This is a genomic window from Amycolatopsis umgeniensis (assembly GCF_014205155.1).
In the GTDB taxonomy this organism is placed as follows: Bacteria; Actinomycetota; Actinomycetes; order Mycobacteriales; family Pseudonocardiaceae; genus Amycolatopsis; species Amycolatopsis umgeniensis.
In genome coordinates this window covers 7,444,099-7,558,211 of the sequence record NZ_JACHMX010000001.1, presented here as the reverse complement: position 1 = coordinate 7,558,211, position 114,113 = coordinate 7,444,099, and the positions used below count along the sequence as shown (strand labels likewise).

Genomic DNA, 114,113 nt, shown 5'->3' with positions numbered 1-114,113 from the left:
TCAGCCGTCTCGACAAGGACGGCGAAGCGTCGGTCAGCGACCTGGCCGACCTCGAAGGCATCCGTCACCAGTCGGTGGCCACCACCGTCGGTGTGCTGGTGGAGCGAGGGCTGGCCGCCCGTCGCCAGGACCCCGAGGACGGGCGGCGTCAACTGGTCTTCGTCACCGACAGCGGTCACGCCTTCCTCGAAGAGCGCCGTCGCGCCGGGGAAGGCTGGCTCGCCCAGGTCCTGGAAACACAGTGCACCGAAGCGGAACGCCGCACGCTGATCGAAGCGGCGGCCGTGCTGGAACGGGTCGTTCGGCGGTGAGCACCGGCTTCGACCGGCGGCTCCTGCCCCCGATGATGCTGGGAGCGGCCCTCAACCCGGTCAACTCGTCGATCATCTCGGTCTCCCTGGTGCCGATCGGCGTGGCCTTCGGGGCGCCGCCCGCCGAGACGGCTTGGCTGGTCTCCGCCCTGTATCTGGCCACCGCGATCGGCCAGCCGGTGGTGGGACGGCTCATCGACCTCTTCGGCCCCCGCCGCCTGTTCCTGGCCGGGGCGGCACTGACCGGGATCGCCGGCGTCGTCGGCATGCTCGCCCCCGGCTTCGGCGTACTCGTCGCTTCCCGGGTGCTCCTCGGTTTCAGCACCTGCGCCGGCTATCCGGCGGCGATGCACCTCATCCGCGGCGAGGCCCGGCGCACCGGGAAGGACAGCCCCGCCGGGGTCCTCACCGCGCTCGCCATCACCACGCAGACCATCGCGGTCGTGGGGCCCAGCCTCGGCGGCCTGCTGATCGGGCTCGGCGGCTGGCGCGCCACGCTCGCGATCAACATCCCGCTCGCCGTGGCCGGTCTGTACCTCGGTTTCCGCCGTCTCCCCACGACACCGGCCACCCGCCGCGGCGGTCTCGTCCGCGAACTGGACCTGCCCGGCATGGGCCTGTTCGCCACCGCGCTCGTCTGCCTGCTGCTGTTCCTGATGGACCTGCGGGACGGCGACTGGTGGCTGCTCGCCGTGACCGTCGTCGCGGGCGCCGCGTTCACCTGGCGCGAACTGCGGACCGGGCAGCCGTTCATCGACGTGCGCCTGCTCGGCGGCAACCTGCCGCTGCTGGCCACCTACGGCCGAGCCCTGCTCAGCTTCGTCGTCAGCTACGCCTTCCTGTACGGCTACACGCAGTGGATGGAGCAGGGCCACGGGCTGTCCGCCTCGGAAGCCGGGCTGGTGCTGCTTCCCCTGTTCGGCGTCGGGATCATCGCCGCCACCGTCACCGGACGCAGCAAAGCCGTCCGCGGCAAGCTCCTGATCGGCTCGCTCGGGCAGGTCGCCGCCTGCGCCCTGTTGCTGTTGCTGAACGACGGCAGCCCGGTGTGGATGCTGCTGGCCGTCGTGGTCGTCCTCGGGGTCCCGCAGGGGTTGAACAACCTCGCGCTGCAGAACTCCGTGTACCACCAGGCGCACGCCGAACGCATGGGCTCGTCGGCGGGGCTGCTGCGCACCTTCGGTTACCTCGGCGCCATCGTCGCGTCCGCGGCCAGCGGCGCCTTCTTCGGCAGGCGCGCCGACAGCGGCGGGCTGCACCACCTGGCCGCGTTCATGCTCGTGGTCAGCGTGCTGTTCCTCGTGCTGACCGTCGCCGATCGCTCGCTGGGCCGCGTCGGGCGGGCTTGACGGGCCACCCTGTCCTGCCGGGGCATGTCCGTCAAGTGTCGTCGCGCGCCTTGCTCGGCTGCACCCGCTTCGGCTCCCCCGGCATCTTCGGGTAGTCCGGCGGATAAGGCATCTCGCCGAGGCCGTGGTCGCGCTCGTCCCGCGCGTACCACTCCAGCAGCGTCTCGATACCGAAAGCCTCTTCGTCCATCGGCGCGTGGAGGTCGCCACGTTCGGCGTAGAAGGCGCCCGCGGTGAGCACGTCGAAGTCGTCCGGGTCGACCTCGGTGAGCAGGTCCCAGGTCAGCGGGGTCGACACCGTCGCGCGCGGCGTGCCGCGGACCGACCAGGCCGACGCCACCGTGCGGTCGCGGGCGGCCTGGTTGTAGTCGATGAAGACCCGGCCGCCGCGTTCTTCCTTCCACCACGCGATGGTCGCCTTCTCGGGGATCCGGCGCTCGACCTCGCGGCCCAGCGCGATCACCGCGTGGCGGACGTCGATGAAGTCCCACTCCGGCCGGATCCGCACCAGGACGTGCACGCCGCGGCCGCCCGAGGTCTTCGGGTAGCCGACGAGGCCCGCCGAGTCGAGGACCTCGCGCACCACGCCCGCGACCTCGACCGCGTCGGAGAAGCCCGCCTCGTCCGGCGGGTCGACGTCGATGCGGAGTTCGTCGGGATGGTCGACGTCGGGCCGCCGCACCGGCCACGGGTGGAAGTCGAAGGTGCCCAGGTTCGCCGCCCACGCGAACACGGCGGGCTCGGTCGGGCAGACCTCCTCGGCGGTCCGGCCCGACGGGAAGGTGATCTTCGCGGTCTCCACCCAGTCCGGGGCGCCTTTCGGCACTCGCTTCGCGTAGAACCACTCGCCTTCGACGCCGTCGACGTAGCGCTTCAGCGTCGTGGGCCGCTCCCCGACCGCGCGCAGCAACGGCTCGCCGACCGCGACGTAGTGCTCCACGACCTGGCGCTTCGTGATGCCGCGAGCCGGGAAGTACAGCTTGTCCGGACTGGAGACCCGGACTTTGCGCTCGCCTGCCTCGACCTCGATCGGCTCACCGTTCTTGGGCATGCGCCCACCGTAGCGCCGATCAGGGGCGCGGATCGCTCTTCAAAACGGCCATCGTGACGACGTCATGCCACTCGCCCTCCCACCACAGCGCTTCCCTCTGGAGCCCCTCTCGGACGAACCCGGCCTTCTCGTAGACCCGCCGCGCCCTCGGGTTGAAGTCGAAGACCTCGAGCGAGACACGGTTCAGGCCGACGACGTCGAACGCGTAGTCCAGCAACAGCTTGGTCGCCTCGGTGCCGTATCCCTTGCCGAAGACGTCCGGACCGGTCAGCGCGATCCGGAACGCGCCGGAGCGGTTGTCCTCGTCGATGTCGGAAAGGACCACGTCGCCGAGGTACACCCGGTCTTCCTTGCGCAGGACCGCGTAGTCCGCCCGATCGGCGAGACCCGGCCGCGACGCCAGGAACTCGTGGATCCGCTCTTCGGTGAACTTCGCGTGCGTGCCGGTGAACCGGATGACCTCCGGATCCCGCAGCGCCCGCCACGCGCCCTCGAAGTAGGAGTCGTCGAGCTGGGCGAGCACGACGGTCTCGCCGCTGAGTTCGGGCTGCGTCCGCAGCGCGCCGGTATCGATCACAGCGAATACCGTACGGTTGACGCAGTGTCCGGCCGTACCAAATTAATTCTCGCGCTCACCGTGCTCGCCGCCTTCGTGGTGGCCGCGGTGCTGCTGCCGATCCCGAGCCCGGCGGGCCTGCGGGCCTGGGCGGCCGCGACCGGTCCGGCCACGCCGCTGGTGTTCTTCCTGGTCTATTCGGTACTCACCGTGGCACCGATCCCGCGCACCGTGTTCAACCTGGCGGGCGGGCTCCTGCTCGGGGCCACGACGGGCATCGTCGTCGGCATCCTGGCCACCACGGTCGCGTCCGGGCTCTCGTTCGCACTTTCGAGGGCACTCGGCCGCGAGTTCGTCGGGCGGCACCTGCACCGGGCCAAGGTCCGCGCGGTCAACGACCGGCTTTCGGACGGCGGGGTCCTGGCGATCACCTCCTTACGGCTGATCCCGATGGTTCCCTTCGCTCCGTTCAGTTACCTGTGCGGAGTGTCATCGGTCCGTTTCGCCCCGTATCTGCTCGGAACGGCGCTCGGCAGCCTGCCGGGGACGGTCGCGGTGGTCGTCCTCGGCGACGCGCTGACCGGGGAAACACCTCCCGCCCTGCTGATCTGTTACGCGGTCTTCGCCGTCGCGGGGGCCATCGGGCTGGTCAAGGTCTTCCGGCGGAAGGCCGTGCCGGTGGGGGAACCGAGCGGTGAGGACGAAACGCCCGCCACCGCACCGGCGAGCTGACGGGGATCCGAAACCACAGCCCGCTACACTCGATCGGGTGCGCGGGACATCACGACCGCGTAACGCCACCATCACCCCGGGCCCTAGTTCGTCAAAGAATGTGTCAGGAGTAGTCGCCATCGACACCGGTCAGCTGATCGCTGGGCACTATCGCCTGGTCGAGCAAATTGGTAGCGGTGCCATGGGGGTGGTCTGGCGTGCCATCGATGTCCGCCTCGAGCGCTCGGTGGCGGTCAAGCAGATCCTCCCGCAGCCCGGTGTCTCCGAGGCCGAACGCGACAACATGCGCCAGCGCGCCATGCGCGAGGCGAAGAACGCGGCCCGCTTCCAGCATCCGAACGCGATCGTGGTGTTCGACATCGCCGAGGACGGCGGCGACCCCTGCCTGGTGATGGAGTACCTGAACGGCCCGAGCCTCTCCGCGATCATCTCCGAAGAGGGCACACTGCCGCTGGGGCGCGTCGCGAAGATCGGCGAGCAGGTCGCGTCGGCGCTGGTCGCCGCGCACCGCGCCGGGATCGTGCACCGTGACGTCAAACCGGGCAACATCCTGATCGACGAAGCGGGCACCGCGAAGATCACCGACTTCGGCATCTCCCGCGCGGCCGGCGACATGACGCTCACCCAGACCGGCCTGATCGGCGGCACCCCGGCCTATCTCGCGCCCGAGCTGGCGCGTGGTTCGGACCCGGTGCCCAGCTCCGACGTCTTCGCGCTCGGCGCGACGCTCTACCAGGCGATCGAGGGCCAGACGCCGTACGGGAACAGCTCCAACCAGCTCGCGCTGCTGTACGCGGCCGCGAACGGGCAGATCAACCCGCCGCAGCAGGCGGGCGCCGCGACGGCGCTGCTGATGAGCCTCCTGCGCACCGAACCGACCGAGCGCCCGAGCATGGCCGAAGCCCGGGAGCGGCTCGCCGCGCTGGCGGCCAACGAATCCGGCTCGGGCATGGCGGCGTCGCCGCGGCTCTTCGGAGCGGGCGGCGGTAGACAGCCCGCCGCGCCCGACACCCCGGGGCGCGGCAACCCCGGCGGGGAACGGCCGCCGTGGCAGCGGACCGAGCATCCGGCCCAGTCCGCCGCGACACCTCCCCCGCCGCCTCCTCCCGCCAAGCAACACACGCCGACGGCGGCGTTCATCCCGATGCGCTCGCAGGCGGCCCCGCCGAACACGCCGCCCCGTCCGGTCGCAGCGATCACTCCGCCGCCGTCCGCGGCCGCTCCGAGGCGGCCGTCCGCCGCGAAGCCCTCCGACGGCAAGCGCAAGGCCGTCCTGTTCGCGGGCGCCGGTGCCGCGGTCGTGGTGATCGCCGTGATCGTGTTCCTGGTGCTGAACTCGAGCAACGGGACGAGCGGTAACCAGGGCGGCGACAACGCCGGGGCGAACCCGCAGTCCAGCACCTCGGCCCCCAAGTCGAGCGCCCAGTCGTCCTCGAAGGCGCCTCCGGCGGGCCTGGGGAAGACCCCGAGCGACAAGGTCACGAACTTCTCGAGTGTCGGCGGCTTCGTCCTCGAGTTCTTCGACACGGGCAAGATCGGGACGACCGAGAGCTGGAACAAGCTCACCGACGCCGCGAAAGCGGTCTACGGCTCGGAGCAGGCTTTCACCGAGTACTGGACCACGCACAAGGTCACCGGCGCGAAGACCGCGCACGCGGACAGCGGCGGCGGGAACGCCGACGGTTCGATCGACATGAACGTGACGGTCAACAACGGCCCGCGTCCCGCGTTGCGCGTCGTCCAGGTCGGCGGGCAGTACCTCATCGACGCCGACACGCGAGTGCTCGGCTACTGACCCAGCGTGGCGGCGGTGAGACCCGTCTCGCTGGTGGTAGGCCAATCGCCCCTCGTGGCTTACTGTGGCTTCATGGCCGATAGCGGACCTTTCGGACCTGGCCAGAATCCTCGTTTCCACGAGGACCTGGTCGGGCTCGACCCGTACGACCCCGAAGCCCTCGCCTTCGCCGAGCATCTGGACCGCATCGAACGCTGCGGCCCCAACTTCACCGTGGAAGCCTGCCTCGACGGTGTCTCCGATTTCGCCGACTCCAGCAACCGTCTCGGCGGTCTGCGCTGGTGGGTTTCGGCACTGGTCGTGATCCTCATCGTGCTCGGCGTGATGGTCACCGCATGGGACATCATCGGCCGGGCCATCGCGTGGCTCGCGGGGTAACGTGGAACCGGTGAAAGGCATGAAACCCGTTGTCGGAGCCACGCCGCGCGTGGTCAAGTCCGAGCAGGAATGGCGGGAACAGCTCAGCCCCGACGAGTACGCCGTGCTCCGCCAGGCGGGCACCGAGCGCCCCTTCACCGGGGAGTACACCGACGCCAAGACCACCGGTGTGTACCAGTGCCGTGCCTGTGGCGCCGAGCTGTTCCGCAGCGATACGAAGTTCGAAAGCCACTGCGGCTGGCCGTCGTTCTACGACCCCGCCGATACCGACGCCGTCCTCCTTCGCGAGGACACCGCCATGGGCATGCGCCGGATCGAGGTGCTGTGCAAGTCGTGCCACAGCCACCTCGGGCACGTCTTCGAAGGCGAGGGGTACGCCACGCCGACGGATCAGCGGTACTGCATCAACTCCATCTCGCTGACGCTCGTTCCCGAGTCGTAACCAACCGAAGCGAACCACCGCCCTCCCCGACGCGTTCTCGATGAACAGGAACAGCGTCGGGGAGGGCGGTGTCATATGAGTGACCCCTGGGGTATCAGCGGACCGGGTTTCGCCTGGCTGTACGCGTGGCTCGCGGTCCTTCCGCTCTTCACGGCCGGGATGTACGCGCTGTGGCTGCGCCGTGGCACCGACTCCCCCGGAGTACCCGGTGTCCATCACCTGGCCGCGCTGGCGGGCGGCAGCGACCGGGTCACCGACACGGTCGTCGCCGGGCTGCTCGAACGGCACGGCCTCCGGCCCGACAGTCACGGGATGCTGTACCCGGTCAGGCCGGTTCCGGCCGATCCCTTCGAGCGCGCGATCGTCTCTCTCGTGTACGGCAGCGGAATCGGCCTGCGCGACCTGCGCTTCCGGATGGCGCGGCACGAGGTCGTCCAGGAGCTGCGCGCCGACCTGCAGCGCAGAGGCCTGGAGGTCGCCGAGAACCGCCGCCGGCTGGGCTGGCGATGCGCGCTGACCGTGTACGTGGCCGTTCTCGCGCTGGGGATCGCGCGGCTGGCGAACGCCGTACCGCTGAAGCGGCCTGCCGCCATCCTCATCGTCCTGATCTTCGGCGTGGCCGGCGCCCTCGGCGTGACCGGGTGGCTGCAACGGCCGGACAGGCTCGGCCGCGCGACCACCAAGGGCGTGCTGACGCTCCGATACGGCAGCTGGGACCGCGGCCTGAGCAGGACCGCTGCCGGACAGGTCGCCCTCCACGGTTTCAGGGCGTACCCCGATCCGGTGGTCGCGGCCGCACTCGCCAAAACCGGTGCCACGCCCCGCAGCTGGTTCACCGGCGTGATCGGTTCCTCGTGCGGCGGAGGCGCTTCGTTCGCGATGGGCTCGTCCTGCGGCGGCGGTTCCTCCTGCGGCGGCGGAGGAAGTGGTTGCGGTGGCGGAGGAAGTGGTTGCGGTGGCTGAACTCGAGACCGTCATGGCAGTGCTCGCCCCGCTTCCGCTCCTCGCGGCACTGGCGTACACCGGGTGGCTGCGGAACCGGCGCCACGACGGCGAACCGCCGCGGACGATCTACCAGGTCGCCTACCTCGCCGGCGGCCCGGATCGGGTCTCGGACACCGCCGTCGCGGGTGCCGTCGAGCGGCGAGCGGCCCGTATCGACAGCTCCGGCGTCCTGCGCCGGACGTCCGCGCGGCCCGCGGACCCGTTCGTGCTCGCGGTGGCGGACACCCTGCCCAAGGTGCGGGCGGCGAGGGTGCGCGAACCGCTGCGCGCGTCGGAGCCGATGCGTTCGCTGCGGACGGAGTTGCTCGCCCGCGGCCTGGTCGTGCCGGAAGGCCGTCCGCGCCGGGCCTGGAGAGCGGCGGCCTTCGCGCAACTCGGGCTCGTTGTGCTCGGGTCGGCGGTGCTCGTCCGCACCGTCGTCGTCTCCGGGCAGCCCGTCGTGCTCGCCGGAATCGCGCTCGCCGTCGCGATGACGGCGTTCGTCGTCACCGTCCGGCTCGAACGGGTCCATCGCGCGGTGTGGACCACGAAAGCGGGCGAGCGGGCGCTCTCGCGCGCGGGCGACGATCCGCACCTCGTCACCGGCGCGATGGGCGCGGTGGCGCTGGGTGGCATCGAGGCCTATCCGGATCGGCGGTCGGCGCGGCTCCTGACCCTGACGGTCTAACGGCCGTCGCGGACGGTTCGCCGGGCTGATCGACTGGTCCGAGGGAACCACGACCGGACGGAAAAGCGTCCGACTACGGTAAGTGCACCTGCTCGTGAAAGGCCCGTGCGATGGAAGACACCTGGGGCATCCCCGGACCCACTTTCCTGGCGATCTACGCCGTCCTGCTGGTGTTCCCGCTGGTCCTCGGTCTCCTGTGGACGGTAGCGGTCAAACTGGGCCGCAAGGCACCGCGCGCCGCGGTGAGCGGACCGCAGCCGACGGTGTACGAGCTCGCCTATCTCGCCGGCGGCCCGGACCGCGTCGTCGACACGGCCATCGCGGCGTTGGTCGACCGCGGGACGCTGCGGGTCAGCAGCTCGAAGCAGCTCCAACTGACCGGACCCGAGCCCGCCGACCCGATCGAAAAGGCCGTCGCCAAGGGCGCCAGGCCGGGTCACAACGCCACGACCCGCGGCATTCGCGACAGGCTGCGGATGTCGGGGCCGATGCAGGCGCTCGGCAAGGATCTGGAGGCGCGGGGACTCGTCGTCGTCAACCAGGCACCGCGGATCCGCCGGGTCGTGTTCTTCCTGTACCTCGCCGTGCTCGTCCTCGGCGTGGTGCGCCTGTTCGCCGGGATCTCCGCCGACCGCCCGGTCGGTTTCCTGATCCCCTTGCTGATCGCGGCCGGGATCGCGACGCTGATCGCGCGGGCCGCCAAGAACAAGCGGACCGGACCGCGCCCGACCGGCGAAGGCAACCGGATCCTCGGGAGCGCGAACAGCGCCCTGGCGCGGGAGCGCAAGCGCGGAATCCCCAACGCGCCCGCGGTGGGCGGTGTGGCCGGTGGCGCCCTGCTGGGCGGTGCCGCCGCGGCGGTCGCGCTCGGCGGGCTCGCCTTCTACCCCGACGAAGAGCTCAGCGCGGCGCTGATCCCGCCGCCCATGCCCAGTGCGTTCGGCGGCGGTGGTTCGTCCGGCGGCAGCACCTGCGGCACCGGCTCCTCGGGCGGCGGGAGTTCGTGCGGTGGTGGCGGTGGCAGTTCCTGCGGAGGCGGGGGTTGCGGTGGCTGACGGTCCGGGCCACCTCGGGATCGGCATCGGCTGGCGGCACGAGCTGGACCTGTCGATCGCGCGGCTGCCCGGCGTCGACTGGGTCGAGGTCGTCGCCGAGAACCTGCACGCCGATCATCTCCCCGAGACCTTGATCGCCTTGCGCGACAAGGGAATCCCGGTCCTGCCGCATGCGGTCTCGCTGTCGCTGGGCGGGGCGGAGCCGCTGGACACCGCCCGCGTCGAGCATCTCGCGGAGGTCACCCGCGAGCTCGGCGCGCCGATGGCCAGCGATCACGTGTGCTTCGTCCGCGCGGGCGGGCTCGACTCCGGGCATCTGATGCCGCTCCCCCGCACCCGGGAGGCGCTCGACGTCCTGGTGGACAACGTGGAACTGACCCAGTCCATCTTGGACGTCCCGTTCGCGTTGGAGAACATCGCGGCGGTGCTGGAGTGGCCGGACGCGGAGTTCACCGAGTCGGAGTTCCTGCGAGAACTCACCGACCGGACGGGCTGCCTGCTGATCATCGACGTCGCCAACCTGTACGCCAACGCCCGCAACCTCGGCACCGATCCCGAACGGTTCCTCGACGAGATCCCGTGGGAGCGGCTGGCGTACACGCATATGGCGGGCGGTGTCGAACGCGACGGCGTCTACCACGACACGCATGCCCATCCGGTGGTCCCGGAGGTGCTGGACCTGCTGCGGGAGCTTCGGAAGCGGGTGGCGCCGCCGGGTGTCCTGTTGGAACGCGACGACGACTACCCGCCTGACAGCGAATTGGCCGCCGAACTGGCCGCGCTGCGAGAAGCGGTCTCGCCGTGACTTCGCCCCGCGAGCGGCTCGCCGGACAGCAGGCCGAACTGCTCAAGGCGCTCCTCGCCGACGGCGACGCCCCGGCGGGATTCGACGCGGACAGGCTCCGAATCGAAGCGAACGTCTTGCGGAACAAGCAGAGCAGGCTGGCCGCGTACCTGCGGCCAGACCTCGCCGAAACCCTCGGCGACCGCTTCGCCGCGCTGTTCCGCGAGTACGGGACGGCACACCCGAAGACCGACGCGATCCGCGCGCGGGCCTACGCGGACGCGTTCGGCGGGTGGCTCGTGGAACGCGGTGAAGTCCCGAAGCCGAAGGGGCGTTTGGCGAGGTGGCTACACCGCGGTTAGTCCTCTGAATGCGGTGCTCGTGGTGTCCCTCGCTGTCGGTCTCAAGGGCAGGTGTTGCGAAAGCCACGTTCGCAACCTTCAACGTTGCGAACGTGGCTTTCGCAACGTGTCTTTCAGCCCATCAGCCGCTGACACCGCAGGGCCACCGCGTTTAGTCCTCTAAATGCGGATCACCAGACGGCCCGGTCGCTTCCGGATACGCGCGTCCCCTCCACCCAGAAGGGATTCGCGCCCGGCAGCGTGCCCGCCATCTTGACCCGGGTGAGCAGGCCCAGCGGGCTGTCCGCGTCTTCCAGCCATTCGGAGCCGTCGAATTCGGCAGGTCCGGATTCCTTGCGGCCCAACGAGTTCAGCCACTCGCCCGTTCCGGCGAGCGAGGTGCGGACGTGCTGGCTGCCGCCTTCGGTGACCGCCCGGCGGACGGCCGTCATGATCGCCGCCGCGGTGAGCCAGCCGGTCGCGTGGTCGAGCGCCTGCACCGGAAGCGGTCCGGGACCGTCGATCCCGGCGGTCTTGCCGCCTTCGTCGGCGATCCCCGACGCCATCTGGACCAGGCTGTCGAATCCTCGCCTGCGTGCCCACGGACCTTCCCAGCCGTAGGCGGACAGGTCCGCGACCACGATCCCCGGCCTGAGCTCGGCGAGCGCCTCCGGCGAGAAACCCTTGGCCACCAGCGATCCCGGCCGGAAACCCTGCAGTACGACATCGGCGCGGGCGATCAGCTTGCGCAGCCGCGAGCGCCCGGCTTCGGTCTCCAGGTCGACGTACGCCGAGAGCTTGCCCATCCCGGTGTCGACGGCCAGCGGCGGCACTGTCGGCAACCGGTCCGATCCGATGTGCATGACGGTGGCGCCGTGCGCGGCGAGCACGCGGCCCGCCACCGGTCCGGCGATGACGTGGGTCAGGTCGAGGATCCGCACCCCGCCCAGCGGGCGGTCCGATGCGAACAGCCGCACGGGGTCCGAAGGTCCGAGTGTCCGGATCTCCGCGATCGGCAAGGCGGACGACGCCTGTCCTTGCTTGTGCGCCAGCCATTCCTCGCGCGAGCGCAGTACGGCCGCCGCGCCGCCGGCGCCGACCACCGCCGACTCGACCTCGAACTTCGACTTGGCCGCCACGACCTTCTCGAACGCCTCGCGGGTCGCGGGCACGCCGAGACCCCAGCACACGGCGGCGACGTGGCGCGGGTAGTTGCAGTGCAACCGCACCCAGCCGTCGTTCGCGCGGTAGTCGCCGGACAGCGGCGCGCTGAACGGCACCGGTTCCCCGTCGACCCGGATGTACTGCTCGCTGTGGAACGACGCCGCCGCGTGCCGGGTGTCGACCGAGACCTTGCCCGGCTCGATTCCCCGCAGCCGCAACAGTTCCCCGGCCGCCAGGGTGGCGGCGGCGATACTCGTCGTCGCCGCCTCCTCGACCCGGAAGGTCCCGGGCAGCACGGACTCGGGGCCGGTCACCTCGACGGCGTCTTCGGCGAGGGTGTCGCCGGTGAGCGTGGTCCAGACGCGGGAGTCCACTGAAGCGTTCACTACGGCAGCAGGGTGATCAGCTCGGCGGGTTCCACCTTGGTCCCGGTGTAGAACGGGATCTCCTCGCGCACGTGGAGGCGGGCCTCGGTGCCGCGCAGGTGGCGCATCAGGTCGACGATGCGGTGCAGTTCGTCGGCCTCGAAGGCCAGGATCCACTCGTAGTCGCCCAGCGCGAACGACGCGACCGTGTTGGCGCGGACGTCCGGGTAGTCACGGGCCTCCTTGCCGTGGTCGGCGAGCATCTTGCGGCGCTCGTCGTCCGGCAGCAGGTACCACTCGTAGGAGCGCACGAACGGATAGACGCAGATGAACTTGCGGGCCTCTTCACCGGCGAGGAACGCCGGGATGTGGCTCTTGTTGAACTCCGCCGGGCGGTGCAGCGCGACCTGGCTCCACACCGGAACCGAGGCGCGGCCGAGCGGGGTGTGCCGGAAACCGCTGTACGCCGCCTGGACCTGCTCGATCTCCTCGGCGTGCCACCAGACCATGTAGTCGGCGTCGGCCCGCAGCCCCGAAAGGTCGTAGAGACCGCGGACGACGACGCCCTTGGCCTCCAGCGCGTCGAGGTACTCGGTGGTCTCCGCGGTCGCCTTCTCGCGGTCCTCGCCGAGCTTGCCCTGCTCGGCCCGGAAGACCGACCAGGCGGTGTAGCGGATGGTGTCATTGAGCTCGTTGTAGTTCAGCCGCGCCATACCGCCATCTTGGCACTGCCGGTGCTCAGGAGCCCTCGTGGGTCGGTGTGATCCCGGCGATGCGGCGGGCGGCCGCGTCGGCGGTGGCGATGCAGGCCGGGAGCCCGACGCCGTGCAGCGTCGCACCCGCCACGGCGAGCCCCGGGACCTGCGCGACGGCGCGTTCGATCCGCTCGACGAGTTCGAGGTGACCGGTGCCGTACTGCGGGAGCCCGCCGCCCCATCGCGTCACCAGCGTCTCGATCGGCGCCGTGGTGACACCGGTCAGCCGGGCCAGATCGTCGCGGACCACGCGGACGAGTTCGTCGTCGTCGGCGTGCAGCGCGCCCGGTTCACCGAAGCGGCCGACCGAGCCGCGCACCAGCACCGGACCGTCGCCGTACTGCGCCCACTTGCGCGCGGAGAAGGTGAACGCCTTGGCCGCGAACGGTTTCCCGGCCGCGTCCCGTTCACCGGCCCCGATCAGCACCCCGGACGACTCCGGCAGCTCGGTGCCGGGCGGCAGCGCGAGCGCGATCACCGCCATCGACGCCAGCTCGACCTCCGCGAACGCCGACGACGCCACTCCGGCGACGCCGTCCAGCAGCCGTCGTGCCGAAGGCGCCGGGACGGCGAGGAGAACGGAATCGGTTTCGAGGTCGTCGACCTTCCAGCCGGTGGCGGTGCGCTCGAGCGCCGTCACCGTGGTCCCGGTCCGGATCTCGGCGCGCGACAGCTCCGCGAGCCGCTGGATCAGCGTGCCGAGCCCGCCCAGCAGGGTCCCGAAAACCGGCGCCGTGCTCGGCGACGCGGGCATGAGCGAGGCGGCGCCTTCGGTGAGCGAACGCGCGCCGCGGTCCACCGCGGACGCGAGACCGGGCATCGTCGCGCGCAGCCCGAGCCCGTCCGCTCCCCCGGCGTAGACCCCGCCGAGCAGCGGATCGACGAGGCGATCCACGAGTTCGTCGCCGAATCGCTCGCGCAGCAGCGGGCCGAGCGGCACGTCTTCGGCGGGAAGTTCCACCGACGGCAGCGACGCCTCGGCCTCGACCAGGGCACGGCCCTTCTCCGACAGCACACCGGCGACGGCGTCGGCCGAGGCGGGGACGCCCATGACCGTGCCCGGCGGCAGGCCGAGCACGGATCCGCCGGCGTGGATCTTCGCGCGGGCCTTGGTGGGGTGGACGAGACTCTCGCCCAGCCCGACCTCGCGGACGAGGGCGAGCGCCTCGGGACGGCGGGCGAGGAAGGCCTCCGCGCCGACGTCGTAGCGCTCACCGGCGAGTTCGATCGTGCGGAGTTTCCCGCCGAGGGAGTCCGTCGCTTCGAAGACGACGATCCGGGCGTCTTCGCCGAGCAGCGTCCGCAGGCGGTACGCCGCGGTCAGTCCGGAGATACCGCCACCGACGACTGCGACGGTGGTCATACCTGGAGCTCGTGCACCAGCCCGACCACACGCGTCAAGACGTCCGGGTCGACGCCGGGCAGCACGCCGTGGCCGAGGTTGAAGATGTGGCCGTCGGCCGCGCGGCCCTCGGCGTGGATCCGCCGGACCTCCGCTTCGAGCACCGGCCAGGACGCGTGCAGCAGCGCGGGGTCGAGGTTGCCCTGGACGACGCCGCCACCGAGCCGCCGGACGGCTTCGTCGAGCGGGAGGCGCCAGTCGACGCCGACCACGTCGGCGCCCGCGTCGCGCATCGCGACCAGCAGCTCGCCGGTGCCGACACCGAAGTGGATCCGCGGCACGCCGTATCCGGCCACCGCCGACAGCACCTTCGCCGAATGCGGGAGGACGAACTCGCGGTAGTCCCGCTCCGAGAGCGCGCCCGCCCACGAGTCGAACAGCTGGATCGCGTCGGCCCCGGCGTCGAGCTGCGCGGACAGGAAGGTGATCGCCATATCCGCCAGGCGCCCCGCCAGCTCGTGCCACAGCCGAGGCTCGGAGTGCATGAGCGCCTTCGTGTGCTCGTGGTTGCGGCTCGGCCCGCCCTCGATGAGGTAGGAGGCCAGGGTGAACGGCGCGCCGGCGAAACCGATCAGCGGCGTCTCGCCCAGCGATCCCACCAGCAGCCGGACACCGTCGGCGACCCGCTCCACCTGCTCCGGGTCCAGGACCGGCAGCGCGCGCACGCCCGCGGCGTCGCGAATCGGCTCGGCGACGACCGGGCCGGTGCCCGCGACGATGTCGATGTCGAGGCCCGCCGCCTTGAGCGGGACGACGATGTCACTGAAGAGGATGGCCGCGTCGACGCCGTGACGGCGGATCGGCTGGAGCGTGATCTCGGCGAGCATCTCGGGGTCGAAACACGCGTCGAACATCGAGGTGCCCTCGCGCAGCGCCCGGTACTCGGGCAGCGACCGGCCCGCCTGGCGCATGAACCACACGGGGGTGTGGGCCGGGCGTTCACCGCGCGCGGCGGCCAGGAACGGCGCACCGGGCAGGGCACGACGGGCCGCGGGGACGGTCTGCGCGGGAGAAGCAACTGAAGGAGACATCACGGTTCATGGTGCCATGAGCTCTCCGAGGCCTTACTCTCGGCGCGTCTGCGCCCCGAACCGGACTACGGCGTCTTACAGTCGGTTAGTGACCGCGATGACGTCAGTACCCGACCTCTTCCGTGAAGCCGTCGCGGCGTTGCAATCGGTCCGGCCCCGCCCCGAAGTGCAGCTGGAAACGATGCGTCCGCCGCAGCGCTTGGCGCCGTGGTCCTACGCGGTGAGCTGCGAGGTGGAGGGGCCCGCGGACGTGCTGGCCTCGGGGCGGCTGGTGCTGCTGCACGATCCGGAAGGCCAAGAAGGCTGGGACGGGGTCCTGCGGCTGGTCATGTACGTCCGCGCGGAACTGGACCGGGAGCTGGCGACCGATCCCTTCCTGCCCGCCGTCGGCTGGTCGTGGCTGACCGACGCGCTGGAGAGCTCCGGCGCGGAGTGGACGGCGCTGGGCGGCACGGTCACCGAGACGTCGTCGGCCCGCTTCGGCGACATCTCCGGCCCCTCGCGCACCGACGACCTGGAGCTGCGCGCGTCCTGGACGCCGACCGACGCCGCGCTGCGGCCGCACGGTCAGGCCTTCTGCCAGGTGATGGCGAGCGTCGTCGGGCTGCCGCCGGTCGGCGTGACGCTGTTCGAGCAGCGCCAGTCCTCCTGACGCGCCCTCGGTCCGGCGCGCTTCGCTTCGCAAGTCCGTGAAGGCCTCCTTCCCTACCGTGAAAGTAGGGAAGGAGGCCTTCACTACGTCGCCGTCGTCCCGTGAGGCCCGCCGAGCCGCTCGACACGCCGGATTCCCGGTAATCGAGACATAGCATTCGGGTTATTTTGCGATTTCCGGCCAGCTAGCGACGCTAGGAAAGCTAGCGATACTAAAGGTCCCTTGCTCCCCCGCCGGATCGGCGACCCAAGGACATGAAGGACCCCTTCATTGCGCCTAGCGCAATGAAGGGGTCCTTCATGTACTACCGAAGACCCTGCGAAGCGACCGAGAGCGCCTTCGCTTACCCCATTCGCGAGGCTCTCAGGGCGCCCGTACGGCCTCGAGAGGCACTACAGGGCCATCTGGACTAGACCAGCTCCGACCAGCGCGGAGGCGGCCACTCAGAGGTCTGGACCACCCCGTTCGTGCTACCGACAGTGTCACCGTCAGCAACAAGATCAAGTGACCCGAAATCGACCCCCGGAGCATCCCGAGACGCCTCCGGAGCGTTACCATCGCGGTCACCGAGCGAAGCGATCATGACCCTCCGCGAAGTTGATCAAGCCCCATGCCGGAGGCGGTTTCCGACCCTCGACACCTTGTCCTCCAAGGCTCCCGGGAAGAGGCACCGGCAGGTGCACGGCCCATCTGCACAGTCGGTTGGACCCCGGTAACTGAAGTGCATCGCGTTCGTTCGGCGATGTGTTAGCCACCGGCTGTGTACTAGCCCGATCGTGTTACAACGAACTCCCTGAGTAACTGCTCGTTTGAGATAGATACCCATTCGATCCCCCCGTGAAGGCCTCAGGGCGGCTACAGTGCCATCGACGACACCACTTTCGGTCTAAAGCTGGCGCGGCTAAACGGCCGAAAGTCCCGGTGCCGGTCGGGGGGCACGACCGACTCCAGGGAGGTAGTGACGTGGCTACCGTCGGCATTTCTCAGGCCGTCCGATCCACGCCAGCCGGTTCATTGCCGGCGAGCATGGTTCCGCACCCGCGGGAAGAGCTTTTTTCCGTGTTGGTGGTCGATGACCACCCACTGTTGAGGGAGGCAATCTCAGCAAGACTCGCACAGATGGGTGCGGGCACCGTCCACGAGGCCGCCACGGTGGCCGAGGCGAGGGCGCGAGCACAGGCCACCGGGCCTTGTGACCTGGCGATCCTCGATCTCGGACTGCCGGATGGCAGCGGCATCGAGCTGGTTACGGAACTCCGTAGCCATGGCTGGCCTCGAGTAGTGGTGCTCGCTTCATCAGACGACCCGTACGCGGTCAGGTCGGCGTTCCAGGCCGGCGCCCAGGCATACCTGCTCAAGTCGGCATCGCCGGTCGTAGTGACCGACGGCGTCCGCAGGGTGCTCGAGGGCGGCGTCTACGCGGACCCGAGCGTCGCACCGGTCCTGGCCACCGGCACCCGAGTCGCCGGCACCGACAACACCCCGCGCGAGCTTTCGGCGCGCGAGGTCGAGGTGCTGCAACTCGTCGCCGACGGCCAGAGCAACAAGGAGATCGGCGAGGAACTCAGCCTCTCCGCTCTCACGGTGAAATCCCACCTCTCCCGCATCGGGCGCAAGCTCGGCACGGGTGACCGGGCTCAGATGGTGGCGCTGGCCATGCGTGCCGGCGTGATCCGCTGACAAAGGCGAACTGCCCTGCGGGGCGGGCGGACCAGGCGCGGCCCGCTCGTCCCGTAGGGTCTTCACCTATGGAAGGCGACCGACCCGGAGAACCGCAGGCGGACTCTATGACCGGCACTGATGACACCAGTGCCGCCGTCTTGTTACGTGAGCCCGCCGAAGGCACTCCACCGGTGATCGCCGACGCGACAGCCCTCGCCGAAGCCTGCGTGAAGATCGCGGGCGGCAGCGGGGCCATCGCCGTGGACACCGAACGCGCGTCCGGCTACCGGTACTGGCCGAAGGCCTATCTGGTCCAGCTGCGCCGCGAAGGTGCCGGCTCCTTCCTCATCGACCCCATTCCGCTCGAAGGGCAGCTCGAGCCCCTCGCGGAAGTGCTCAACAACGCCGAATGGGTGTTGCACGCGGCCTCACAGGACCTGCCGTGCCTCGCCGAACTCGACCTGCACCCGAAGAGCCTGTTCGACACCGAACTCGCCGGACGGCTCGCCGGATACGAACGGGTCGCCCTCGGCACCCTCGTCGAACTCCTCCTCGGCTACCAGCTGGAGAAGGGACACAGCGCCGCCGACTGGTCGAAGCGCCCGCTTCCCGTCGACTGGCTGAACTACGCCGCCCTCGACGTCGAGCTCCTCATCGAGCTGCGCGAGAAGCTCGAGGCCGACTTGGCCGCTCAGGGCAAGCTCGAATGGGCTCAGCAGGAATTCGAAGCCGTCCGCACCGCGCCGCCGCCCGCTCCCCGGGCCGAGCCGTGGCGCCGGACGTCCGGGGTGCACAAGATCCGGAGCGCTCGCGGTCTCGCCGCGGTGCGCGAACTGTGGCAGGCGCGCGACGAGCTCGCCCGCAAACGCGACCGCGCGCCGAGCCGGATCCTGCCCGACACCGCGATCATCAACGCCGTCACCGCGGATCCCAAGACCGTCGAGCAGCTGCAGGCGCTGCCGGTGTTCAGCGGCCGGGTCCAGCGCAAGTACACCGCGAGCTGGTTGCGGCATCTGCAGGCCGCCCGCGCGCTCCCCGCCGAGGAGCTGCCCACCCCGGCGCAGCAGACCGACGGCCCGCCGCCGGTGAACCGGTGGTCGGACAAGGATCCCGACGCCGCCGCCCGCCTCTCGGCCGCCCGCGCGGCGCTGGCCGCGATCGCGGAGGACCGGCGGCTGCCGGTGGAGAACCTGCTCCTGCCGGAACTCGTACGCCGCACCTGCTGGCGTCCGCCCGTGGACCTGAGCGAGGACGCCGTGGCCAAGGTCCTCGGCGACGCCGGTGCCCGGCCGTGGCAGATCGAGCTGACCGTGGCGGCGCTGAGCAAGGCGCTCCACGCCACCGCGGCCGCCTGATCGGCTCACCTCACCCGTACTGATCCGGCCCGTTCCGCGTGACCGGATGGACGTCACGCGTGATCAGACGGACGACACCCGTGATTGGATGGACGACACGAACACGGCAAGGCTCCACCGCGTGTCGTCCGTCTGATCACACGAAACCGCCTGAGCCGGCTTCAGTCCTCCAGTAACGTCCGCGCGGCTTCGCGCAGCGCGGCGTCCGGTTCCCCGATACTGGCCAGCCTCAGCACGCTGTCGGCCCCTTCGACGGCGTGTGCTTCGACGTCCAGATCGGGCTGGTCACGCCGGACGATCGCGATGCTCTCGACGAGCCCGAACACGAGGTCGGTCCGGATGCCCAGGAGGTCTCCGGGGACTCCCGCCGCCGCGACGAGGGAGCCGTAGACGCGTTTGAGCTCCGCGCGTTCGGCCCGGAACCGCGCCAGCCGCGGCGACGAGATCTCCGGCAGCAGGTACAGCGCGCCGAGGTTGTGCCGCGCGCTGCCGAGCAGGTGGATGTCCGCGTAGGCCAGCGCCCACAGCCGCGTGCCGACCGGCGCGAGCTGGGCGGACAGCCCGCCCGCGACGTCCAGCGACGGCCGGACTGTGTCCTCCAGCAGCGCCGCGAGAATGTCCTCTTTGGACGGGAAGTGGTAGTAGAGCGAGGCCTGGCGCAGGCCGGCACGTTCGGCGATGGCCCGTGTGGTCGTCGCCGCGTACCCGGCGCCGGTGAACAGCTCCCCAGCCGCGTCCAAAACCGCGAGCCGTGCCTCTCGTTTGCTCGCCGCCGCACCGCTGGCTCTCGGCCTGCCCACCCCGGTCGTTTTCGTCATCTATCCGATCCTGCCATTTCTCCGCGAAGATCTTTGTTACGTCCGGCGGTCGGCCCAGGTTACCGAATCCGGTATCTGTTAACACCGCGCTTACCCGGCGGAGATCGGAAGGATCCCGCATGCGCTTAATTTCGGTCATCCGATCGAAATTCGGCCCTCCAGACAGGAGCCCCCGAAAATGCCCTCCGAAGACCTTTCAGCCTTCGGTTACCGCCAAGAACTCCGCCGGACGCTCGGCGGTTTCTCCGCCTTCGCGGCCGGTTTCTCCTTCGTTTCGATCCTGACCACCGTGTTCCAGCTGTTCGCCTTCGGCTATTCGTTCGGCGACACCCTGTTCTTCTGGACCTGGCCGCTGGTGATCACCGGGCAATTGCTCGTCGCGCTCAACTTCGCCGAACTCGCGGCCCGATTCCCGCTGGCCGGATCGGTTTACCAGTGGGCGAAACACCTCTCCCCCGGATTCGCGGGGTGGCTCGCAGGCTGGATGATGCTGGTCGGCTGCGTGGTCGCGCTCGCCGGAGCGGCGATCGCGTTGCAGGTCGTCCTCCCCTCGGTCTGGAGCGGCTTCCAGCTCGTCGGCGGCGATCCGGCCATCACGTCCCCGACCGGCGCCACCAACGCCGCCCTGCTCGGCTCCCTGCTCATCGTCTTCACCACCGCGATCAACGCGGGCGGCGTGCGGCTCATGGCGCGGATCAACGATGTCGGGGTGGCGGCCGAGCTCGTCGGCGTCCTCGTCCTGATCGTCGGCCTCGCGCTCTTCGCCGTGCGCGGCCCGCAGGTCGTACTGGCGCCCGCGGGTGAGAGCCCGGGAGCCGGCGGCGTCCTCGCTTCGGCGCTGATGGCCGCGTACGTACTGTACGGCTTCGACACCGCGGCCTCGGTCGCCGAGGAGACCAAGGACGCGAGGCGCATCGCTCCGCGCGCCGTGCTCCGCGCGCTCCTGATCTCCGGGATCGGCGGGCTCGCCGTCGTCATCACCGCACTGATGGCGGCACCGAGCCTGACCGACGGGCAACTCGCCGGGAAGGGCCTGCCGTACGTCATCACGGCGGTCTTCGGCGACACACTCGGCCGGATCTTCCTCGCCGACGTCGCGATCGCGGTCGTCGTCTGCACCCTGACCATCCAGACCGGCACCGTCCGGCTGTTCTACGCGATGGCCCGCGACGGCGCGCTCCCCGGCGCCAAACGGCTTTCCGCGGTCAACCCCCGCACCGGCACCCCGATCGCGCCCGCGATCCTGTCCGGGGCGCTCGCGATCGGGCTCCTGCTGTTGAACCTCGGGAACCCGACCATCTTCAGCACCATCACCGGCACCTCGGTGGTCGTGGTCTACCTCGCCTATCTCCTGGTGACCGGACCACTGCTGCTGCGGCGTCGTCAAGGCCGTTTCACCGCCGAGCCCGGCCATTTCTCCTTGGGACGATGGGCTATTCCGGTCAACGTCGCGGCAGTAGGGTACGGCGCGATGATGATCGTCAACATCGCTTGGCCACGAGCCGAGATCTACGACCTGGCGGGCACCGGTTCCGTCTGGGTCCTGTTGTTCCCGATCGAGTTCGTCGGCGCCGCGCTGCTCACCGGCTATCTCTGCTGGCGCCGTCGCTCCGCGCTCATCACGGTTCCCGTCCCCGCGACCTGAAGGAAGGTTCCATGAGCACGACATCGACCACGTACGGCGCTCGCGACCACGCGCGCGCCCAAGCGGGCACGGTGACCGAAACGATGCCCGCCATCCCCGCGTCCACCTGGCCGGATCCGCCTGCCGGGATCGACCCGGCGAAGCTGGTCTGGGCCGAGACGGTCGCCGGTGGCGGCTACACCCACAAGGTCCTCGCGCGCGGCACCGAACTGCGGCTGACCGACCTCGAGGGCGACGCCTGCGCGCATCTGCTGCTGTTCAACGCCGACCAGCCGTGGGAGCGGCTGAACGTCGCGGACACGGTGAAGGTCCAGTGGAACGCCTACCTCGGCGAGGCGATCGCGCTGCTGTCGGATCAGGCGCGGGTCCTCGCGACCGTCGTCACCGACGAGAGCGGCAAGCACGACGCCCTCTGCGGAACGTCCACTGTGGACGGAAACACCGAACGCTACGGTGACGGCAGCCCCCAGGGCGAGTCACCTTCGGGGAACGCCCTGTTCACGCTGGCCGCGGCGAAGCACGGCCTCACCCCGCGCGATCTGCCCCCGAGCCTGTCCTTCTTCCAGGGCATCCACGTGGAGACGGACGGCGGCCTGACGTTCACCGGCTCGGCCGGTCCCGGCAAATCCGTGGTCCTGCGCACCGAACTCCCGGTCGTCGTCCTGATCGCCAACGTGGCGCATCCGCTCGACCCGCGTCCGGACTACACGGTCACCCCGCTGCGCGTCCTCGCCCAGCGAAGCGCACCGTCCACACCGGACGGTCCTGAATGGACAGCGTCACCCGAAGCGCAGCGTGCCTTCGAGAACACCGCCGACTACCTGACCGCCAGGGGGATCGCATGACGATCGTTTCCGACACCGAGGTCGCCGCGCGGGCGCCGTATTCGACGGTGCTCCGCAAGGGCGAGACGCTGGCGATCGTCGATCTCGGCGGCAACCAGGCCGTCGACTTCCTCTGCTACGACGCCGCCGACACGGCCAAGCGCTACAGCGCGGCCGCGACGATCTCCGCGCAGCGCAACATCTTCCTCACCACCGGCAGCGTGCTGCGCACCGGCGAGGGCGCCCCGCTGCTCACCGTCGTCGGGGACACCTGCGGACGACACGACACGATCGGCGGCGCCTGCAGCAAGGAGTCGAACAGCCTCCGCTACGGCCAGCACACGCGATACCAGCACGCCTGCGTCGAGAACTTCCTGACCGAGGGCGCGAAGTGGGGCCTCGCGAAACGGGATCTGGTCAGCAACGTCAACTGGTACATGAACGTGCCTGTCGAACAGGACGGCACGCTCGGCATCGTCGACGGCATCTCCGCGCCCGGCATGGAAGTGAAACTGCGCGCCGAGACCGACGTCCTGGTCCTGGTTTCGAACTGCCCGCAGATCAACAATCCGTGCAACGGATTCGACCCGACTCCGGTCAGAATGATCGTCACCGGCGGTGACGTGTGAAACTGCTCGTCGCCAACCGGGGGGAAATCGCGGTCCGGATCATCCGGACCGCCAAGGAGATGGGCATCGCGACGGTAGCGGTCTACTCCGACGCGGACCGCACCGCAGCACACGTACGGCTCGCCGATGAGGCCATCCGACTGGGCCCCGCGCCCGCCAGGGAGAGCTATCTCCTCGGCGACGCGATCATCGAAGCCGCTTTGAAGACCGGGGCGGACGCCATCCACCCCGGCTACGGATTCCTGTCCGAGGACGCCGCCTTCGCGAGGGCCGCGGAAGCGGCGGGGATCCGGTTCGCCGGTCCCACCGCGGATCATCTCGAAGTCTTCGGCAGCAAACACACCGCCCGGGCGAAGGCCGTCGACGCCGGTGTCCCGCTGTTGCCGGGCACGGGCCTGCTGGACACCCTCGCCGACGCCGAAGCCGCGGCCGCCGAGATCGGCTACCCGGTGATGCTCAAGGCCACCGGTGGTGGCGGCGGGATCGGCATGCGCGCCTGCGCTTCGGCCGGAGAGCTACGGGATGCCTGGGACGCGGTGCGGAGCATCGTGGCCAAGAGCTTCTCGACGTCGGGCGTGTTCCTGGAACGCCTGGTGACCCGCGCGCGGCATGTCGAGGTCCAGGTGTTCGGCGACGGTACGGGTGAGGTGCTGGCGCTGGGCACCCGGGACTGCACCCTGCAGCGGCGCAATCAGAAGGTGCTCGAAGAATGCCCCGCTCCGGGACTTTCCGACGCGGTGCGGGAGAAACTGGTCTCCTCGGCCGTCGACCTCTGCGCGTCGGTGCGCTACCGGTCGGCGGGGACGGTCGAGTTCATCTACGACCCGGACCGGGAAGAGGCCGCGTTCCTCGAAGTGAACACGCGGCTGCAGGTCGAGCACCCGGTCACCGAGGCGGTCTATCGCATCGATCTCGTCGCGTGGATGCTCCGGCTCGCCGACGGCGACACCGGGATGTTCGCCACCGCACCCGAGCCACGCGGGCACGCGGTCGAAGCGCGGGTCTACGCCGAGGATCCGGCGGCCGGGCACCGGCCGAGCGCGGGTCTGCTGACCCGTGCCGACTTCCCGGCCGACGTCCGGATCGACACCTGGGTCGAGGCGGGCACGAAGGTCACCACGCATTACGACCCCTTGCTCGCCAAGGTGATCACCGTCGGCGCGGACCGGGCCGCCGCGCTGGCCGCGCTGGGCACGGCGCTCGGGGAAAGCCGGGTGGACGGCGTCCGCACGAACCTCGGGCAACTGCGCGCGGTCGCCGCCGACCCTCGGCTGCGTGAGGTCACGCACGACACCGCGACCCTCGACGCGATCACCGATCCCGAACCGCGGATCGAGGTCCTGCGCGGCGGCACGATGACCACCGTCCAGGACTGGCCGGGACGGCTGGGGTTCTGGCACGTGGGCGTCCCGCCGAACGGGCCGATGGACGATCTGTCGCTCCGGCTGGGCAACCGCGCGCTGGGCAACCCCGAGGGCGCACCCGGCCTCGAGTGCACTGTGGACGGTGTCGCGCTCAGGTTCACCGACGACGCAATCGTTTGCGTCACGGGATCGCCGTCTCCGGTGACACTCGACGGCGAAAGCGTTCCTCAATGGACGCCGGTCGAGGTCCCCGCGGGCGGCGTGCTCGACGTCGGCACCGGCACCGCCGGGCTCCGCGCGTACGTCCTCGTCCGCGGCGGGATCGACGTGCCGGACTTCCTGGGCAGCGCGGCGACGTTCACCCTGGGCGGCTTCGGCGGGCACGGCGGCCGCGCGCTGGCGACCGGCGACGTCCTCACCCCCGGGCCGGTTCCGGAGAACGCCGTCACCGGCGCCATCCCCGAAGCCGACCGCCCGGTCTTCGTGACGCACTGGGAGATCGGCGCGTCCGAGGGGCCGCACGCGGCACCGGAGTTCTTCACCCCGGAAGACGTCGAAACGTTCTACGCGACCGACTGGGAAGTGCACTTCAACTCCGCGCGCACGGGTGTCCGGCTCGTCGGGCCCCGGCCGCGGTGGGCGCGGGAGGACGGCGGTGAGGCGGGGCTGCACCCGTCGAACATCCATGACACGCCGTACGCGATCGGCGCCGTCGACTACACCGGCGACCTGCCGATCCTGCTGGGCCCGGACGGGCCGAGCCTGGGCGGTTTCGTCTGCCCGGCGACCGTGGTGACTCCGCAGCGCTGGAAACTCGGCCAGTTGCGGCCGGGTGACACCGTGCGGTTCGTGCCGATCACCATCGAGCACGCGATGTCGCTCCGGGAGACCCCCGCCACGACGGTCAAGGCGAGCCGGACGCCGATCGACGACGGCGGCATCTTCGGCCGTCTGTCCACTTCGGACGAGAACCCCGGGGTCACCTACCGGCGCAGCGGCGACGACAACCTGCTCATCGAGTACGGGCCGATGAAACTCGACCTGGCCCTGCGGATGCGGGTCCACGCGCTGGCCGACAGGCTGGGCGCGGAAGGCCTCGACGGTGTCGTCGACCTGACGCCGGGCATCCGCTCGCTGCAGGTCCACGTCGACCCGGACGTGCTGCCGGTGTCGAAACTGCTCGGCCTCGTCCAGGAGGTGGAGCACGATCTGCCGCGCACCGGCGATCTCGTGGTGCCGAGCCGGACCGTGCGGCTGCCGCTGTCCTGGGACGATCCGGCGACCCGCGAGGCGATCGAGCGGTACATGGCGGGGGTGCGCGACGACGCGCCGTGGTGCCCGTGGAACATCGAGTTCATCCGGCGGGTCAACGGTCTGTCCAGTGTGGACGATGTCTACCGGACGGTGTTCGACGCGGAGTACCTCGTGCTGGGCCTCGGCGACGTCTATCTCGGCGCGCCGGTGGCCACTCCGCTGGATCCGCGGCACCGGCTGGTCACCACGAAGTACAACCCGGCGCGCACCTGGACCGCGGAGAACTCGGTCGGCATCGGCGGTTCGTACCTGTGCATCTACGGGATGGAAGGCCCCGGCGGCTACCAGTTCGTCGGGCGGACCGTGCAGGTGTGGAGCGGCTGGCGGCAACGCGGGTCCTTCGAGCCGGGTTCGCCTTGGTTGCTGCGGTTCTTCGACCGGATCTCGTGGTATCCCGTCTCGGCCGAAGAACTGCTGGACCTGCGGGCTTCCAGTTCGGCGGGCGAACTGGAGCTCGACATCACCGACGGCGAGTTCGCGCTGGCCGACCACGAGCGTTTCCTGGCCGACAACGCCGCCGACATCGCCGAGTTCCGGACGAAGCAGAGCTCGGCGTTCGAGGCGGAGCGGCGGGCTTGGGCGGCGGCGGGCGAATTCGATCCGCGGCCGGAACCCGTCGGAGCGAAGGTCCCGACCACGAAGGTCGAGGCCCCGCCCGGCGGCCATGTCGTCGAAGCGCCGTTCGCCGCGACCGTGTGGCGGGTGGACGTCGAGCCCGGTAAGAAGGTCGGCTCGGCGGAGACGCTGGTGATCCTCGAAGCGATGAAGACCGAGGCGCGGATCCCCGCGCCCACCGGCGGGGAGGTCGTCGAAGTGCTCGTCTCCCCCGGTGATCAGGTCGCCCCCGGCACGCCGCTGGTGGTACTGGGAAGGAGCGCGGGATGAGCGTGCTGGAGCGGGTGCGCGCCGCGTACCACCGGATCGCGCGGGTCGACCGGCCCGAGATCTGGATCGATCTGCGTCCCGAGGCGGACGTGCTCGCCGACGCGGAAGAGCTGGAGGCGCGTCGCGCGGCGGGGGAATCCCTGCCGCTGTACGGGAAACTCGCGGCGGTCAAGGGCAATATCGACGTCGCCGGGCTGTCGACGACGGCGGCCTGCCCCGAGTACGCCTACCAGCCGGACGAGGACGCGCCGGTGGTGGCGCGGCTGCGCGCGGCCGGGGCGCTGATCCTGGGCACGACCAATCTGGACCAGTTCGCGACCGGGCTGGTCGGCACGCGCAGTCCGCACGGCGCGGTCCGGAACGCGATCGACCCGGCGTACGTGTCGGGCGGGTCGAGTTCGGGATCGGCGGTGGCGGTGGCGCTCGGGATCGCGGATCTCGCGCTGGGCACCGACACCGCCGGATCCGGCCGGGTCCCGGCGGCGTACAACGGGATCGTCGGGGTGAAGCCGACGCCGGGACTGCTTCCGACGACCGGTGTCGTACCCGCGTGCGCGAGCATCGACTGTGTGACCGTGTTCGCGCGGACGGTCGACGAGGCGACAGCGGCGTTCGCCTGTCTGAGCGAGCCCAAGGATCTCCCGGTCGTCCACCGTCCTTTCCGGATCGGCGTGCCTTCCGAGGTCGGCCCCCTTCAGGACGGCTGGGCCGAAGCGTTCGCCGCCGCGGCTCTCGAGTTCCGTGAGGCGGGAGCCGAACTCGTCACTGTCGACATATCGGCGTTCCTGGCCGCCGCGCGTCTGCTGTACGAAGGCGCGTTCGTGGCTGAGCGGTATTCGGCGGTCGGCGAGTTCATCGACGCGCATCCGGACGTGGTCGATCCGGCGGTCCGGCAGATCATCGGCGCGGCCAAGGACATTCCCGCGCACCGGTTGTTCTCCGACCTCGCGACGCTCGACGGCCTTTCGCGGGAAGCGTCGACAGTGCTGTCCACTGTGGACTGCGTTCTGCTGCCCACGACGACGGAACATCCGACGATCGCCGAGGTCGAAGCCGACCCGCTGGGCGTGAACGCCCGGCTGGGCCGGTTCACGAACTCGACGAACCTGCTGGGACTGTCGTCGCTGGCGGTGCCCGCCGGAACCGTCGGCGGGCTGCCGTTCGGGGTGATGCTGGTCGGCGCCGCGTACGCCGACCGGATCCTCGCCGACGTCGCCCGCCTGGTGCCGCGGCGGACCCGGATCGCCGTCGTCGGCGCCCATCTGCGCGGGCAGCCGCTGAACCACGAACTGACGTCGCGCGGCGGACGGTTCGTCTCGGCGGGGCCGACGGCGGCCGAGTACCGGTTCTACGCGCTCGACACCGTGCCGCCCAAACCCGGTCTCGTCCGGGTCGCCTCGGGTGGCGAGGCGATCGAGGCCGAGGTCTGGGACCTCCCCCTCGCGGGGTTCGGCGAGTTCGTCGCCGGCATTCCCGCACCGCTGGCGATCGGGAAAGTGCGATTGGCCGACGGGAGCGAGGTGTCCGGGTTCGTCTGTGAACCCATGGCCGTGGAGGGAGCGGAGGACATCACGCGCCACGGCGGGTGGGTGGGGTATCTGAGCCGCTGAGGCACGTCTCGTGAGTGGTAGGGACGGTTGGAACAGTCCCTACCACTCGCAAGGTTGTCAGTTTCCGCCAATCTGGGAAGAAGCTCACAAAGCCTGGCGGCCCGCCGCGCGCGAGGTAGCTTCGGAGTGGTGCCCACCACAATGATGACCAGCCGCAGGACCGTGATCAGCGTGTTCGTGGCGCTGGGACTCGTCGGGGTCGCGATGGTGGCGCTGGGAGCCACCGGCGTGGCCGTCAAGCCGATCGCCGGAAAGGCACTCGCGGTCCTCGAAGAGGTCCCCGGACCCGATACCGGCCCGACGTGCGCCGTCGACAAGCGTTACGTCGACGAGGAGACCTTCGGCATGCGCCCGGACGTGATCGACGCGTGGAACGCCCTGCGCGCCAAGGCCAAAGCACAGAACGTCACGCTCTGCGTGAACGACGGCAAGCGCAGCCGGGGCCAGCAGCAGCGCGAGTTCGACAAGGCCGTCGAGCGGTTCGGCTCGGTGGAGCAGGCCAAAAAGTGGGCGCTGCAGCCGGAGACGTCCATGCACGTCAAGGGAATCGCCGTCGACATCCAGCCGCTGAATTCGGCGTCCTGGGTGGACAAGAACGGGGGCGCGCTGGGCTGGTGCCGCCGTTACGACAACGAGAAGTGGCACTTCGAGTACGACCAGGCGTATGTCACCGGCGGCTGCCCCGCCCTGCTCCCCAGCGCTACCGGCAACTAGGCGACGAAGAGCTGGAGCCGGTGCGGTTCCGGCTGGGGCGATGGGGCCCTTCACCTCGGCTGTTGCGCGGGTGTTGCTTTCGCGACGCCGTTATGGCTATTGCCGCGAAACGGCAACGACCGCGCGCCCATGGACCCCACCAACCCTGGGCCGAAGGGGCCCTTCACCCCAACGCCACTGTCCCCAATGCCTCATTCGAGACGCTGAGCGTCCCCAATAGGACATTGGCAACAGCAGCAGCAGCGGCCCAACGCCCCTCACCGAGCCAGCCTTCCGACCACGTACTTCGCCGCCTCGGCGAGCAGCGCCTGATCGTAAGGCGCGTCCTTGGCCGCTTTGCTGGACATGATCGCCATGACGATCGGTGCCTTGCCGGGCGGCCACACGACGGCGATGTCGTTCAACGTGCCGTAATCGCCCGTCCCGGTCTTGTCGGCGATGGTCCAGCCGTCGGGCAGGCCCGCCCGGATCCGCTCGGCGCCGGTGACGTTGCGCTGGAGAAGGTCGCGGAGGAAGTCGCGTTTGTCGGCCGTCAGCGTGTCGCCCAGCACGATCCTCTGGTAGTCGGCGCCGAACGCCCGCGGTGTCGTGGTGTCGCGCGGATCCCCCGGGGTGGCTTCGGTGATCAGCGGCTCGACCCTGTCCATCCGCGTGGTGGTGTCGCCGAGGCTGCGCGCGAACGCCGTCAGCTGGGCGGGGCCGCCGAGCTCCCGCAGCAGCAGGTTGCCCGCGGTGCCGTCGCTGAACCGGACGGCGGCGTCGCACAGCTGGCGGATCGTCATCCCGGTGGCGACGTGCTGCCCGGTGACCGGGGCGTGCTTCATCAGGTCGTCGCGGGAATAGCTGACCCGGGTTTCCAGATGTGACAACGGATTGCGCTGCAGGACCGCGGCCGCCGCGACCCCTTTGAAGGTCGAACAGAACGCGAACCGCTCGTCCGCGCGGTATTCGACCGTGCCGCCGCCCTCGGTGTCGAGCGCGTACACGCCGAGCCTGGCGTCGAACTTCTTCTCGAGTTCCAGCAACCGGTCGTGGAACTGCCTGCTGGGTGAAGGCGGTGGTGGCGGCGGAGGCGGATCGGACGACGGCGCGGGTGGGGCTCCGCGAGTGCAGGCGGCCAGCGGCACGAGGACCGCCATCCCCAGAAGCGCACGACGGGTGACGGCCGGACCCGGCGTTGTCATCGTGATCCCTCCCCCTGATCACTTCGAACATAGCAACTTCCCCACGTCCCCCGGATCGGCCAAGCGGCCGACGCCGAAGAACCCAGGAGTGTGCCTTCCCCCACTCGACCGGGCCACCATCCTGGTTACCGGCGGGTAACCGGGGCTAGGGTGCGGTCAGGACTACCTCTACTTCAGGAGCATTCGTGGCCGCAGGAGCAACACCGCTCGCGCCGAACGCGCGGTCGGTACGCAATGTCGCCTTCGTCGAAGGGGTGCGAACGCCCTTCGGCAAGGCCGGTGACAAAGGCATGTACGCCGGCACCCGTGCCGACGACCTCGTCGTCAACGCCATCCGTGAACTGCTGCGCCGGCATCCCGAGCTGCCGCCCGAGCGCGTCGACGAGGTGGCGATCGCCGCCACCACCCAGATCGGTGACCAGGGCCTGACCATCGGCCGCACCGCCGCGCTGCTGGCAGGCCTGCCGAAGTCGGTGCCCGGGTTCGCGCTCGACCGCATGTGCGCGGGCGCGATGACCGCGGTCACCACCACCGCGAGCGGGATCGGCTTCGGCGCCTACGACATCGCCATCGCCGGCGGCGTCGAGCACATGGGCCGCCACCCGATGGGCGAGGGCGTCGACCCGAACCCGCGCATCATCGCCGACAAGCTCGTCGACCCGACGGCGCTCGTGATGGGACAGACCGCGGAGAACCTGCACGACCGGTTCCCGGCGATCACCAAGCAGCGCACCGACGCTTTCGCCGCGCGCAGCCAGGAGAAGTACGCCGAGGCCGTGAAGACCGGCAAGATCGGGCCCGAGCTGGTCCCGGTCGCCACCCGTTCGAAGGAACTGGGCTGGGGTCTCGCGACCGAGGACGAGCCGCCGCGCCCCGGCACCACGCTCGAGACGCTCGCCGGGCTGAAGACGCCGTTCCGCCCGCACGGCCGGATCACCGCGGGCAACGCGGCCGGTCTCAACGACGGCGCCACCGCGGCCCTGCTCGCCGACGAGGACACCGCCCGCGAACTCGGCCTGCCGATCGGCATGCGCCTGGTGGGCTACTCCTTCGCCGGCGTCGAACCGGAGGTCATGGGCATCGGCCCGGTGCCCGCCACCGAGAAGCTGTTCAAGCGCACCGGCCTGTCGATCGACGACATCGGCCTGTTCGAGATCAACGAGGCGTTCGCCGTCCAGGTGCTCGCTTTCCTCGACCACTTCGGCATCGCCGACGACGACCCTCGCGTCAACCAGTGGGGCGGCGCGATCGCGTGCGGTCACCCGCTCGCGTCCTCCGGTGTCCGGCTGATGACGCAGCTTTCACGTCAGTTCGCCGAGCGTCCCGACGTGCGCTACGGCCTGACCACCATGTGCATCGGCATCGGCATGGGCGGCACGGTCATCTGGGAGAACCCGGCCTACTCCGAGGGGGCGAAGTAATGACTTTCACCGCTGAACAGGCGAAAGCCGCCTTCCCCGACGAGGTCGTCACGAACGCCGTCACCCGGTTGGTGAAGGTGCCCGGGTTGACCAAAGCGGTCGCCCTGATCACGTTGGACAACGGCCACGACCACACCCGGCCGAACACCTTCGGGCCGCAGGGCCTGGTGAGTCTCAACGCCGCGCTCGACACCGCCTTCGCGGCCGAGCCCGCCGCGATCGCGGTCATCGGCAAACCGTTCATCTTCGCCGTCGGCGCCGACCTTTCCGGTGTCGAAGCGGTCGCGGATCCGGCGCTGGCGCGGGAGATCGCGCAGACCGGGCACGACGTCTTCCGCCGTCTCACCGAAACCGAGATCCCGACCTTCGGCTTCATCAACGGCGCGGTGATGGGCGGCGGGCTCGAACTCGCGCTCTCCTGCCACTACCGCACGCTTTCCGAGAACACCCCCGCGATCGCGTTCCCCGAGGTCTTCCTCGGCCTGTTCCCGGGCTGGGGCGGCACGCAGCTGCTGCCGAACCTGATCGGGCCGGACGCCGCGGTCACCGTGATCATCGAGAACGCGCTGGCACAGAACAAGATGCTGAAGGTCGCGCAGGCGGCGGAGCTCGGCATCGTCGACGAGGTCTTCGGTTCGGCCGACTACCTGGAGCAGTCGCTGCTGTGGCTGGCGAAGGTCGTCAACGGCGAGATCACCCCCGCCCGCCGCGAGATCGACCGCGGCGCGGGCTGGGACGCGGCGATCGCCCGCGCCAAGGCCATTGTGGACGGACGCACGAAGGGCGCGTCCCCTGGCGCGACCAAGGCCGTCGAGCTGTTGGAACTGGCCCGCGAGAACGACCTCGACCGCGGCTACGCGGCCGAGACCGACGGGCTCGCCGAACTCCTGATGGACGACACGCTGCGCGCCGGGCTGTACTCGTTCAACCTGGTCAACAAGCGGGCCAAGCGGCCCGCGGGCGCGCCGGACAAATCGTTGGCGCGCAAGGTGAACAAGGTCGGCATCGTCGGCGCGGGCCTGATGGCCAGCCAGATGGCGCTGCTGTTCGTGCGCCGTCTCAAGGTGCCCGTGGTGCTCACCGACGTCGACCAGGAGCGGGTCGACAAGGGTGTGTCCTATGTGCACGATGAGATCGACAAGCTGCTGGCCAAGAAGCGCGTGTCGCCGGACGGCGCGAACCGCCTGAAGGCGCTCGTCACCGGCTCGCTCGACAAGTCCGCCTTCGCCGACGCCGACTTCGTGATCGAGGCGGTGTTCGAGGAGCTGGGCGTCAAGCAGAAGGTGTTCGCCGACCTGGAGCAGTACGTCTCCCCCGAGGCGATCCTGGCGACGAACACCTCGTCGCTGTCGATCACCGCGATGGCGTCGCAGCTGAAGCATCCGGAACGCGTGGTCGGGTTCCACTTCTTCAACCCGGTCGCGGTGATGCCGTTGCTGGAGATCGTCCGCGCGGAGAAGACCGACGACGCCGCGCTGGCCACCGCGTTCGCGCTCGGCAAGCAGCTCAAGAAGTCGAGCGTGCTGGTCAAGGACGCGTCCGCGTTCGTGGTCAACCGGCTGCTGCTGAGGTTCCTCGGCGAGGTGCTGGTGACCGTGGACGAGGGCACGCCGTTCGAGGTCGCCGACAAGGCGCTCGAGCCGCTGGGCCTGCCGATGACCCCGCTGACGCTGATGCAGCTGGTCGGCCCAGCGATCGCCTTGCACGTCGGGGAAACCCTGCACGAGGCGTTCCCGGACCGGTTCACCGTCAGCGAGAACCTCGACCGTTTCGTCAAGGCGGGCAAGAAGGGCGTCTGGCAGTGGGACGCTCACGGCAACGCCACCGTCGATCCCGAGGTCGCCGAACTGTGGCGGCGCGGCGACGCGCCGTCGACGTCCGAGCAGGTGCGTGACCGCGCGCTGGCCGCGATCGCCGAGGAGATCCGGATCATGCTCGACGAGGGCGTGGTCGCGGAGGCCCAGGACATCGACCTGTGCCTGATCCTCGGCGCGGGCTGGCCGTTCTGGCTCGGCGGCATCACGCCGTACCTGGACCGGGCCGGTGTGTCCGAGAACGTCAACGGCAAGCCGTTCCTGGCCCCGGGTGTGGCGAGCGTGCCGCTCTCCTGAGCCTGACCGAAAAGGCCACCGTCGGCGATCCCTTGGTCGCCGACGGTGGCTTTTTGCGTATTTCGTGGACTTTGTGGCGCGCGGCTGTGATTTCCGGAACACTCGGCCTACACCTGGTCTTCCAGGTACTGGGGAAGAAACGAAAGAACTGGGAGGGAACCCGATGAAGAAGATCGCCAACCGGGACTTCTAGCCGGGGGAGCCCGGCTCCCCTGCCATCCTCCGGGGAGCCGGGCTTTCAGCGCTCGCCTTCGGGCTGGTCCGCGAAGATCTTCTTAAGCGCCTGGGCGACGCCGAGTACCCAGAGCAACCAGCCGACCGCCTTGGGTTCGCTCGAGTCCTTCTCTACAGGGACGATCATCACACGGCGCTGATCGTTGGCCGTCCGGACACCGCCCGTTCAGCGAGGCTCTTTAGCGTGCCGCCGGTGAACAGCGAAAAACCGGGCGTCGACCGCCGCGGATTCCTCAAACGCGCGGGCCTCGTGTCCGCGGCGGCCGCGGGTGCGCCGCTCGCCGCCACCGCCCCGGCGGAAGCCCTCGATCTGGACCTCGGCCTCGACCTCGGCAGGCTCTTCGGCCGAAACCGCTACCACTGGCTGGTGGGCGATCACCACATCCACACGCAGTACTCGTACGACGCGATGTACACAGTGGACGGAATCGCCGACGGCGCCCGCCGTCACGGCGCGGATTGGGCGGTGATCACCGATCACGGGCACGCCGCGCACGAGAAGTCTTCGGTGGAGCGCACGAACGCCGCGATCAGGGCGGCGCAGCGTGAGCACCGCGATCTCCTGCTGTGGCAGGGCATGGAGTGGAACGTGCCGGGTGCGGAGCACGCGACGCTGTTCTTCCAGGCCGGCCCGAACCAGGCCGCGAAGCTGCGTGAGTTCGAGCGCGCCTTCGACTGGCGCCTGACCGGGACCGAACCGGGCACCCCGGACAACGAGGCATTGGCCGTCAAGGCGATCCGCTGGCTCGCCACCGAAGAACGGGCTCGCCGCATCCACGCGCCGGTGGTGGTGATCAACCATCCGCTGCGCAACGGCCGGGTCGCCCCGCACGAGATCCGCGCGCTGCGCGACGCCGCGCCCGGCATCGTCATCGGTATGGAAGGCGCGCCGGGAGCCCAGGCCGACGGCTTCCCCAAACCGCTCGGGAGCGGCGGCGGCGCGCGCGGCGGGTACGGCAACTCCCCCGGCTCGAACTCGTGGCCGGGCTTCCCGGAGTCGGCCTACCGCACCTACGGCGGGTTCGACTGGAGCACCGCGACCGTCGGCGGACTGTGGGATTCGCTGCTGGCCGAAGGAAAGCCGTGGTGGATCACCAGCAACTCCGACTCGCACTACAACCGCGGCGACACCCACGTCCGGCCCGGTGTCCCCGACGGCTACTACGACGAGCACGGCGCTTACCCGGACCCGATCGACACCGGTGTCCCGCAGACTCTGCCCCCGTACGCGGACTTCGCACCCGCCGAGTTCAGCCGGACGGTCGTCGGCGTGACCCGCCGGAGCCATGAAGGCGTGTTGGAAGGCCTGCGTGCGGGCCGCGTCTGGGTGGTGCACGGCGGACTCGCGCAGGAGCTGGAATTCGGCGCGTACAGCGGCTGGGAGTCGGCCACGATGGGCGGCAGGCTGCGGGTCCGGCGCGGATCCGACGTCACGGTCGTCGTCTCGGCGACGCTGGCGGCCCGGCCGAACGGCGGCGGCGCGATCCCCCGGCTTTCGCGGCTGGACCTCGTTTCGGGACCGGTGACCGGCCCGGCCGCCGACCGTGACGCGCAGACCGCTCCGGGCACGCGGGTGGTGCGGTCCTTCGAACCGCGGTGGGCGCCGGGGCGGCGGGTCGCCTTCCGGCACACCTTCCGCAACGTGCGCGAACCGTTCTTCGTGCGGACGCGCGGGACGGACGGCAAGAAGCACGTGCCCGGCGGGATCGAGCCGAGCGCCGACGTGATCGGGCAGTCGAACCCGTTCGAAGACCTGTGGCTGTACGGGAACCCGATCTTCGTCGACGTGCGGTAGGCGTCCCTCCCCCATCGCGTTCAGAGGACTGAATGCGATGGGGGAGGTCGCTCACGAGAGCTTGTCCGGATCCGGTCCCAGCCGCTTGCCCTGCTCGAGCGTCGCGATCGCGGCGCCGTCGTGCGCGTCGAGGGCGAAGTCGAAGACGTCCATGTTCGCCGCGATCCGCTCCGGCGTGACGGACTTCGGGATCACCAGGTGGTTCATCTCGATGTGCCACCGCAGCACGACCTGCGCGGGTGTCTTGCCGTGCTTCTCCGCGATCGTGGTGATCTTCTCGTCGGCGAGCAGGTCGCCGCCGCGCGCCAGCGGGCCCCAGGCCTCGGTGACGATCTCGTGTTTCTCGTGGAAGTTCCGGAGCAGCGGCTGCTGCAGCCACGGGTGGCACTCGATCTGGTTCACCGCGGGGACGGTCCCGGTCTCCTCGAACAGCCGCTCCAGATGCGGGATCTGGAAGTTCGAGACGCCGATCGCCTTGGCCCGGCCGTCGGAGGCGATCTTTTCCAGCGCCCGCCACGTTTCCACGTACTTGTCCTGCGACGGCAACGGCCAGTGGATCAGGTACAGGTCGACGTATTCGAGGCCGAGTTCGCTCAGGCTGGTGTCGAAGGCGCGCAACGCGGAGTCGTGGCCGTGCTCGGTGTTCCACAGTTTCGTGGTGACGAACAGTTCCTCGCGCGGCAGCCCGCTGGTGCGGACGGCCTCGCCGACCCCGCGCTCGTTGGCGTACAGGGTCGCCGTGTCGATGGCGCGGTAACCCGCCTCGATGGCGGTGCGGATCGCGCCGACGACCTCATCGTCGCCGATCTTGTACACCCCGAACCCGAGCTGGGGAAGGGACGTTCCGTTGTTCAGCCGAATACTGGGGACCATCCTTGAACCGTAACCCCAGCGGCCTGTCAGGGCAGAGCGGGCAGGTGGACGGTCACCGAAAGACCGCCTCCCACAACGGGTTCCGCGGACACCGTGCCACCGTGGGCCTGGACGGCGGCCCGCACGATCGAGAGGCCCAGCCCGGCGCCGGTGCGGGCCGTCCTGGCGACGCCGGCGCGGCGGAACGGTTCGAACAGTTCCGGTACCGCCGCCGGGTCGAGCAGGCCGCCGGACGAACGCACCCGCAGCACCGACCACTGTGGACCCGCCTGGGTGACGACATCCAGCCAGCCACCGTCGACGTTGTGCCGTACGGCGTTTTCCAGCAGGTTCCCCGCGATTCGTTCCAGCAGCGCGGGATCGCCGAACGTCGCCGCTCCCGGGGTCGCGAATTCGGTGCGGAGGCCGCGTTTCTCGGCATCCGCTCGCACCGCGCGCCACGCGCTCGCGACGATCACCGCGAGATCCACCGGTTCCCTGGCCACCAGCCCCGCGCCGTCCGTGCGCGCGAGCAGCAGCAGCGAGCCCACCAGCCGCTCGGCGCGTTCGGTCGCGTCGCGGACCACGCCGGCCATCCGCCGCAATTCGGCTTCGTCGGCGTGCTCGTCGGACAGGGTGACGTCGAGTTCGGTGCGGATGACCGCGAGCGGGGTCCGCAGTTCGTGGCTGGCGTTCGCGACGAAATGCCGTTGGGCGTCGAACGCGGCCTGCAGCCTGTCGAGCATGTCGTCGAAGGTCTCGGCCAGTTCGGCGAGTTCGTCCTTGGTGCGGACCTCGCCGATCCGCTCCCCCATCGATTCGATCGAGAGCCGTCGCGCGGTACCGGTGATCTCGCGCAACGGTTGCAGGACCCGCGCGGTGAACGTCCACGCGAGGATCCCCGCCGCCAGCACGACGAAACAGAACGCGACCGCGCCGAACAGCAGCACCCGGTTCCGGGCGTACACCCGCAGATGCTCGGTGACGGCGGAGGCGTCGACGTCGACACCGTCGACCCGCACCGTGGTGCCCGGCGGCAGCTGGGGGACGGCGGAAACCGCGTCGCCGACCAGATTCCAGGTCAGCCAGAGCAACAGGAGGCTGACCAGTGCCACCAGCCCGGTCGCGAGCAGCGTGACCCGCGCGCGCAGGCTGCGGGCACCGGACAGGTTCACCCGCGTGCGGTCCCCTGCTCCGGCACCCGGTAGCCGGAGCCGACGACGGTTTCGATGATCCCCGGCTCGCCGAGCTTCTTCCGCAGCGTCATCACGGTGACCCGGACGGTGGTGGTGAACGGGTCGGCGTTCTCGTCCCACACGCGTTCGAGCAGTTCCTCACTGCTGACCACCGAACCGGCGGCCGACAGCAGCACCTCCAGCACGCCGAACTCCTTGCGGGTCAGCTCGACCGGACCGCTCGCGCGGCGGACGGTCCGCCTCGCGGGATCCAGTTCGACGTCGCCCGAAGTCAGCAGCGGCGGCGCGGCCGGGGTCGCACGGCGGCCCAGCGCCCGCACCCGCGCGACGAGTTCCGGGAAGGCGAACGGCTTGGCGAGGTAGTCGTCGGCGCCGAGGGAAAGCCCGTCCACGCGGTCCGAAACGGAACTGCTCGCGGTGAGCATCAGCACGCGCGTCAACTCGCCGGACGCGACGATCTCGCGGCACAGGTCGTCACCGGACATCCCCGGCAGGTCGCGATCGAGCAGCACGACGTCATACCGGGTGACGGCGGCCTTCTCGTGCCCGTCGTCACCGGTGAGCGCGATGTCCACCGCCATGCCCTCGCGCCGCAGGCCGCGTGCGATCGCGTCGGCGAGGGGTTCTTCGTCTTCGACTACCAGAATTCGCACAACCCTACGTTGCCACACCTTCCTGAGAGTGACCTTATTGGAGTATCGCGTCGGTACAGGTGGTCATGAGTGGGGATTCGGGTTAGAGCCGTAGGTGTCTTGGTTACCTACTGGTTTGGGGTCGCGGTTGGTCACGGGGTTCGCCGCGTGTCGTCCGTCTGGTCACGGGAGTCCGCGTGCGTGGTGTCGCGAAAGCCACTTTCGGGACATCTGATGTCCCGAAAGTGGCTTTCGCGACATGCCTGGCCCTCGCTAGCCAGGTAAAGGTCGTGAACGAGCCGGAGGGTGCACGGGGTGTCCTGAAGGCCCCCTTTGGGACGGTGAACGTCCCAAATCTTCCCCACTCGACCGCGCCGGCATCCAGCACCAGGGATGAGGGGACGCTCAGTGCCCAGATCACCGAGCGACGAGACCGAGCATGAAGGATTTGGGACGTTCAACGTCCCAAATCCTTCACGCTCGCCCACCGGCCACGCCAGTGGGCAAGCAAATCAGGGGTCGCCAAGGGGCCTTCAGGACACCAACGACAAACCCCTCGCAACCCTCGTGAGCGGTTAAGTCGCGTTAGAACCCGAATCGCCACTCACGACCAGCGCAGGGCGAACCACAGCCGCATCCGGATCTCCGGATCCGCCAGGTCCACCTCCAGCGCCCGTTCGATCTGCCCGATCCGGTGCCGGACGCTGTTGCGATGCACGCCCAGTTCGGCGGCCGTCCGGTCCCAGCCGCCGTGGTGCGCGAGCCAGACCCGCAGCGTCTCGACCAGTTCGCGGTCGCCTTTCCGGTCTAGGTCTCGCAGCGGCGCCAGCGTTTGGGCGGCGAACCCGGCGGCCGCGTCCGGCGCGATCAGCGCGTCCAGCCCGGACCCTGACTCCTCCGCCACCACCGGCCGTCCCAGCGCGGCGGCGCGGGTCAACAGCAACTCGACTTCGCTCGCGGCCTCCGGGAGCCGATCGGGCGGGACCGGCGAACCCACGACAGCGAGCCAGCCGTCGGCGCGGAGCCTGTCGAGGTCACCGATTTCCGGTGCCTCGCCGACGATCGCGTCGAACCGCGGGCCGGGCCTCAGCCGCACGAGCGGGGTGTCGAGCCGGGCGCGCAGCCAGTCGTAGCGCGCGGCGGCCTCGGTGGGGCCGCGACGGTAGGCGATCCCGGCGACCAAGCGGCGTTCGTCCCGGCCGACCACGCCGGTCTCCCCCAGCAGCAACGCCGTGGCGGTGGCACCGAGCCCGGCCGCGTCCGAACCCGCGCGGCCGGCCAGCCCGAGCAGCGCCGCCCCGACCGACAGGATCGAGCGGTCCGCACCGTCGAACCGCGCGACGCGGCCGACCACGACCAGATGCGACGCCGTCGCCTGCGGGTACACCGGTTGCGCGACGACGTGCGTGCCGTCGGCCAATTCCGTCGTCGCGCTGCGGATCCCCCGGCCCGCCCGCAGCGTCGCGACCAGTTCCCGGACCTCGGCGGGCAGCGGCGACGGGGCGCCGTGGTCGGCGGCGAGGGCGTCGCCGACGCCGACCAGCGCCACCCACGCCCGCAGCCGCCCGGCCAGCGCGCTCGCCAGTTCGCCGAGCCCGTCACCCGCCGCTCTGGTCAGCGCCTCGCGCGCGACCGCGATCCGCCGCTGTTCCCGCTGACCGGCCTCGGCGAGCGCGACCGAGACCGCCCGGCTGATCGCCAGGAACGGCGTCCGCGGCTGGACGGTCAGCAACGGCAGAGCGTGCCGGGCGCACGCGGCACGCAGAGACGGCGGCAGCGTCTCGTAGGCGCCGGGGGTCAGCCCGAACCCCAGCGCGGAGATCCCGCTTTCGGCGAGCCGCCGGACGTAGAGGTCGACCTCGGAGTCCTCCACCGGCAGGTTCACCCCGGCGGTGAGCAGCAGTTCCGCCCCGAGGAGGTACGGCGCGGGATCCCGCAACTCGCTGACGTGCGCCCAGCGCACCGGGGCGTCGAGCGCTCCCGGCCGCAGCGTCTCCACGACCGGGTCGAGTGCCAGTTCCGGGTTGCCGACCACGGCCCGTAACGGGACATTCACATCCGAGTCGAGCGGATCGTGGGTTTGGGTCATTCCATCCTCACCTATATGGAGCTTTGGATGGATCATCCCATGTCGTTCAAGGTGCGAACGAACCTACGGTGACCCGAAGCGAACAAGCCCCAAGTCAAGGAGGACACCGTGGCCGGTGATTACGCGGTGATCGCGCTCTACATAGCGGGCATGATCGGGGTCGGCTGGTTCGGTCTGCGGCTCGCCAAGACCAAATCCGACTACCTGGTCGCGGGCCGCCGCCTCGGCTGGTTCATGTACTCGGGCACGATGTCCGCGGTCGTCCTCGGCGGCGCTTCGACGGTCGGCGGCGTGAAGCTCGGCTACACCTACGGCATCTCCGGCGCCTGGCTCGTCATCGCGATCGGCGTCGGCATCCTGGTCCTGCACACGCTGTTCGCGCGGCGGCTGGTGAAACTGCGCGTCTACACCGTCGGCGAGATGCTCGACCTGCGCTACGGCGGCTCCACCAGCGCCATTTCCGGCGTGGTCATGTGGGGCTACACGCTGATGCTGACCGTCACCTCGACGCTGGCGTTCGCCACCATCTTCAAGGTCCTCTTCAACGTCCCGAGCTGGGCCGGCATCGCCATCGGCGGGTCGATCGTGGTGCTCTACTCGGTGCTCGGCGGCATGTGGTCGATCACGCTCACCGACATCGTCCAGTTCGTCATCAAGACCATCGGCATCCTGTTCATCCTGCTGCCGGTCTCGATCGTCTCGGCAGGCGGTTTCGACGGGATGGCCGCGCGCCTGGACGAGAGCTACTTCGAGCTGACCGCCATCGGCGGCGACACGATCTTCACCTACTTCCTCATCTACAGCTTCGGGCTGCTGATCGGCCAGGACATCTGGCAGCGCGTGTTCACCGCCCGCACCCCGGGCATCGCCACCGGCGGCGGCGTCATCTCCGGCGTCTACTGCCTGGTCTACGGCCTCGCCGGCGCGCTGATCGGCACCGCGGCCAAGACGCTGTACCCGACGCTGGCCAGCGCGCAGGACGCGTTCGCGACCATCGTCGAGGAGCAGCTGCCCGCCGGGATCCGCGGCCTGGTGCTCGCGGCGGCGCTGTCGGCGATGATGTCGACCGCGAGCGGCGCGCTCATCGCCTGCTCCACGGTCAGCACCTCGGACCTGCTTTCGAAGCTGGGCCTCAAGAAGGCCGTCAACGAAGTCGGCAGGAACCGCGTCACCACGCTGGTCCTCGGCATCGTCGCGATCGGCATCGCGATGGTCGTGGACGACGTCGTCAACGCGCTGACCATCGCTTACGACATCCTCGTCGGCGGCCTGCTGGTCGCGATCATCGGCGGGCTGGCGTGGAAACGCGGCACGCGCCAGGGCGCGCTCGCGTCGATGGTCGTCGGCACCGTCGTGGTCATCACGTTCATGTTCGTCGACGGCGTCGAGGCCAACAGCCCGATCTACTGGGGACTCGGCTCCAGCTTGGCCGTGTACCTGCTGGTCAGCTTCGTCACCCCGCGCACCTCGGACGAAATCCTCACCGTGTGGACCCGCCGCCTGAACGGCAGCGCGGTCGCCGAAGAAGAAGCGGCGAAACTCGCCGCCTCGAAATCCTGAAACCCCAAAAGGAGAAACAGTGCCTGAGCAGAGCCCGATCGGCCCCGTCGACTCTTCGAGGGTGCCCCGGTTCGCCGGTTTCGCGACCTTCGCGAGGCTGCCGCGGATCGATCAGGTCGAGCGTGCCGACGTCGCCGTCGTCGGGGTGCCGTTCGACGCCGGGGTGTCCTACCGCCCCGGCGCGCGCTTCGGCCCCGCCGCGCTCCGTGAGGCCAGCAGGCTCCTTCGCCCGTACCACCCGGAACTCGACGTCTCGCCGTTCGCCGAAACGCAGGTGGTCGACGCGGGCGACATCGCGCTCAACCCGTTCAACATCGGGGAGGCGATCGAGACCCTGCAGCACGAGGCCGAGGCGCTGACCGCGGGCGGGACGCGGCTAGTGACCGTCGGCGGCGACCACACGATCGCGCTGCCGCTGCTGCGTGCGGCGGCGAAGAAGCACGGACCGGTGGCGCTGCTGCACTTCGACGCGCACCTCGACACGTGGGACACCTACTTCGGCGAGCCGTACACCCACGGCACCCCGTTCCGGCGGGCGTCCGAGGAAGGCATCCTCGACACGGAAGCGCTGTGCCACGTCGGCACGCGCGGCCCGCTGTACGGCAAGCGGGATCTGGAAGAGGACCGCCGCCTCGGCTTCGGCATCGTCACCTCCGGCGACGTCATGCGCCGCGGGGTCGCCGAGACCGTCGACGCGCTGCGCCAGCGCATCGGCAGCCGCCCGCTCTACATCTCGGTCGACATCGACGTGCTGGACCCCGCGCATGCGCCGGGCACCGGCACCCCCGAAGCGGGCGGGATGACCAGCCGCGAACTGCTGGAGATCCTGCGCGGGCTGCGGGAGTGCAACCTGATCGGAGGCGATGTGGTGGAGCTGGCCCCGGCTTACGATCATGCCGAGATCACCGCCATCGCGGCCTCCCACGTCGCCTACGACCTGGTGAGCCTGCTCAGTTTGGGGAAGGGCGAATGACCAGCACAGAACGGATCGGCGGCGACGTAGTCGTCGAAACCCTCCAGGCCCTCGGCGCGGACACCGTGTTCGGACTGCCCGGCCAGCACGCGCTCGGCCTGTTCGAAGCGCTGCGGCGTACGGACGATCTGCGGGTGATCAGCTCTCGGGTGGAGAACAACCTGGCGTTCGCGGCCGACGGGCACGCCCGCGCCCGGCTCGCCGCGGACCCCGAAGGCCCGGTCCCGGTGACGCCGATGATCGTGTCGACCGGTCCCGGCGCGCTGCTGACTTTGGCTTCACTGCAGGAATCCCGGGCGGCGTCGGTACCGGTGCTCGGTATCTCCAGCCAGATCCCGGTCGCCGGGCTCGGCGGTGGACGGCACGGCTACCTGCACGAACTGCCCGATCAGCAGGCGAGTTTCCGCGATGTGGTGAAGTCGGTGCACGTGGTGCGCACCGTCGGCCAGATCCCGACGGCCTTGCGCGAGGCGTGGGAATCGGCGGCGACCGCGCCGTACGGCCCGGTGTGGGTCGAGATCCCGCAGGACATCCTGCTGGCGCAGACGGATCTGCCGCGGATCACCTCGGTGACGGCACGGCCCGCTCCGCTCGCCCCCTTGCCGGAACTCGTCACCGAAGCCGCGAATCTCCTTGGCGCGGCGAAGAATCCGGTGATCCTCGCCGGTGGCGGCGCGCTGCGCTCGGGCGCACAGGCGGAACTGAAGGCGCTCGCGGAAGCTTTGCGCGCGCCGGTGCTGTCGACGTTCGGCGGCAAGGGCGTCTTCGGCTGGGATCACGAGCTTTCCGGGCAATCGTGGCTCGAGGACTGGCACAGCACCGAATTCCTTTCGGCCGCGGATGTGCTGCTGGTCCTGGGTTCCGGGCTCGGCGAGCTGTCCAGCAACTACCGCGAGTTCGCCCCGCGCGGCCGGATGATCCAGATCGAGGCCGATCTCGGGAAGCTGGAGTCGAACTACCCGGCGCTGGGCATCCACGCCGACGTCCGTCTCGCGCTGCAAGGACTTCTGGAGCAGGTTCCGTTCCGCCAGAGCGATGGTGCCGCCGAAAAGGCGGTCTCGGAGCTGCTGGGCAAGGTACGCGAACGCCTCGACGGCCAGCCCCTCGAAACCGAGCGCAAGCTGATCGACGACATCCGCGCGGCCGTCCCCGAGGGCACGCAGACGTTCTGGGACATGACGATCGCGGCCTACTGGGCCTGGTCGGCGTGGAACCCCGAGCGCGCGCCGATCCACACCGCCCAGGGCGCGGGCGGGCTCGGCTACGGCCTGCCCGGGGCGCTCGGCGGCGCCGCGGCCACCGGCGGCCCGGTGCTCGCGGTGTCCGGTGACGGCGGCGCGATGTACGGCATCGCGGAACTGGCCACCGCGGTCCAGCACGGACTGGACGTCACGTGGCTCGTCGTCGACGACGGCGGTTACGGCATCCTGCGCGAGTACCTGACCGGCGCCTTCGGGCAGTCCACCGCCACCGAGCTGGCGCGACCCGATTTCGCCGCGCTGGCTGGCGCTTTCGGCGTCTCCGCCACTATGTCCTCTTTGGACACCGTCGGGAAGGACCTCGCCGACGCGCTCGGCACGCCCGGCCCGTCCGTGGTCGTCCTCCCCGCCCTGCTGAAGATGTTCGAGCCGACCCACCTGGAGAAGAAATGACTCAGGTCCTGAATTTCGTCGACGGCGCCGAGGTAGCGGCGGCGGGCGCGCGGACGCTCGATCTGGTGGACCCCGCCACCGGCGAGGTCTTCGGCACCAGCGTCCTGTCCGAGCAGTCCGATGTGGACGCCGCACTGGCCGCCGCCGAACGGGCGTTCAAGGTGTGGCGCAAGAGCACGCCCGCCCAGCGTCAGCTCGCGCTGCTGAAGATCGCCGACGCGGTGGAGGCCCGCGCGGAGGAGTTCGCCGAACTCGAAATCCGCGAGACCGGCAAGATCCGGGCCGTCGTGCTGGAGGAGGAGATCCCGGAGTGCGTCAGCGCGCTGCGGTTCTTCGCCGGTGCGGCTCGGCAGCTCGAAGGCACCGCGTCCGGCGAGTACCTGCCGGGGCACACCTCGGCGATCCGCCGTGAGCCGGTCGGTGTCTGCGCGCAGATCGCGCCGTGGAACTACCCGCTGATGATGGGCGTCTGGAAGATCGCCCCGGCGCTGGCGGCGGGCAACACCGTCGTGCTGAAGCCCGCGGAGACCACGCCGTCGACGGCCGTCCTGCTGGCGAAGGTCGCGGCGGAGTTCCTGCCGCAGGGCGCCTTCAACGTGCTGTGCGGCGACCGCGACACCGGCCGCGCGCTCGTGAAGCACCCGATCACCGAACTGGTGTCGATCACCGGATCGACGCGTGCCGGCATCGACGTCGCCACCGTCGCGGCGGCCGATCTCAAGCGCACACACCTGGAACTGGGCGGGAACGCGCCGCTGCTCGTGTTCGGCGACGTGAACCTCGCCGAGGCGGCGGAAGGCATCGTCGGCGCGGCGTTCTACAACGCCGGACAGGACTGCACCGCGGGCAGCCGGGTGCTGGTGGACGCGGCGATCCACGACGAGTTCGTCACGGAACTGACCAAGGCCGCCGCCGCGCAGAAGCCCGGCGCGGACTTCGGCCCGCTCAACAGCGAGGCGCAGTTCGGCCGGGTGCGCGGGCTCGTCGAGCGGCTGCCGTCGCACGCTCGCGTGGAGACCGGTGGCTCGCCCGCCGGTGACCGCGGTTTCTTCTTCTCCCCCACCGTGATCTCCGGCCTGAAGCAGGACGACGAGATCGTGCAGGAGGAGGTGTTCGGCCCGGTGATCACCGTTCAGTCCTTTGTGGACGAGGACGAAGCGGTGCGCCTGGCCAACGGCGTCCCGTACGGGCTCGCGTCGTCGATCTGGACCCACGACCTGTCACGCGCGACCCGCGTTTCGGGCGAACTCGACTTCGGCTGCGTCTGGGTCAACACCCACGGGCCGCTGGTCTCGGAAATGCCCCATGGCGGCTTCGGGCACTCGGGCCACGGAAAGGACCTCTCGTCCTATTCCTTCGCCGAGTACACCCGCGTGAAGCACGTCATGACCCGCTTCGCCTGAAGCTTTTAGCCGGAGGTCCCCATGGGTGACAAGGTCACCGAAGTCGAGCAGCACGGCATCGCGCCGATCCCGCCGGAGGAACAGACATCGCGTCCGCGCGACCTGTTCCGGATGGCGTTCGGCGGCGCGAACACCTTCGCCACCATCATCCTCGGGACCCTCCCGATCGCCTTCGGCCTGAGCTTCTGGGCGGCGGTGGCGGCCACGGTCGCCGGGGTGGTCGTCGGCGCGCTGGTGCTCTCGCCGATGTCGCTGTTCGGCCCGCTCACCCGGACCAACAACGCGGTCTCGTCCGGCGCGCACTTCGGCGTCGTCGGCCGCTGTGTCGGCTCCTTCCTCTCCCTGCTGACGGCGATCACGTTCTTCGCCATCTCGGTCTGGGTGAGCGGCGACGCCGTCGCCGGCGCGGCGCAACGGCTTTTCGGCTTCGACGGCGGCGAAGTGCTGCGCGGCGTCGCGTACGGCGTCATCGCGATCGCCACGCTGGTGGTGTGCATCTACGGCTACCGGTTCATGCTGCTGGTGAACCGGGTCGCCGTGGTGCTGGGCACGGCGATCATGCTGCTCGGGATCGTGGCCTACGGCGGCACTTTCGACCCCGGGTTCGCCGGCACCGGCACCTACGCGCTCGGGGACTTCTGGCCGACCTGGATCCTGGCCGCGCTCACCACGATGGCGAACCCGATCTCGTTCGGCGCCTTCCTCGGCGACTGGACGCGCTACATCCCCGCGCGCCACAGCCGCCGTTCCCTGCTGGCCGCGCCGTTCCTGGCGCAGGTGGCGACGTTGCTGCCGTTCGGGTTCGGCATCGCCACCGCGACCCTCGTCGCGGATCCGGCCGACTACATCACCGGCCTGACCGCGATTTCCCCGCTCTGGTACGCGATCCCGCTGATCGTGGTCGCGCTGATCGGCGGACTGTCCACCGGCACGACGTCGCTCTACGGCACCGGCCTCGACTTCAGCTCGATCTTCGTGAAGCTGAGCCGGGTCCAGGCGACACTGCTGATCGGCTCACTCAGCGTGGTGTTCATCTTCGTCGGCAATTTCGTGCTGGACATGGTCTCCAGCATCAACGCCTTCGCCACGCTGATCGTGCTGTGCACCTCGCCGTGGATGGTGATCATGATGATCGGCTTCGTGCTGCGGCGCGGGTTCTACGACCCGGACGACCTCCAGGTGTTCAACCAGGGCCGCAAGGGCGGGCGCTACTGGTTCACCCGCGGCGTGAACTGGCGTGCGATGGCCGCGTGGATCCCGGCGACGACGCTGGGCCTGCTGACCGCCAACACGCCGATGATCGCCGGGCCGTTCAAAGACATCGCGGGCGGCGTGGACGTCAGCATGGTGGTGACGCTGTGCACGGCGGCGATCGCGTATCCCGTGCTGGTGAAGCTCTTCCCTGAGCCGCGCGAGGTCTACTCGTACGCGGAGCCCGTCACGGAACCGGCCGTCGCGGTCTAGGCGAACCTGCGCAACGCACCGAGGAACAGCGCGTCGAAGGCACGGTCCGGGAGCACCCGGCGCACGAACAGGATCGGCTTCGCCCCGAGTCCCGCGGCGTAGCGGGTCTTCGGGCGCCGGGCCCGGACAGCCTTCACGATGACGTCGGCGATCACCTTCGGATGGGAGCCGCGCTCGGCCTGTCCGAAGAACTTCGCCAGCGCCTTCGCCTGCGGCGCGTAAGCGGTGTCGCCCGAGGTCTTGAGCAGGTTCTCGACCGCGATGCCACCCCATTCGGTCTTGATGGCGCCGGGCTCGATCACCACGACGTCGACACCGAACGGCTTGAGCTCCAGCCGCAGTGAGTCGCTCAGGCCCTCGACGGCGAACTTGGTCGAGTGGTACCAGCCGCCGAGCGGTTCGTAGATCTTGCCGCCGATCGACGAGACGTTCACGATCTTGCCGGAGCCCTGGGCGCGCATATGCGGCGTGGTCAGCTGGACGAGCCGGGCGAGACCGAAGAGATTGACCTCGAACTGGTACTTCCCCTCCGAGAGCGGCACGTCCTCGAAGGCGCCGTACGAGCCGTAGCCCGCGTTGTTGACCAGGACGTCGATGCGGCCGGACTCCTCGATGATCCGCTCGACGCCCGCGACCATCGACGCGTCGTCGGTGACGTCCATCTCGAGGATCTTGATCCCGCGCTCGGCGAGCCCCGCCATCCGCTCGACGCGCCTCGCGGCGCCGTAGACGGTGTAGCCCGCTTCCTGCAGCGCGAGGGCTGTCGCTTCGCCGATTCCCGCGGAAGCGCCCGTGACCAGTGCGACCTTCATGTCGATCTCCCTAACTAACCGGTTGGTTGCTAACTCAGGTTGCCACGCGTCCGGGCTGGCTGTCAACCAACCAGTTAGTTAGAGTGGGTCACATGGTCAGGGACAAGGAAGCGACCAAACGGAAGCTGCTGGACGCGGCGACGACCGAGTTCGCGACGTACGGCATCGCGGGCGCGCGGGTGGATCGCATCGCGAAGAACGCCGGTGCCAACAAGGCGCTGATCTATGCCTATTTCTGCAGCAAGGAGTACCTTTTCGAAACGGTCGTGCAGGAGCAGGTGGACGCGGCGATCAAGGCCGTCCCGATCACCCCTGACGACCTGCCCGGCTACGCGGGGCGGCTGTTCGACCGGTACCAGGAACACCCCGAAGTCCTGCGGCTCATGGGCTGGCTGCGGCTGGAGAACGGCTTCGACGCGGCACCGGAAGCGGAAGTCCGGGCGCACGCGGACAAGGTCGCCGCGATCCGGGAAGCCCAGCGCGCCGGATCGGTGCCGGACCACTTCGACGCCGAGGAACTGCTGAGCCTCGTCCTGCATCTGTCGTTCCTGAGCTTTTCCTCCCCCGCCGCGACCCGCGACCTCGTCGTCCGCTCGGTCGCCCGGCTCACGGGAACCTGAGCCGGTTTTCACGCGACCACTGGGTACACACCTGGGAGGTCGTCTTGCAGCGTCGAACTTTTCTGCGTGCTTCAGCCTTGTCCGCCGGTCTGGCGGGCGTCACCGCACCCGCCGCGTCCGCCGCCGCCCCGCTGCGGGTGCAGATCCTGATGTTCGACGGCGTGGAGGAACAGGACTTCGTCGCGCCCGTCGAAGTCCTGGGACTGGCCGGGAAACTCACCGGCGGCGCCGTGGTCTCTTCGCTCGTGGCCGTCCGGCCGGGTCCGGTGCGCTGCACCTACGGCACGACCGTCGACGTCCCCCGCGCCTGGTCGCCCGGCGAGGCCGACGTGCTCGTGGTGCCGGGCGGCGGTTACACCGACCGGAACGGCCCGGGTGTGCACCGGCTCAACGCGGATCAGGGTTTCCTGCGCCGCTTGAGGGCTTCACGGGCGCTGCCCGTCGGCATCTGCACCGGGTCGATGGTGCTGTCCGCGGCGGGCCTGACGAAGGGCCGCAACGCGACGACGCACAACGGCGCGAAGGCGGATCTGGCCGCGCAGGGCGCGAAGGTGATCGACGCACGTGTCGTCGACGACGGCGACCTGATCACCGGCGGCGGGATCACCGCGGGGCTCGAGGTTTCGCTCTGGCTCGTGGAGCGGTTCCTGGGCGCTCGAGCCGCGCAGCGGGCCGAAGTGGTGCTGGAGTACGAGCGGCGGGGCACCGTCTGGCGGGCGTGACAGCACTTCCGGAAGAGGGTGTGTGGAAATAGGGACGTTGAGTGTCCCTATTTCCACACACCCTTCAAGAACGGGCCGCTTGTCAGGTAGTCGGATCGCTCGCACGGGCTCGCCGAGCGAGGATCCGGCTCACTGTCGCCTGGTTCGTGTTGTTGTCCTGAGCGATCTGCCGCTGCGACATCCCCATCGCTGCAGCTTCGTGAATCAAATCGTTTTGATGCCTTGTCGCTGCAACGGTTGCGTTGGCCGCCTGGCGCATCGCCCCTGACATACGCGCACGGTCACGGGCAACGAAAGCAGACATTTCCTCCATGCCCGCAAGATAGCCACACGGCATACAAACGTCGAGCGACGCGCGCGATCTGGGGTCATGAGTCGCGACGATGTGGAAATCAGGACACTGAACGTCCCAATTCCCACATCGTCACACTTAGCTCCGGCTGAATCGCCATTCACGGCCACGGACCTCCGCCTCAGCGGTGCGTGTCCTCCGGCGCCGGAGTCCGGCTCGCCAGGTTCGCCGACCACTCGGTGACCCGCCGCGCGACGTCCTGCGCGGTGAGCCCGACGCGGGCCAGCACCTCCTCGCGCGAGCCGTGGTCGTGGAACACCTGCGGCACCGCGAGGTCGCGCAGCGGCACGTCGCATTCGGCGTCGCGGAACAGCGCGGCCAGCGCGGAGCCGAAACCACCGTGGCGGCCACTGTCCTCGACGCTCACGACCAGCTTGTGCTGCTCGGCCAGCGCCACCAGCTCGGCGGGCGCCGGGACGACCCAGCGCGGGTCCACCACGGTCACGCCGATGCCCTGGTCCGCCAGCCTGTCCGCGGCGGCGAGCCCGAGCGTCGCGAACGCGCCCACCGCGACGAGCAGGACGTCGGCGTCGCCGGTGGGTTTGCGCAGGACGTCCACGACGCCGACCCGTTCGACGGCGGGAACGGAGTCGACCACGCCGCCCTTGGAGAACCGCAGCGCCGTCGGCCCGTCCTCGACCGCGACGGCCTCACGCAGCTCCTCGCGCAGCGTCCCGGCGTCACGCGGCGCGGCGACCCGCATCCCCGGCACCATGCCCAGCAGCGACAGGTCCCACATGCCGTGGTGACTCGGCCCGTCCGGCCCGGTGATCCCGGCGCGGTCCAGCACCAGCGTCACCGGCTGGCGGTGCAGCGCGACGTCCATCAGGACCTGGTCGAAAGCGCGGTTCAGGAAGGTCGAGTAGACCGCGACGACCGGGTGCTTGCCACCCATCGCGAGGCCGGCGGCCGAGGTCACCGCGTGCTGCTCGGCGATCCCGACGTCGTACCAGCGGTCCGGGTACGCCTCGGCGAACTTGTGCAGCCCTGTCGAGCGCAGCATCGCCGCGGTGATCGCGACGACGTCCTCGCGGTCGGCGCCGATCTTGACCAGTTCGTCGGCGAAGACGCCGGTCCAGCTCGGGCCCTTGACCGGCGGCAGGCCGGTTTCCGGGTCGATCGGATCGGTCTGGTGCATCTGGTCGGCCTGGTTGGTCACCGCGGGCTCGTAGCCGTGGCCCTTCTCGGTGACCACGTGCACGATGACAGCGCCGCCGAAGTCGCGGGCGCTCTGGAACGCCTTCTCCAGCGCCACGAGGTCGTGCCCGTCGACCGGGCCGAGGTACTTGAGGCCGAGGTCGGAGAACATCATCTGCGGGCTCAGCGCGTCCTTGAGCCCCGCCTTCGCCGCGTGCAGCGCCGCGTAGATCGGCTTGCCGACGATGGGCGTGTGCCGCAGCAGTTCTTTGCCGCGGTCCAGAACACGCTCGTAACCCGGCTTGAGCCGCAGCGACGCGAGATGGTCCGCCACGCCGCCGATGGTCGGCGAGTACGAGCGGCCGTTGTCGTTGATGACGATGACGACCGGGCGCCGCGGGTTCGCGGCGATGTTGTTGAGTGCCTCCCAGCACATGCCGCCGGTCAGCGCGCCGTCGCCGACCACCGCGATCGCGTGCCTGCCGCCACCGCCGAGTTCGAACGCCTTCGCCAGGCCGTCCACATAGGACAAGGCCGTCGACGCGTGGCTGTTCTCGACGAGGTCGTGCTCGCTCTCGCCGCGCGCCGGGTAGCCGGTGAGGCCGCCGAGCTGGCGCAGCTTGCCGAAGCCGTCATGACGGCCGGTGACGATCTTGTGCACGTACGCCTGGTGACCGACGTCCCACACGATGGCGTCGCTCGGCGAGTCGAAGACCCGGTGCAGCGCCATCGTCAGCTCGACCACACCCAGGTTCGGGCCCAGGTGACCACCGGCGAGCCGCACCTTCTCGACGAGGAAGTCCCGGATCTCCGCGGCCAGCTCGCCGAGCTGTTCCTGGTCCATCCGCTTCAAGTCGGCCGGTCCGTGCACGGACTCGAGCAACGTCACTCTCCCACCTCGCCTGGTTCCTCTTCCGCCGTTCCGGCCAGTCTACGGAGGGCGCCTGAGAGTCTTCCGTCCCCCGCGTCACGGGTCACATGTCAGAAAATCACCACACTGCACCCAACGGTGTGAACATGGTCTCTTTTGCCAAGTAGCGGTCACGTCGGGTGGCCGCGATAATCGCTGATCGACGGTTGAGCAGGAGCCGGTTCGGAGGGCTTGATGGCGGACTTTTTCATCGGTGGCGAGTGGGTCGACGCGATCGGCGGTGGTCGCAGGGAGATCCGCTGCCCCGCTGACGGGTCGCTGGTCGCGGAAGTCGCCGAAGGCACCCGTGAAGACACCGAAGCGGCCATCGCCGCCGCGAGGAAGGCGTTCGACACCGGTCCTTGGCCCGGCACGCCCGCCCCCGAACGCGGTGACCTGCTGCTGAAGGCCGCCGACCTGCTCGACCGCGACGCCGCGACCTTCGCGCGCGCCGAGTCGCTCGACACCGGGAAGCGGCTGGTCGAGAGCGAGTACGACATGGCCGACATCGCCGCGTGCCTGCGCTACTTCGGCAAACTCGCCGCCAACGACGCGGGCCGCGTGGTCGACACCGGGAACCCGGACGCGTTCAGCCGGATCGTGCACGAGCCGGTCGGCGTCTGCGGGCTGATCACGCCGTGGAACTATCCGCTCCTGCAGACCATCTGGAAGGTGGCCCCCGCGCTCGCGGCGGGCAACACGTTCGTCCTCAAGCCCAGCGAGCTGACGCCGCACACCTCGATCCTGCTGATGAAGCTGCTCACCGAGGCCGGGCTGCCCGGCGGCGTCGCGAACCTGGTGCTCGGCGCCGGGGCGCAGGCCGGGGCGCCGCTGTCCGAGCATCCGGACGTCGACCTCGTCTCCTTCACCGGCGGCCTCGCCACCGGGAAGGTCATCGCCGCTTCCGCGGCGGCCACGATCAAGAAGGTCGCGCTGGAACTGGGCGGCAAGAACCCGAACGTCGTCTTCGCCGACTCGGACTTCGACACCGCCGTTGACTACGCGCTGACAGCGGTGTTCCTGCACTCCGGCCAGGTGTGCTCGGCGGGAGCGCGCCTGATCGTCCAGGAGGAGTGGCACGAGAAGTTCGTCGACGAGCTCGTCCGCCGCGCCGAACTGATCCGACTGGGTGGACCTTTCGACCCGAAGGCTGAAACCGGTCCGCTGATCTCGGCCGCCCATTTGGAAAAAATCGAACGGTACGTCGCCGCGGCGCTCGCCGAGGGCGCCGTCCTGCGCACCGGCGGCAAACGCCCCGACGATCGCGAGCTCGCGAAGGGGCACTACTACCTGCCGACCATCCTCGACAACGTGAAGCAGGGCAGCAGCGCCGTCGTCGACGAGTCGTTCGGCCCGGTGCTCACCGTCGAGACCTTCACCGACGAGGACGACGCCGTCTGGATCGCCAACGACACGCATTACGGCCTCGCGGGCGCCGTCTTCACCTCGGACGCCTCCCGCGCGCAGCGGGTCGCGAACCGGCTGCGCCACGGCACGATCTGGATCAACGACTTCCACCCGTACCTGCCACAGGCGGAATGGGGCGGCTACAAGCAATCCGGCTTCGGACGCGAGCTCGGCCCGACCGGGCTGGCCGAGTACGTGGAGGCGAAACACATCTACCAGAACCTCCGGCCCGAACCACAGCGCTGGTTCTCAGGGGAGCCGGCAGCGTCCAACTAAAGATGGGAAAGTGCCGATGAGTAATCCTTCCGACGACGGCCTCGCCGGTTTCGGCTACAAACAGGAACTCGAAAGAACGCTCGGCAACTTCCACACCTTCGCCGCCGGGATCAGCTACATCTCGATCCTGACGGGCACCTTCCAGCTGTTCTACTTCGGCTTCAGCTTCGGCGGTCCCGCCTACTGGTGGTCTTGGCCGATGGTGTTCGTCGGCCAGCTGATGGTCGCGCTCTCGTTCGCCGAACTGGCCGCGCACTATCCGGTGGCGGGCTCGATCTACAACTGGTCGAAACGGCTCGGCAGCCAGCACGTCGCGTGGCTGGCGGGCTGGATGATGCTGACGGCCTCGATCGTCAGCATCGCGGCCGTCGCGCTGGCGTACCAGATCACGCTCCCCCAGATCTCGTCGTTCTTCTCCTTCTCCGGTGACAGCGCCGTCAACGCTGTCATCCTCGGCGCCGGGCTGATCGTGTTCACCACGCTGGTGAACGCGTGGGGCGTCAAGCTGATGGCGCGGATCAACAGCGCCGGGGTGTTCATCGAACTGGTCGCCGCCGTCCTGCTGATCGTCGCGCTCGCGGTGAACATCACGCGCGGCCCCGAGGTCGTCATGCAGACCAACAACACCGGCGCCGACCAGCCGTGGGGCTATTTCGGGGCGTTCCTGGTCGCCTCGCTCGCGTCGACCTACGTCATGTACGGCTTCGACACCGCCAGCTCGCTCGGCGAGGAATCGCACGACCCGCGCAAGAACGCGCCCAAGGCGATCCTGCGCGCGCTGATCGCGTCGTTCGTCATCGGCGGGCTCATCCTCCTTCTCGCGCTGATGGCCGTCGGCGACATCAACGATCCGCAGATCGCCACCGGTGGCCTGCAGTTCATCGTCCTCGACGTGTTCGGCAGCACCGTCGGCACGATCTTCCTGCTCGCGGTCGTCGTCGCCATCACGGTGTGCAACCTGGCCGTGCAGTCGGCGTCGATCCGGATGATGTTCGCGATGGGCCGGGACAACAACCTGCCCGCCGGAAAGCATCTGGCGCGGGTCTCACCGAAGACGAAGACGCCGGTCGTCCCCGCGATCGTGTCCGGCGTCATCGCGGTGCTGATCCTGGTGGTCAACGTCGGCCAGCCGCAGATCTTCACGGTGATCACCAGCATCGGCATCATCATGATCTACCTGGCGTACCTGCTGGTCACCGTCCCGATGCTGGTCAAGCGTTTCCGCGGGCAGTGGCCGCCGCCGAAGGTGGAGGGCACCAAGTACTTCTCCCTCGGCAAACTGGGGCTGCCGGTCAACATCATCGGCGTGCTGTGGGGCGGCGCGATCGTGGTGAACCTGGCGTGGCCGCGGCGCGAGGTCTACAACGCGACGAAGCCGTATCACTGGTACCTCGAATGGGGGGCCGTGCTGTTCGTCGGCGCGGTGGCTGTCGTCGGTTTCGCGTATTACTGGTTCGTCCTGCGGCACAAGAGCGGCGTCCTGGCCGATCACGCCGCGGAAGCACATCCCGAGGAGGCAGCACAGTGACCGGAGAGTTCGACTACATCGTCGTCGGCGGCGGGACGGCGGGTTCGGTGGTCGCGGCGAGACTCTCGGAAGACCCGGACGTCACCGTGGCGCTCCTGGAAGCCGGACCGTCCGATGTGGACGATTCGGCCGTGCTGGAACTGACGAAGTGGATGGCGCTGCTCGAATCCGGCTACGACTGGGACTACCTGGTCGAGCCGCAGGACTCCGGGAACTCCTTCCTGCGCCACGCCCGCGCGCGAGTGCTCGGCGGTTGCTCGTCGCACAACTCGTGCATCGCGTTCTGGGCTCCGGCGGAAGACCTCGACGAATGGGCGTCACTCGGCCTGCCCGGCTGGGCCGCCCAGGACATTTTCCCGCTGTACAAACGGCTCGAGACCAACGACGGTCCCGGAGACCACCACGGCCGCTCGGGCCCGGTGACCATCCGTTCGGTGCCGCCGAACGACCCGACCGGCGTCGCGCTGCTGCAGGCGTGCGAACAGGCGGGCATCCCGAGGACGGAGTTCAACTCGGGGAAGACCGTCACGCACGGCGCGAACTGGTTCCAGATCAACGCGCGCGAGGACGGCACCCGGTCGTCGGCGTCCGTGTCGTACCTGCACCCGATCATCGGCAAGCGACCGAATCTGGAGATCATCACCGGCGCCCGGGTCCGGCGGCTGCTGTTCGACGGCAAACGCTGCACCGGCGCGGAATACCTGGCCGACGACCTGATCCACGGTGTCAAGCTGCGCGCACGGCGCGAAGTGGTCCTGTCGTCGGGAGCGATCGACACCCCGAAACTCCTGATGCTGTCGGGAATCGGCCCCGCCGGGCATCTGCGCGAGGTCGGCGTGGACGTGCTGGTGGACTCCCCCGGTGTCGGCGAGAACCTGCAGGATCACCCCGAAGGCGTCATCCAGTGGGACGCGCTGCAGCCGATGACCACCGAGTCCACGCAATGGTGGGAGATCGGCATCTTCACCAGCACGGAGGAAGGCCTCGACCGGCCGGATCTGATGTTCCACTACGGTTCCGTGCCGTTCGACATGAACACCCTCCGGCAGGGCTATCCCACCACGGAGAACGGCTTCTGCCTGACCCCGAACGTCACCCGGTCACGGTCGACCGGGACCGTGCGGCTGCGCAGCCGTGACTACCGGGACAAGCCGAAGGTGGATCCGCGCTACTTCACCGACGAGCACGACATGCGGGTGATGACCTACGGCATCAAACTGGCCCGCAAGATCGCCGAACAGCCCGCGCTGGACGAATGGGCGGGTACGGAACTGGCGCCCGGCAAGGACGTCAAGACCGACGACGAGATCGCGGACTACCTGCGCAAGACGCACAACACGGTCTATCACCCCGCGTGCACCGCGAAAATGGGCGGAGACGGGGATCCGCTGGCCGTGCTCGACGCACGGCTGCGGGTGCGAGGCGTCGAAGGCCTGCGGGTCGCCGACGGTTCGGCGATGCCGTTCCTGGTCGCGGTGAACCCGTGCATCACCACGATGGCGATCGGCGAGAAGTGCGCGGACCTGCTGAAGGAGGACGCGCGCGCTTAGAGTTGCCCGAGAAGGCCCCCTGGCTTCGGTCAGGGGGCCTTCTGTTTGCCCGAAAACCAGTGGAGCGGCCCCTTCGGTGCGATTACCGTGCTGCTGAACCACGTCGTCCAGCAGAGAGCCTGCCGTTGTACACCCTGTGAGACCTCCCGATTCGTCGCGCGTCGCGCCTTCGCGCCGCGCTTCTTTTTGCTGCGGACTTCTCACTGAAACGGGTGTACTCCTGTGCTCGAAAACTGACGGACAGCGCTGAGTCGAGAGGGGCAGTGGCCGCAAAGCCTCACGACCACCCCGACCCGCCGCCGGAACCAGGTAGCCGTGTGGAAATAGGGACATCCAACGTCCCTATTTCCACACAGCCTCCCCGACAGAAAGCGCTAGATGGAAACGGCGGCCGGAGTGCCCCGCCCGCCGGACATCTGTTCCAGTGCCCACGCTCGGCCGAACTCCGCCAACGCGGGTCCCGACCAGTAAGCGGGAATACTGATCCCCTTCCACAGCGGCATCTTCGGCCCGCTCAACGTGCCGTGGCTGACCTGCACCTGGACAGCGCCTTCGGCCCAGGTGAAGACGAAGTGGGCGTACATGAACATCCACGCCTGCCGTCCCAGCAGGTCTTGTACGAGAATCGGCCCTTCGGACGGGTACGGCGCCGTGTAGATGACCTGTTTCCGGCCGCTCCGGTAGCTGATCTCTTGGGCGGTGACCCCGGGCGGGAGCATTGTCGGCTCCACTCGGTCAGTCCTCCACAATGGTGATCGTGCCGTGCCCGTCGCAGCCGGCACAGCCTTTGCCGTCACAATCGCCACATACAGAAGTCAGATAGTCCATGATTCGAAATCCGTTCGCGTCGAAAGCCCGTGAAGGGTCGCGAAATAAACCTTGGAACAAGGCCAAGGTTTGAATAATCTCACGCCCTCAGGAAATGTCTGAGGTACCCGCGCTACCTCGTGAACACGAAACTCAAGTTAGCGAGCACCCAGCACGTGGACAAGCCAAAAGAGGCCAATCCATTCCGACGGACTACAAATCGCGAATTATTGCAACAACGCAACGCATTCGACGTGGTGCGTCATCGGGAACGCGTCGAAAGCACGCAGATCCACCAGCCCGTATCCGTGCTCGGCGAACAGCGCGATGTCACGCGCCAGAGCGGCCGGGTCGCAGGCCACATAGACGATCCGGTCCGGCGAACCCTCCACAATGGACTCGACGACGGCCTTGCCCGCACCCTTGCGAGGCGGGTCGAGGACGACGACGTCGACGGGTTTCGGGGCTTCGGCCAGGAGGTGTTCGACGCGGCCGGAGCGCCAGCGGACCTGCGGGAGGTCGGCGAGGTTCTCCTCACCGTCCGACACGGCGCGACGGCCGGATTCGATGGCAAGGACGCGCCCGCGGGGGCCGACCTGCGAAGCGAGCACCGACGCGAAGAGGCCGACGCCCGCGTACAGGTCCCATGCCACGCCGTCACGCGGGGCTTCGGCCCATTCCGCGACGACGGCGGCGAGTGTGTCCGCGGCGGCCGGGTGGACCTGCCAGAAGCCGTGGGCGTCCAGGCGCCAGTCTCGGCCGGCGGCGTGCTGGACGGCGAGGCCGCCCGCGAGTTGCCGAGACTTGGTCTTCCCGTGGATCGTCGACAGGTCGCGAAGGTGCACGTGGCCTTCGCCGTCCTTGGTGACCTCGATTTCGCTGCCGGGCCGCCAGTTCCGCGACACCACGTCGTCGAGCGCGCCCGGGACGGTGATCGGGCAGTCGTCGATGGGGATCACGCGGTGGCTGTGGTGTGCCCGGAAGCCCGCGCGGCCGTCCTTGCCCGCGACGAGCCGGACGCGGCTGCGCCAGTCCAGCGGGCCGCCCTCGAGCGCCTCGACGACGACCTCGCGCTCGATCCCGGCCAGCCTCTTCAGCTGCTCCATGACCACCGCGGCCTTGAGCTCACGCTGGTGACCGGGCGTGGCGTGCTGCCAGTCGCAGCCGCCGCACTCCCCCGGCGCCGCGAGCGGGCACGGCGGCTCCACGCGTTCCGGTGACGCCTCCAGGATCTCGATCGCGTCGGCGCGGCAGAAAGCGCCGCCCTTGTCTTCGGTGACCGAGGCCATCACGCGCTCGCCGGGCAGCGCGTGCCGCACGAACACGACCCGGCCTTCCACCCGCGCGACGCAGTGCCCGCCGTGCGCCACCGCGCCGACCTCCAGCTCGATCGTCCGTCCGAGCCACGTTCCGGTCGACGCGTCCACACTCATTCTGATTTTTCCTTGTCCTTCGTCTTTTCGGTCTGCTTGACCACCGGGGAGAAACCACGCCGCACGTCGCCTGCCGCCGGACGCGCCTTTCGGTCGCGTTTGATCGCCTTTTCCGACGATTCGAGCTGCCACGGCACGCTGGTCACCATGACACCGGGCTGGAACAGGAGCCGTCCCTTGAGCCGCAGCGCGCTCTGGTTGTGCAGGACCTGCTCCCACCAGTGCCCGACCACGTATTCGGGGATGAACACGGTCACCACGTTGCGCGGATTGTCGCCACGGACGCGCTTCACGTAGTCCAGTACGGGTTTCGTGATCTCGCGGTACGGCGATTCGATCACCTTCAGCGGCACCTTGAAATTGTGGTCGTCCCATTCCTGGACGAGTTTGCGCGTCTCCATGTCGTCGACGTTCACGGTGACGGCTTCGAGGACGTCGGGCCGCACGGCCTTGGCGTAGGAAAGCGCGCGCAAGGTCGGCAGGTGCAGTTTCGAAATCAGCACGATCGCGTGGTTGCGCGAAGGCAATACGGCAGGCTTCCGCTCCATCTCGCGCAATTCCTCGGCGACCCGGTCGTAATGCTTCCGGATCGCCGTCATCAGGATGTAGATCGCCACCATCGCCGCGATCGCGATCCAGGCGCCCAGCAGGAACTTCGTGATCAGCACGATGACCAGCACGGTGCCGGTCATCGTGAGGCCGACGGCGTTGACCGTCTGCGAACGCCGCATCCGGCGCCGCACCATCGGATCGGTTTCCCTGGACAGCAAGCGATTCCAATGCCGGATCATGCCCGCCTGGCTGATCGTGAAGGAGACGAACACCCCCACGATGTAGAGCTGGATGAGCTTCGTGACCTCGGCGTCGAACGCGATGATCAGCACCAGGGCGAACGCGGAGAGGAACAGGATGCCGTTGGAGAACGCCAGCCTGTCGCCCCGCGTGTGCAGCTGACGCGGGAGGTAACGGTCCTGCGCGAGGATCGAGCCGAGCACCGGGAAGCCGTTGAACGCGGTGTTCGCGGCCAGCAGCAGGATGATGCCGGTGACGAAGGAGATGTAGTAGAAGCCCGGGGTGAAGTCGGCGAACACCGCGTGCGCGATCTGCGCGACGATCGTCTTCTGCTCGTAGCCCGCCGGGGTGCCCGTCAGCTGGGTTTCCGCGTGCTCGGCGAATTTGACCTCGGTGATGATCGCCAGCGTGATGATGCCGACCAGCATCGTCACCGCGAGCACGCCCATCATCAGCAGCGTGGTGGCCGCGTTCTTCGATTTCGGCTTCTGGAACGCGGGGACGCCGTTGCTGATCGCCTCGACCCCGGTCAGCGCCGCGGCACCGGAGGAGAACGTCCGCAGGAGCAGGAAGAAGAACGCGAAACCGGTCAATGAGGCTTCTTCGTGCAACTCGAAATTGGCGCTCTCGGCCCGCATGTCGGCGCCGGAGGCCGCCTCGATCAGCCCCCAGATCACCATGCCGAGAATGCCGAGGATGAACCCGTAGACCGGGATGGCGAAGGTTTTGCCCGATTCGCGTACTCCGCGCAGATTCAACGCGGTCAGCACGACCACGATGACGACCGCGACGATCACCTTGTGCTGCGCCACCCACGGGATGGCCGAACCGATGTTCGCCACGCCGGACGACGTCGAAACCGCCACGGTCAGCACGTAATCCACCAGCAGCGCACTGGCGACGGTGAGCCCGAATTTGCCGCCGAGGTTGGTGTTGGCGACTTCGTAGTCACCGCCGCCGCTGGGATAGGCGTGCACGTTCTGCCGGTAGGACGCGACCACGACCAGCATGACGAGCGCGACGGCGACCCCGATCCAGGGCGCGAACGCGTACGCGGACAGGCCGGCGACGCTGAGGGTCAGAAAGATTTCCTCAGGCGCGTAGGCGACGCTCGACAACGCGTCGGACGCGAAAATCGGCAGCGCGATGCGCTTCGGCAGCAGCGTATGCGAGAGGCGGTCACTCCGGAATGGACGTCCGAGGACGAGCCGCTTCAATACGGTCGGGAACTTCGACACCGCAGAAGACTAACGGTCGCACCTCACGGTAGGTTCGGCGCTGGTGTGTCTGGGTACCTGCGGACGGGTGAAACGTCCGCGAACTAAGGAGGCAGGGCGTGCACGTGGTGATCATGGGATGCGGCCGGGTCGGCGCATCCCTGGCCGCGGCGCTGGGGCGGCTGGGGCACGACGTCGCCGTCATCGACAAGAGCAGGCAGGCGTTCCGGCGGCTCGGCAGTGACTTCCACGGCCAGCAGGTGGTCGGCGTCGGATTCGACCGGCAGGTGCTGATCGAGGCCGGGATCGAACACGCGGGCGCTTTCGCGGCGGTGTCCAGTGGCGACAACTCCAACATCATCTCGGCGCGGGTGGCCAGGGAGAACTTCGGCATCGACAAGGTCGTCGCCAGGATCTACGACCACAAGCGCGCGGCGGTCTACGAACGGCTCGGCATCCCGACCGTGGCGACCGTCCCGTGGACGACCGACCGGTTCCTGCGCACCCTGCTCCCCGACGGCGTCGCCTCGGAGTGGCGAGACCCGTCCGGCAGCGTCGCGCTGCTGCAACTCCCGCTGCACGAGGGGTGGGTCGGGCACAGCGTGCGCGATCTGCAGGACACCACCGGCGCGCGGGTCGCGTTCATCATGCGGTTCGGCACCGCCGTGCTGCCCGACACCAAGGCCGTGATCCAGGCCGACGACGTCGTGTACGTCGCCGCGAAATCGGGCACTGTCAGCGACGTGACCAGCGTCGCCGCTCGCGAACCGGAAGAGGAGAACTGATGCGGGTCGCGATTGCCGGGGCGGGCGCGGTCGGCCGGTCGATCGCCGCGGAACTGATCGACGGGCGCCACCAGGTGATGCTCATCGAACGCGAGGCCGACCAGTTCGAGCCGCATACCGTCGAGCAGGCGGATTGGGTGCTGGGCGACGCGTGCGAGGTCTCGATCCTCGAGGAGTCCGGGATCGAGCAGTGCGACGTCGTGATCGCCGCGACCGGTGACGACAAGGCGAACCTCGTCGTGTCACTGCTGGCGAAGACCGAGTTCGCGGTGCGCCGGGTGGTGGCGCGCGTGAACAACCCGGCCAACGAATGGCTGTTCAACGACGCCTGGGGCGTCGATGTCGCCGTGTCGACCCCGCGGATGCTCGCGGCGATGGTCGAGGAGGCGGTGAGCGTCGGCGATCTGGTGCGGCTCATGACGTTCCGGCAGAGCCAGGCGAACCTGGTCGAACTCACCCTCCCGGAGGAGACCCCGCTGGCGGGCAAGGCCGTCAGCGAGATCAACCTGCCGCGTGACGCGGCGCTGGTGACGATCCTGCGCGGTGACCGGGTGATCGTGCCGCAGCCCGAGGACCCGTTGGAGCCGGGTGACGAGCTGCTGTTCGTGGCGACGTCGGACGTGGAGCCGGAGATCCGGACCGCACTGGGCTACTAGGCCGAGTCGGGCGCCTGCGCGTACTTTGCGCGCAGGCGAGCCTCGACCTCTTCGTCGGTCTCCTCGGCGGGCGCTTCTTCCGCGAGGGCCTTGAGGTGCTTGTCCGACCGCCGCACCGCCCAGACGACGGTGAGCAGGCCGAGCGCGTACAGCGGATACCCCATCGCGATCTTCGCGAAGGCCAGCCAACCGGTGTAGTCCTCGTCGTACAGCCAGCGCTGGACGACGAACCGGGCGCCGAAGATCAGTGCCATGGAACCGGTCGCGATCGAGTAGGCGATCAGCGACTTCTTGTCCTTGCGCCAGGCGTGGCCGCTGCCGTTGAGCGCGTTCCACACCACGCCGGCGAGCGGCCAGCGGACGACGATCGACAGCACGAAGACCCCGAAGTAGACCAGGCTCGTCCAGATGCCGAACAGGAAGAAGCCCTTGGCCGATCCCGTCCGGTAGGCGATGAACGCCGCGATCGCCACCCCGAAGAACCCGGAGATGGCGGGCTGCAGCGGCTCCTTGCGGACGATCCGCAGCACGGTGATCGCCACCGCGCTGCCGACCGCGGCCCAGATGCCCACCGTGAGACCGAAGATGGCGTTCGCGATCACGAACACGATGACCGGCAACGAGGAATAGAACAGCCCCGACAGCCCACCCATCTGTTCCAACAGGGTGGGCTGAGGCTTGTTGTCGTCCGGTTCCGCGGTCTTCTTCTGCTCGCCGCCGGCGGGTTCAGTCACGATACGGGATCAACTCACAGTGCTCTGAAGTTCGTAATAAGGGTTGTAAAGCACCTTCTGACCATCACGTTCGGCCATCCGGCCGCGCACCTTGATGGTTCGCCCGGGTTCGATTCCGGGGATCCGGCGGCGTCCGAGCCAGATTAGCGTCACACCCTGTGTGCCGTCGAACAGCTCGGCCTGCAGTGTCGCGGCCTCGTTGGTCGGGCAGAGCTCCACGCTGCGGAGTCTCCCGAGCACCGTCACCTCTTCGCCCGACCGGCAGTCGCAGGCGCGCTGCGCTCCGCCGGCCTCGGATTTTTCGGACAGGTCGTCGGCGTCGAGATCCTCGACGTCGCTGGTCAGCTTGCGAACCAACCGGCTGAAGTAGCCGCCGTCTTTGGCGGACATAACGGTGCTCCTGTGCTCCGGGGCCCCCGACTCGAACGGCCCGTGCGTAATCCAGCGTAACTGTGTACGGACCAGGACAACCGGTTTGGGAGAAGATCGCAACGTGACCTCCGCTATTCCGCCTACGACGGCAGTAGTACTCCCCGGCACCGGGTCCGACGAAGTGTTCGTGCTCAGCGTGTTCTCCGGTCCGCTGCGGGCTCTCGGCATCCGGTTGCTGGCCCCGCCACCGCCCCCGGGAGACCGTCTCGCGGACGGCTATCTCGAGGAACTGGACAGGCTGTCCGCGGAGCACGGTCCGCTGCTCGTCGGCGGCATCTCGTTCGGCGCGCATCTCTCGGCGGAGTGGGCGGCCCGCAATCCTGGCCGCTGCACCGGCCTGCTTGCCGCTCTCCCGGCCTGGAACGGCCCGGCCGGGCGAGCACCCGCGTCGCTCGCCGCGCGGCTGTCAGCGGATCTGGTGGCCGAAAACGGGGTCGGCGGCGCGCTGGCGAAATCTTCGGACGGCGTCCCCGCTTGGCTTTCGGCCGAACTCGGCCGCGCGTGGCGACGGCACGGCTCCGGACTGGCGGCGAGCCTGCGGACAGCGGCGGGCCATCCCGCCCCTTCACTCGAAGACCTGAAGGGCCTCGACGTGCCCGCGGGGATCGGCACGTGCGTGGACGATCCGATCCACCCGGCCGAGGTCGCCCGCGCGTGGGCGGACGCCCTGCCGCGCGCCGAGGTCGGCGAGTCGACCCTGACCGCCCTCGGCACCGACCGGGAATCACTAGGCCGAGCCACCACCCTGGCCTGGCTAAAAGCCCGAACCCACTAGGCGGTGTAAGCGTCCTTCAGCTCCGCGGCCCGACCCACGCGGTGCCCCGACCACACGCGTCTCCCCAAGGGCGCCCCGCGCCCGACGGAGACTTCACCGTCGCGCGCCCTCTTTCGGGCCGAAGGCCCACGAAAACGCGATGAAGGGGCGCCCTCCGCACACAACGCGAGTTGCGTACGAAACGGCGCCCCTTCGGCGCGCTTTTCGTAAGCGCGCGACAGACTAGCTCTGCTCGGCGATGTGCTGCGCGACGGCGTCGGGCAGCGTGATGGTCAGCGGGGTGCGGACCGGCATCGGCGCGTCACCGCGGTCGACGATGGTGTGCCGCACGATCTCGCGCAGCACCGCGGGCGCCTGCGACGCCTGCGACTGCGGTCCGGCGATGACACCGCGGAGCATCCAGCGCGGGCCGTCGACCCCGACGAACCGCAGCGCGACGTCGCCGACGATCGCGGAGAGCTCCAGCCCCCACTCCCCCATGCCGACCGAGACCTTGGCGCCGTCGGCGCGCAGCTGCTCGGTGAGCTCGGTGCTGACGTCCTTCCACAGGCCGCCGGATCGGGGCGCCGCGTAGCCGCTGACGGTGATCTGGCCCTGTTCGGTGACGACGTGCACCGCGCGGACACCGCCGCTTTCGGGGTCCATCTCGACCTGGACCTGGGAACCGTCGGGCACCGGGACCTTGACCGAGCCGAGGTCGATCCTCGGGATGCCGTCCTCGGGGGCGTCGGCGAGGTCGAAGGGGCCGTCAGCGGTCTCCGACAGCTGCGGCTCGATCTCCTCGGCGCCGTCGTCCCCTGGGCGGTCCTCGACCTCGGGCGCGGCGTGCCGTCCGCTGGGCTTGGCCTCGCGCTTGCGTCCGAAAATCCCCACTAGTTCTCCGTTCCTTCCCTGGCTCCGGCTCCCAGTGTGGCGTGTCCGCCCGTGGAGCCATACCCTCCCTCGCCGCGCTCGGACGACTCGAGTTCGGCGACCTCGACGAACTCGGCCTGTTCGACCCGTTGCACGACCAGCTGCGCGATCCGGTCGCCGCGGGTGAGCACGACCTTCTCGGAGAGATCATGGTTGATCAGGCAGACGCGGATCTCACCGCGGTACCCGGAGTCGATCGTGCCCGGGGTGTTGACGACCGAGAGGCCGACACGGGCCGCCAGACCCGAACGTGGGTGGACGAAGCCCGCGTACCCGGGCGGGAGGGCGATCGCGACGCCCGTTCCGACGACGCCGCGTTCGCCGGGCGCGAGTACGAGATCCGAGGTGGTGACGAGGTCGGCGCCCGCGTCGCCGGGGCGCGCGTAGGCGGGGAGGGGGACCGAAGGATCGATCCGGGAAAGCAGTACCTGAACGGTGGACACGGGCGGCGAGACTACCCTGAACGCGTGGGTGAAAGCGTGAACACGGCCGAAGGCGGCGCCGTCAAGCATTCAGAGCGGCTCTACGTCCCGTGGTGGGGATGGCCGCTGCCGCTGCTGGGCGGCGGGCTGCTGGCGGCGGAGATCGACATGGGTTATCCCGGACTCCGCGGCTGGCTGCCGTACGTGGTGCTGATCCCCGCGGTGATCGCGCTGATGGTCTCGCTCGGCCGGTCTCGGGTCCGGGTGACCGGAGGGGCCGAGCCGGAGCTGTGGCTGCGCGACGCGCATCTGCCGCTGAAATTCGTCGGCGATGTCGACGTCATCGACAAGGAAGCGAAGCGGAAGGCGCTCGGCCGCGACGCCGATCCGGCGGCCTTCGTGCTGCACCGGGGCTGGGTCGGCCCGGTCGTGCGGGTCTGGCTCACCGACCCCGACGATCCGACGCCGTACTGGCTGTTCAGCACCCGGAACCCGGAGAAGGTGGCCGCGCTGCTCCGGCAGCCCGCCTCGAAGGCTTAGGCGACGGAAAGGGGGCCGGCCTCGCGGCCGGCCCCCTTATTCCTGTTCAGATCCCGAAACCCCTGTCGCGCCGTCCCCTGTGCCCGTAGGCTCAGGCGCAGTCGCGGCAGATGAGCCGTCCGCCACTCTCCTCCGCCAGCCTGCTGCGGTGATGCACCAGGAAGCAGACGGAGCAGGTGAACTCGTCGGCCTGCTTGGGCACGACCTTCACGGTCAGGTCCTCACCGGAAAGTCCGGAGAGGTCCGCGCCCGGCAGTTCGAAGTTTTCGGCGGTCGCGTCTTCGTCGACGTCCACGACGCCGGACTGGTTTTCGTTGCGCCTTGCCTTCAGCTCTTCCAACGAGTCTTCGGCCAGCTCGTCGGCTTCGCTGCGGCGCGGAGCGTCGTAGTCGGTCGCCATTGGTCCCTCACCCCTGCGATGCTTTCGATGTCAGATGGCCCGGACCCGCGAGCGCGCGGCTCGTGAGTCCTTCGTGCCGCTGGTTAACGTCCCAGCGCCCCTGTTTGTGCCCGGCTGGGCAGTGAGCGAGGTCTCTCTTTTGCGCCTCTTACTGCCGCCTGAGCCCGCGAAGGGTAGCTCACGCCGATACCGGCTCTGCAACGAGTCAGACATTGCTGCGATTACGTCACCCAACAGGGGGAACCCGGTATTGAGGACGCCTGTCGTCCGAATGGGTTGCCCCCACGTCGGGAACCTCACCCCGTGGGCCTGGCCGCTTGCCCGGAGTGGCCGTCGCGTGGTGCTATCCGGAGGCCCGCGCCGCTCAGCTTCGCCGCAACGCATAGGCTGAGCGGACACGATGGTGAGATAAAGCACCGTCCGGGGATCCGGGCTTTGGGGAAGGGACTGGCAGGTGGCGTCGGGGAACGGCATCGGGGACCGCGGGGCGAGGCCGTATCGCAAGCACAAGCCGCTGCCCGCGCTCATCGTGATCGGGGTGATGGCGCTCGGCGCGGTCATCGTCTGGGTGAATGTCGTCGCGAGCAAATCCGACATCGACGCCAGGGTCCGCTGCGATCCGCCGCCCGTCCCGCAGCAGGGTGTCACCTACACCCCGCTCGCGCACGACGGACTCGACGACCGGGCGCCGGTCCCGCCGGACAAGGTCGCCGTCCAGGTGCTCAACGGGTCCCAGGTCCGCGGTCAGGGCGGCATCGTCACCAACACGCTCCGGGAGCTCGGCTTTTCCCAGATCGTCGAGCCCGACGTCGATCCGGCCTACAAGAACGCGGAAGCCAAGTGCCGCGGCCAGATCCGCTTCGGCGAGAACGGCGCCGCGGCGGCCCGCACGCTGAGCCTGGTGGTCCCGTGCGCCGAACTGGTCAAGGACAACCGCAAGGACGCTTCGGTCACGCTCACCACCGGAACCCTGCTCGGCGACGTCCGCCCGAAGGCGGAGGCACGCAAGGTCCTCGACCAGCTCACGCAGTGGTCCAAGGCGCAGCAGGGCAGCGGCGGCGGCGAGCAGTCCGCGGGCGGCGGAGCCCCGGTCATCGACCAGGGCCTGCTGAAAGCCGCCCGCGAAGCACCCTGCTGAGCCCTTAGATCTCGCCCACGCCCGAGTCGATCAGCGCCTGACGCAACGGAGCCGCGATCGACGGCGCCACCGCGAAAGTCGCGTCCGGCCCCAGCTCGGCGTCTTCACCGGGCAGGGACACCAGAGCGCCCGCCTCGGCGGCGATGAGTGCCCCGGCCGCCCAGTCCCACTGCCCCAGGCCGTGTTCGACATAGGCGTCCAGCCAGCCCGCCGCGACCGCGCACAGGTCGAGCGAAGCGGCTCCGTTGCGCCGGATGTCGCGGACCCGGGTGGCCAGTCCGGCGACGAACCCGGCCTGCTTCGTGCGCCGCTCGACCTTGTAGGCGAAGCCGGTGCCCACGAGCGTCAGATCGAGCCGCTCCGGGGCGTTGACCGACAGCGGCCGCCCGTCGAGGAACGCGCCCTGCCCGCGTGCGGCGGTCCAGCGGCGCCCGCTGACCGGTTCCACGACGGCACCCGCCACCGACACCCCGCCGACCTGCGCGGCCACGGAGACGGCGAACCACGGCAACCCGTAGAGGAAGTTCACCGTCCCGTCGATCGGGTCGACCACCCAGGTCACCCCGTCGCCGGCGATCCCGCCGCCCTCCTCGCCGAGCACGGCGTCGTCGGGCCGCAGTTCGGCGAGCCGCGCGCGCACCAGCCGTTCCGACTCGTGGTCCACCGCGGTCACCACGTCGGTGTCGGCGGATTTGGTGTCCACCCGCACCTCGCGGCCCGCGTTCATCCCGGTCCAGGCCTCGTGGACCAGTTCGGCGGCCTCGCCCGCGACACGCTCGGCGACACTCTTCAGCAACGTCTCGTCAACTCCCACGTCCGCCATGTCACCACATCCGGTTAAAGTCTCCGAGGCAGGCTTCTGAATCGTGCGAGAAGGGACCACGTCCGTGGTGGAGGCGACCCGAGGTTTCGGTATCGACATCGGCGGCAGCGGGATCAAGGGCGCGCTGGTCGACTTGGCGGAGGGACAGCTGATCGGCGACCGGATCCGGTTCGACACGCCGAAGCCGTCGACCCCCGAGGCGGTGGCGGACGTCGTCGCGGAGATCACCGGCCAGGCGGGCTGGGACGGACCCGTCGGGGTCACGCTGCCCGCGGTGGTCAAGAAGGGCGTCGCGCACACCGCGGCCAACATCGACCGCAAGTGGATCGGCACCGACGCCGACGCCCTGTTCGCCAAGCGGCTCGGCCGCGGCGTGGACCAGGTCGCGATGCTCAACGACGCGGACGCCGCCGGAATGGCCGAGATCCGCTGGGGCGACCCGATCGCGAGGCGCGGCGTGACGGCGCTGCTGACCTTCGGCACCGGCATCGGCAGCGCGGTCTTCCAGGACGGCAAACTCGTGCCGAACACCGAGTTCGGCCACATCGAGGTCGACGGTTTCGACGCGGAGAAGAAGGCCGCGGCGTCGGTGAAGGACAACGAGGAACTGTCGTATCCCGAATGGGCGGAACGGGTGAACAGGTATCTCACCGTGCTGGAAAACCTGATCTGGCCGGATCTGTTCATCGTCGGCGGCGGGGTCAGCAAGAAGTCGCACAAATGGGTTCCGCTGCTGGACATCCGCACGCCGGTGATCGTCGCGTCCTTGCAGAACAACGCGGGCATCGTCGGCGCCGCGGCCGCCGCCGCGGAGGGCATCGAGCACTGACGCGCCCGTGCTGACATCCGTGCCGCGGATGTCACTTCGGCGGGTCGGACGGCGTGTCGCGCCCGCCGGGTGGTGATCCGCGCCGCGACGCTGTCACGTATCGTCGTTACAATGGAACACGGCCCACGGCGGCGGCACCCACGAGAACGAGGGAAACCGCAGGCCGAGGGGTGTTCCCCGAAGTTTGAGGCAGCCGAGACCATCACGCCTCGGCTCGTCATGATCGACCGCTGCGAAAGGGCGTAAGTGGCAGCCGCAAGAACCGCAACCCGAAGCGGGACGAAGACAGCGACCGCAACCGGCGAGCCGGCCGACGAGGCAGCCACCGGCGAGGCGAAGCCCGCTGCGCGCAAGACCGCCGCCAAGGCGGCAGGCGCGAAGAAGGCCCCGGCGAAGAAGGCTCCGGCCAAGAAACCCACCACCAAGGGCGCCAAGACCGAAGACGGCGAACCGGAAGACGGTCCCGGCGAGCTCGACGAAGCCGACCTCGAAACCCCGGATCTGTCCGACCTCGAAGAGGTCGAGGTGGACGTCGTCGACGCGACCGTCACCGAGGAGACGGAAGAGGACGCGGAGTCCGAGGAGGACGTCGAAGAGACGCCCGCCCGCGGTCGCCGCACCTCGACCGACAAGAACGCCGGAAAGACCTCCGACAACCCGGACTTCGTCTGGGACGAGGAAGAGTCCGAGGCGCTGCGCCAGGCCCGTAAGGACGCCGAGCTCACCGCTTCGGCCGACTCGGTCCGTGCGTACCTCAAGCAGATCGGCAAGGTCGCCCTGCTGAACGCCGAGGAGGAGGTGGAGCTCGCCAAGCGCATCGAGGCCGGGCTCTACGCCGCCGAACGCGTCCGCAACGCCGAGGAGGAGGGCGAGAAGCTCGTCACCCAGATGCGGCGCGACCTCAAGTGGATCGTGCGCGACGGTGAACGGGCGAAGAACCACCTCCTGGAGGCGAACCTCCGGCTCGTGGTCTCGCTGGCGAAGCGCTACACCGGCCGTGGCATGGCGTTCCTGGACCTGATCCAGGAAGGCAACCTCGGTCTGATCCGCGCGGTCGAGAAGTTCGACTACACCAAGGGCTACAAGTTCTCCACGTACGCCACCTGGTGGATCCGTCAGGCGATCACCCGCGCGATGGCCGACCAGGCCCGCACCATCCGTATCCCGGTGCACATGGTCGAGGTCATCAACAAACTCGGCCGTATACAGCGTGAGCTGTTGCAGGACCTCGGTCGCGAGCCCACCCCCGAAGAGCTCGCGAAGGAAATGGACATCTCCCCGGAGAAGGTCCTCGAGATCCAGCAGTACGCCCGCGAGCCGATCTCGCTCGACCAGACCATCGGCGACGAGGGCGACTCGCAGCTCGGTGACTTCATCGAAGACTCCGAGGCCGTCGTCGCTGTCGACGCGGTGTCGTTCACGCTGCTGCAGGACCAGCTCCAGTCGGTGCTGCAGACGCTGTCCGAACGTGAGGCGGGTGTGGTGCGGCTGCGGTTCGGCCTCACCGACGGCCAGCCGCGCACGCTCGACGAGATCGGCCAGGTGTACGGGGTGACCCGTGAGCGCATCCGGCAGATCGAGTCGAAGACGATGTCGAAGCTGCGTCACCCGTCGCGTTCGCAGGTGCTGCGCGACTACCTGGACTGATCCCAGACTCACGGAAGACCCCGTCACCGCATTCCGGTGACGGGGTCTTTCGCGTCCGGTGTCGAAAAGCGGCCCGCCCGTTCGACGCGTTTGTATGACGAACCCTCACGCGACCAAGAACCTCGACCGCTACGGATCCGCGGAGCTGCCGTGGAGCCGACCCCGCGACATCCTCACCGAGGACACGCCGACAGCCGACCTGACCTTCTTCGTGACGACCGTGCGCCCCGACGGGCGGCCGCACTCGGCGGGTGTCGGGGCGGTCTGGGTGGACGACGCGCTGTACTTCAAGGGCGGGCCGGACACCCGCCGGTCCCGCAACCTGGCGGTGAACCCGGCGTGCGCCGTTTCGGTGCGCCTGCGGGGAATCGACCTCACTTTGGAAGGCGAGGCGCACCGGGTCACCGACCCCGCGACCCTGGAGCGGGTGGCGGCGGTCTACCGGAAAGGCGGCTGGCCCGCGACGGTGGAGGGCGACGCGCTCACGGCTCCGTTCAGCGCGCCCAGCGCGGGGCCCCCGCCTTGGCATCTGTACCGCCTCACGCTGCACCGCGCCGTCGGCGTGGCGGGCGCCGAACCTCACGGCGCCACACGCTGGGACTTCACCCCGTGATCCCCGCTACGTCCGCCTGAACCCGTGTTTTACGTGATCAGCCACGGAACTCGCGTGATCAGAGCCGTGACTCGCGTGCTTGAACCCGGAACTCACGTGTTTGGAGGGCGAAGTCGAGTGCGGCAGCCAGTCACGCGAGTTCCGGGTCTGATCACGCGAGTTCCGGGTCTAAGCACGTGAGTTACGGGTTCAAGCACGTGAGTTCCGGTCAGGCGCGGCCGGTCAGCGTCGTCCACGGGACGTGCACGGTCACGCGCTCCCGGAGCTGCTCGTTCATCAGCCACAGCTCCCCCGTCGCCGGCCAGTACGACAGGTTCTGCGAGTTCACGGGCGCCTTCCCGCTCAGCCGCGACGTCGAGGTGCCGCCGACACCGCCGTGCAGGCACGACGGATGGTCGCCCGCGACCCCGGCGTACTCGGGGCAGGTACCGGTCATCACGAAGTATCCGTTGCGCGCCACCGTTCCCTGCATGCCCCACACCGGCGACACGAATCCTTCCTTCGCGTGCACGGTGCCGTCGGCCGACAGCTTCGGCAGGCCGGTCGCGCGGTCGAACGGCCAGCGCAGCACCCGGCTGCCCGCCGCCTTGGGCACGTGTTCCGAGGTCACGATCGAGCTGTCACTGTGGTCAAAGGACATCGTGGACAGACAAGGCCGCGGCCCGGTCGCGGTGGTGCACGTTCCGCCGCCGGGGTACCAGAACGCGCCGATCTGCGGCATCGCGTAGTCGTAGAACGCCGCGTGGTACTTGCCGTCCGGACCCTTCCCGACGACACCGGAGCTGTCGTCGACCTTCCAGAAGTGCGTCGTGTCGAAGACCCGCACCACGCCACCGGTGGTCGCGACGAACAGCCGGTTCCCGATCCAGGTCATCCCGTGCCCGTGTCCTTGCACGACGGCGAAGTTGTCGTCCGACGTCGGCTCGACGAGCAGGACGTGCCGGTATCCCAGTCCGGTCGCATCCACAAAGGACAGCCGGACCATGGTGTCGCCGGGGGTGTGCCAGGACGTCGCGACGACCCGTTTGCCGCCGACCTTCCCGGTCGCCGCGTCGGCGTCGCCGGAACCGGTCAGTCCCTGCGGGATCCAGTCGTTGGTCTTGTCGTCTCCTGCGTCCTCCCAGCAGAATCCCGCCGGTTTCAACGCCGCCGCGAGATACGTGCCGTGGCACAGCGGCCGCGCCTTCCGGTTGGCCGACGAAAGGATCTCCGGCAGACCGCGTGCGGGGAGCTTTTTCTCCAGCGCGGCGATCCGCGCGCCGTAGGTTTCGAAGGCCGAACCCGGCGTCCAGCGGTAGCCGTCGACCGTGGCCGCGTCCATCCTCGGGAAGGCGGCCGCGGCGGAGGCGGCCCCGGGGATGAGCGCGAACACCAGCAGAAGTGAAGCGAGTAGTCCCAGCCTCTTCATGCCCGCGAGCCTCCCGGCCGCGCGCATACTTTCGATACAAACCGCTTCAGGACACGGAAAGTCCGCGCTCGGCCAGGGATTCCTCGACCCGCAGCCGTTCGATCCCGCGGTCGAAACCCTCCGGCAACTCGTCCAGCCGATGGTCGACCTCGACCTCCCGGCAGGCCTGGACGAGCAGCGCGTCGTACGCCTGCCGGGTGCCGTACCGGCGGACGGCGGAGGCTCCGGACGGGAGTTCCGCCAGCAGCCGGTGCACGCGGCGGAGATCGGCGGCGAGTTTCTCGATGGGCGGTCCGGCCGGGGCCTCCGGTTCGCGGCGGCGGCGCCACCGGCGCAGCACGGTGGGTACTTTCAGCGCGCACCAGAAAAGAACCGACGGCGCCACGGCGACAACGGTGTACAGCGCGACCGGCCCGGTGGCCATGACTCATGGTAATCCCGCGCGGAGGGGCGGAGAACCCCGCGAATCCGGCTATATTCGCGACGTGCTGACCGAGAGCTACCGCTACCCGGACACCGGCGACCACGTCACCGGGATGTTCATCCGACGGTACGAGCCCTACGACGGCTACTGGACAGCCAGCGAGGACCGCGCTCTCGGGAAGGTCGCCGAGCAGCTCGCCGCGATCCTCGGCCCGCGCGGAAAGGTCAAGGCGCTCGACGCCGGCTGCGGTGAGGGCCGCCTCCTTCCCTGGCTGGCCGGGTTCTCCGCGGACATCACCGCCGCCGACCCAGACCCGGACAGGCTCGCGAAGGCGAGCGAGACCGTCGTCGAGGACACCGAGTTCTCCTTCACCGTCTCACCGATCACCGAACTGGGCGGCGGCCCTTACGACCTCGTGGTCTGCAGTCACGTCGTCCAGCACGTGCCGACGTCGGACGTCGCGCCGATCCTGCGGCGGCTGGCCGCGATCACCGCGCCCGGCGGTGTCCTGGTGCTGGCCCACAGCCGGTCGCCGATCGGGCAAGGCGCGTTCAGTCTCGACAGCGTCGAAGCCGGGTCCGAGGTCCGCTCCCGCCGCGTGTCGCGCGAAGAGTTCGACAAAGCGCTGCGTGACGGCGGTGGCCCGGCGCTTCCGGTGCGCTACCTCGATCCGGCGGAGGTCGCCGCCGACGCCGCCGAGGCGGGCTGGCGCACCGAGTGGGAGTGGACCTATCACGTCCTCGACGATCTCGGTCCCGCCGACGAGCACATCGACCGCGACGAACTGGTCAACGCCTCCGGCCCGCTGCGCCGTCACCTCGGCCGGGACCTGATCACCCTGCTGCGCCGCGCATGACCGCGGTCCTCCTCACCTTCGCCTGGGCGGTCCCGCTGTCCGAGAAGGAGGCGGAGAAGGTGCTGGACGGCGGCCGCGATCGCGGGCTGCTGGTCCACCTCGACGGGAAACTCGGCGAGGACTGGACCGCCGCGGAGAACTTCCTCACCAGCTACACCACTCCGCCGCTCCGTCGCGTGCTGCGGAAACGCACCGGCGGTTCCCGGCTGTCGATCCGCGTCGGCGGGGTCAGCCTGCCGTGTGAACTCGTCGTCACCTGGCATCCGTCCTATCACGCGATGACGCTCGTCCTCGCCACCACGATCACCGGACAGGCCGCGGACCGGCCCGCCGCCGAATTCGATCTCGCCATCGCCGTCCTGCAGAGCCTCCAGGGCCGCGAGACGGCGAACGGGGAGCACGGGCTGCACGGCGGCTACGGCGAGAAGTCCTTCCCCTCGCTGCTCAAGGCCGTCACTCACATCTTCGAGGATCTGACCAGGGGCTGCGGCCTGACCGAAGGACTCGGCCGCAAGGGCTGGTGCGTCGAACTGCGGTCCCACGACGGACATCCGCCCGCCCAGCGGGTCGCCGCCGACCCCCGGCCGTTCTACGGGATGGCGACCAGCGACGAGGGCTGGCGGTTCGTGCCCCGTGAGGTCGCCAGGGACGCGCTCGGCCCGTCTTGGGGCACGCGGTCCTTCGTCGCCGCGTACACGATGGCCGGCGGGATCGTCTGCCTCAACAGCAAGGATTCCGACTACGTCGAGCACCAGGACGAGCTGATGCGCGGGCCGTTCGGCGCGGCGGAACCGTACTTCGGCATCGACAGCGACATCGGCGGGCTCGACCACGGGATGCTCTTCATCCTCGAACGGGTCCTGATCCGGATGGCGCTGGCCGACCAGTGGCTGGCGTCGATCAGGAAGGGTGCGAGCCGGACCCGCCTGCTCAGAGGCTCACTCGACGACATCCTCGAGATGCTGCATTCGGTGCTCCCGCCCGAGGTCGATTCGCTCGAACGCCGCCTGGTCACCAGCATGGGCGTGGAGCGGATCATCGCCCAGCTCGACCGCCAGGCCGAGGCGATGGACGAGGAGACCAGGTACGCCTACGAGAACACGGTGAGCGCGCGGGTCACGCGGCTCACCGTGGTGACCGTCGTGCTGACGGTCGTCACCATCGTCCTCGGGGTCCTGCAGGTGCTCGTGTCACTCTGACCGGCGGCGCTGCTTGCGGGCGCGTTCGGAGAACAGCACCCCCACGCCCGCGGCCACCATCAGCGCGCTCGCCACGATGTGCATCCCCGGCGGGAGCAGGTGGAGCTGGACGAACCAGCTCGGGTTGCTGCTGCCCAGCAGCCGGTTGATCAGCCCGCCCCCGCCCTGCACCAGCAGGAGGATTCCCAGCAGCTCGATCATCGTCCCGCTCCTTCCTTGACCCTGTCGTCGTTCTTGGAGAGCTCCTGCCACAGCGGTCCGGTGGCGAACCAGATGGCCGTCACGACCCCCATCCTCGGCAGCCAGTCCCACAGCGGCGCCACCTGCTCGGTGTCACCGACCATGAAGATCAGCAGGAGCAGCACGCCCGAGGCGAGACCGCACGCCATCGCGCATTTGAACCAGTCACGCCATTCGGCGCGCAGCTTCGCCCGGCCCATCGGCTTGGGCGGCGGAGGCGGCCCGCCCGCGAACCGGTGGGCGAAGCGCACGTCGGCCCACTTGATCATCGAGTGCCCGAACACCACGCTGAAGCCCAGGTACACCGCGGCGAGGCCGTGCACGAAGTTCGCCGTGGCGCCGTTGCGCAGGTCGATGACCGTCGCGACCAGGACGACCAGGTCGATCACCGGGGTCAGGAGCAGCAGCACGACGCTGGTCCGCTTCAGCTTGAGCAGGTAGCGGGCCACCAGGCCGGCGACGATGGCGACCCAGAAGCCGATCTCCCCGCCGGCGACCACGGCCGCCATGGGGTTTTCCGCGATGAAGTCCCAGATCTTGTTCACGGACCGAGTCTCGCTCGTGCCAGGCGGGCCCCGCGTCGGCGAACGGACCGAGACCACCGTCATCAGTTAGTAGGACCCCGTCGCGCGGTCCGGTGTGCTGGGATGGACGGGTGCCCTCGCTAGTCCCGCGCCTGAATCACCTCGCCGAGTGGAAACAGGACCTCGCCATCGCCATCGGCACCTGGGTGCTGGGTGTCCTGGTCTACCTCAGCGGGATGCAGATCTTGCTGAACGGCCCGGACACGACGCCGCTGTGGGTCCGGGTGAGCGAGCTGACCGTCCTGTGCGGGCTGGAGATGCTGCGCCGCAAGGTCCCGCTGGCGGTGCTGTGCGCGCTGGCCGTGGTCAGCGTGGACATCTTGCTCGGTCCCTCGCTGCCGATCATCGTCGTCTTCACGGACTTCCTGTACGCGGCGACGCTCTACGGTTCGCGGCGCACCAGCAGACTGATGATCGGCGTCGCCGCGCTGGTGACGCTCGGGGTGATCTGTCTGGCGCTCCTTTTCACCGCGCAGTGGCGGAGCGCGGTGATCGTCGCGTTCGCCCTGCTGCCGTTCCTGATCACCCCGGTGTGGTGGGCGGCCAACGTGCGCCAGCAGCGGGACATCGCCGACAGCGAACGGGCGAACGCGGTGCAGCTGGCCACGATCGGCGAACTGGACCGGAAGGCCGCCGTGGCGGGGGAACGCTCGAAGATGGCGCGGGATCTGCACGACGTCGTCGCCGGACATCTTTCGGCGATCGCGATCCAGTCCGAGGCCGCGTTGTCGATGGCGACGGCCGACCCGCAACTGTCCAGGAAGGTCCTGGAATCGGTGCGGGAGAACAGTGTGAGCGCGCTGGACGAGATGCGCGCGATGATCGGGCTGCTGCGGGCGGATCCGTCCACGGGAAACCCCGAGATCGAGCCGACCGCGCCCGCCCGGCTGGCCGAACTGTCCAAACTGGTCGAATCGGCACGGGCGAGCGGGCTGGAGGTGGAGATCGTGTCCACGGTGGACCATCCTCCCGCACTGCCCGCCGCGGTCGATCTGACCGCGTACCGGATCGCGCAGGAGGCGCTCACCAACGCGGCCAAACACGCCGCGGGGGGCCGGGCCGTGCTCGACATCCGTGCCGACGGAGGCATACTCACCGTCGAAGTGCGCAACGATCTCCGTCCCGGCTCCGGCTCGGGTGACGACGGCGGGACCGGACTCGGCCTGCTGAACATGCGGGAACGCGCCGCCGCGGTGGGCGGCACTCTCGCCGCCGGGCCGTCCGGCGGTGGCTGGCTGGTCCGCGCCGAACTGCCTCTGGAGGGGTCTTGAGCGACGGGAACATCAAAGTGCTGGTCGCCGACGACCACGGCGCGATCCGTGCCGGGTTGATGATGATCCTCGGCAACGCCGAGGGCATCGAGGTGATCGGCGAGGCCGCGGACGGCGCCACCGCCGTCCGCCAGGCGAAGGCGCTGAAGCCGGACGTCGTGCTGATGGACGTCCGGATGCCCGGCGTCGACGGCATCGCGGCCACGCGGGAACTGACCGCGGAGGGGCTGTGCGAAGTCCTCGTGCTGACCACCTTCGACCTCGACGAGTACGTCCACGCCGCGCTGCGGGCAGGCGCGGCCGGGTTCCTGCTGAAATCGGTGGAGGCGTCGCGGCTGATCGAGGCGGTGAAGCTGGTCGCGGCGGGCGAGGGGGTGCTCGCCCCGCAGGTCACGCGGAAGCTGATCGCCGCTTTCGCCGCGGGGACCCGCGAACCTTCGCTCGTCCCCGACGGGCTCGACGACCTGACCGAACGCGAGCGCGAAGTCCTGGCGTGCCTGGGCGGCGGCCTGTCCAACGCGCAGATCGGCACGCGGCTGCACATCGGCGAGACCACGGTGAAAACGCACGTTTCGCGGGTGCTGACGAAACTGGAGCTGCGGTCGCGGGTGCAGGCGGCGATCCTCGCGCAGGAGAACGGCGTCGTCCTGGAGGGCTGAGGTCCGGGAGGGCTGAAGGGGCCCATCACCGCATGCGACGAGGCGAAGGGCGCTTTCACCGCGTCACATGCGGGTGAAAGTCCCCTTCAGCGGGGTGGCGCGACACCGCACTCGCGTGATCAGGCACGGAACTCACGTGATCAAGCGCGTATCTCGCGTGATTGGGGGCGGAACTCACGAGTACGGCCTCCAGTCACGTGAGTTCCGCCCCCAATCACGCGAGTGCGGTCCCTGATCACGCGAGTTACGCCTTCGCCCTGACCGCGAACCCGGCTCCCACCGATCTGCGAGGTGGGCGGCGATCTTCTAGCGTGACCCTTCATGCGGCGAACTCTGGACGTGGACGAAGTCCTGAAGCGACAGGACTCGGGTGAGCTGAAACGCCGCCTCAAAGGGCGCGACCTGATCGGCTTCGGGGTCGGCATCATCATCGGCACCGGGATCTTCACCCTCGCCGGGGTCGAGGCGAAAACCCACGCGGGCCCGTCGGTCACGCTGTCGTTCGTGCTCGGCGCGGTCGTCGCCGGGATGGCCGCCCTCTGCTACGCCGAGCTCGCCTCCAGCGTGCCGACGGCCGGAAGCGCCTACACCTACGCTTTCGCCACTCTCGGCGAGACTTTCGCCTGGATCATCGGCTGGGACCTGCTGCTCGAGTTCGCCCTCGGGGCGGCCGTCGTTTCGCGCGGCTGGTCCGGGTACCTCGCGAATCTGATGGGGCTCTCCCCCGACTGGTTCGGCGAGGACGCGAAAGTGAACATCGGCGCGGTCGCGATCATCGCCGTGCTGACCGTGATCGCCGTCATCGGGATCAAGGAATCGGCGCGGGTGACGAATCTGCTCGTACTGGTCAAGGTCGCGGTGTGCGTGCTGATCCTCGCGGTCGGCGTGTTCTACATCCGCGGCGAGAACCTCACGCCGTTCATCCCGTCCGCCCAGTCACCGACGGACTCGGCGGGGACGCTGCACCAGCCGATCGTGCAAGCCGCGCTCGGTCTCGAGCAATCCGTCTACGGCATCGCCGGGATGGTGACGGCCGCCGCGGTCGTCTTCTTCGCGTACACCGGTTTCGAGGCGCTCGCCAACCTCGGCGAGGAAACCGTGAACCCCAAACGCGATCTGCGGGTCGGCATCCTCGGCGCGCTCGGCGTCTGCGCCCTGCTCTACATCGGTGTCTCGCTGGTGTTGACCGGGATGGTGCCGTTCACCGAGATCGACACGGGCGCTCCGCTCGCCGACGCCTTCGACCGCGTCGGGCAGCATTGGGTGGGCGCGCTGATCTCGCTCGGCGCGGTCACCGGGCTGACGTCGGTGATGATGGTGGAACTGGTGACGATCGGCCGGATCGGGTTCGCGATGGGCCGCGACGGCCTGCTGCCGAAGAAGTTCGGCACGGCGCATCCGCGCTGGGGCACCCCGCACCGGATGACCATCGCCGGTGCCGTGCTGATCGCGGTGCTGGCCGCGTTCGTGCCGATCTCCGAACTCGCCGACATGGTCAGTATCGGCGCGCTGTCGGCGATGATCATCGTCGCGCTGGCCGTCCCGGTGCTGCGGAAGCGCCGCCCGGATCTGGAACGCCCGTTCACCGTGCCGTTTTCGCCCTACCTGCCGATCGTGGCGGCGCTGGCGTGCTTCTACCTGATGCTCAACCTGGACGTGATGACCTGGCTGCGGTTCGCCGCGTGGCTGGTGCTCGGCCTGCTGATCTACGTCCTCTACGGGCGCAAGCATTCCCGCTTCGCCGAGGGCGACGTCAGCTCCACAGACCGGCCGTCGTGATCGCGGTGACGGCGGCCTCGGTGTCGCCGTCGTCCACCACGACCAGCATCCGGTGCAGCGCGGCGGCCAGCCATTCCACCGGCTGGTCGTGCAACCCGTAATGGCCGTCCATAATGGACACCAAGGTTCCCTCGGCGCCGATCCGCATCCCGGCCGCCAGCACGTAATGCGCCTCGGCCGGGCGCCAGCGGGACGACCACAGCGGCGGGACGCCCGTGTCGAGATAGTCGAGCAGCGCTCGCACCGGGGTGTCGTGCGCGCCGAATTCGGCCGGGTCGACCTCCGCGATCACCGCGACCCTCGGCAGCTGCCAGAGCGCGGCCAGGAGCATGAACAACGGCTGTGGCGCCCGATTCCCGGTGGCGGGCACCGCGACGAGCCGTCCGCCCGACAACGTCCCGATCGCGCGCGCCAGGCCCTCCGGGGTGGTACCCGCCAAGGCGGCGACCTCGTCCTGCCCCGCGACGTCGAACCCCGCCGCGCGCAGGGCGGCCAGCGTCGCGAACGGACCGGCGAGCCCGTCCTTCTGCGGGAGTTCGGCGCGGGCGACGGCGACGAGGTGCTCGCCGCCGGGCAGCCAGCGGCGACCGGACAGACCGGTCCGGTCGCCGTCGATTCCGGAGGACATCAGTCTTCGAACGTCCACGACTGCATGATGAACGGGCCTTCGTTCGCCGCACCGGCCGAAGCGTAGGTCGCCAGCGCGGCGTCGTTGTCCGTTTCGACGCCGACCCACATCCCGCGGCAGCCGCGTTCCCGCGCGAGCCCGGCCAGCGCGTCGACCAGGTCACGGCCGATCCCACGCCGCTGGTAGTCCGGGCTGACGTCGAGTTCGTTGAGGAACATCTCGGTGCCCTTGTCCGGATGCGTCACCTCGGTGCCGGTGATCATGCCCGCGGGTTCGCCGTCCTCGTAGGCGATCAGGAGGTGGTTCTCCTCACCCGCGAGGAACTTCTCGGACGCCGTCCGTTGCGCGGGGCCGTCGAACAGGTGCTCGGCGGCGACGACCTCTTCGACGGTCCTGGCCCGCCGGATCTCGGCCACTGGTCCTCCTGATGGTGGTAGCGCCACAGGCTGGTCAGTATCCCTGTTCAGAGCGGCGCCGGGCCATCGTCTTTCCTCGGCGAGCGCAGCGCCACCCCGGCGACGACGGCCAGCGTGCCGAGGGCCTCGGGCAGGGCCGGGACCTGCCCGAGCCAGAGGAAGCCGATCACGCCCGCCGTGACCGGCAGCAACGCGAGCATCAGCGCGAACCGCGCCCGTCCCGCCCTGCGCAGCACCACCTGGTCGAGCGCGTACGGCACGACGGTCGCGAGGACGCCCACCCCGGCACCCAGCAGCAGGAGACGTGGCGAACCCCACACCACGCCGGCGCCGAACGCCAGCGGCGACAGCACCACCGTGCCGACGGCGAACCCGACGGCCAGCCCGTCGATCCCGTTCCCGCCGTCCGCGACCCTCTTCCCGAGCAGGATGTACCCGGCCCAGGCGGCCGCCGCGCCCAGCGCGAAGAGCACGCCGAGCAGGCTGCCTTCGAGCCGGACGTCCGCGATGGCGATCACTCCGGCCACCACGAGCAGCAGCGCGAAGACGTCGCGGCGGGTTCGCGAACCGAACGCCGCCACCACGACGGGCCCGGTGAACTCGAGGGCCACCGCGGTGCCGAGGGGCAACCGCGCGATCGCCTCGTAGAAGAGCACGTTCATCCCGGCGGTGACGATGCCGAAGGCGCCCGCGAGCAGGAACGCGCGCCCCGTCCACGCCGAGCGGGGCGGCCTGCGCCACGCCAGGAGGACCACAGCGGCCCCGAGACAGCGAAGCCATGCCACCCCCGCGGGGGAGGCGACCGAAAAGAGACCTACGGCGACGGCCGCACCGGCGTACATCGAAATTCCGCTGAGAACGAACAAGACCGGCGACGGCACGTCTGAGAGGCGGTTCCGGACGACTGCGATACCCACCCGCGCATGGTGCCTGACGTGGGAAAAGACCGTTCGACGGGGAGTCTTCTCCTACTTTGCGTGATTACGCTACGACATCCGAGGTAATTACCAGTGACAAATGAGACACCCGCACGGGAACACTTGCGGGCCGCCAAACGTCTGGAAGAGTGGAAGCACGAACACGGCGGGGCCGGGAACGAACGTTTCCGGCATCAGTGCCGAAGTGGTCGTAGCTGGATCGATGGCACCGGGTCACCGGTGCCGGGACGGAGGGAGACTCCAATGACTTCACCGACGCTCACCCGCCCCGAACTGACCGCTGCCGACCGATGCGACCGGTGTGGAGCTGCAGCCCAGGTTCGAGCCATTCTCAGCACCGGTGGCGAGTTGCTCTTCTGTGGTCACCACGCCCGCGCACACGAAACGAAGCTCAAAGAAATGTCCGCGGACATTCAGCGGTAGTCCACCAGTCCACGACCACCGGCGGCCGGCTACTCCCCAGGGAGAGAGCCGGCCGCCCTGTTTTTGGCCTATAAAAACATACATACAGCATGTATGTTAGTCATCATGACGACCAGCGCTCTCCTGGGCGAGACGCACGAGGTGGACCTCGGCGGCGCCCGTATCCGCTACCGCGACCGCGGCGAAGGCCCACCCGTGGTCTTCGTGCACGGACTGCTGACCAACGGCCTGCTCTGGCGCAAGGTGGCCCCCGCGGTCGCCGACGCGGGCTTCCGCTGCCTGACCCCGGACTGGCCGCTGGGCTCGCACGAGATCCCGGTCCCCGGCGCCGACCTGAGCCCGCCGGGGGTCGCCGCGCTCATCGCGCGGTTCCTCGAAGTGCTCGACCTGACCGACGTCACCGTGGTCGCGAACGACACCGGCGGCGCGCTCACGCAACTGCTCATGACCACGTCGCCGGAGCGGGTGAGCCGCGTCGTGCTGACGCCGTCGGACTCCTTCGAACGATTCCTGCCGCCGATGTTCGCGGCGCTGAGCCCGCTGGCGCGGATCCCCGGCGGTACCTGGTCGCTCGTGCAGGTGATGCGCTCCAAGGCGCTGCTGAAGGCCACGAACTTCGTCTGGGCGATCAAGCATCCGGTGCCCGGCCACATCCTCGACGCCTACCTGCTGCCCAGCAGGCGGAGCCCGGAGATCCGCGACGACCTGCGCCGCTTCATGGCGGGCATCGACAAGCGCTACACGCTGACAGCGGCCGAGCGGCTGCCCGCGTTCGAGAAGCCGGTGCTGCTGGTCTGGGCGCCCGAGGACCGGCACTTCCCGCTGTGGCTGGGCCGCAAGCTCGCGGATGTCCTGCCCGACGCCGAACTGAAGACGATCGAGGACTCGTACACCTTCGTGCCGGAGGACCAGCCGGAGCGGCTGAGCGGCATGGTGGTGGAATTCCTGCGTGCCCACGCCACGACGTAGCCAGACCGAACGATCGCAGACGACGCAGGCCGCGCTGATCACCGCGGCGCGGAAGTTGTTCGCCGACCCGGGCTACGCCGCCGTCCCCGCCGACGAGATCGTCCGCGAGGCAGGCGTCACCCGGGGCGCGCTGTACCACCACTTCGGGGACAAGCAGGGGCTGTTCCGCGCCGTGATCGAGCAGATCGAAACGGAGATCACCGAGGAGCTCCAGGACGTCCTGCGCTCGGCTGACGACCCGTGGGCGGCGGCGCTCGGCGCGCTGAGCCGCTTCCTCGACCTGTGCCTTCGGCCCGAGGTGGTGCGGATCTCGCTCACCGACGCCATCTCCGTCCTCGGCTGGCCGGAATGGCGCGAACTGGAGAACCGGTACGGACTGGGCCTGATCACGGAGATCCTGGAGTCCGTCGCCGCGGAGGGGCGGCTGGTCGCGGCGCCGATCCCGGAGCTGGCGCAATTGGTGCTGAGCGCCTGCGCGGAGGCCGCGCTGATGATCGCGCACGCCGAAGACCCCGAAGCGGCGAAGGAGAAGTCCCTCGCCGCTCTGGTGGCCCTGCTCTCCGGTCTCCTGCGGACCTAGACCGTGTCCAGGATCATCTCGAAGGCCGCCTCTGCCGCGCCCAGCAGCTTCACGTCCGCGCCGAGTGCCGAACTCACGATCTGAGTCCCGCCGACGGCGCGGCTGACGAGACTCCGCCGCCGGACCTCGGCCGCCACCGAGCGCACGACCGAATCGGGCAGCACGGTGAGCAGGTCGCCCAGCACGACCAGCTGCGGGCCGAGCAGGTTGACCACGTTCACCAGGCCCAGCGTCAGCCATTCCGCGAACTCGGAGAGCCGCTCCTCGGCCGCGTGCGGATCCCGGCCCAGTTCGCGCAGTTCGAACAGGATCGCGCCGCGCGGGGTGTCCTCGGGCAGATCGAGCGCGCGGCACAGGGCCGCCTCGCCGACCTCGGTCTCCCAGCAGCCGCTGGACCCGCAGTAGCAGGGACGGCCGCCGGGGCGGATCGCCATGTGCCCGATCTCGCCGACGTACCCGGAGCCGCCGCGCAGCGACGAGCCGTCCGCGATGATCCCTCCCCCGACACCGACGTCGGCGGAGACGTACACGGCGTCGGAGGAGCCCCGCGCGGCACCGCGCAGGTGTTCGGCGATGGCGCCGAGTTCGGCGTCGTTGCCGACCAGGACGGGAACGCGCAGCACACCGCCCAGCCGTTCCCCGAGCGCCACGTCGGTCCAGCGCAGGTTGGGCGCCTCGTGGACGTGCCCGTCCGCCCGGCGGACGACGCCGGGCACGGACACCCCCACGCCGATCGGCTGGACGCCGAGGTCGCCCGCCAGCATGGTGGTCGACTCGATCACGTGCGTGATCACCTCGTCGGCCTCCCGCATCCGGCCGCGGAGGTTCCAGCTGTTGCGCCCGAGGATCTGGCCACCGAACCCGACCAGCGCGATCGCCACGTGTTCGACCTGGAGGTCGACCGCGAGCACCACCGCCGCGTGCGGCTGCGGCAGGACCAGGAGCGAGGGGCGGCCCGCCCCTCGTCCCGGCCTCGGGACCCTCTCCTCGACGACGCCCGCTTCCGCGAGGCCGTCGACGAGGGTCTTGATGGTGCTGCGGTTGAGCCCCAGCTCGGTGGCCAGGGTCGCCCTGGTGCTCGGGCCGCTGACGTGCAGCAACCGGAGCAGGGTCGTGCGGTTGTGCCTGCGCACCTCGTCTGGTCGTGCAACGGGTGTGCTGGTCACGGACTTCATCATTCCATGCGGACTCAGCGCGGCGACGCAGCCGCGCGGCGCCGGGACAGCGCGTCCACCGTTGCCGCGAGCAGCAGCACCAGACCGGTGACGATGTTGACCACCGCCGCCGACTGCTTCAGCAGGCCCAGCGCGTTCTCGACGACCGCGAGGACGAGCCCACCGATCACCGCGTCGACGACCCGGCCCTTGCCGCCGAACAGCGACGTACCACCGATGACGGCGGCACCGACCGCGAACAGCAGCGTGTTGAGGCCACCGGCCTGCGGGTCGACCGAACCGACCTTCGACGAGTAGACGATCGCGCCGACCGCCGCCACCGCGGAGCAGATGACGAACACCGAAGCGCGGATCTTCTCGACGTTGATACCGGCGCGGCGGGCCGCCTCGCGGTTGCCACCGACGGCGTAGATGTGGCGGCCGTACTGCGTGCGGTTGAGCACGTAGGTGCCGAGCACCAGCAGCGTGAGCACGATCGGCACGACGTACGGGACACCCGAGATCACGATGTTCGGGTTGGGCGCGCGGTTCAGCGTCAGCAGGTACGTCGCGATCGCGGCGACCACGCCGATCGCGCCGACCTTGAACAGCACCATCGGTGTCGGCTGGGTGACCAGTCCGCGCTTGAGCCGCGAGAAGTGCTGACCGAGGCTCACCGCGGCGAAACCACCCGCGAAGACCAGGAAGAGGATCCAGCTGCCCAAAGTGGACAGATTGCCGTTGGCGACCTTGAACAGCACGTCCGAGGTGCTGATGCCGAGCGTGCCGCCCTCACCGATGAACTGGAGGATGACACCTTGCCAGGCGAGGAAGAGCGCCAGCGTCACGACGAACGACGGCATACCGATCTTGGAGACGAGGAAACCGGTGAGGACACCGATCGCGCCGCCGACGCTGATCGCGAGCACGATCTCGATCCACGGGTTGGCGGCCGTTCCCGACAGCACCAGCGCGATGGCGAGCACGGCGAACCCGACACCCGCCCAGATCCGCAGGATCACCCCGAGCAGACCGGCGATCGCGAGCACCACGAGGAACGTGATGAACACGCCGTTCCCCATACCGCCCAACAGGTTTCCGTTGCGCACGTAGTGCATCGCGAGGACGGCGGCGGTCACGCCGGACGCGGTGCCCGCGGACAGGTCGATCTCGCCGAGCAGCAGCACGAACACGATGCCCATCGCGATGATCGCCTTGCCGGCGCCCTGCGCCATCAGGTTCGCGATGTTGTTCATCGTCAGGAAGGTGTCCGACAGCGAGGCGAACACGATCACCAGTACGAGCAGGCCGAGCAGCGCGGGCAGCGAACCCAGCTGTCCCGCCTTGAGCCGGGAGAAGTAGTCGCCGATCGCCTCACCCGTTGACATCGATGTCGTGTCGATGCCGAAGTCCGTGATGGCCGCCGACGGGTTGAGCGCGGAGGCCGCCGACTTGCCCCCCTCCGGCGAGGCGGGCTTTGCAGGTGTCTCAGTCATTTCCGGTTCTTTCTCACTCACAGGACGGCGGCTTCGGGGCGGGCAAGGCCGAGGTCGCCGGAGCGGCCGGCGGTGATCAGTTCCACGACCTGGCCGTGGGTGACGTCCTTGGTGTGCACCTCGGCGACGAGACGGCCGAGGTAGAGCACCGCGATCCGGTCGGCGACCTCGAAGACGTCGGCCATGTTGTGGCTGATCAGCACCACTCCGAGGCCCTGTTCCGCGAGGCGGCGGACGAGGTCGAGCACCTGACGGGTCTGCGCGACACCGAGCGCGGCGGTCGGCTCGTCGAGCAGGACCACCTTCGAGTCCCACAGCACGGACTTGGCGATCGCGACGGTCTGCCGCTGCCCACCCGAGAGGGCCGAAACCGGTGTGCGGACGGACTTCACGGTGCGGACCGAAAGCGAGGCGAGGGTCTCGCGGGCGGCCTTCTCCATGCTGGCCTCGTCGAGCAGCCATTTGCTGCCGCGTTCCCGGCCGAGGAACATGTTCTGCACGATGTCGAGGTTCTCGGCGAGGGCGAGGTCCTGGTAGACGACCTCGATCCCCAGATCCGCGGCGTCACGCGGGCCGTGGATGTGCACCTGTTCGCCCTGGAACTTCACCGTGCCCGAGTCGTAGCCGTGGATGCCGGCGATCGACTTGACCAAAGTGGACTTGCCGGCACCGTTGTCGCCGACGAGCGCGGTGACCTCACCGGCGCGCACGTTGAAGTCCACGTCGTGGAGGACGTGGACCGGCCCGAAGCTCTTGTTCAGCTGCTTCAGTTCGAGGATGGGTTCGCTCATGGGGGTTTCTCGAATTCTCCCGGGTGGGAACCGGGCCGGGGCGCGCTGTCGGGAGTACGCCCCGGCCCGGTCGTCTGGATTTAACGGGTCAGGAGATACCGAGCTGCGTGCACGCCGCCGCCAGGTCGCCGCCGCAGATCTCGGCCGCCTTGACGTAGCCCTGCGTCACGACCTCCTTGACGCCTTCCTTGGTGGTCAGCTTCGGCTCGAGGAGCACGGACTTGACCTCGCGGTTGCCCTTCGGGTCCTTGGCCTTGCCGGTGGCCAGCGCGTCGGCGCCCGCCTTGTCGCCCTTGGCCAGCAGGACGGCGAGCTTCGCCGCGGCCTCGGCCTCTTCCTTGATGGGCTTGAAGACGGTCATGTACTGGTCGCCGCGCAGGATCGCCATGAGGCCGTCCGCGGTGGCGTCCTGGCCGGTGACCGGGACCTTGCCGTTGAGGCCGTTCTTCTTCAGCACGGTGATGACCGCGCCCGCGAGACCGTCGTTCGCGGCGACGACGCCGTCGACCTTGCCCTTGTTGTCGGTCAGGATCTGCTCGAAGGTCTGACCGCCCTTCTGGTTGTCCCAGTTGTCGATGGCCTGTTCGCGCACGAGCTTGAGGTCGTTGCTGGCGAACTTCGGCTGCAGGACCGACTTCTGGCCGTTGGCGAAGAGCGTCGCGTTGTTGTCCGTCGGGGCACCCTCGATCATGACGACCTCGGCGCCCTTCTTGTCCTTCAGCGCGTCGGCGAGGCCCTGGCCCTGGAGCTGGCCGACCTTCTCGTTGTCGAACGAGACGTAGTAGTCGGAGCTGCCGCCGAGGTTCAGGCGGTCGTAGTCGATCGTCGGGATGCCCGCGGCCTGCGCCTTCTTGGCCACCGCCGAACCGACCTCGCCGTTGATGGCGGCGATGATCAGGACCTTGACGTTCTGCGCGATCATGCCGTCGGCCAGCGTGGTGAACTTCTGGACGTCGCCCTGCGCGTTCTGGACGTCGGCGTCGAAGCCCGCGTCCTTGAGCGCCTTGGTCAGGAACGGCTTGTCGAAGGACTCCCAGCGCGCGGAGGTGGCCGTCTCCGGCAGGATGACGCCGACCTTGCCGCCGGCGGCGGCACCGCCCGGGGCGGGCGCGGACTGCGAGGAATTGCTGTTGCCCGAGTCCGCGGTGTTGGCGCCACAGGCGGAGAGCACCAGGCCGGCGCCCACCGTCGCGGCGAGGAGGGTAAGGGTTCTGCTGCGCATCCTCGTTCCTTCCGGATCTTGCTCGCGGGCGGCGATCCTGGCGGACCGGTCGCACCATCGCGCATATGTTGTGGGCGACAACATATGCCGCCGAACGGGTTTCGCGGAAGACGGCTGAATCGATTAAGCCTCATCAAATGGACACGGTTTGGCAACGTGGCCGTAGCAAGACGTACGAAGTCTAGGTCCGTTGACAGTGTGACCGCCACCACTCACTCAGGGTGAACGACGCAGCTGATCGCCCTGGAATTACTGGCGCGATCGCCGATGCCCCTGGACCCAACCAGCGGTTTCGCGTGACTGGCTGGACGACACGCGTGATTGGACGGACGACTCATGTGATTGGACGGACGACACGGTGTACGACCGGGTCCCGCGGTGAGTCGTCCGCCTGATCACGCGTGTCGTCCATCCGATCACGCGTGTCGTCCGACCGCCGCGGTAGGTACCTAGGGCGCTCACGACCCTGTGCTCTCGCGCCGGACGCGATGAAGAGGCCTTCATCGCGTTTGGTACGGGGCGTCACCAGGTGCGGAGGGTGACGATGCGCTCTTCGAGCTGCTCGACGGTCGCCATCGCCGTCGGCGGCCCGCCGCAGATCCGGCGGAGTTCGTTGTGGATCGCGCCGTGCGGCTTCCTCGTCCGGTGGTGGATCACGCCCACCAGGGCGTTCAGCTCCTTGCGCAGGGCGCCGAGCCGCTCGCTGACCGACTGCGGCCGCGCGACCGGCGCCGCCTCTTCGGCCTTGGGCTTGCGCCGCTTCTCGTCCGAGAGCTGCTCTTCCTGCCGCTTCCGCAGCAGGGCGCGGACCTGGTCCGGTTCGAGCAGCCCCGGCAGGCCGAGGTACTCCTGCTCCTCGTCGGAACCGGAGAACACCGCGGTGCCGAAGGAGTTGCCGTCGTAGATGACCTGGTCGAGCTCGGCGGAGGCGCCCAGCGAGGTGAACGCCTTCTCTTCCTCGCCCGGCTCGTCCTCGGTGCGGTTGGCCTGGGCGAGGAGTTCGTCCTCCCAGCCGTCCTTTTCCCGGTGCGGCTTGCCGAGCACGTGGTCGCGCTGGGCCTCCAGCTCACTGGCCAGTTCCAGCAGCACCGGCACACTCGGCAGGAACACCGAAGCCGTCTCGCCCGGTTTGCGCGAACGCACGTACCGGCCGATGGCCTGCGCGAAGAACAACGGGGTCGACGCGCTCGTGGCGTAGACGCCGACAGCGAGCCGCGGGACGTCGACGCCCTCCGACACCATCCGGACCGCGACCAGCCAGCGGTCGGTCGAATCGGAGAACTCCTTGATCCGCCCGGACGCCTTGGGGTCGTCGGAGAGGACGACCGTCGGTGTCTGGCCGGAGAGGCGCTCGAGGATCTTGGCGTAGGCGCGCGCGGAATCCTGGTCGGTGGCGATCACCAGGCCGCCCGCGTCCGGGATGCCGTTGGCGCGGAGCTGCGCGAGCCGCGTGTCCGCGGCCTGCAGCACCGCCGGTACCCACTCACCGGCCGGGTCGAGCGCCGTGCGCCAGGCCCGCGCGTTCTGCTCGGCCGTCAGCGGCTCGCCGAGCCGCGCGGTGAACTCCTCCCCCGCGCTCGTGCGCCAGGAGGCTTCGCCGGAGTAGGCGAGGAAGACGACCGGCCGGACGACGCCGTCGGCGAGCGCGTCGGCGTAACCGTAGGAATGGTCGGACTTGCTGCGCTGGAAGCCCGAACCGTCGGGCTCGTAGGTGACGAACGGGATCTGCGAGTCGTCGCTGCGGAACGGGGTCCCGGTCAGCGCGAGACGGCGGACGGCGGGCGTGAACGCCTCACGGATCGCGTCGCCCCAGGACTTCGCGTCACCGCCGTGGTGGATCTCGTCCAGGATGACCAGGGTCTTGCGGTTCTCGGTGCGCACGCGGTGCAGCGTCGGATGAGCCGCGACCTGCGCGTACGTCACCGCGACACCTTGGTAGTCACGCGAGGTGGCGCCGGCGCCGTTGCGGAAGTTCGAGTCGATCGCGATCCCCGCGGCCGCCGCCGAGGCGGCCCACTGGTGCTTCAGGTGCTCAGTCGGCGCGACGATGGTGATCGCTTCGATCGTCCGGTCGCTCAGCAGCTCGGCGGCGATCCGGAGACCGAACACCGTCTTGCCCGCGCCCGGCGTCGCGACGGCCAGGAAGTCCTTCGGTTTCTTCGTCAGGTACTTCGTCAGCGCGCGGCGCTGCCAGGCACGCAGCGGGCGGGCGGTGCTGTCCTTCGCCGCGGGAGGCGCGCCCAGCTCGCCTCGATTGCGTTCAGCCGTTTCAGACATGCCGGTTCCCCTCCTCCCTCACCCGAAACCCCTGGTCACACGCCCTGTCACAAGCGAAAACCCCCACTTTGGTATCCGGCCGCGACGCCGGCGCCTGAGGTGAGGGCACTCCAGTGAGCCTACCCGCCGGGCCCGTGGAACGCCTGAAGCGCCACCCCCGTTGTCGGTTTACTCACCCGAAAACCCAGGGGTGACGAGCCGAATGCCCGGGCATGGACCATGCTGGACCCCGTCAAGGGCGCTCGGCGCTGGCGGAGGAGCTGCATGAGCGAGGAGAACGGCCGGGACGAGCCGGCCGCCGAGGTCGCGAAGGTCCGCAGGGGCCCGTTGCGCCTGCTCAGCCGCACGCTCAACAAGGCGTGGGAAGGCAACATCTTCTCCGAGGCCGCCGAAGCCGCGTTCTGGCAGACGCTGTCGCTGCCGCCGCTGCTGCTCGGTCTCCTCGGTTGCCTCGGCTTCGTCGGCGACTGGTTCGGCCAGGAGGTCGTGACCGCGGTCCACGACCGGATCATCACCTTCAGCAAAACGATCTTCAGCGACAACGCCGTCCACGACATCATCGAGCCGACGGTCAACAGCATCCTGTTCGTCGGCAAGGGCGAGATCGTCTCCATCGGCTTCCTGATCTCCCTGTGGGCGGGCTCGTCGGCGATGTCGTCGTTCGTCGACGCGATCACCGTGGCCCACGACCAGTACGGCGTCCGCAACGACGTCTGGCAGCGGATCTTCGCGCTGCTGCTGTACCTGGCCGGGCTGGTGATCCTCGTGGTCGGGCTGCCACTGCTGGCGATCGGACCGGATCTGCTCCCCCAGTTCTTCCCGAACGACTGGCGCGACACGGTGTCGTTCTGGGTCGGCACCCTGTACTACCCGGTGCTGGCCGTGATGATCGTGCTGGCGCTCACCACGCTCTACAAACTCTCGCTGCCGCGACGGCTGCCGTGGCACCGCGGCCTGCCGGGCGCGATGCTCGCCATGGGTGTTTTCCTGCTCTCCAGCATCGGCCTGCGGATCTACCTGAACTGGATCACCAAGACCGGCTACACCTACGGCGCGCTCGCCGCGCCGATCGCCTTCCTGTTGTTGATGTTCTTCATCGGGCTCGCGGTGGTCGGCGGCGCGTACTTCAACAGCGCGATCCAGGAACTGTGGCCCGCCAAGGCGACGAAACGCCAGCGCCGGAAATGGCGGCGGCTGGAGATGGAACGCGCCAGCGAACGGATCCGCGCCGAAGAGGGTCGCAAACTGTGGGAACGCACGACCGTCCCGCTCCGGCGTCCCCGCCAGAACGGCGATTCTCCCGACGGTGACGCCGAACACGCTTCGGAACAATCGGTGAACGAAGAAACGCAGAGCGAAACCGATCAGGTGACGGAACGGCGAAGTTGACACCGGTCGGGGGATGACCTCATCCCGAAGTCGTACTCCGATTCCACCCGTGGTGTGAATCCAGTCCGCCCTCCGCCATGAAAAGCTCGCGGTAATCCGCACGTTCCCGAGTTGCCTTTCTGGGGGATCCCGTCATGTCCACGCTGGCCAGACTGAGCCTGCGCAATCGAAGTCTCATCGGGCTGCTCGCCCTGGTGGTGATCGGCTTCGGCGCCTTCGCCCTGCCGCAGCTGAAGCAGCAGCTGTTCCCGTCGTTGCAGTTCCCGCAGGCGCAGATCATCACGCCGTACGCGGGCGCGTCGCCGGACGCGGTCGACCGCCAGGTCACCGAACCGCTCGAGGGCGGGCTCCAGGGCCTGAAAGGGCTCGAAGAACTGAACTCGACGTCGTCGGAGGGCCTGTCGCGGATCACCGCGCAGTTCGAATTCGGCACGGACATCGACGCGGCCGTCGGGCAGATCCAGCGCGTCGTCGACGGGGTCAAGGCACGGCTGCCGCAGAACAGCGAACCGACGGTGTCGGCGGGTTCCACCGACGACCTGCCGGTCGTGCTGCTCGCCGCCGGGACCACCGGCGACCCGCAGGCGCTCGCGCCCGCGCTGACCGGGGAGGTCGCGCCGGAACTGCGCAAGATCGACGGCGTCCGCGAGGTCGACGTGACCGGTGCGCGGCAGCCGCGGGTCACCATCGCGCTGGACTACGCGAAGCTGGCCGCGGCGGGCGTCGACCCGTCGTCGATCGCCACCACGCTGCAGACGGCCGGTGCCGCCGTCCCGGCCGGGACGCTGACCGAAGGCGACAAGACGCTCACCGTCCAGGTCGGCGGCGGACCGACCACAGTGGACACGATCAAGAACCTCTACCTGACGCCGACACCTTCGTCGCGTCCCGGCGCGCAGGCGGCCAAGCCGGTGCAGCTCGGCGACGTCGCGGACGTCCAGGCGGGCTTCGCGCCGCCGACGTCGATCACGCGCACCAACGGCAAGCCGAGCCTCGGGCTCTCGATCACCATGGTGGAGAACGGGAACGCGGTCGCGATCTCGGAATCGGTGCGGGACAAGCTGCCCGAGCTGTCGAAGAAGATCGGCGCCGAGATGAGCGTCGTGTTCGACCAGGGCACCCCGGTCAAGGACGCGATCAGCGGGCTGACCACCGAAGGCCTGCTGGGACTGGCGTTCGCGGTCATCGTGATCCTGCTGTTCCTGATGTCGCTGCGGTCCACGCTCGTGACGGCGGTGTCGATCCCGCTTTCGGTGGTCGTGGCACTGCTCGCGCTGTGGACCGGTGACCTGTCGCTGAACCTGCTCACCCTCGGCGCGCTCACCATCGCCATCGGCCGGGTCGTCGACGACTCGATCGTGGTACTGGAGAACATCAAACGACATCTGGCGTACGGCGAGGAAAAACAGCGCGCGGTCCTCGACGGCGTGCGCGAGGTGGCGGGCGCGGTGACCTCGTCCACGCTCACCACGGTCGCGGTGTTCCTGCCGATCGCCTTCGTCGGCGGTTTCGTCGGCGAGCTGTTCTCGCCGTTCGCGATCACCGTCACCGTGGCGCTGCTGGCGTCGCTGCTGGTCTCGCTGACGATCGTGCCGGTGCTGGCGTACTGGTTCCTCAAGCCGCCCAAGACCCCCGCGAACGAGCACGAAGCCGAGCTCACGCGGCAAGCCGCGGAGGACAAGGAACGTCGCGGGCTGCTGCAGCGCGGATACGTGCCGGTGATCCGGTTCGCCACCCGTCGCCGGGTCACCGTGGTCCTGCTGGCGCTGATCATCTTCGGCGGCACGGTCGGGCTGGCGTCGCAGCTGAACACGAACTTCCTCGACCAGTCCGGCTCGACGACGCTGAGCCTTTCGCAGAAACTGCCGCCCGGTACCAGTCCCGAGGCCAAGGAGAAGGCCGCCGGCGCGGTGGAACAGGCGCTCGCCGCCGAACCCGCCGTCGAGACGTACCAGGTCAGCATCGGCGGAGGCAGCTTCTTCGGCGGCGGTGGCGGCACGGCGACCAACATCCAGGTCACCGTCGCCAAGGACACCGACCTCGACGCGCTCTCGGATCGCTTGCGCGGCAAGCTGGACAAGCCGGAACTCGGCGAGGTCAAGATCGGCGCCGAAGCCGGCGGCTTCAACTCCGACGGGGTCTCGATCACCGTCACCGCTCCCGACGAAGCCTCGCTGAAGCCCGCCGCCGAGCAGGTCCGCCAGGCCCTGTCCTCGGTGCCGGAGCTGACCGAGGTGACCAGTGACCTCGCGCAGGGCTCGCCGCGCGTGCAGGTCGAGGTCGACGCCGCCAAGGCCGCCGCGAGCGGGCTTTCGGCGACGACGATCGGCCAGATCGCGAACCAGGCGATCGCCGGCCGCACGGTGACCCAGCTGCCGGTGGACGGCCAGCGCACGGACATCGTGCTGCGGGCGGGCACGGCCCCGGTGTCGGTGGACGCGGTCAAGGCGCTGCCGATCCCGAGCGCGACCGGCGTCGTCCGGCTCGACTCGGTGGCGAACGTGTCCACTGTGGACGGCCCCGCCGCGGTGCACCGCACCTCGGGCGAGCTGAGCACCACGGTCACCGCCAAGAACACCGGCGCGGACCTGGCCGCCACCACGAAGGCCATCCAGTCCAAACTGGACGGTCTGACCTTCACCGGCGGCGCGGCGTACAAGCTCGGCGGCGTCAGCGAGGATCAGCAGGAGGCCTTCGGGAACCTGTTCCTCGCGCTGCTGGCCGCGGTCGCGATCGTGTACCTGATCATGGTCGCGACGTTCCGCAGCCTGCTCCAGCCGCTGATCCTGCTGGTGTCGATCCCGTTCGCGGCGACCGGCGCGATCGGGCTGCTGCTGGCCACCGGGACCGCGCTGGGCCTGCCCGCGCTGATCGGGATGCTGATGCTCGTCGGCATCGTGGTGACCAACGCGATCGTGCTGATCGACCTGATCAACCAGTACCGGGCTTCGGGGATGAGCGTGTCCGAAGCGGTGGTCGAAGGCGGCAGGCGACGGCTGCGGCCGATCCTGATGACCGCCGCGGCGACCATCTTCGCGCTGGTCCCGATGGCGCTCGGCCTCACCGGCCAGGGCGGGTTCATCGGGCAGCCGCTCGCGATCGTGGTGATCGGCGGACTGGTCAGCTCGACCCTGCTGACGCTGATCCTGGTGCCGACGCTGTACACGACTGTCGAGACGCGGAAAGAGAAGCGCCGCGCGAAGAAGGAGGCCCGGCGTTCGCGGTCTTCGGAGGCTCCGGCTTCCGAGACGCTGACGCCCGAGCCGACTTCGTAGACCTGGGGGCGGGGGGGGAGAAAGGCACGCCGGGCCGGTGGGACGCCCGGCGCGCCTTTCGCCTTTTCGCGTTCAGCCGGGCGGGCGAGTGGTGAGGGACAGTTCTGTTGAGGGGTAAGTCAAGTGCGGCGTGGCGTGCCGCTTCGCTCACCCGCCTGCCGACTTCGGGTGTCGCGAAAGCCACTTTCGGGACGTCTGATGTCCCGAAAGTGGCTTTCGCGACGTTTCCGAGGCTCCGTCGCCGCCGAGGACCGCAAGACCTGAGCCGACAGGTCCAGGATGTCTCAAAGGGCCCCTTCAGGACGCTCAACGTCCTGAAGGGGCCCTTTGAGACATGCGCTCTCGACGCTGACCAAGATCCGGTACCGGGAGGCACTCACGAGAACCAGCGCGGCTCACGCCTTCCGGAACCGCCACGTCTTGCTGTCGAACGCCACGCACCACGAGGGCGACAGCACGACGACCCGCAGGGTCCCGTCGGCGGCGACGTCGATGCCCTCGGTCTCGAAATTCCCGCTGCAGGTGCTCTTCAACGGCAGCTGCCCCAGCGACGTCACCCGCCCGGCGACGTCCGAGCCGGACAGCGCACCGGAAAGATCGACCTGCAGCAGCGGTTTGGTCGTCCCGAACAGCGAACCCTCGGGATCGTCGGACGCGCACAGCAGCCGCGTCGCGGTGACGAAGTCGCAGCCCTGGATGTCCCGCACCGGCTTGTCGAGCCGGATCGCGGACGAGTACGGCAGGTTCGCCGACGGGTTCGTATGCGCGACGCCGGGCATCGGGTGCACGAGGAGCCTGTCCATCGTGCCCCACTCGCCCGCCACCATCCAGCGCGCGTCGGGGGTCACGGCGGCGAACGAGTTGTTGTTCGCTTCCCACGATTCCAGCGCGTGCGTGTAGTTCGTCCAGGTGCCGTTGGGCGACTCGACGCGGAAGAGCTTCGCGCCCCTGTCGTCGCGCTGGTACGGCTCGACGTACCAGCCTTGCGCCGACCCCGGGTCGCCGATGTGGTTCCAACCCTGCGAAGACAGGTTGACGGGGACTGTCGTGATCCCGGTGTAGCGGTAGATGGTCCCGGACGGCCGCTCGATGGTGGCCAAGCCCTGGCCCTCGTCGAGCGGGCGGGCGTTGTCCGAGCCGACCGTGGTCCAGCCCGTCACGGCCTGGGCCGCGGCGGGGGTGAAGACCGCGAGCAAAAACCGAAAAACAAACAAAAAGGAGGAAAAACCAAAAAAAAAGAGAGCAAAACAAAACAAAACCAGTGTAGCAAAGAAAAAAAAAAAAAAAAACAAAAAAAAAAAAGAAACCAAAATAAAAAAAAAAGAACAAAACCCGAACCGCCCGTAAACTAAAAACATAAAGACTAATAAAAACGAAAAAAAACGATAAACCAAAAAAATAAAAATAAAAAGGAAACTAAAAACACGAAAAAAAAAACCCCAAAAAACAAATAAAAGGAATTAACGACAAGAATAATCCAATTTATATTTATTTTTTTTAAAATATTTTTAGTTTTTAATGAGAGTAAAAACATAATTAAGAAAAAATCGAAACAAAAAAATAGAACCAAATAAAACCCAAAAATATAAAAACGGAACCAAAAAAAAAAAATTAACAAATAAAATAAAAAATTAACATAAAACAAAAAACGAAAACAGACGATAAACGCGGGGGGGGCGATAGCGAGCACGAATCCCGGTTCTGCGCATGAAGGCTCCGTCCCGACGGGTTTTCGCTGGCGGGTACTGAATTACCAGCGAAAACCGGGACGGGCAGCCACCATGTGAAGGATTTTCAGATTTTGTCCGGTTTCGGACACCGGACCGTCAACCGTCAGTCGCCCGGCTTGAGACCGTCGTAGATCTTCTTGCAGTCGGGGCAGACCGGCGAACCGGGCTTCGCCGACTTCGTCACCGGGAAGACCTCGCCGCACAGCGCCACCACGTGCGTGCCCATGACCGCGCTTTCGGCGATCTTGTTCTTGCGCACGTAGTGGAACATCTTCGGCGCGTCGTCATCGGTGCCGTCGGTGCCCTCGGGACGGGTATCCGGCTTCGGAAGGGTCTGTGTACTCACCCCTCCATAATGCCCCAAATCCTCCTGCGCACACCGGCGACCTGGCAGGATCTCGCCCATGTTCCAGAAGGTGCTCGCGACATTCGGTTCGGGCGGGGCGAAGATCGACGCCCGGCTGCTCGACCGCTCGGTCTCCCCCGGCCGTCCCCTGCGCGGCGAGGTCCTGCTGCTCGGCGGCGAAGTCGATCAAGAGATCAACGGTCTCTCGGTGAAGCTGCTCGCCCGCGTCCAGACGCCGGACGAGCGCTCCCCCGGCGTCGAGGACCTCGAGTTCGGCACCCAGCAGCTGGCGGGCAGCGAGCGGATCGGACCGGGCCAGCAGGTCCGGATCCCGTTCGAGGTCGCCCTGCCCTGGGAGACGCCGATCTCCAGTGTCTTCGGCAAACCGCTGCACGGGATGGCCGTCGGCCTGCAGACCAGCCTCGACATCGCGAACTCCGTCACCGACCCGGTCGACGTCGACGGCGCCTCGATCGAGCCGCTGCCCGCGCAGAAAAGGATCTTGGACGCCTTCAGCCGGATCGGCTTCGTCTTCCGCGAGGCCGTGCTGGAACGCGGCCGGATCAACGGCGCGACCCAGCAGCTCCCGTTCTTCCAGGAGATCCGCTTCACCCCCTCGCCGCGGTTCGCGCCCGTCTTCACCTCGGTGGCGGTGACCTTCCTGTCCTCGGCGGCGGAGACGCAGGTCGTGCTGGAGGTGACGAAACGGGTCCGGGTGTCCAAGAGCGGCGGGTTCGGCGGCCGCGGCCAGGAGTTCCTCGGCCTGTTCAAGGTCGACCACGCGGCGCTGGAACGGGTCAACTGGGAGCCGCAGCTCGAGGGCTGGCTGCACGAAGTGGCCAAAGCGCGCGGAATCTTCGACTGAGATGGACTGGCCGACCGCGATCACCAGGCTCGGTGGCGATCACCGGATCGCCGCCGTCGCGTGGAACGACCTCGAAACCCGCTACGCCGAACCGCATCGCCGCTATCACGATCTCCGGCACGCCAAGGCCGTCGCCCGGGACAGCGGCGCCCTCGCCGTCGCCTTCGGCCTGAGCTCCCGCGAGCGAGCCCTCGTCGCCATCGCCGCCTGGACGCACGACGTCGTCTACGACGCCCGCCCCGGCGAGGACGAGCAGGCCAGCGCGGCCTGGACCCGTGACGAGCTCACCAACGCCAGGGTCCCCGAGGCCGAGATCACCCGTGCGGAGGATCTGGTCCTCAGCACGATCCACCACGCCGCCCCGGACGACGACCTCCTCGCCACCGCCCTGCTCGACGCCGACCTCGCGATTCTCGGCGCCTCACCGGAGGGCTACCAGGAGTACGCGAGCGGTGTCCGGGAGGAGTACTCGATCTATTCGGACGAGGACTGGCGCGTCGGACGCGCGACCGTGCTGGAGAGCCTGCTCGCCCGGCCGCGGCTGTATCGCAGCGAGATCGCGCGGGCACGCTGGGAGAGCAAGGCGCGGGAGAACCTCGCGGGCGAGCTGACCCGATGGCGTGACGCGGACCCACATCACCGATGATGTTCGTTCGTGACTCCGCAACTGTCCCTTCACGAAGAGGTCGCCTCCGCCCTCGCCGACGGTGACCCCGTCGTCGCACTGGAGAGCACCATCCTCTCCCACGGTCTCCCGCCCGGCCGCAATCTCGACGTCGCCCGGCGGCTGGAGAAGGTCGTGCGCGACGGCGGCGCCGTTCCCGCGACGATCGCCGTACTCGACGGCGTCCCCCTGATCGGGCTCACCGGCGAGCAGCTGGAGCGCGTCTGCGCGCCCGGCGCGGACCTGGACAAACTCTCCCTGCGCGACATCGGCCCCGCCGTCGGCCTCGGCCGGTCCGGCGCGACGACGGTCGCGAGCACCGCCGCGCTGGCCGCCGCTGCCAGGATCGGCATGTTCGCCACCGGCGGGCTGGGCGGCGTGCACCAGGGCGCGGCGCAGAGCTGGGACGTCTCGGCGGATCTGGGCGTACTCGCGAAGGTGCCGACCACGGTCGTCTGCTCCGGGGTGAAGTCGGTACTGGACATCGCGGCGACGCTGGAGCTGCTGGAGACCAACTCGGTGCCCGTACTGGGCTACCGCACCGGCGAGTTCCCCGCGTTCTACCTCCGCTCGTCCGGCTTCGAGGTGCCGTGGCGGGTCGACGACGCCGCGCAGGCGGCCGCGGTCATCGCCGCGCACCGGGCGCACGCCGATTCCGGTGTACTGCTGGCGAATCCGATCCCGGAAGCGTCCGAAATGGACCGGGAACTGCACGACCGGCTGCTCGCCGAGGGACTGGAACTCCTGAAATCGCAAGGGGTCCACGGGAAAGAGGTCACACCGGTGCTGCTGGAGCATTTCCACACCGCGAGCGGCGGCGTGAGCCTCGACGCCAACGAGGCGCTGGTTTTGTCCAACGCGGCACTGGCCACCGAGGTCGCCGTCGCGCTCGCCGGGAACGCGGCATGAGCGGCATCGTCGTCGTCGGCGACGTCGGACTCGACGTGGTCGCGCGGCACGAGGGCCCCATCCCGCACGGCGGCGACATCCGCGCGAAGGTCCACTTCACCAGTGGCGGCGCGGGCGCGAACACCGCGCTCTGGCTGCGTGCCGAGGAAGCGGAGACCACGCTGATCGCGCGGATCGGCGACGATTCGGGTGGCCGCATGGTGAAGAGCGAGCTGGAAGCGGCGGGCGTGCGCTGCGAGTTCGCGGTGGACCCCGAGGACCCGACGTTCTGCGTCGTGGTGCTCGTCGACGGCGACGGCGAGCGGAGCATGCTCGCCGACCGCGGCGCGAACGCGAAGTTCGCCCCCGAGGACATCACCGAGCAGGCGCTGAGCGGGGCGAGCCACCTGCACCTCTCGGGCTACGTCCTCTTGTACCCGTCGTCACGGCCCGCGGCTCTCGCCTCTCTCGCGGCGGCGAAGAAGGCCGGGCTGACGACGTCGGTCGATCCGCAGGCGGCGACGCTGATGACCGATCCGGCCGGCTTCCTCGACGACGTGCGCGGCGTCGACCTGCTGATGCCGAACACGAGCGAACTGGTCGCGCTGACCGGGTCGAGCGATCCGGCGGCGGCGAAGGAACTGCTGGACTACGTGGGCGAGGTCGTCGTCACCGCCGGTCTCGACGGCGCCAGCTGGGTCGACGCGGGCGGCACCATCACCTCGGTGCCCTCGGAGCCCGCCGACTGCGTCGACTCCACCGGTGCCGGGGACGCCTTCGACGCCGGTGTGCTGGCGGCGTGGCTGCGCGGCGAGTCGACTGTGGAGGTTCTTCGCGCGGGCACCCGCCTGGGCGCCCGCGCGGTCGCGAAGGTCGGCCCTCAGCCGTAGCTGGAAGTCCGTGAAGGCCTCCTTGAGGGACTCTGAGTCCCTCAAGGAGGCCTTCACGGACAGCCGGACGCTAAGCGCGTCAGCCGCCGTCGATGACGCGATGCGTGCTGCCTTCGATCCGGGTCGGCTCCGCCTGGAAACGGTTGACCTCTTCGCTCTTGCGCGGCGGCCGGTCGTTGGCCACCAGGACGGCGATCCACGGCAGCGGGATCGAGATCGCGATCAGTGCCAGCGCGAGCCACCAGGTCTCGTAGAAGATCCCGGCGAGGATGAGGCAAGGGATGCGGAACGACATCATGATGATGTACTTCCGCTTCCGCTTGGCGAGCTGGTCTTCGTAGGACGGGGCGGCTTCGGTGATCAGCACCGGAGCGGGTTCCCTCGGTTCGGGACCGTGGGCGGGCGCGTTCACAGCACCACCTCCGGCTTCCATGCTCCCACTCGCCGGGCTCATCCGACACCTGGGTGGGTGAACCGGTGCAAGGCCGCGACCACGAGCGTTTCGACGCCGGCCGAAAGCGTCGGATGCGGGATCGGCGCGAACAGCGGCGAGTGGTTCGACGGGATGTCCTGTTCGAACCGGCCCGCCGTCATCGCGGCGATCACCTGATCCGCGTCCAGCCCGCCGACCAGCCAGAACACCGACGGGACCCCGGCGGCGCGGCCGAACTCGCTGAAGTCCTCGCTGCCGGTGACCAGCGGCGCGGGCATGACGCGCCCCTCGCCGAAATGGTCGCGGAACGCGGCGGTGAGGCCTTCGGTGGCCGCGGCGTCGTTCTCGGTGACCGGGAACGTGCCGATGCGCTCGATCTCCGGCGCTTTCGGCGCGCCCGCGGTGGCGGCCTCGCCCTGGACGATCCGCTCGACGGCGGCGACGACCTTCTCCCGCACGGCCTGGTCGAACGACCGGATGTTGACCTCGAGCACGGCGTGGTCGGCGATGATGTTGTGCGCGGTCCCGACGTGCAGCGAACCGACGGTCACCACCGCCGACTCGGTCGCCGAAATCTCCCGCGAGACGATGGTCTGCAGCTTCAGCACCACGGACGCGGCGAGCACCGCGGGATCCACGGTCGTCTCGGGGCGCGAACCGTGTCCGCCCCGGCCGTGCAGCGTGATGCGCAGCGCGTCGGTGGCCGCCATGATCACGCCGGGCCTGGTCAGCACCCAGCCCGCCGGGCCGGGGACGACGTGCTGGCCGAGGACGACGTCGGGTTTGCCCCCGGGCTCGAAGACGCCATCCCGGACCATGCCGACGGCACCGTCCCCTTCCTCCTCCCCCGGCTGGAAGACGACCAGCAGGGTGCCGGACCAGTGCGCACGTCCGGCGGCCAGCAGCGACGCGGCGCCGGAGAGCCAGGTGGCGTGCATGTCGTGGCCACAGGCGTGCATCACCGGAACGTCGCGGCCTTCGGCGTCGACCCCGCGGGCGGTGCTCGCGTAGGGCAGGCCGGTCTTCTCCTCGACCGGCAGCGCGTCGATGTCGGCGCGCAGCATCACCTTCGGCCCGGGCCCGTTGCGCAGCACGCCGAGGACGCCGGTGCGCCCGATGCCGGTGTGCACCTCGTAACCGTCGGCCTCCAGCCGCCGGGCCAGTTCGGCGGCCGTCCGGGTTTCGGCGAACGACAACTCCGGATGCCGGTGGAGGTCGGTGTACAGGTCTTCCAATCCGGGCAGCGCCGCGCGCAGCGGTGCCAGGACACTTTCGAGGCTCACCACCTCATCCTGGCAGTATTACTTAACGTGAGCACACGAGCAGCCCTCCCCGACCTGTCCGACGACGTCTGCGCGAGGCTGCGGGACGCTTTCCGCCGGGCAGGCTACGACACCGACGGTGTGATCGGCGCCCTCGGCTCCTCGCACGCTGCCCTCGGCCGCGGCGAACCCGAACCCGCCTATCGAGCGACTCGCGACGCCGGAGACCTCGGCACGCTGATCCGCCTGTTCCTCCTGGGCTCGACCGAGCCGGAGAAGGAGGTCGAGGCCGCTTTCGCGCCACTGTCGGTCGACGACGCCGTCGCCGCCACGCTGCTCGTCCCCGCCGCCGACGGCTACCGGGCCGGTCTCGACGTCCGCCCGCACGGCGACGACGAGAGTTCCTGGTGGGTCGTCTCGGACCTCGACGCCGATGTCCTGGGCGAGGCCGTTCCCGAAGACCACGTTCTCGGCGTCGGGCACGCCTCGCTCAACCTGATCCGCGCGACCAGCCGCCGCGAGGTCGGCAGCCTGCTCGACGTCGGCACCGGTAACGGCGTCCAGGCGCTGCACGCCACCCGCCACGCGAAGAAGGTCACCGCCACCGACGTCTCGGCCCGTGCGCTGGCGCTCGCCGCGGCCACCTTCCGGCTCAACGAACTGGACGTCGAGCTCGTCCGGGGCGAGTGGTTCGCGCCGGTCGCGCGGCGCCGGTTCGACCGGATCGTCTGCAATCCCCCGTTCGTGGTCGGCCCGCCGCGGGTGGACTACACCTACCGCGACTCCGGACTCGCGGGCGACGACGCCAGCGCGCTCGTGGTGCGGCAGCTGCCGGGCTTCCTCAACGAGGGCGGCAGCGGCCAGCTCCTCGCGTCCTGGCTGCACGTCGAGGGCGAGGACTGGGGCGACCGGGTGACCCGCTGGCTGCCCGCCGAGACCGACGCGTGGTTCGTCCAGCGGGACATCGCGGATCCGGGCCTGTACGTCGGCACGTGGCTGCGCGACGCGGGCATCGACCCCCGCTCCCCCGAAGGCCGCGCGAAATCCGGCGACTGGCTCGACTGGTTCGCCGAAAACGACGTCCAAGGCATCGGTTTCGGCTTCGTCACCCTGCGCCGGGCGTCAGGCCAGACCCCGACCATCGTGTGCGAGGACCTCCGGCAGGCCTACGACGACCCGCTGGGCGCCGAGGCGGCGAACTGGCTGGACCGGGTGGACTGGCTGCGCGCCAACGGGGAGTCACTCCTCGACACCCGGTTCCGTGTCCCGGAGAGCGTCCTGCTGGAAAGCGTCGCCGAGCCGGGCGACGAGGGCTGGGCCACGACCGTCCAGCGGCTGCACCGCACCGACGGTCCCGGCTGGTCGCACGAGGTCGACGAGCTGGCCACACGCTTGCTCGCCGGCTGCCGGGGCGCGCTGCCCCTGGAGGACCTGATCGAACTCCTGGCGGCCGCCCAGGGCCTCGAACCGGAGGAACTGGCCGCCGCCGCGCTGCCCGTCGTCCGCGAACTGGTCCGGCACGGCATGCTGCTGCCCGCCGTCTGATGCGGGCGGTGGTGGCGAGGGTCACGGAAGCGAGCGTGACCGTCGGCGACGAGGTGACGGGCGCCATCGGCGAACCGGGTTTGCTGGTACTGCTGGGAATCCACGTCGACGACGACGTGACGAAGGCCGCCACGATGGCACGCAAACTTCACGAAGCTCGCATACTTCGCGACGAAGAGTCGTGTGCCACCACCGGCGCACCCCTGCTTGTCGTAAGCCAGTTCACCCTTTACGGCGATACCCGCAAAGGCCGCCGTCCGTCGTGGACGGCGGCCGCCCGGCCGGAAACCGCCGAGCCTCTCGTGACGGCCGTCGTCGACGCCCTGCGCGAACGCGGCGCGCGCGTCGAGACCGGCCGGTTCGGGGCCATGATGGCGGTCCGGAGCGTGAACGACGGTCCCTTCACGCTCCTCGTAGAGGTCTAGACCACGTTTGTTTCTCCCCCGCACGGGCATTCTCAGGAAAAGCTCAGGGTTGGTCGAGCAACGTCCCAGGTCAGCCGCCCGTCTCCTCTGTAGCGGCCGGGAACGTTTTCGGACCTCCCGGCGTTGAGCAAAGTGTCCAGCCAAGCTGGGCCGACGAGGAGTAGCGGGTTTTCCACAGGGCTTGCTACGCCGAGGCGGATCCGGCGGACACACCGCAGCACGTTCAGCCCGTGACCGGGGAGGCAGAATGTCAGTCCAGACTCTCGAACGCGAAGCGCGCGGGATTCGCGAGCGCCGTATCCCGGCGCAATCCACCCAGGAGCCGGTGAGCGCGGGGGCCCTCACCGACGCCGACCTCGACGCCCAGAGCCCGGCCGCGGACCTCGTTCGCGTGTACCTCAACGGAATCGGCAAGACGGCACTGCTGTCCGCCGCCGACGAGGTCGAGCTGGCCAAGCGCATCGAGGCCGGGGTGTTCGCCCAGCACATGATCGACACGGCCGAGAGCCTCACGCCGAAGCGGCGCTCGGAGATGTCCGCCCTCGTGCGTGACGGCCACGTCGCGAAGAACCACCTGCTGGAGGCCAACCTCCGCCTCGTGGTCTCGCTCGCGAAGCGGTACACCGGCCGGGGGATGCCGCTGCTCGACCTGATCCAGGAGGGGAACCTGGGTCTGATCCGCGCGGTGGAGAAGTTCGACTACTCCAAGGGATTCAAGTTCTCGACCTACGCCACCTGGTGGATCCGCCAGGCCATCACCAGGGGGATGGCCGACCAGGGACGCACCATCCGGCTGCCGGTCCACCTGGTGGAACAGGTGAACAAGCTGGCCCGCATCAAGCGCGATCTGCACCAGCAGCTCGGGCGCGACGCCACGCACGAGGAACTGTCCGCCGAATCGGGCATTCCGGCGCACAAGATCTCCGATCTGCTCGACCACTCGCGTGACCCGGTGAGCCTCGACATGCCGGTCGGCACCGAGGAGGACGCCCCGCTCGGTGACTTCATCGAGGACTCCGAGGCGACCGACGCCGAAAGCGCCGTGATCTCCGGTCTGCTCCAGGACGATCTGCGCCGCGTGCTCGCGACGCTGGACGACAGGGAGTCCCAGGTGATCCGCCTGCGCTACGGCCTCGACGACGGCCAGCCGCGCACTCTCGACCAGATCGGCAAGCACTTCGGGCTCTCCCGTGAGCGCGTTCGCCAGATCGAGCGAGAGGTCATGTCGAAGCTTCGTCAGGGTGAGCGGGCCGACCGCCTGCGCGCCTACGCTTCGTAGTCCTCACTGCGCCTTTCGGCGCCGAAAAAGCGACACCCGTTCGGCAGCGTTGACTTATGACCTGCGTCACGAGACCGTCGAGCAGGTAATAAGTCTTCGCGGTCGGGTGTTCGCGCCCGGATCGCTTTCCCCGGGAGGTCGGGTCCGTCGGGGTGGGCCCGGCCTCCCGAACTAATTTGTGGGGCGCGGCGACAAAATGCAGTGTGAGAATTGCAGTCCGCTTTAGCGCTCCCGGACGCGGCGCCGATCACTCGGGACCCGCCTTGTACCGTGGGCGGGTTCCCGATGCCGGCAAAGGAGCCCGCGCAGTGGCGCCCACCACGTTCCAGCACACTGAAGTCCTTCCGCTCGCCAAGGACACCCACACCGAGTACAGGCTGCTCAGCGCCGAAGGTGTCGAGGTCGTCGAAGCGGCGGGCCGGAAATTCCTCAAGGTCGAGCCCGAAGCACTGACCAAGCTCGCCAAGACCGCGATCACCGACATCCAGCACCTGTTGCGCTCGTCACACCTGGCGCAGCTGCGCGCGATCGTCGACGACCCGGAGGCGAGCGGCAACGACCGGTTCGTCGCGATGGACCTGCTGCGCAACGCGGCGATCTCCGCCGGCGGCGTCCTCCCGATGTGCCAGGACACCGGCACCGCGATCGTGATCGGCAAACGCGGCGAAGGCGTGCTCACCGGCGCCGACGACGAGCGCGCGCTGTCGCGGGGCATTTTCGACGCCTATCAGGAGTTGAATCTGCGCTATTCGCAGATGGCGCCGGTGAATTTCTGGGATGAGCGAAATACGGGCACCAACTTGCCCGCGCAGATCGAGCTCTATCACAAAGATGGTCAATCCGAAGTTCCCAGCTATGAATTCCTGTTCATGGCCAAGGGCGGCGGCAGCGCGAACAAGACGTTCCTCTATCAGGAAACCAAAGCGGTCCTGAACCCGAAGAGGCTCGCGAAGTTCCTCGACGAGAAACTGCGCAGCCTCGGTACCGCCGCCTGCCCGCCGTACCACCTCGCGATCGTCGTCGGCGGTACGTCGGCGGAGTTCAACCTGAAGGTCGCGAAGCTGGCCTCGGCCCGCTATCTCGACGACCTGCCCACCGAGGGTTCCGAGCTGGGCCACGGTTTCCGTGACGTCGACCTCGAACAGCAGGTGCTGGAGATGACGCGCCAGTTCGGCATCGGCGCGCAGTTCGGCGGCAAGTACTTCTGCCACGACGTTCGCGTGATCCGCCTGCCGCGCCACGGCGCGTCCTGCCCGGTCGGCGTCGCCGTCTCGTGTTCGGCCGACCGCCAGGCCAAGGCGAAGATCACCGCCGACGGTGTCTTCCTGGAGCAGCTCGAGCGCGACCCGGCGCGGTTCCTGCCGGACGTCACCGAGGACGACCTGTCCGACGAGGTGGTGGCCGTCGACCTCAACCGCCCGATGGACGAGATCCGCGCGCAGCTCTCGCGGTTGCCGGTGAAGACGCGCCTGTCACTGACCGGCCCGCTCGTCGTCGCCCGCGACATCGCGCACGCGAAGATCGCCGAGCGGCTGGACGCGGGCGAAGAAATGCCTCAGTACCTTCGCGACCACCCCGTGTACTACGCGGGCCCGGCGAAGACTCCCGAGGGCTACGCGTCGGGTTCCTTCGGGCCGACCACCGCGGGCCGGATGGACTCCTACGTCGAGCAGTTCCAGGCCGCGGGCGGCTCGCTGGTGATGCTGGCGAAGGGCAACCGGTCGAAGAAGGTGACCTCGGCGTGCAACGAGCACGGCGGGTTCTACCTCGGTTCGATCGGCGGCCCGGCCGCGCGGCTCGCGCAGGACTGCATCAAGAAGGTCGACGTCCTCGAGTACGCCGAGCTGGGCATGGAAGCGGTCTGGAAGATCGAGGTCGAGGACTTCCCCGCGTTCATCGTCATCGACGACAAGGGCAACGACTTCTTCGAGGCCACTTCGGAACCGGTGCTGCAGATCAGCTTCCGCTGAGCGGGAAGGCCCCTTTCCTCGCGTCCACTGCGAGGAAAGGGGCCTTTCGCCGTCACCGCATCTGCTTCAACACCACGGTCCGCTCCCCCAGCGGCGCCGAAAGCGCCACCGAGATCACCGGATGCCGGATGTCCATCGTGCACATCTGGCCGGTCTGGCCCTTCAGTTCGGTCAGGTTGACCGTGACCCGGTTCCCGTCCTGCTGCGCGGCCTCCGCCGTCGCGTGCCCGCAGCCGCCTTCCTGGCCGCGGATGTTCAGGATCGTCCCGCCGTTGCTGGTGTACACCTCACGCGGATAGTCCGCGGGAAGCGCCGACGCGTCGAGCTGCTTGTCCGGCAGCTTCGCGCTGCCCTCCGGAACCTCCTGACGCGGCGCGCCCGGCTGCCCGGGCTGGCTGACCGGCGGGAGCGTCGGCGAGGAGGAAGGCGGCGCGGTCGGCGACGGCGGCACGGTACTCAGGGTGCCGCTACCGGGTCCGGCCGCGGGTTCCGCTGCCTGGTTCTGCGCCCCGCAAGCGGATACCGCAACGACGATCAGGCCAAGGCCGATGACATTCGTTAAGTACCTCATGCGGCTAGGACGGAACGAGGCCGCCGTGGGGTTGCACATGATCTCAACCCGCTTCCACGACGACGGCCCTCGGCCCGATCGGCTCGGTGAGTTTCACCGGCAGGACGGCGTAGCGGATGACCTGCGGGCACATCCGCCCCGGTTCGCCGTGATCGATCTTCACCTTGATCACGACCCGCTGCGTGTTCTGCTCGCCGAGGTTCGCCGTCGCCTCGTCGCAGCCGCTCAGTTCGACGTGCACGTTCAAGCCGCCGTTCTCGGCGCTGACCTGCGCGGGCACCTTGGCGTCGACCTGCGACGGCGGCAGCATCTTGTCCGAGGGCGGTGGGCCGACGGTCGGTCGCGAGACCGGTGGTTTCGCGACCGGCGGGCTGGCCGGGAGGGAGGTGGGCAGATCCGAGGGCGTGGTGACGACCGGTGGGGTGCTCGTGTTCTCCGGTGCTCCCGGGCCGCCCGCGCCGCAGGCGGCCGTCGCGGCGAGCACGAGCCCCGCGCCCAGCATCTTCGCTGCGTTCTTCATGGCGGCTGGACGGAACGAGCGCGGTGAACGGTTGCATCAGCGCTGTGTCATTCAACGCTGGGCCGCCCGCCCGCGGGCCAGTCCGAGGATCACCACCCCGGCGAGCGTGACGGCCAGCAACAGCACCGTGCTCGCCGACGCCAGGAACACCTGTCCCCGGTCCGTGAGCGCGAAAATGCCGGCGGGCAGCGTGCGCCAGTCCGGCGGGTACAGCATCATCGTCGCGCCCAGTTCGCCCATCGACATCGCCAGCGCGAGACTCGCCGACGCCGAGATCGACGGCAGCAGTACCGGCAGCCGCACCCTCAGCAGCACACGGACCGGCCCCGCGCCGAGGCTCGCCGCCGCCTGCGCCAGCAACGGGTCCATCCGCGCGATCGCGGCGGAGACGGTGCTGTAGGAGAACGGCAGCAGGATCATCAAGTGCCCCAGCAGCACGATCCAGCGTGTGCCGTTGAAGGCCAGTGGCGGACGGCTGAACGCGACCAGCAACGCCAGCCCCAGCACCACCGACGGCACCGCGATCGGCAGGTGGAACAGGGTGTCGACGGCCTTCCTGAGTTTCGACGGCGCGGACCGCGCGGCCAGCGCGGCCCACGTCCCCAGCACCACCGAGACCACCGACGCGATGACACCGGTCTGGATGCTCACCGAAAGACTCGCGAACGTCTCCCCGGACAGCGCCTGCGCGAAATGCGAGCCGGTGAGCGCGCCCGGCAGCAGTCCCGTCCAGTTCCCGGCGACCGACGCCAGCACGATCATCAGCAGCGGCGCCAGCACGATCGCGGTGAACAGCACCGCGAACACCACCCACAGCAGGACACGGCTACGCCTGGTCCACAGCAGCATGGCGGCCTCCCTTCGTCAGTCGCCGGTAGGTTCCGTACAGGGCAAGGGAGAACACGACGTTGACGACGGCGATGACACAAGCCTGCGGGAAGTCGAACGTCACGATCCCCTTGCCGTACACCAGCATCGGCAGGGTCGTGACGTCCTTGGCGCCGAGGAACAGCACGATGCCGAATTCGTTCATCGCCAGCAGCATGGTCAGGCACGCGCCGGAAGCCAGCGATGGCAGGGCTTCCGGCAGGATCACCCGGCGCAGCACCCGTCCGGGTTTCGCGCCGAGGCTGGCCGCGACCTCCATCTGCGCCGTCGAGACCTGCCCGAAAGCGGCGAGCGCCGGCCGCATCACGAACGGGGTGTAGAAGGTGATCTCCGCCAGCAGGATCCCGAACGGCGAGTACAGGAACCCACCCGCGCCCAGGATCCCCGCGCTGCCGTAAATGAAGGTGAACGCGAGCGCGATGAGGAACGACGGGAACGCGAGCACGGTGTCCACCAGCCGCGAAAGCGTCCGCGCGCCGGGGAACGGCACGAACGCGATCACCAGCGCGAGGAACGTTCCCAGCACCACGCAGCCCGCGGTGGCACCGAGCGCGAGCGCGACGGTCTTCCAGGCGGCGTCCCGGAATTCCGCCGAACCCAGGACGTCCAGCCACACCGACAAACCGAACTCGCCGGTCTTCGATTCCAGGGATTGGAGGACGACCAGCACCAGCGGGTAGCCGAAGAAGCCGAGCAGGACGAGCACCGGTGGCAGCAGGAGCCAGCCGCGACGGGTCATCCGATACCCACCAGCGGGCACCCGTCCGGAATGGACACTCCGACCCGCTCTCCCACGCCGGGCAGCCCCTCGACGTCCGGAACCTCGGCGCGGACCTCGTCCCCGTTGTGCGCGAGTTCGAGGTCGAGCCGGAAGCCCGTGCCACGCCACTGGACCCCGCGCAGGACGGCGGGCAGCGCGCCGGGGGCGTCCACCGCGGTGATCCCGACCCGATGGGGCCGGACGCCGAGCGCGACGGGCTGTCCCGCCCGGATCGTGCCGGACGGATCCGCCGACAGCTCACGGTCGCCGAGCCGCACCCGGGTGCCGTCGGCGTGGAGCAGCTCCACCGCGATGAGGTTGGACGCGCCGAGGAAGCTCGCGGTGAACTCGGTCGACGGGCGCTGGTAGAGCTCGCGGCTCGGCCCGAGTTCGACCAGCTTCGAGTCGCGCATGACGGCGATCCGGTCGGCCAGCGCCAGCGCCTCACCCTGGTCGTGGGTGACGTAGATCAGCGTGGTGTCGGGCAGTTCGGCCCGCAGCCGCAGCAGTTCGGCGACCATGTCCTCGCGCAGGGCGGCGTCCAAAGCGGACAGTGGTTCGTCGAGCAGCAGCACGCGCGGCCGGATGGCCAGTGCCCGCGCGAGCGCGACGCGCTGTTGCTGCCCGCCCGAAAGCTCGCGCGGGTAGCGGCGGGCGTACTTGCCCATCCCGACCAGTTCCAGCGCCTCGGCCACCCGGTCCGCCGTCTCGGCCCGAGGTGTTTTCCTTGACTTGAGGCCGAAAGCGACGTTGGCCTCCACTCGCATGTGCGGGAACAGCGCGTAGCTCTGGACGACCACGCCGAGGCCGCGCCGGTGCGGCGGCAGCTCGGTGACGTCCTCGCCGTCGAGCAGGACCCGGCCGGTGCTCGGCACGACGAAGCCCGCGAGCGCCTTCAACGCCGTCGACTTGCCGGAGCCGGACGGCCCGAGCATCGCCAGCGTCTCCCCTCTCGCCACGGTGAGGTCCAGTGGCGAGAGGGCGGTCGTCTGTCCGAAGCGGACGGACACCCCGCGGAACTCGACCGCCGGGGTCATCGGCCGACGGCCTTCTTGTACGCGGCGAGGTCGGCGTCGAGCTTCGCGAGGACGGTGTTCCAGTCCGGCTGCCAGATCTCGACGCCGTCGAGGGCGGCCTTCACCTTGTCCGCCCGCGGCCCGGACGGCGTGACGTCGGTCCGCGACGGGGCACCGAAGGCGTCGACGGCCTTGCCCTGCACCTCGGGCGAGAGCAGGAACTCCAGGAACTTCTTGGCGTTCTCCGCGTGCGGCGCGTTGTTGACCAGACCGGCGTAGTACGGGAGCGCGAACGTGGACCGCTTACCCTGCGCGTCGGCGGGGAAGAAGATCTCGAAACCGCCGCTCTTCTCGATCGAGGCGAGGTTCATCTGGACGTCGCCGTTGGCCACCAGGATCTCGGCCTTGGCCACCTTCGGCTGCAGTTTGCCGGTGGAGGACGACGGGCCGACGTTGTTGGCTTCGAGCTTCGCGAGGTACTCGAGCGCACCCTGCTCACCGAGGACGTGCTGGAGCTGCAGCAGGACGGCGGTGCCGTCGCCCGCCTCGCCGGGGGTCGAGTACTGGAGCTTGCCCTTGAGCGCGGGGGCCAGGAGGTCGTCCCAGGTCTTGGGCGAGGCCTGCGGGTTGCGGATGAAGCTGAGGTAGTTGTTCATGATGGCGAAGTACCGGCCCTGGCCGTCCTTCTGCCCGGCGGGGACCTGGTCGATCCCGGCGGGTGCCGTGGCGGCGAGCAGGCCCTGCGACGCGGCCCGCTGGATGAACGGCGGGAGGGTGACCAGGATGTCGGCCTGGGTGTTGGCCTTCTCCTTCTCCACCCGCGAGGCGACCTCGCCGGATCCGGCGGTCACCGCCTGGACGGTGATGCCGGTCTTGGCCTTGAACTCCTCGACGCGCTGGGCGTACCAGTCTTCGAGACCGTCCACTGTGTACAGCGTGACGGTCTGGTCGCCGGAAGCGCCGCCGGCGGTACCACCACAGGCGGCCAGGGTGATCGTGAGCAGCCCGGCGAGGGCGGCGGCCGCGAGTTTCTTCATGTCGTCAAAGCTCCTTTTAGGACAGCAGGGCGGGGAGGTCGCGGACGGATTCGAGGACGTGCGTGGCACCGGCGGCTTCCAGTTCCGGCTTCTTCGCCGATCCGGTGAGCACCCCGGCGACGAGCGAGGCGCCGGAGGAAAGCCCGGTCCGGACGTCCGACGGGGTGTCACCCGCGACGGCGATCCGGCGGACGTCGGTGATTTCGAGCCGCAGCGCGGCGGCGAGGACGAGGTCGGGGAACGGGCGGCCGCGAACGCCCTCGCCCGGCGCCAGTACGGCGTCGGCGAGGCCGTGCCAGCCCAGCGCGTCCAGGATGGCGTTCTGCGTGGCCGACGCGAAACCGGTGGTCAGCGCGACCTTCACGCCTTGGGCGCGCAGCTCCTGGATCGTGTCCTCGGCGCCGGGGATCGGCCCGCAGTGGCCGTCGGCGACGAGTTTCCCGTAGGCGTCCTGGAAGGCGGTGTTCGCACGGCGGGCGCGTTCCTCGTCCCCGTCGAGCAGCGCGCGGAAGACGACGATCTTGGACTGTCCCATGGTTTCGACGACGTAGTCGAGCATGCCGGGGTATCGACTGTCCTCTTCGGACACTCCGGCGGCGGCGATCGCCTCGGTGAAGGCGCGGATCACGAGGCCGTCGTCGGCGACGGTGGTGCCTGCCATGTCCAGGACGACGAGTTCGGTGTTCACCACGACAGCTCCTCGGCGGTGTCTTCGGCGATGGCGGGCGAGCAGGTCATGCCCCGGCCGCCGGGTCCGGTGACGAGCCACGCGTTGTCCGCGACGCGGGCGCGGTGCACGATCCGGGAGGTGTCGGTGGTCTGGGCGTAGACCCCGGCCCAGCGGCGGGCGATGCGCGGGAGCGGGCGCCCGAGCAGCGCCCCGGCGACCTCGGCCAGATGGTCGTACGGGTCTTCGGTGGTGTCGAAGGAGAACGGCTCGTCGTACTCGTGGGTGTCGCCGATGGTCAGCGAGCCGTCGAGGCGCTGGACCATGAGCAGCTGCATGGCGTTGGCGGCGGCGATCTCACCCTGCGGCTGGCGGGTGTTGAGCCCGTCGAGCGCGGTGCCTAGGTACGCCGGGTAGTACCGGAAGCTGTCCGCGTCGGCGACCGTGGTGGTGAGGGTTTCACCGAGCGGTTCGGTCTGGGCCATCTGCAACCGCACCCGGCGCACCGGGGTCTGCCCGGCGAGCTCCTTGACCAGGCCACCGGCCCAGGCGCCGGTGCACAGCACGACGACGTCGCCCTCGTGGGTCTCACCCGCGTCGTCGACGACGCCGCGGGTGGTCAGGTCGCGGATCTCGCGGCCGGGCACCCAGGTGTAGCGGCCGGATTTCGCCAGTTCGGCGCGGAGAGCGGGCTGGGCGACGCGGGGTTCGACGGCGGCGTCGCGATCGCACCAGAGCGCGCCGAGGAAGTCACCGCGCAGGGCCGGGTTCAGCTCCCGGGTCTTGGCGGCGTCGAGCAGCTCGAAGCCGCGGTCCTCCGTGCTCGCGGCCGCGGCCTCGGCGACGGCGAGCTCGGCCTCCGTGCGGACGACGGTGAGGGAGCCGTTCG

General features: G+C 69.2%; 108 protein-coding genes (2 of these 108 only partly in view). 59 read left to right on the top strand and 49 right to left on the bottom strand.

Annotated features, from left to right (window positions below; genetic code table 11):
• Positions 1-311, top strand: partial view of a MarR family winged helix-turn-helix transcriptional regulator gene (locus HDA45_RS35250; protein WP_184902778.1) — the 3' portion only. Its footprint begins 118 nt before the window's first position; only the last 311 of its 429 coding nucleotides appear in the window; its start codon lies off the left edge, out of view; its stop codon occupies positions 309-311.
• On the top strand, positions 308-1,660 hold the full coding sequence (locus HDA45_RS35245) for an MFS transporter (protein WP_184902776.1): 1,353 nt from the start codon (positions 308-310) through the stop codon (positions 1,658-1,660). Before HDA45_RS35250 ends, HDA45_RS35245 begins: the two co-directional genes overlap by 4 nt.
• Positions 1,661-1,691: 31 nt before the next feature.
• On the opposite strand, the gene HDA45_RS35240 is transcribed toward HDA45_RS35245, so the two are convergent.
• Together HDA45_RS35240 and HDA45_RS35235 are read right to left on the bottom strand one after the other, a co-directional pair.
• Positions 1,692-2,711 (bottom strand): DNA polymerase domain-containing protein, encoded by a 1,020-nt coding sequence (locus HDA45_RS35240; protein ID WP_184902774.1) that lies wholly within the window; start codon positions 2,709-2,711, stop codon positions 1,692-1,694.
• 19 nt (positions 2,712-2,730) lie between these two features.
• Complete coding sequence (locus HDA45_RS35235) at positions 2,731-3,288, bottom strand: GNAT family N-acetyltransferase (protein WP_184902772.1); 558 nt, start codon at positions 3,286-3,288, stop codon at positions 2,731-2,733.
• 24 nt (positions 3,289-3,312) lie between these two features.
• Between HDA45_RS35235 and HDA45_RS35230 the strand changes: the two genes are divergently transcribed.
• From HDA45_RS35230 to HDA45_RS35190, 9 genes are all read left to right on the top strand, one after another.
• Positions 3,313-3,999 (top strand): VTT domain-containing protein, encoded by a 687-nt coding sequence (locus HDA45_RS35230; RefSeq protein ID WP_184902770.1) that lies wholly within the window; start codon positions 3,313-3,315, stop codon positions 3,997-3,999.
• Positions 4,000-4,180: 181 nt separating this feature from the next.
• Positions 4,181-5,794, top strand: coding sequence for a serine/threonine-protein kinase (locus tag HDA45_RS35225; protein WP_246481507.1), 1,614 nt, complete (start codon positions 4,181-4,183; stop codon positions 5,792-5,794).
• A 72-nt stretch (positions 5,795-5,866) separates the two neighbouring features.
• A complete protein-coding gene (locus HDA45_RS35220) occupies positions 5,867-6,172 on the top strand; it encodes a hypothetical protein (RefSeq protein WP_184902766.1) in 306 nt (101 codons plus the stop codon).
• 19 nt (positions 6,173-6,191) lie between these two features.
• Complete coding sequence (gene msrB, locus HDA45_RS35215) at positions 6,192-6,614, top strand: peptide-methionine (R)-S-oxide reductase MsrB (RefSeq protein ID WP_184902764.1); 423 nt, start codon at positions 6,192-6,194, stop codon at positions 6,612-6,614.
• Positions 6,615-6,689: 75 nt separating this feature from the next.
• Entirely contained in the window at positions 6,690-7,577 is an 888-nt protein-coding gene (locus HDA45_RS35210; protein WP_184902762.1) for a TIGR04222 domain-containing membrane protein, read from the top strand.
• Positions 7,570-8,286 carry a TIGR04222 domain-containing membrane protein gene (locus HDA45_RS35205; protein WP_343072217.1) on the top strand — a complete coding sequence of 239 codons (717 nt, stop codon included), beginning with the start codon at positions 7,570-7,572 and terminating at the stop codon, positions 8,284-8,286. Before HDA45_RS35210 ends, HDA45_RS35205 begins: the two co-directional genes overlap by 8 nt.
• A gap of 110 nt (positions 8,287-8,396) precedes the next feature.
• Positions 8,397-9,341 (top strand): TIGR04222 domain-containing membrane protein, encoded by a 945-nt coding sequence (locus tag HDA45_RS35200; protein ID WP_184902760.1) that lies wholly within the window; start codon positions 8,397-8,399, stop codon positions 9,339-9,341.
• Positions 9,334-10,146 carry a multinuclear nonheme iron-dependent oxidase gene (locus HDA45_RS35195; RefSeq protein WP_184902758.1) on the top strand — a complete coding sequence of 271 codons (813 nt, stop codon included), beginning with the start codon at positions 9,334-9,336 and terminating at the stop codon, positions 10,144-10,146. Before HDA45_RS35200 ends, HDA45_RS35195 begins: the two co-directional genes overlap by 8 nt.
• On the top strand, positions 10,143-10,487 hold the full coding sequence (locus HDA45_RS35190; RefSeq protein WP_184902756.1) for an SCO6045 C-terminal-like domain-containing protein: 345 nt from the start codon (positions 10,143-10,145) through the stop codon (positions 10,485-10,487). The genes HDA45_RS35195 and HDA45_RS35190 overlap by 4 nt, the downstream gene beginning before the upstream one ends.
• A gap of 170 nt (positions 10,488-10,657) precedes the next feature.
• Here the strand turns inward: HDA45_RS35190 and HDA45_RS35185 are convergent, their stop codons facing one another.
• From HDA45_RS35185 to hemE, 4 genes are read right to left on the bottom strand one after another with little or no spacing between them, the layout of a single operon-like run.
• Positions 10,658-12,004 (bottom strand): CoA transferase, encoded by a 1,347-nt coding sequence (locus tag HDA45_RS35185; RefSeq protein WP_184906355.1) that lies wholly within the window; start codon positions 12,002-12,004, stop codon positions 10,658-10,660.
• A gap of 11 nt (positions 12,005-12,015) precedes the next feature.
• Positions 12,016-12,708 carry a hydrogen peroxide-dependent heme synthase gene (gene hemQ, locus HDA45_RS35180; RefSeq protein WP_184902754.1) on the bottom strand — a complete coding sequence of 231 codons (693 nt, stop codon included), beginning with the start codon at positions 12,706-12,708 and terminating at the stop codon, positions 12,016-12,018.
• A gap of 25 nt (positions 12,709-12,733) precedes the next feature.
• Positions 12,734-14,113 carry a protoporphyrinogen oxidase gene (gene hemG / locus HDA45_RS35175; protein WP_184902753.1) on the bottom strand — a complete coding sequence of 460 codons (1,380 nt, stop codon included), beginning with the start codon at positions 14,111-14,113 and terminating at the stop codon, positions 12,734-12,736.
• Complete coding sequence (hemE, locus tag HDA45_RS35170; RefSeq protein ID WP_184902750.1) at positions 14,110-15,183, bottom strand: uroporphyrinogen decarboxylase; 1,074 nt, start codon at positions 15,181-15,183, stop codon at positions 14,110-14,112. Before hemE ends, hemG begins: the two co-directional genes overlap by 4 nt.
• A gap of 88 nt (positions 15,184-15,271) precedes the next feature.
• Between hemE and HDA45_RS35165 the strand changes: the two genes are divergently transcribed.
• From HDA45_RS35165 to HDA45_RS35155, 3 genes are all read left to right on the top strand, one after another.
• Entirely contained in the window at positions 15,272-15,835 is a 564-nt protein-coding gene (locus HDA45_RS35165; protein ID WP_026467904.1) for a DUF3000 domain-containing protein, read from the top strand.
• Between the two features lie 963 nt (positions 15,836-16,798).
• The gene (locus tag HDA45_RS35160; RefSeq protein WP_034318331.1) at positions 16,799-17,515 is read left to right on the top strand and encodes a response regulator transcription factor; all 717 of its coding nucleotides are present in this window, start codon (positions 16,799-16,801) and stop codon (positions 17,513-17,515) included.
• Positions 17,516-17,622: 107 nt separating this feature from the next.
• Positions 17,623-18,852: a ribonuclease D gene (locus tag HDA45_RS35155; RefSeq protein WP_246480892.1), complete on the top strand. Its 1,230-nt coding sequence runs from the start codon at positions 17,623-17,625 to the stop codon at positions 18,850-18,852.
• A 161-nt stretch (positions 18,853-19,013) separates the two neighbouring features.
• On the opposite strand, the gene HDA45_RS35150 is transcribed toward HDA45_RS35155, so the two are convergent.
• Complete coding sequence (locus tag HDA45_RS35150; protein ID WP_184902746.1) at positions 19,014-19,670, bottom strand: TetR/AcrR family transcriptional regulator; 657 nt, start codon at positions 19,668-19,670, stop codon at positions 19,014-19,016.
• A gap of 178 nt (positions 19,671-19,848) precedes the next feature.
• Here HDA45_RS35150 and HDA45_RS35145 point away from each other — a divergent pair, with 178 nt between their 5' ends.
• The 6 genes from HDA45_RS35145 (at position 19,849) to HDA45_RS35120 (ending at position 28,655) form a co-directional block, all read left to right on the top strand.
• Complete coding sequence (locus tag HDA45_RS35145; protein WP_184902744.1) at positions 19,849-21,315, top strand: amino acid permease; 1,467 nt, start codon at positions 19,849-19,851, stop codon at positions 21,313-21,315.
• Between the two features lie 11 nt (positions 21,316-21,326).
• Positions 21,327-22,160 (top strand): urea amidolyase associated protein UAAP1, encoded by an 834-nt coding sequence (locus tag HDA45_RS35140; RefSeq protein ID WP_184902742.1) that lies wholly within the window; start codon positions 21,327-21,329, stop codon positions 22,158-22,160.
• On the top strand, positions 22,157-22,768 hold the full coding sequence (locus tag HDA45_RS35135; protein ID WP_184902740.1) for an urea amidolyase associated protein UAAP2: 612 nt from the start codon (positions 22,157-22,159) through the stop codon (positions 22,766-22,768). Before HDA45_RS35140 ends, HDA45_RS35135 begins: the two co-directional genes overlap by 4 nt.
• Positions 22,765-26,331 carry an urea carboxylase gene (gene uca, locus HDA45_RS35130; RefSeq protein WP_184902738.1) on the top strand — a complete coding sequence of 1,189 codons (3,567 nt, stop codon included), beginning with the start codon at positions 22,765-22,767 and terminating at the stop codon, positions 26,329-26,331. Before HDA45_RS35135 ends, uca begins: the two co-directional genes overlap by 4 nt.
• The gene (locus HDA45_RS35125) at positions 26,328-27,941 is read left to right on the top strand and encodes an allophanate hydrolase (RefSeq protein WP_184902736.1); all 1,614 of its coding nucleotides are present in this window, start codon (positions 26,328-26,330) and stop codon (positions 27,939-27,941) included. The genes uca and HDA45_RS35125 overlap by 4 nt, the downstream gene beginning before the upstream one ends.
• Before the next feature lie 126 nt (positions 27,942-28,067).
• Positions 28,068-28,655, top strand: a complete 588-nt coding sequence (locus HDA45_RS35120) for a D-alanyl-D-alanine carboxypeptidase family protein (protein ID WP_184902733.1) — start codon at positions 28,068-28,070, stop codon at positions 28,653-28,655.
• A 257-nt stretch (positions 28,656-28,912) separates the two neighbouring features.
• On the opposite strand, the gene bla is transcribed toward HDA45_RS35120, so the two are convergent.
• The gene (gene bla / locus HDA45_RS35115; RefSeq protein ID WP_184902731.1) at positions 28,913-29,839 is read right to left on the bottom strand and encodes a class A beta-lactamase; all 927 of its coding nucleotides are present in this window, start codon (positions 29,837-29,839) and stop codon (positions 28,913-28,915) included.
• Positions 29,840-30,024: 185 nt separating this feature from the next.
• Here bla and HDA45_RS35110 point away from each other — a divergent pair, with 185 nt between their 5' ends.
• Together HDA45_RS35110 and HDA45_RS35105 are read left to right on the top strand one after the other, a co-directional pair.
• Positions 30,025-31,260, top strand: a complete 1,236-nt coding sequence (locus tag HDA45_RS35110; protein WP_184902729.1) for an acetyl-CoA C-acyltransferase — start codon at positions 30,025-30,027, stop codon at positions 31,258-31,260.
• The gene (locus HDA45_RS35105) at positions 31,260-33,371 is read left to right on the top strand and encodes a 3-hydroxyacyl-CoA dehydrogenase NAD-binding domain-containing protein (protein ID WP_184902727.1); all 2,112 of its coding nucleotides are present in this window, start codon (positions 31,260-31,262) and stop codon (positions 33,369-33,371) included. The genes HDA45_RS35110 and HDA45_RS35105 overlap by 1 nt, the downstream gene beginning before the upstream one ends.
• A gap of 238 nt (positions 33,372-33,609) precedes the next feature.
• Here the strand turns inward: HDA45_RS35105 and HDA45_RS42905 are convergent, their stop codons facing one another.
• Complete coding sequence (locus HDA45_RS42905) at positions 33,610-33,732, bottom strand: hypothetical protein (protein WP_281400826.1); 123 nt, start codon at positions 33,730-33,732, stop codon at positions 33,610-33,612.
• 66 nt (positions 33,733-33,798) lie between these two features.
• Between HDA45_RS42905 and HDA45_RS35100 the strand changes: the two genes are divergently transcribed.
• Entirely contained in the window at positions 33,799-35,400 is a 1,602-nt protein-coding gene (locus HDA45_RS35100; protein WP_184902725.1) for a CehA/McbA family metallohydrolase domain-containing protein, read from the top strand.
• A gap of 51 nt (positions 35,401-35,451) precedes the next feature.
• Here HDA45_RS35100 and HDA45_RS35095 read toward each other — a convergent pair whose 3' ends face one another.
• The 4 genes from HDA45_RS35095 to HDA45_RS35080 form a co-directional block, all read right to left on the bottom strand.
• Complete coding sequence (locus HDA45_RS35095) at positions 35,452-36,273, bottom strand: aldo/keto reductase (RefSeq protein ID WP_184902723.1); 822 nt, start codon at positions 36,271-36,273, stop codon at positions 35,452-35,454.
• Between the two features lie 26 nt (positions 36,274-36,299).
• Complete coding sequence (locus tag HDA45_RS35090; protein ID WP_184902721.1) at positions 36,300-37,427, bottom strand: ATP-binding protein; 1,128 nt, start codon at positions 37,425-37,427, stop codon at positions 36,300-36,302.
• Entirely contained in the window at positions 37,424-38,101 is a 678-nt protein-coding gene (locus HDA45_RS35085; protein ID WP_007033550.1) for a response regulator transcription factor, read from the bottom strand. Before HDA45_RS35085 ends, HDA45_RS35090 begins: the two co-directional genes overlap by 4 nt.
• A 583-nt stretch (positions 38,102-38,684) precedes the next feature.
• Positions 38,685-40,169, bottom strand: coding sequence for a PucR family transcriptional regulator (locus HDA45_RS35080; protein ID WP_184902719.1), 1,485 nt, complete (start codon positions 40,167-40,169; stop codon positions 38,685-38,687).
• A 108-nt stretch (positions 40,170-40,277) separates the two neighbouring features.
• Here HDA45_RS35080 and HDA45_RS35075 point away from each other — a divergent pair, with 108 nt between their 5' ends.
• The 5 genes from HDA45_RS35075 to HDA45_RS35055 are packed head-to-tail and all read left to right on the top strand — an operon-like array spanning position 40,278 to position 47,221.
• On the top strand, positions 40,278-41,729 hold the full coding sequence (locus HDA45_RS35075) for a sodium:solute symporter family transporter (protein WP_184902716.1): 1,452 nt from the start codon (positions 40,278-40,280) through the stop codon (positions 41,727-41,729).
• 19 nt (positions 41,730-41,748) lie between these two features.
• Positions 41,749-42,702: an agmatinase gene (speB, locus tag HDA45_RS35070; RefSeq protein WP_184902714.1), complete on the top strand. Its 954-nt coding sequence runs from the start codon at positions 41,749-41,751 to the stop codon at positions 42,700-42,702.
• The gene (locus HDA45_RS35065) at positions 42,699-44,354 is read left to right on the top strand and encodes a thiamine pyrophosphate-binding protein (protein ID WP_184902712.1); all 1,656 of its coding nucleotides are present in this window, start codon (positions 42,699-42,701) and stop codon (positions 44,352-44,354) included. Before speB ends, HDA45_RS35065 begins: the two co-directional genes overlap by 4 nt.
• Positions 44,351-45,757 carry an aminobutyraldehyde dehydrogenase gene (locus HDA45_RS35060; protein WP_184902710.1) on the top strand — a complete coding sequence of 469 codons (1,407 nt, stop codon included), beginning with the start codon at positions 44,351-44,353 and terminating at the stop codon, positions 45,755-45,757. Before HDA45_RS35065 ends, HDA45_RS35060 begins: the two co-directional genes overlap by 4 nt.
• 21 nt (positions 45,758-45,778) lie before the next feature.
• Positions 45,779-47,221: a purine-cytosine permease family protein gene (locus HDA45_RS35055; RefSeq protein ID WP_184902707.1), complete on the top strand. Its 1,443-nt coding sequence runs from the start codon at positions 45,779-45,781 to the stop codon at positions 47,219-47,221.
• On the opposite strand, the gene HDA45_RS35050 is transcribed toward HDA45_RS35055, so the two are convergent.
• Positions 47,218-48,033, bottom strand: a complete 816-nt coding sequence (locus tag HDA45_RS35050; RefSeq protein WP_184902706.1) for an oxidoreductase — start codon at positions 48,031-48,033, stop codon at positions 47,218-47,220. The genes HDA45_RS35055 and HDA45_RS35050 overlap by 4 nt on opposite strands.
• 92 nt (positions 48,034-48,125) lie before the next feature.
• Between HDA45_RS35050 and HDA45_RS35045 the strand changes: the two genes are divergently transcribed.
• Positions 48,126-48,653 carry a TetR/AcrR family transcriptional regulator gene (locus tag HDA45_RS35045; protein ID WP_184902704.1) on the top strand — a complete coding sequence of 176 codons (528 nt, stop codon included), beginning with the start codon at positions 48,126-48,128 and terminating at the stop codon, positions 48,651-48,653.
• A gap of 77 nt (positions 48,654-48,730) precedes the next feature.
• Positions 48,731-49,375, top strand: coding sequence for a DJ-1/PfpI family protein (locus HDA45_RS35040; RefSeq protein WP_184902702.1), 645 nt, complete (start codon positions 48,731-48,733; stop codon positions 49,373-49,375).
• An 82-nt stretch (positions 49,376-49,457) separates the two neighbouring features.
• Here HDA45_RS35040 and HDA45_RS35035 read toward each other — a convergent pair whose 3' ends face one another.
• Positions 49,458-49,688, bottom strand: a complete 231-nt coding sequence (locus tag HDA45_RS35035; protein ID WP_184902700.1) for a hypothetical protein — start codon at positions 49,686-49,688, stop codon at positions 49,458-49,460.
• A gap of 160 nt (positions 49,689-49,848) precedes the next feature.
• A complete protein-coding gene (gene dxs / locus HDA45_RS35030; protein WP_184902698.1) occupies positions 49,849-51,753 on the bottom strand; it encodes a 1-deoxy-D-xylulose-5-phosphate synthase in 1,905 nt (634 codons plus the stop codon).
• Between the two features lie 216 nt (positions 51,754-51,969).
• On the opposite strand from dxs, the gene HDA45_RS35025 reads away from it, so the two are divergent.
• The 3 genes from HDA45_RS35025 to HDA45_RS35015 are packed head-to-tail and all read left to right on the top strand — an operon-like array spanning position 51,970 to position 56,535.
• The gene (locus HDA45_RS35025; RefSeq protein ID WP_184902696.1) at positions 51,970-53,457 is read left to right on the top strand and encodes an aldehyde dehydrogenase family protein; all 1,488 of its coding nucleotides are present in this window, start codon (positions 51,970-51,972) and stop codon (positions 53,455-53,457) included.
• A gap of 16 nt (positions 53,458-53,473) precedes the next feature.
• Positions 53,474-54,985 carry an APC family permease gene (locus tag HDA45_RS35020; protein WP_184902694.1) on the top strand — a complete coding sequence of 504 codons (1,512 nt, stop codon included), beginning with the start codon at positions 53,474-53,476 and terminating at the stop codon, positions 54,983-54,985.
• Positions 54,982-56,535: a GMC family oxidoreductase N-terminal domain-containing protein gene (locus HDA45_RS35015; RefSeq protein ID WP_184902692.1), complete on the top strand. Its 1,554-nt coding sequence runs from the start codon at positions 54,982-54,984 to the stop codon at positions 56,533-56,535. The genes HDA45_RS35020 and HDA45_RS35015 overlap by 4 nt, the downstream gene beginning before the upstream one ends.
• 374 nt (positions 56,536-56,909) lie before the next feature.
• Here the strand turns inward: HDA45_RS35015 and HDA45_RS35010 are convergent, their stop codons facing one another.
• The 3 genes from HDA45_RS35010 to HDA45_RS35000 all read right to left on the bottom strand — a co-directional run bounded on the left by HDA45_RS35010 (position 56,910) and on the right by HDA45_RS35000 (position 60,805).
• On the bottom strand, positions 56,910-57,254 hold the full coding sequence (locus tag HDA45_RS35010; protein WP_221471326.1) for a hypothetical protein: 345 nt from the start codon (positions 57,252-57,254) through the stop codon (positions 56,910-56,912).
• 315 nt (positions 57,255-57,569) lie between these two features.
• Positions 57,570-58,775, bottom strand: a complete 1,206-nt coding sequence (locus HDA45_RS35005; protein WP_184902688.1) for a class I SAM-dependent RNA methyltransferase — start codon at positions 58,773-58,775, stop codon at positions 57,570-57,572.
• Positions 58,772-60,805, bottom strand: coding sequence for an amino acid permease (locus HDA45_RS35000; protein ID WP_184902686.1), 2,034 nt, complete (start codon positions 60,803-60,805; stop codon positions 58,772-58,774). The genes HDA45_RS35005 and HDA45_RS35000 overlap by 4 nt, the downstream gene beginning before the upstream one ends.
• Before the next feature lie 98 nt (positions 60,806-60,903).
• On the opposite strand from HDA45_RS35000, the gene HDA45_RS34995 reads away from it, so the two are divergent.
• Positions 60,904-61,569: an NAD-binding protein gene (locus tag HDA45_RS34995; RefSeq protein ID WP_184902684.1), complete on the top strand. Its 666-nt coding sequence runs from the start codon at positions 60,904-60,906 to the stop codon at positions 61,567-61,569.
• Entirely contained in the window at positions 61,569-62,225 is a 657-nt protein-coding gene (locus tag HDA45_RS34990) for a potassium channel family protein (protein WP_007033567.1), read from the top strand. Before HDA45_RS34995 ends, HDA45_RS34990 begins: the two co-directional genes overlap by 1 nt.
• Here the strand turns inward: HDA45_RS34990 and HDA45_RS34985 are convergent.
• Both HDA45_RS34985 and HDA45_RS34980 read right to left on the bottom strand, forming a co-directional pair.
• Entirely contained in the window at positions 62,222-62,959 is a 738-nt protein-coding gene (locus tag HDA45_RS34985; RefSeq protein ID WP_184902682.1) for a DUF3159 domain-containing protein, read from the bottom strand. The genes HDA45_RS34990 and HDA45_RS34985 overlap by 4 nt on opposite strands.
• A gap of 9 nt (positions 62,960-62,968) precedes the next feature.
• Entirely contained in the window at positions 62,969-63,349 is a 381-nt protein-coding gene (locus HDA45_RS34980; RefSeq protein WP_184902680.1) for an OB-fold nucleic acid binding domain-containing protein, read from the bottom strand.
• A 103-nt stretch (positions 63,350-63,452) separates the two neighbouring features.
• Between HDA45_RS34980 and HDA45_RS34975 the strand changes: the two genes are divergently transcribed.
• The gene (locus HDA45_RS34975) at positions 63,453-64,166 is read left to right on the top strand and encodes an alpha/beta fold hydrolase family protein (protein ID WP_184902678.1); all 714 of its coding nucleotides are present in this window, start codon (positions 63,453-63,455) and stop codon (positions 64,164-64,166) included.
• Positions 64,167-64,388: 222 nt separating this feature from the next.
• On the opposite strand, the gene HDA45_RS34970 is transcribed toward HDA45_RS34975, so the two are convergent.
• Together HDA45_RS34970 and dut are read right to left on the bottom strand one after the other, a co-directional pair.
• Positions 64,389-65,039: a DUF3710 domain-containing protein gene (locus HDA45_RS34970; protein ID WP_184902676.1), complete on the bottom strand. Its 651-nt coding sequence runs from the start codon at positions 65,037-65,039 to the stop codon at positions 64,389-64,391.
• Positions 65,039-65,521 (bottom strand): dUTP diphosphatase, encoded by a 483-nt coding sequence (dut, locus tag HDA45_RS34965; protein WP_026467910.1) that lies wholly within the window; start codon positions 65,519-65,521, stop codon positions 65,039-65,041. The genes HDA45_RS34970 and dut overlap by 1 nt, the downstream gene beginning before the upstream one ends.
• Before the next feature lie 24 nt (positions 65,522-65,545).
• Between dut and HDA45_RS34960 the strand changes: the two genes are divergently transcribed.
• On the top strand, positions 65,546-66,040 hold the full coding sequence (locus tag HDA45_RS34960) for a DUF3093 family protein (RefSeq protein WP_184902674.1): 495 nt from the start codon (positions 65,546-65,548) through the stop codon (positions 66,038-66,040).
• 91 nt (positions 66,041-66,131) lie between these two features.
• Here HDA45_RS34960 and HDA45_RS34955 read toward each other — a convergent pair whose 3' ends face one another.
• Entirely contained in the window at positions 66,132-66,440 is a 309-nt protein-coding gene (locus HDA45_RS34955; RefSeq protein WP_005164528.1) for a DUF4193 domain-containing protein, read from the bottom strand.
• A 454-nt stretch (positions 66,441-66,894) separates the two neighbouring features.
• On the opposite strand from HDA45_RS34955, the gene cei reads away from it, so the two are divergent.
• The gene (cei, locus tag HDA45_RS34950) at positions 66,895-67,578 is read left to right on the top strand and encodes an envelope integrity protein Cei (protein ID WP_184902672.1); all 684 of its coding nucleotides are present in this window, start codon (positions 66,895-66,897) and stop codon (positions 67,576-67,578) included.
• Between the two features lie 4 nt (positions 67,579-67,582).
• Here the strand turns inward: cei and HDA45_RS34945 are convergent, their stop codons facing one another.
• Entirely contained in the window at positions 67,583-68,401 is an 819-nt protein-coding gene (locus HDA45_RS34945; RefSeq protein WP_184902670.1) for an inositol monophosphatase family protein, read from the bottom strand.
• A gap of 67 nt (positions 68,402-68,468) precedes the next feature.
• Here HDA45_RS34945 and ppgK point away from each other — a divergent pair, with 67 nt between their 5' ends.
• The 3 genes from ppgK (at position 68,469) to HDA45_RS34930 (ending at position 71,490) form a co-directional block, all read left to right on the top strand.
• On the top strand, positions 68,469-69,230 hold the full coding sequence (gene ppgK, locus HDA45_RS34940) for a polyphosphate--glucose phosphotransferase (RefSeq protein WP_184906353.1): 762 nt from the start codon (positions 68,469-68,471) through the stop codon (positions 69,228-69,230).
• A gap of 246 nt (positions 69,231-69,476) precedes the next feature.
• Positions 69,477-70,877 (top strand): RNA polymerase sigma factor, encoded by a 1,401-nt coding sequence (locus tag HDA45_RS34935; protein WP_184902668.1) that lies wholly within the window; start codon positions 69,477-69,479, stop codon positions 70,875-70,877.
• A 94-nt stretch (positions 70,878-70,971) separates the two neighbouring features.
• Positions 70,972-71,490, top strand: coding sequence for a pyridoxamine 5'-phosphate oxidase family protein (locus HDA45_RS34930; RefSeq protein WP_184902666.1), 519 nt, complete (start codon positions 70,972-70,974; stop codon positions 71,488-71,490).
• Positions 71,491-71,698: 208 nt separating this feature from the next.
• Here HDA45_RS34930 and HDA45_RS34925 read toward each other — a convergent pair whose 3' ends face one another.
• Both HDA45_RS34925 and HDA45_RS34920 read right to left on the bottom strand, forming a co-directional pair.
• Positions 71,699-72,898 (bottom strand): hypothetical protein, encoded by a 1,200-nt coding sequence (locus HDA45_RS34925; protein WP_246480890.1) that lies wholly within the window; start codon positions 72,896-72,898, stop codon positions 71,699-71,701.
• 46 nt (positions 72,899-72,944) lie between these two features.
• Positions 72,945-73,322 carry a hypothetical protein gene (locus HDA45_RS34920; protein ID WP_184902662.1) on the bottom strand — a complete coding sequence of 126 codons (378 nt, stop codon included), beginning with the start codon at positions 73,320-73,322 and terminating at the stop codon, positions 72,945-72,947.
• Positions 73,323-73,383: 61 nt separating this feature from the next.
• On the opposite strand from HDA45_RS34920, the gene HDA45_RS34915 reads away from it, so the two are divergent.
• Both HDA45_RS34915 and HDA45_RS34910 read left to right on the top strand, forming a co-directional pair.
• Entirely contained in the window at positions 73,384-74,178 is a 795-nt protein-coding gene (locus HDA45_RS34915; protein ID WP_184902660.1) for a methyltransferase domain-containing protein, read from the top strand.
• Positions 74,175-75,377 carry a hypothetical protein gene (locus tag HDA45_RS34910; RefSeq protein ID WP_184902658.1) on the top strand — a complete coding sequence of 401 codons (1,203 nt, stop codon included), beginning with the start codon at positions 74,175-74,177 and terminating at the stop codon, positions 75,375-75,377. Before HDA45_RS34915 ends, HDA45_RS34910 begins: the two co-directional genes overlap by 4 nt.
• On the opposite strand, the gene HDA45_RS34905 is transcribed toward HDA45_RS34910, so the two are convergent.
• Positions 75,369-75,578: a hypothetical protein gene (locus tag HDA45_RS34905; RefSeq protein ID WP_184902656.1), complete on the bottom strand. Its 210-nt coding sequence runs from the start codon at positions 75,576-75,578 to the stop codon at positions 75,369-75,371. The two genes, HDA45_RS34910 and HDA45_RS34905, sit on opposite strands and share 9 nt — an antisense overlap.
• A complete protein-coding gene (locus HDA45_RS34900) occupies positions 75,575-76,162 on the bottom strand; it encodes a hypothetical protein (RefSeq protein ID WP_184902654.1) in 588 nt (195 codons plus the stop codon). The genes HDA45_RS34905 and HDA45_RS34900 overlap by 4 nt, the downstream gene beginning before the upstream one ends.
• A gap of 110 nt (positions 76,163-76,272) precedes the next feature.
• On the opposite strand from HDA45_RS34900, the gene HDA45_RS34895 reads away from it, so the two are divergent.
• The 3 genes from HDA45_RS34895 (at position 76,273) to HDA45_RS34885 (ending at position 79,910) form a co-directional block, all read left to right on the top strand.
• On the top strand, positions 76,273-77,472 hold the full coding sequence (locus tag HDA45_RS34895; RefSeq protein ID WP_184902653.1) for a histidine kinase: 1,200 nt from the start codon (positions 76,273-76,275) through the stop codon (positions 77,470-77,472).
• Positions 77,469-78,131, top strand: a complete 663-nt coding sequence (locus HDA45_RS34890) for a response regulator (protein WP_184902651.1) — start codon at positions 77,469-77,471, stop codon at positions 78,129-78,131. The genes HDA45_RS34895 and HDA45_RS34890 overlap by 4 nt, the downstream gene beginning before the upstream one ends.
• 339 nt (positions 78,132-78,470) lie before the next feature.
• Complete coding sequence (locus tag HDA45_RS34885) at positions 78,471-79,910, top strand: amino acid permease (RefSeq protein WP_184906349.1); 1,440 nt, start codon at positions 78,471-78,473, stop codon at positions 79,908-79,910.
• Here the strand turns inward: HDA45_RS34885 and HDA45_RS34880 are convergent.
• From HDA45_RS34880 to HDA45_RS34870, 3 genes are read right to left on the bottom strand one after another with little or no spacing between them, the layout of a single operon-like run.
• The gene (locus tag HDA45_RS34880) at positions 79,885-80,538 is read right to left on the bottom strand and encodes a DUF6885 family protein (RefSeq protein WP_184906351.1); all 654 of its coding nucleotides are present in this window, start codon (positions 80,536-80,538) and stop codon (positions 79,885-79,887) included. The genes HDA45_RS34885 and HDA45_RS34880 overlap by 26 nt on opposite strands.
• Positions 80,538-80,954, bottom strand: a complete 417-nt coding sequence (locus HDA45_RS34875) for a GNAT family N-acetyltransferase (protein WP_184902649.1) — start codon at positions 80,952-80,954, stop codon at positions 80,538-80,540. The genes HDA45_RS34880 and HDA45_RS34875 overlap by 1 nt, the downstream gene beginning before the upstream one ends.
• Before the next feature lie 47 nt (positions 80,955-81,001).
• On the bottom strand, positions 81,002-81,796 hold the full coding sequence (locus tag HDA45_RS34870; RefSeq protein ID WP_184906347.1) for an EamA family transporter: 795 nt from the start codon (positions 81,794-81,796) through the stop codon (positions 81,002-81,004).
• A 339-nt stretch (positions 81,797-82,135) separates the two neighbouring features.
• On the opposite strand from HDA45_RS34870, the gene HDA45_RS42590 reads away from it, so the two are divergent.
• From HDA45_RS42590 to HDA45_RS34860, 3 genes are all read left to right on the top strand, one after another.
• A complete protein-coding gene (locus tag HDA45_RS42590) occupies positions 82,136-82,315 on the top strand; it encodes a DUF7455 domain-containing protein (protein ID WP_016332937.1) in 180 nt (59 codons plus the stop codon).
• A 105-nt stretch (positions 82,316-82,420) separates the two neighbouring features.
• Positions 82,421-83,284 (top strand): alpha/beta fold hydrolase, encoded by an 864-nt coding sequence (locus tag HDA45_RS34865; protein ID WP_184902647.1) that lies wholly within the window; start codon positions 82,421-82,423, stop codon positions 83,282-83,284.
• The gene (locus HDA45_RS34860) at positions 83,265-83,864 is read left to right on the top strand and encodes a TetR family transcriptional regulator (protein WP_184902645.1); all 600 of its coding nucleotides are present in this window, start codon (positions 83,265-83,267) and stop codon (positions 83,862-83,864) included. The genes HDA45_RS34865 and HDA45_RS34860 overlap by 20 nt, the downstream gene beginning before the upstream one ends.
• On the opposite strand, the gene HDA45_RS34855 is transcribed toward HDA45_RS34860, so the two are convergent.
• The 5 genes from HDA45_RS34855 to HDA45_RS34835 all read right to left on the bottom strand — a co-directional run bounded on the left by HDA45_RS34855 (position 83,861) and on the right by HDA45_RS34835 (position 90,804).
• Entirely contained in the window at positions 83,861-85,042 is a 1,182-nt protein-coding gene (locus HDA45_RS34855) for an ROK family transcriptional regulator (protein WP_184902643.1), read from the bottom strand. The two genes, HDA45_RS34860 and HDA45_RS34855, sit on opposite strands and share 4 nt — an antisense overlap.
• An 11-nt stretch (positions 85,043-85,053) precedes the next feature.
• Positions 85,054-86,514: a sugar ABC transporter permease gene (locus tag HDA45_RS34850; RefSeq protein WP_184902641.1), complete on the bottom strand. Its 1,461-nt coding sequence runs from the start codon at positions 86,512-86,514 to the stop codon at positions 85,054-85,056.
• A 17-nt stretch (positions 86,515-86,531) separates the two neighbouring features.
• Positions 86,532-87,305: an ATP-binding cassette domain-containing protein gene (locus tag HDA45_RS34845; RefSeq protein ID WP_101606586.1), complete on the bottom strand. Its 774-nt coding sequence runs from the start codon at positions 87,303-87,305 to the stop codon at positions 86,532-86,534.
• Positions 87,306-87,393: 88 nt separating this feature from the next.
• On the bottom strand, positions 87,394-88,527 hold the full coding sequence (locus HDA45_RS34840; protein WP_184902639.1) for a sugar ABC transporter substrate-binding protein: 1,134 nt from the start codon (positions 88,525-88,527) through the stop codon (positions 87,394-87,396).
• Between the two features lie 522 nt (positions 88,528-89,049).
• Positions 89,050-90,804 (bottom strand): DEAD/DEAH box helicase, encoded by a 1,755-nt coding sequence (locus HDA45_RS34835; RefSeq protein WP_184902637.1) that lies wholly within the window; start codon positions 90,802-90,804, stop codon positions 89,050-89,052.
• 264 nt (positions 90,805-91,068) lie between these two features.
• Here HDA45_RS34835 and HDA45_RS34830 point away from each other — a divergent pair, with 264 nt between their 5' ends.
• Both HDA45_RS34830 and HDA45_RS34825 read left to right on the top strand, forming a co-directional pair.
• Positions 91,069-92,193: a YihY/virulence factor BrkB family protein gene (locus HDA45_RS34830; RefSeq protein ID WP_184902635.1), complete on the top strand. Its 1,125-nt coding sequence runs from the start codon at positions 91,069-91,071 to the stop codon at positions 92,191-92,193.
• Positions 92,194-92,327: 134 nt separating this feature from the next.
• Entirely contained in the window at positions 92,328-95,468 is a 3,141-nt protein-coding gene (locus tag HDA45_RS34825) for an efflux RND transporter permease subunit (protein WP_184902633.1), read from the top strand.
• 395 nt (positions 95,469-95,863) lie between these two features.
• Here the strand turns inward: HDA45_RS34825 and HDA45_RS34820 are convergent, their stop codons facing one another.
• On the bottom strand, positions 95,864-96,664 hold the full coding sequence (locus tag HDA45_RS34820; protein ID WP_246480889.1) for a hypothetical protein: 801 nt from the start codon (positions 96,662-96,664) through the stop codon (positions 95,864-95,866).
• A 637-nt stretch (positions 96,665-97,301) separates the two neighbouring features.
• Positions 97,302-97,544, bottom strand: a complete 243-nt coding sequence (locus HDA45_RS34815; RefSeq protein ID WP_005164469.1) for a DUF3039 domain-containing protein — start codon at positions 97,542-97,544, stop codon at positions 97,302-97,304.
• Positions 97,545-97,602: 58 nt separating this feature from the next.
• On the opposite strand from HDA45_RS34815, the gene HDA45_RS34810 reads away from it, so the two are divergent.
• From HDA45_RS34810 to HDA45_RS34795, 4 genes are read left to right on the top strand one after another with little or no spacing between them, the layout of a single operon-like run.
• Complete coding sequence (locus tag HDA45_RS34810; protein ID WP_184902629.1) at positions 97,603-98,409, top strand: sporulation protein; 807 nt, start codon at positions 97,603-97,605, stop codon at positions 98,407-98,409.
• A 1-nt stretch (position 98,410) separates the two neighbouring features.
• Positions 98,411-99,055, top strand: coding sequence for an HD domain-containing protein (locus HDA45_RS34805; RefSeq protein WP_184902627.1), 645 nt, complete (start codon positions 98,411-98,413; stop codon positions 99,053-99,055).
• 9 nt (positions 99,056-99,064) lie between these two features.
• A complete protein-coding gene (locus HDA45_RS34800) occupies positions 99,065-99,982 on the top strand; it encodes a pseudouridine-5'-phosphate glycosidase (RefSeq protein WP_184902625.1) in 918 nt (305 codons plus the stop codon).
• On the top strand, positions 99,979-100,851 hold the full coding sequence (locus HDA45_RS34795; protein WP_184902623.1) for a carbohydrate kinase family protein: 873 nt from the start codon (positions 99,979-99,981) through the stop codon (positions 100,849-100,851). The genes HDA45_RS34800 and HDA45_RS34795 overlap by 4 nt, the downstream gene beginning before the upstream one ends.
• A 79-nt stretch (positions 100,852-100,930) precedes the next feature.
• Here HDA45_RS34795 and HDA45_RS34790 read toward each other — a convergent pair whose 3' ends face one another.
• Together HDA45_RS34790 and HDA45_RS34785 are read right to left on the bottom strand one after the other, a co-directional pair.
• Positions 100,931-101,284 (bottom strand): DUF3099 domain-containing protein, encoded by a 354-nt coding sequence (locus HDA45_RS34790; protein ID WP_184906345.1) that lies wholly within the window; start codon positions 101,282-101,284, stop codon positions 100,931-100,933.
• Between the two features lie 17 nt (positions 101,285-101,301).
• Positions 101,302-102,567 (bottom strand): amidohydrolase, encoded by a 1,266-nt coding sequence (locus tag HDA45_RS34785; protein ID WP_184902621.1) that lies wholly within the window; start codon positions 102,565-102,567, stop codon positions 101,302-101,304.
• A 27-nt stretch (positions 102,568-102,594) separates the two neighbouring features.
• On the opposite strand from HDA45_RS34785, the gene HDA45_RS34780 reads away from it, so the two are divergent.
• From HDA45_RS34780 to HDA45_RS34765, 4 genes are all read left to right on the top strand, one after another.
• The gene (locus HDA45_RS34780; RefSeq protein WP_184902618.1) at positions 102,595-104,091 is read left to right on the top strand and encodes a DUF7782 domain-containing protein; all 1,497 of its coding nucleotides are present in this window, start codon (positions 102,595-102,597) and stop codon (positions 104,089-104,091) included.
• Complete coding sequence (dtd, locus tag HDA45_RS34775) at positions 104,091-104,516, top strand: D-aminoacyl-tRNA deacylase (protein WP_184902616.1); 426 nt, start codon at positions 104,091-104,093, stop codon at positions 104,514-104,516. Before HDA45_RS34780 ends, dtd begins: the two co-directional genes overlap by 1 nt.
• A 247-nt stretch (positions 104,517-104,763) precedes the next feature.
• On the top strand, positions 104,764-105,795 hold the full coding sequence (locus HDA45_RS34770; protein WP_221471323.1) for a sigma-70 family RNA polymerase sigma factor: 1,032 nt from the start codon (positions 104,764-104,766) through the stop codon (positions 105,793-105,795).
• A gap of 308 nt (positions 105,796-106,103) precedes the next feature.
• Positions 106,104-107,765: a FumA C-terminus/TtdB family hydratase beta subunit gene (locus HDA45_RS34765; protein WP_184902614.1), complete on the top strand. Its 1,662-nt coding sequence runs from the start codon at positions 106,104-106,106 to the stop codon at positions 107,763-107,765.
• A gap of 52 nt (positions 107,766-107,817) precedes the next feature.
• On the opposite strand, the gene HDA45_RS34760 is transcribed toward HDA45_RS34765, so the two are convergent.
• From HDA45_RS34760 to HDA45_RS34725, 8 genes are all read right to left on the bottom strand, one after another.
• Positions 107,818-108,216 (bottom strand): hypothetical protein, encoded by a 399-nt coding sequence (locus HDA45_RS34760; protein WP_184902612.1) that lies wholly within the window; start codon positions 108,214-108,216, stop codon positions 107,818-107,820.
• A 163-nt stretch (positions 108,217-108,379) separates the two neighbouring features.
• Positions 108,380-108,856: a hypothetical protein gene (locus tag HDA45_RS34755; protein ID WP_184902610.1), complete on the bottom strand. Its 477-nt coding sequence runs from the start codon at positions 108,854-108,856 to the stop codon at positions 108,380-108,382.
• A 51-nt stretch (positions 108,857-108,907) separates the two neighbouring features.
• Complete coding sequence (locus HDA45_RS34750; protein ID WP_184902608.1) at positions 108,908-109,705, bottom strand: ABC transporter permease; 798 nt, start codon at positions 109,703-109,705, stop codon at positions 108,908-108,910.
• Positions 109,683-110,483, bottom strand: coding sequence for a 2-aminoethylphosphonate ABC transporter permease subunit (locus HDA45_RS34745; RefSeq protein WP_184902606.1), 801 nt, complete (start codon positions 110,481-110,483; stop codon positions 109,683-109,685). Before HDA45_RS34745 ends, HDA45_RS34750 begins: the two co-directional genes overlap by 23 nt.
• Positions 110,480-111,541, bottom strand: a complete 1,062-nt coding sequence (locus HDA45_RS34740) for an ABC transporter ATP-binding protein (protein WP_184902604.1) — start codon at positions 111,539-111,541, stop codon at positions 110,480-110,482. The genes HDA45_RS34745 and HDA45_RS34740 overlap by 4 nt, the downstream gene beginning before the upstream one ends.
• The gene (locus HDA45_RS34735) at positions 111,538-112,557 is read right to left on the bottom strand and encodes a 2-aminoethylphosphonate ABC transporter substrate-binding protein (RefSeq protein ID WP_184902602.1); all 1,020 of its coding nucleotides are present in this window, start codon (positions 112,555-112,557) and stop codon (positions 111,538-111,540) included. The genes HDA45_RS34740 and HDA45_RS34735 overlap by 4 nt, the downstream gene beginning before the upstream one ends.
• 16 nt (positions 112,558-112,573) lie before the next feature.
• On the bottom strand, positions 112,574-113,248 hold the full coding sequence (locus tag HDA45_RS34730) for a phosphonatase-like hydrolase (protein ID WP_184902600.1): 675 nt from the start codon (positions 113,246-113,248) through the stop codon (positions 112,574-112,576).
• Positions 113,242-114,113 carry the 3' portion of a TIGR03364 family FAD-dependent oxidoreductase gene (locus HDA45_RS34725; RefSeq protein WP_184902598.1) on the bottom strand. 241 nt of this gene lie beyond the right edge of the window, so only the last 872 of its 1,113 coding nucleotides appear in the window; its start codon lies beyond the right edge, outside the window — the gene reads right to left on this strand; the stop codon is at positions 113,242-113,244. Before HDA45_RS34725 ends, HDA45_RS34730 begins: the two co-directional genes overlap by 7 nt.

Excerpts from the sequence above, each read along its gene's own strand:
- HDA45_RS35240 (WP_184902774.1), bottom strand. The coding sequence starts at position 2,711 with ATGCCCAAGAACGGTGAGCCGATCGAGGTCGAGGCAGGCGAGCGCAAA.
- HDA45_RS35225 (WP_246481507.1), top strand. The coding sequence starts at position 4,181 with ATGGGGGTGGTCTGGCGTGCCATCGATGTCCGCCTCGAGCGCTCGGTG.
- HDA45_RS35220 (WP_184902766.1), top strand. The coding sequence starts at position 5,867 with ATGGCCGATAGCGGACCTTTCGGACCTGGCCAGAATCCTCGTTTCCAC.
- msrB (WP_184902764.1), top strand. The coding sequence starts at position 6,192 with ATGAAACCCGTTGTCGGAGCCACGCCGCGCGTGGTCAAGTCCGAGCAG.
- HDA45_RS35210 (WP_184902762.1), top strand. The coding sequence starts at position 6,690 with ATGAGTGACCCCTGGGGTATCAGCGGACCGGGTTTCGCCTGGCTGTAC.
- HDA45_RS35200 (WP_184902760.1), top strand. The coding sequence starts at position 8,397 with ATGGAAGACACCTGGGGCATCCCCGGACCCACTTTCCTGGCGATCTAC.
- hemQ (WP_184902754.1), bottom strand. The coding sequence starts at position 12,708 with ATGGCGCGGCTGAACTACAACGAGCTCAATGACACCATCCGCTACACC.
- hemG (WP_184902753.1), bottom strand. The coding sequence starts at position 14,113 with ATGACCACCGTCGCAGTCGTCGGTGGCGGTATCTCCGGACTGACCGCG.
- hemE (WP_184902750.1), bottom strand. The coding sequence starts at position 15,183 with ATGTCTCCTTCAGTTGCTTCTCCCGCGCAGACCGTCCCCGCGGCCCGT.
- HDA45_RS35155 (WP_246480892.1), top strand. The coding sequence starts at position 17,623 with ATGACCGGCACTGATGACACCAGTGCCGCCGTCTTGTTACGTGAGCCC.
- HDA45_RS35150 (WP_184902746.1), bottom strand. The coding sequence starts at position 19,670 with ATGACGAAAACGACCGGGGTGGGCAGGCCGAGAGCCAGCGGTGCGGCG.
- HDA45_RS35145 (WP_184902744.1), top strand. The coding sequence starts at position 19,849 with ATGCCCTCCGAAGACCTTTCAGCCTTCGGTTACCGCCAAGAACTCCGC.
- HDA45_RS35140 (WP_184902742.1), top strand. The coding sequence starts at position 21,327 with ATGAGCACGACATCGACCACGTACGGCGCTCGCGACCACGCGCGCGCC.
- HDA45_RS35135 (WP_184902740.1), top strand. The coding sequence starts at position 22,157 with ATGACGATCGTTTCCGACACCGAGGTCGCCGCGCGGGCGCCGTATTCG.
- HDA45_RS35125 (WP_184902736.1), top strand. The coding sequence starts at position 26,328 with ATGAGCGTGCTGGAGCGGGTGCGCGCCGCGTACCACCGGATCGCGCGG.
- bla (WP_184902731.1), bottom strand. The coding sequence starts at position 29,839 with ATGACAACGCCGGGTCCGGCCGTCACCCGTCGTGCGCTTCTGGGGATG.
- HDA45_RS35105 (WP_184902727.1), top strand. The coding sequence starts at position 31,260 with ATGACTTTCACCGCTGAACAGGCGAAAGCCGCCTTCCCCGACGAGGTC.
- HDA45_RS42905 (WP_281400826.1), bottom strand. The coding sequence starts at position 33,732 with ATGATCGTCCCTGTAGAGAAGGACTCGAGCGAACCCAAGGCGGTCGGC.
- HDA45_RS35095 (WP_184902723.1), bottom strand. The coding sequence starts at position 36,273 with ATGGTCCCCAGTATTCGGCTGAACAACGGAACGTCCCTTCCCCAGCTC.
- HDA45_RS35080 (WP_184902719.1), bottom strand. The coding sequence starts at position 40,169 with ATGACCCAAACCCACGATCCGCTCGACTCGGATGTGAATGTCCCGTTA.
- HDA45_RS35065 (WP_184902712.1), top strand. The coding sequence starts at position 42,699 with ATGACCAGCACAGAACGGATCGGCGGCGACGTAGTCGTCGAAACCCTC.
- HDA45_RS35060 (WP_184902710.1), top strand. The coding sequence starts at position 44,351 with ATGACTCAGGTCCTGAATTTCGTCGACGGCGCCGAGGTAGCGGCGGCG.
- HDA45_RS35055 (WP_184902707.1), top strand. The coding sequence starts at position 45,779 with ATGGGTGACAAGGTCACCGAAGTCGAGCAGCACGGCATCGCGCCGATC.
- HDA45_RS35050 (WP_184902706.1), bottom strand. The coding sequence starts at position 48,033 with ATGAAGGTCGCACTGGTCACGGGCGCTTCCGCGGGAATCGGCGAAGCG.
- HDA45_RS35045 (WP_184902704.1), top strand. The coding sequence starts at position 48,126 with ATGGTCAGGGACAAGGAAGCGACCAAACGGAAGCTGCTGGACGCGGCG.
- HDA45_RS35035 (WP_184902700.1), bottom strand. The coding sequence starts at position 49,688 with ATGGAGGAAATGTCTGCTTTCGTTGCCCGTGACCGTGCGCGTATGTCA.
- HDA45_RS35025 (WP_184902696.1), top strand. The coding sequence starts at position 51,970 with ATGGCGGACTTTTTCATCGGTGGCGAGTGGGTCGACGCGATCGGCGGT.
- HDA45_RS35020 (WP_184902694.1), top strand. The coding sequence starts at position 53,474 with ATGAGTAATCCTTCCGACGACGGCCTCGCCGGTTTCGGCTACAAACAG.
- HDA45_RS35010 (WP_221471326.1), bottom strand. The coding sequence starts at position 57,254 with ATGCTCCCGCCCGGGGTCACCGCCCAAGAGATCAGCTACCGGAGCGGC.
- HDA45_RS35005 (WP_184902688.1), bottom strand. The coding sequence starts at position 58,775 with ATGAGTGTGGACGCGTCGACCGGAACGTGGCTCGGACGGACGATCGAG.
- HDA45_RS34990 (WP_007033567.1), top strand. The coding sequence starts at position 61,569 with ATGCGGGTCGCGATTGCCGGGGCGGGCGCGGTCGGCCGGTCGATCGCC.
- HDA45_RS34980 (WP_184902680.1), bottom strand. The coding sequence starts at position 63,349 with ATGTCCGCCAAAGACGGCGGCTACTTCAGCCGGTTGGTTCGCAAGCTG.
- HDA45_RS34955 (WP_005164528.1), bottom strand. The coding sequence starts at position 66,440 with ATGGCGACCGACTACGACGCTCCGCGCCGCAGCGAAGCCGACGAGCTG.
- HDA45_RS34945 (WP_184902670.1), bottom strand. The coding sequence starts at position 68,401 with ATGGCGGACGTGGGAGTTGACGAGACGTTGCTGAAGAGTGTCGCCGAG.
- HDA45_RS34930 (WP_184902666.1), top strand. The coding sequence starts at position 70,972 with ATGACGAACCCTCACGCGACCAAGAACCTCGACCGCTACGGATCCGCG.
- HDA45_RS34925 (WP_246480890.1), bottom strand. The coding sequence starts at position 72,898 with ATGAAGAGGCTGGGACTACTCGCTTCACTTCTGCTGGTGTTCGCGCTC.
- HDA45_RS34920 (WP_184902662.1), bottom strand. The coding sequence starts at position 73,322 with ATGGCCACCGGGCCGGTCGCGCTGTACACCGTTGTCGCCGTGGCGCCG.
- HDA45_RS34910 (WP_184902658.1), top strand. The coding sequence starts at position 74,175 with ATGACCGCGGTCCTCCTCACCTTCGCCTGGGCGGTCCCGCTGTCCGAG.
- HDA45_RS34905 (WP_184902656.1), bottom strand. The coding sequence starts at position 75,578 with ATGATCGAGCTGCTGGGAATCCTCCTGCTGGTGCAGGGCGGGGGCGGG.
- HDA45_RS34880 (WP_184906351.1), bottom strand. The coding sequence starts at position 80,538 with ATGTCCTCCGGAATCGACGGCGACCGGACCGGTCTGTCCGGTCGCCGC.
- HDA45_RS34870 (WP_184906347.1), bottom strand. The coding sequence starts at position 81,796 with ATGTACGCCGGTGCGGCCGTCGCCGTAGGTCTCTTTTCGGTCGCCTCC.
- HDA45_RS42590 (WP_016332937.1), top strand. The coding sequence starts at position 82,136 with ATGACTTCACCGACGCTCACCCGCCCCGAACTGACCGCTGCCGACCGA.
- HDA45_RS34865 (WP_184902647.1), top strand. The coding sequence starts at position 82,421 with ATGACGACCAGCGCTCTCCTGGGCGAGACGCACGAGGTGGACCTCGGC.
- HDA45_RS34855 (WP_184902643.1), bottom strand. The coding sequence starts at position 85,042 with ATGATGAAGTCCGTGACCAGCACACCCGTTGCACGACCAGACGAGGTG.
- HDA45_RS34850 (WP_184902641.1), bottom strand. The coding sequence starts at position 86,514 with ATGACTGAGACACCTGCAAAGCCCGCCTCGCCGGAGGGGGGCAAGTCG.
- HDA45_RS34845 (WP_101606586.1), bottom strand. The coding sequence starts at position 87,305 with ATGAGCGAACCCATCCTCGAACTGAAGCAGCTGAACAAGAGCTTCGGG.
- HDA45_RS34840 (WP_184902639.1), bottom strand. The coding sequence starts at position 88,527 with ATGCGCAGCAGAACCCTTACCCTCCTCGCCGCGACGGTGGGCGCCGGC.
- HDA45_RS34835 (WP_184902637.1), bottom strand. The coding sequence starts at position 90,804 with ATGTCTGAAACGGCTGAACGCAATCGAGGCGAGCTGGGCGCGCCTCCC.
- HDA45_RS34830 (WP_184902635.1), top strand. The coding sequence starts at position 91,069 with ATGAGCGAGGAGAACGGCCGGGACGAGCCGGCCGCCGAGGTCGCGAAG.
- HDA45_RS34825 (WP_184902633.1), top strand. The coding sequence starts at position 92,328 with ATGTCCACGCTGGCCAGACTGAGCCTGCGCAATCGAAGTCTCATCGGG.
- HDA45_RS34810 (WP_184902629.1), top strand. The coding sequence starts at position 97,603 with ATGTTCCAGAAGGTGCTCGCGACATTCGGTTCGGGCGGGGCGAAGATC.
- HDA45_RS34805 (WP_184902627.1), top strand. The coding sequence starts at position 98,411 with ATGGACTGGCCGACCGCGATCACCAGGCTCGGTGGCGATCACCGGATC.
- HDA45_RS34795 (WP_184902623.1), top strand. The coding sequence starts at position 99,979 with ATGAGCGGCATCGTCGTCGTCGGCGACGTCGGACTCGACGTGGTCGCG.
- HDA45_RS34790 (WP_184906345.1), bottom strand. The coding sequence starts at position 101,284 with ATGGAAGCCGGAGGTGGTGCTGTGAACGCGCCCGCCCACGGTCCCGAA.
- dtd (WP_184902616.1), top strand. The coding sequence starts at position 104,091 with ATGCGGGCGGTGGTGGCGAGGGTCACGGAAGCGAGCGTGACCGTCGGC.
- HDA45_RS34770 (WP_221471323.1), top strand. The coding sequence starts at position 104,764 with ATGTCAGTCCAGACTCTCGAACGCGAAGCGCGCGGGATTCGCGAGCGC.
- HDA45_RS34755 (WP_184902610.1), bottom strand. The coding sequence starts at position 108,856 with ATGAAGAACGCAGCGAAGATGCTGGGCGCGGGGCTCGTGCTCGCCGCG.
- HDA45_RS34750 (WP_184902608.1), bottom strand. The coding sequence starts at position 109,705 with ATGCTGCTGTGGACCAGGCGTAGCCGTGTCCTGCTGTGGGTGGTGTTC.
- HDA45_RS34745 (WP_184902606.1), bottom strand. The coding sequence starts at position 110,483 with ATGACCCGTCGCGGCTGGCTCCTGCTGCCACCGGTGCTCGTCCTGCTC.
- HDA45_RS34740 (WP_184902604.1), bottom strand. The coding sequence starts at position 111,541 with ATGACCCCGGCGGTCGAGTTCCGCGGGGTGTCCGTCCGCTTCGGACAG.
- HDA45_RS34735 (WP_184902602.1), bottom strand. The coding sequence starts at position 112,557 with ATGAAGAAACTCGCGGCCGCCGCCCTCGCCGGGCTGCTCACGATCACC.